The sequence below is a fragment of the Acrocarpospora corrugata genome (assembly GCF_009687845.1).
In the GTDB taxonomy this organism is placed as follows: domain Bacteria; phylum Actinomycetota; class Actinomycetes; order Streptosporangiales; family Streptosporangiaceae; genus Acrocarpospora; species Acrocarpospora corrugata.
Window position 1 is genome coordinate 1 of record NZ_BLAD01000037.1, and the last position, 115,343, is coordinate 115,343.

Sequence of the window (115,343 nt, forward strand, 5' to 3'; positions counted from 1 at the left end):
ACCCCGGGCTCCCCCGCGGACGACGTCTCCCTCGCCGACCTCACCGGCTTCGTCGAACAGTGCCTCCTCGCCGACCTGCCGGACGCACTCCCCCACGTCCTGACCGCGATCGGCGACCGCGCCGCCCTCGACCACGATGTCCGCCACCTCATGTCCGCCCTGCCCGCCCTCATCCGAGCCCAGCGGTACGGCGACGTCCGAGGCACCCCCGCCCAGGGCCTCGGCTCCATCGTCACCTCCCTCCTGGCCCGCAGTTGCGCCGGCCTCTCCCCAGCCGTCACCGGCCTGGACGACGACACCGCCCGAGAGATGGTCACCCAAATCGACGCCGTGACATCAGCCGTCGCCTTGCTCGACGACCCTGCGCCCGAGGGCGTGAGCGGGGCCGACGCCATCACGTCAGCCGCCCCGTCTGAGGCTGTGGGCGGGGTCGATGCCGTGACGCCACCCGCTGCCCTCCTCGAAGGCCCTTCGTCTGAGGGTGAGGGCGGGGTTGATCCCGTGGTGCCGGCCGCCGCCGTCCTCGGTGATCCTTCGTCTGAGGGTGTGAGGGGGGTCGGCTTCGCCGTGGGGGCTGGGAGTTCGCCTCGGCTCGATGGCTCGCCGCGAGGGAGGTGGCTGGCGGCGCTGCGTGGGGTGGCCGATCGGGCCGACGCTCCTGGGGTCATCGAAGGGCGGTTGGTTCGGATTCTGTTCGACGCGGAGATCATCGAGGACGCGGATGAGCGGATGTCGCGGGCCATGTCGCCGGGGCATCCGCCGGTTCGGGTCGCGGCCTGGATCGAGGGGTTTCTGTCCGGTGGGGGGCTGATGCTCGTGCATGACGCGCGGTTGCTCGCGATGGTGGATGGGTGGCTGTCGGGTTTGCCCGGAGATGCCTTTATCGATGTGTTGCCGCTGCTGAGGCGTACGTTCGGGGCGTTCGCGCCGCCGGAGCGGCGGGCCATCGGGTCGCGGGTGGCTTCGGGGGCGACGGCGCCTGTGGAGATCACGTGGGACGCCGAACAGGCCGCTGGGGCCGTACAGACTGTGCTGGCGATTCTGGGGAGGTCCTGATGGACGAGCGGTGGCGGCGGTGGCGGCTGGTTCTCGGCGGAGAGGCCGATGGAATGCCGGGCTGTTCCGCGGGGGAGTTGAGCGCTGGGGACGCTGGGATGGCCGCGGCGCTGGCCGCGCTTTACGACCAGGGCGAGAGTGGCGGGTCGCGCAGTGCGGGGCTCGGGTCGTCGGCGCCGAAGGTGACCCGATGGCTTGGCGATATCAGGACGTACTTCCCGTCGTCGGTCGTCCAGGTCATGCAGAAGGACGCGATCGAGCGGCTCAACCTGAGTCGTCTCCTGCTCGAACCGGAGATGCTGGACGCCGTCGAACCCGACGTGCACCTGGTCGGGACGCTGCTGTCGCTCAACCGGGTGATGCCGGAGCAGGCCAGGGAATCGGCGCGGGCGGTGGTCCGGAAGGTCGTCAACGAGCTGGAACGGCGGCTCGTGCAGCGGACCAGGGCGGCGGTGACCGGGGCGCTGGACCGGGCCGCGCGCACCAACCGTCCCCGGCGCACAGCCGACATCGACTGGGATCGCACGATCCGGGTCAACCTCAGGAACTATCTCCCCGACCGGAACACCATCGTTCCCTCCCGGCTGGTTGGATACGCCCGCAAACAGCAGGCGGTGCAGCGTGAGGTCGTGCTGTGCATCGACCAGAGCGGTTCGATGGCCGCCTCGGTCGTCTATTCGAGCGTCTTCGGCGCGGTGCTGGCCTCGATGCGTTCCCTGCGTACCAGTTTGGTCGTCTTCGACACCGCCGTGGTCGACCTGACCGACCAGCTCCACGATCCGGTCGAACTCCTGTTCGGCACCCAGCTCGGCGGCGGCACCGACATCAACCGGGCCATCGCCTACTCCCAAGGGCTGATCACCCGCCCCAACAACTCCATCTTCATCCTGATCAGCGACCTGTACGAAGGCGGCGTCCGGGACGAGATGCTCCGCCGGGTGGCCGCCATGACCGCCGCCGGAGTCCAGGTGATCGCCCTGCTCGCCCTCTCCGACGAGGGCACCCCGTCCTACGACCACGACAACGCCGCAGCCCTCGCCGCCCTGGGGGTCCCCGCGTTCGCCTGCACACCGGACGCCTTCCCCGGCCTGATGGCCGCCGCCATCGAAAGAAGGGACATCGCGGCCTGGGCCGAACGGAACTTGACCTCCAGATAGCCGAGCCGACCAGATAACCTGCCAGCGTGGTCCGGCGGAAGTCCTACGTCTAAGTTCGCATGGCCGGAAGTGTGGGATGGTTTGTACCGTTCGGGGGTGACTTCTTCCCCCGATACCGTTCAGGTTTTCGATCAGCGGTACCGCGCTTTGAGCGTGGGTATGGTCGCGCTCTTCATGCTGGTGGCGTTCGAGTATCTCGCGGTGGCGACGGCGATGCCGGCCGTGGCGCGGGAGCTGGACGGGCACGAGCTCTACAGCCTGGCGTTCAGTGGTGGGATCGCGGCCGCGTTGATCGCCACCGTGGCGGGTGGGCGGTGGGGGGATGTGAAGGGGCCCGCGGCGCCGTTGTGGACGGGGTTGGCGGCTTTTCTGGTGGGGCTGACCGTGGCGGGGGCCGCGCCCAGCATGGAGGTCTTCCTGTTCGGGCGGTTCCTGCAGGGGTTCGGCGGGGGCATGTTCGACGTCGCGATCTACGTCCTGGTCGGCCGGATATATCCGGCGGCGATGCATCCCCGGGTGTTCTCACTGCTGGCCGCCGCGTGGGTGCTGCCCTCGGTGGTCGGCCCGGCCATCACCGGCTTCGTGACCACGCATTTCAGCTGGCGCTGGGTATTCCTGGCGGTGCCCCTGCTCGCCGCCCCGGCGGTCTTCGCCCTCTGGCGAGGACTCGCGGAGCACCACCGACCGACAGACCCGGGGGAGCGTCACCGACTGGCCGATCCGGCGGATCATCATCGACCGGTCGGCGCGGGGGAGCGCCACCGGCCAGCCGATTCGGCGGGGGCGGAGAGTGACGGCCGCGCGGATGGGGGCTTTCGGCAGCGGTTGGCGATGGGGGTCCTGGCGGCGATCGGTGCCGGGTTGTTGCAGTACGGGAGTGGGGCCAAGAACATCGGGCTGATAGTCGCGGGGCTTGGTGTGCTCGCGGCCTCGTTGCCGCGGTTGCTGCCGCGGGGGACGATGCGGGCCGCTCGTGGGTTGCCGTCCGTTGTGGCGTTGCGCGGGATCGCCACCGGGTCGTTTCTGGCGGCCGAGGTGCTGATTCCGCTGGTTCTGTTCGAGGAGCGTGGTCTTTCTCTCGATCAGGGTGGTATCGCGCTCACCGGTGGCGCGCTGTTCTGGTCGCTTGGGTCGTGGATTCAGGGGCGGATGCCGTACCGGCGGAAGTGGCTGCTCGGGATGGGTAGCGCGCTCATCGCGGCCGGGATCGCCATCACGGCGACGGTCGTCGTGGCCGCGGTGCCGGTGTGGGTGGCGTTCGTCGGCTGGTCCGTGGCGGGATTCGGTATCGGTGTGGTTTATCCGACTTTGTCGGTACTTGTTCTGGAGTTGTCGGAGCCTGCCGAGCAGGGCAAGAACAGCGCCTCGCTCGCCGTCGGGGAGTCGGTGCTGACCGTTGTCGCGATCGCCGTCACCGGCGCGATTTTCACGGTTTCCGCGGCGTTCGCCTTGTGCTTCGTGCTGCTGGTGGCCATGGCCGGGGCAGGGGTTCTCCTCGCCGGACGTGTCACCATGGAGGTCTGAGCAAGGGGGAATCACGTGCCGCGTGTCCGCGAGATCGAGGTGTTCCGGCTGGTCCTGCCGTATGGCAGGCGTCCGGAGAGCATCCTCGTCAAGTTGACCGACTACGGCGGCATGGCGGGCTGGGGCGAGGTCGTGCATCCGGCGCCGAAGACGTGGGCGACCCTGGAGGAGACCATTGGCCGCGCCCTGCTCGGGGTGGACTGGGAGCATCCGTATGAGCTCGGTGGGATTCCGGGGGGTTCGGCCGCCGATATGGCGTGCTGGGATCTGTGGACGCGCCTGATCGGCGTGCCGCTGGCGCACGCGCTGGGCGGAACCCGGACTTCGCTGATGGCGACCGTGCGGTTGTCGGCGGACCGGTCGCTGGAGAGCATGGTGGCCAGGGTCAACCGGCACGTCGGGGCCGGATACGGGCATGTCACGCTTGATGTGCATCCGGGGTGGGATGTGGAGCCGGTTCGCGCGGTCCGCTCGGCGTATCCTGCGCTCGCCATCGCGGTGGACGGGCGCGGCGCGTACACCGAGCTCGCCCAGCTGGAGGCCCTGGACTCCTACGGCCTGGCCGGGATCGAACGCCCCTTCGCCGACCTGATCACCAGCGCCGAACTGCAGGACCGGATCTCCGCCCCGGTGACCGTGGAGGTCGGTTCGGTCCCCGAACTGGACGAGGCCGTCACCCTCCACGCCGGCCGGGCGCTGCTGCTGCGGCCCTCGCTGTTCGGCACCCTCGGCGCGGTACGGCAGGGGCACGACCACGCGGTCGCCGCCGGCTGGGACATCACCTGCGCCGACGGCCGGGGCGCCGGCCTGGCCAGGGCGGCCACGGTCGCGGTCGCGAGCCTGCCCGGCTGCACGCTGCCCAGCGACGTCACCGAACCCCCGCGGAACGCCCAGATCGTCAGCCCGCCGGTGGGCGCGTCGGGGGGCGTCGTCGCCGTCCCGCTCACCCAGCCCGGCCTCGGCCACACCATCGACGAGGACCGGGTCAGGCGGATGTCGCTGGAGTCGTTCCTGCTCCGCTGACGGTCACATCCCGTCGCAGCCGTCCTTCAGCTGCGTGGGCGGTGCCGCCGCCGTATCCGTATGCGCGATGGGTTCGGTGGTCGTGACGGCTTTCGCGGAAGAGTTCTTTAGCGCGCGGGCCGCGGTGTGCCGGATCAGCTCCCAGTCCGGGTAGCCCGTCTGGATCAACGGCGGCACGAACGGCACGCTCGTCACCCGCGCCCGCTTCACTTTCGCGGCCAACGGCACCAGATGCTCCAGCATGCCGCGCGGCACATCCGTCTGGATCAGGCCCTGGGTGGCCTTCGCGATCCGGTTGAACCGGGTCAGCACGGTCGCCGGGTCGGCCTGGGTCAGCAGCGCGTTGAACACGCAGCGCTGGCGGCGCATCCGGGTGTAGTCATCGCTGAACGTACGCGAACGGGCGAACCACATGGCCTGGGCGCCGGTGAGGCGGCGGGATCCGGCGCGGACCAGGCCCTCGTTGTACCGGCCGAACACGACGTCCTGGTCGACGTTGACCACCAGCCCGCCCAGCGCGTCGATGATCCGGGCGAATCCCCACATGTTCACCAGCGCGTACCAGTCGATCTTCAGCCCGAGCGTGTAGCCGACGGTCTCCTTGAGCGTCTGGGCGCCCATGTGCTGCCGCCCGCCGAACAGCTCGGGATGCTGGTCGGCGTACTCCCAGACCGAGAAGAGCAGATCCTCCCGCCCGCCGCCGACCCCCACCGGCAACTGGAACCCGTCCGGGAATCGGGTCTGCATCGGGCTGCCGGGCGGGAAACGCACGTCCTCCAGGTTGCGCGGCAGGCTGAACAGGACGGTGTTCCCGGTGCGCACGTCCACACTCGCCACGTTCACGCTGTCGGTCCTGACCCCGATCCTGTTCTCGTCGGAGTCCCCGCCGAGCAGGAGCACGTTCACCCGGTCCCGCCCCGGCCAGGGGTCGGCGATCGGGCCCGTGTCGCCGCCGAACACCTGCTCGATCGTCTGCTGCGACACCGTCACGTACCGCGCCGTGACCACGAACGGCAGCGCCGTCACGACCGCCAGGACCCCGGTCGCCGTGCCCGCGGCGATCTGCCCGTTCCGCGGCAGCCGCCCCGGCCGCAGCACGATGAACGAGTGCACGATCAGCAGGAACCAGCATCCCGCGGCCGCCCACGCCACCACGCTGATCGCCGTCAGCCACCCCAGCGCCCGCCCGGCCAGCCCGGCGTCCGCCTGCCACGCGACGGCGAACGCCGTGAGCAGGATGCCCAGATAGGTCCCGAGCAGGGCCAATCCGGTGCGGGTCCACCCGGCCCGCAGATGAGCCGCGCCGGGCAGCACGGCGGACAGCGCGAGCCACCCGATCACTCCCGCTGGCTTATTCACGTCCACCCCGACTGGAATATTGTTCCGCTTATGGATTACGTTGACCAGTCGTCACCGACAGTGTCGCCGCGATTACATTGAACCGCTCGCACGGCCTTTATGCCGTTGCCTTTGCGATGCTTGGCGAGTTCGTCGGCAGGTTTGACCCCTCGGATACCCGCGTATCCGGGCATTTCCCTACCAGGGGAAGGCGAACAGACCGTAGTAGGCGGCCGTCACCAGCAGTAGGCCAGTACCGCCCAGGACACCGGCGAGGGTGACTTTCTGCCACCGGGTCGGCTGCCAGCCGTCGCGGAGCCCGACGATCAGCGCCCCGGCCGCGCCCACTTCCTGCGCCAGGATCACCACCGCCAGCACCCGCACCACCAGCCACCCGGCCTGTACGGCAGGCCACGCGCCCGCCTGGTTCACCGAGAACAGCACGATCAGCATGATGAACGCCATCACCGCCGCGAGCAGCCCGAGCCCCGCCCACGCCATCCGCCGCAGCCTGCGCCGCATCGCCGGCCACAACTGCGCATTCGTTTGAAGCCGCAGGTCCCGGCCGCGCAGCCGGACCACCATCTCGGTCACCGGCGCGGCCACATAACCGACCGCGGCCAGGGTGAGGGTAAGCCCGAGGAAGGTGCTCCCCCCGTACCAGGGCGCAGCCGGCACGTCGGCCGCCTGGAACCGCTGCACCGGAGTCGCCCCCGCCATCTTCAGCTGCGGCAGGCTGGGCAGCCCGTCGATCCAGTTCGCCAGCGTGGGCAGATAGTCGGGCACGAACCGCCCGCCGTTGATCCGCATCGCGTGGTCGGCCCCGGCCAGGAAGCGGATCGTGTAGTCACTGGTCGGCAGCGAGTTGATCAGGGTCTCCGTGCTCTCCACGAACGGCACCGATGGGTCCATCGTCCCGTACAGGGCCAGCGTGGGCTGGGTGATGCCGTGCAGCGCGGGCCTGCTGTCGTAGCGCAGGAAGTCGAAGCCGACGCCGCCCATCGCGCGGGTGAGCAGATCGCGCACGCCGTCCGGCGCGTGCAGGCGCAGCAGCTGCTCGTTCAGCGCGAACGCGACCTGGCGCATGGGCGAGACGTTCGGCGAGGAGACGAGCACGGCATAGGCCACATCACGGCTCCTGGCCGCCGCGATCGGCACCACCCAGCCGCCCTCGCTGACCCCCCACAGCCCGGTTTTGGCCGGATTCACGTCGGGCCGGGCCCGGAGCACGTCGATCATGTGCAGGGCGTCGTCGGCGAGCAGCCCGAAGTCCCGGCTCCGGAAGGAGTACCCGATCGTCCGCTTGTCGTAGGCGAGGGTGACGATTCCGGATTTGGCCAGCCATTCCGCCTGTGAGGTGAACTCGTCGCCCGAGCCGGAACCGGAGCCCTGCACGAAGACCATGGCCGGATGGCGGCCCGGCGTCGCGGGGGAGCGGATCGTGGCGTGCAGTTCCTCGCCGCGCACCGGCACGGTGACCCGCTGGACCTGGATCTGGGCGGCGGCGCCGCCCGGCCGGTACTCGCCCGGGGGCTGCACAGGCAGCGCGTTGTACGCCGGCGGGTTGTCCAGCGGCGGCGGATCGAAGGCGGGCGGAGGCAGCAGGTAGCCCAGAATCGCGAGCGCCGCCACCAGGACGCCCGCCACGACACTCAGCGTGCCCCGGCCAACCAACATCAGGCCGCTCCCCGCGGGACGGTCCACATTCCGAGTCGTGCCCTCCTCCTTACTTGCCCACTGATCACCAGGTTAAGACATTACGTGTTGGTGCAGAGTTGGTAGGCCGCACATTTGTCGGAGGGACCTGTTAACTTCCTGCGACATGCGCCTCCTGCACACGTCGGACTGGCATCTGGGCCGGTCGTTCCATCGCGAGAGCCTGCTGCGCGCCCAGGAGGCCTTCGTGGACCATCTGGTCGCGACGGTCCACGCGGAGCGCGTGGACGTGGTTCTCATCTCTGGGGATGTGTACGATCGCGCGCTTCCTCCGGTCGACGCGGTGGCGCTCTGCGGGGAGGCGCTGGCCCGGCTGCGCGCCCTGGATGTGGACACCGTGGTGATCAGCGGTAACCATGACTCTCCGGTGCGGCTGGGGTTTGGGGCCGATCTCATGGATCGGGTCCATCTCCGTACCGATCCGGGTCGGTCCTGGCTGCCTGTGGCCATCAACAAAGTTGGATTTTTCGGCATTCCGTATTTGGAGCCCGAACTGGTCAAGGGGCCCTGGCAGCTGCCCGAGCGGACCCACACCGCCGCGATCACCCATGTCATGGACCGGATCCGTGCCGACCCGAGCGAGCGCAAGGTGGTGCTGGCGCACGCGTTCGTGGTCGGCGGCGCGGCCAGCGACAGCGAGCGCGACATCACCGTCGGCGGCGTGGGCCACGTCCCGCTGGCCGCCTTCACCGGCGTCGACTACGTCGCCCTCGGCCACCTGCACGGCCGCCAGCGGATGAGCGACACCGTCCGCTACTCGGGTTCCCCCATCGCCTACTCCTTCTCCGAAGCCGACCACGTCAAAGGCTCCTGGCTGGTCGACCTCGACGCCGGCAGCACCGAATTCGTCCCCGCCCCCGTGCCCCGCCCGCTCCGCAAGATCCGCGGCCACCTCGCCGACCTGCTCGCCCTCGACCCCTCCGACCACTGGATCCAGGCCACCCTCACCGATCCAGTACGGCCAAAGGCCGCGATGGAGCAACTCCGAGCCCGATTCCCCCATACGGTGGACCTGCATTTCGCCCCCGAAGGCGGCATCGAGCCGATCGCCCGCGCCGCCCGGAGCTCCGGCCGCCCCGAGATCGAGGTGGCCCTCGACTTCGTCCGCGAGGTCAGGGGCGAACCCGCCGACGCGGACGAGCGGCGGCTGCTGGAGGACGCGATCACCGCCTACCGGATCAAGGAGACGACGGCGTAGATGAGGCTGCACCGGCTGCGGATCTCGGCGTTCGGCTCGTTCCCCGGTGTCGAGGAGGTCGATTTCGACACCCTCGGCGAGGCCGGCCTGTTCCTCATCCACGGCCCCACCGGCGCCGGCAAGACCACCGTCCTGGACGCCGTCTGCTGCGCTCTGTACGGCGTGGTGCCCGGCCTCCGCAACAGCGCCAGGACTCTGCGCTGCGACCACGCCCCGCCGAACCGGGGCCCGGAGGTCCTGCTGGAGGCCACCATCCGGGGGCGGCGGCTGCGCATCCGGCGCTCACCCGCCTGGCTGCGCCCCAAGCTCCGCGGTCAGGGCATGATCACCGAGAACGCCAAGGTCATCGTCGAGGAGCTCAAGGACGACTGGGTCGCCCTCACCACCCGCCTGGACGAGGCCGGCGACTTCATCGGCGGCCTGCTCGGCATGAACCTGGACCAGTTCGCCCAGGTCGCCATGCTGCCCCAGGGCGAATTCGCCCGTTTCCTCCGTGCCGACGGCGAAGACCGGAGGAAACTCCTGGAACGCCTCTTCTCCGTCCGCCTCTTCACCGAGGTCGAGAAATGGCTCGCCGACCGCCGCCGCGAGACCGGCCGCGAGGAGGAGGCCCTGCGCCAGGAGGTCCACGCCGCCGTCAACCGCATGCGCGGAGCCGCCGGCGACACCCTCCTCCTCGAAACCACGTCCGACCCCGAAGCCGACCCGCTCACCTGGAGCTCCGGCCTCCTCGCCGCCGCCGAGTCCGCCGCCCGCGACTCCGCCCAGGTCTGTGCGGCGAGCGAAGCCACCCTCACCGCCGCCCGCGGCCGCTTCGACCAGGCCCGCGCCCTGGCCGAACGCCGGCACCGCCACGCCGACGCACTGCTCCGCCGCGACGAACTCGAATCCACCGCCGAGGAACGCGCCGACCTGCAGACCCTCCTCGCCGAGGCCGCCGCGGCCGACCGCGTCCTCCCGCTGATCCGCCAGCACGACCAGCGCACCGCCCAGGCCGACGCGGCCACCGCCGCCGCCGAAGCCGCCCGGGTGGCCGACGTCGCCCCAGACCAGCTGGCCACCCTGGAACAGGATCACCGGAACGAGATCGCCCGACTCGTCCAGCTCGAACCAGAGGAAACCCGCCTGACCGGCCTCCGGGCCGCCCGCGCGGAAGCGGCCCAGGAGCTCCTGTCCCTCGAAAAGACCGAACAAGAACTCAACGACCGCCTGGCCGTCCTCCCCGACGACCTCCAGGAGGCCGAACTCCGCCTCGCCACCTCACGCCACGCCGGCACCACCCTGCCGATCGCCGAATCAGCCCACGAAGCAGCGGAATCCACCCTCACCAGCGTCCGCCACCGCGATTCTCTGGCCGAGGCGCTGGCCCAGGCTCAAAGCCGCCGCGACACGCAACTGAGCGCCCTCGAACGGTCGGCCCCCCACCTGTTCGAGCCCCTTCCGCTCGCGTCGACCGATATCGGCGATTGGCCTGGGGAGCCGACTCTGGCCGGATGGCAGCGGCAGTGCCGCGAGGAAGCCGCCCGGCTCCAGGAGTTGAGCGCCCAGGAAGTCCGTCTTGGCGTGGTCCGGGATGAACTGAGGCAGTCGAGCAGGGAGATCACGCGCCTCGAACAGGCTGACGCCGAGGTTGCGGCGGTGCAGGCCGAACTGCCCGGGACGTTCGCTGCGGTAACGGCTGAATTCGATGAACTGCGGTCCAAAGTGGCGGAGATTCCCGCCGCCAAGGCCCGGTGCCAGGCCGCGCGGGGGCGGTTCGACGCGGCGCTCCGGCGGGACGAGCTCATGGCCGAGCTGGCCGAAGCGGAAGAGGTCCGGCGGGCGGCGACCGACGAGGCGCAGGCGGCGCTGGACCGGTTGCTGGCCGTGCGACAGGCCAGGATCGACGGTATGGCGGCGGAACTCGCGGCCGGCCTGGTGGCGGGGGAGGCGTGCGTGGTCTGCGGGTCCGAGGCGCACCCCGCTCCGGCCGAGTCCTTCGCGGGTGCGCCCGATGCCGACGACGAGGACGCCGCCCAGGCGGAATCAGACAGCGCCCAGAGCGCACGGGAGAGCGCGGAAGCCCAGGTGGCCGGCGCGGCTTCCCGGCTGGAGTCGGCGGCCGACCAGGCGGACGGGGTGTCGGTGGGAGACGCGGAGGCGGCCCTGGCCGCCGAGGAGAGCGCGCTCGCCGACTTGCTGGCGCTGGCGGCGACCGAAAGCGGCCTGGCGGCGCAGGTTGCGGCATTGCGCGACGAACTGGAATCCGCTCGGGGGCGCGCGGAGGAGATCGGGCGGGCGCTGGCCGAACACCGCGCCGCCGCGAGCGCACTCCTGGCCGAGCAGGAAAGGATCGTGGCGCGGCTCGACGAAGCCAGAGGCGACGATTCCTCGGTGACCGAGCGGAGAGCCCGGATCGTCCGCGTGGCCGACCTGATCGCGGCGGCTGCCGAAGCCGTGGCGAGCGCCGCCGGCGCACACGCCAAACACGACGCCGTCCGCCAGACCGTGCCCGAAGACCTCACCGAGACGATCGCCGTCCAGGCGCGTACCGAGGCGGGAATCGAGCTCGCGCGGGTCCGGATGACCGCCGCCCGCCAACCGGCGGACGCGCTGGACGTCTCCCGGCTCACCGCCGAACTGGCCGATCTCGGCGAGCGGGCCCGCCGGAACGCGGTCGACCTGGCGTCCGCGCAGACCCGGGCCGAACAGCTGTCGTCCGACGAGAGCCGGCTGGCCGCGATTATCGCGACCGCCTGCGGCGACGACCCTACCCTGACCGCCAGGGCCGCCCGCCTCACCGGCGAGGCGGACCGGCTCCGGGCCGCGTCCGCCGCGCTGCGCACCGCCGCCTCAGCCGAAGCGGAACGGGAATCCGCCCACGAAGCGGCCGTACGCGCCGCGCTCGACGCCGGTTTCCGCGGGATAGAAGACGCCCGCGCCGCCGTACGGACCGAGGCCGAACGGGCGGTCATGACCGAGCGGCTGAGCGCGCTCCGCGACGAGCACGCCGCCGTCGCAGGGCTCCTGGCCGACCCCGAACTCCTGGCCGCCGCCGCCGAACCGCCCCCGGACCTGGCCGGGCTCGCCGCGGAACGCGACCAGGCCGAACACGAACACGAGGACCGCACCTCCGCCCGCGACCAGGCCCGCCACCGGCGCGACCAGCTGACCGCGCTCTCCGCCGACCTGACCAGCGCCGTGAAACTCCGGGTCCCCGCGGAGACCCGCCACCGCCTGGCCCGCCGGATGGCCGAACTCGCCAGCGGCACCTCCACCGACAACGAATGGGACATGGCTCTGTCGGCCTACGTCCTGGGCGAGCGCCTCCGCCAGGTCGTGGACGCCGCCAACGAGCGCCTCGCCCACATGTCCGACGGGCGCTACCTCCTGCAGTACGACAAACGCCGGAGCGCCGGCTCCCGGAGCCGCTCCGGCGGCGGTCTGGGCCTGCGCGTCCTGGACGCCTGGACCGGAATCGACCGCGACCCCGCCACGCTCTCCGGCGGCGAAAGCTTCATCACCTCCCTGGCCCTGGCCCTCGGGCTGGCGGACGTCGTCACCGCCGAAGCCGGCGGCACCGAGATCGGCACCCTCTTCGTGGACGAAGGCTTCGGCACCCTGGACGAGGAGACCCTGGACGACGTCCTGGACATTCTGGACTCCCTCCGCGAAGGTGGCCGGGCCGTCGGCATCATCAGCCACGTCCCCGAACTCCGCACCCGGGTTCCCACCCAGCTCTACGTCAGGAAGGCCCGTACCGGCTCGACCCTCACCCTCCGCGCCTGACCGCGGACGCCTGGCGATCAGGGTCAGACTTATCTGTCGATCTCGCTAGTGCACAGAGCGCAAGCGGTACCCAACCATGGGTGCCCGGATCGACGGGAGAACTCAGTGCTTAAGAAGACGAAACGGTCACGCCCTAAAGCGATCAAGCCAGGCCAATCCCTTGCCGATGCGTACGGGTCGGATCAGCTGGACACTACGCCGACGACCACCACGACCACCCCGCCTGGCAACAACAACACCACGCCGGTGATCGGCCCCGTTCTCACGACCACCACCACGGTGACCCTTCAGGACGACGACTCCACCGAGAGCGGCGAGCAGGACGACGCGCCGAACACCACGACCGCGTACAAGCCTCGGCCGGTGAACCGGAGGGCGCGTGCCCTGCCGACGGCGCCGCTGGCGCAGAAGAGCGTCGCCGATCATGAGTTCATCGCCAACGAGTACTACACGTTCTACGACCACACCACGGGTCTCCACAGCGACGCCTACCTGAACCAGGAGACCGATCTCTACAGCTCCATGAGCAAGTTCGACGGCAGCTACCTCAAAGAGCCGATCAATGTCCTGCAGCTCGTGAAGTACTGCATCTCGGGCCTGGAGCGGAATCTGTACACCCTTGAGGCGCAGAACTGGGACTCCGACTACGACTCCGGGCTGAAGGACGCCGACTACTTCCACTTCCGCAACAAGAACGTCCACTCCGTCCCCTACAACGGGGTCGCCCGGCGGATCGTGGTCAACACCAAATCGCAGCAGCTCAGCCTCGGTCTCGTCGACGCGCTGCTCCCACTGCTCGAGCAGGGCAGCGACGTCCGGGACAACATGCTGAACATCAAGGCATTCCTGGGAAGCGAACCGCTGACGGAGATCCCCAAGGCCGACAAGATCGTCATCTACTACAACCCTGACGGCGCCGACCCCCAGAACGACCGGGTGGGCAACCGGGTCATGCAGACCATCGCCGCCACCATCTCCCGGAGTGACCTCGACCCCAGGCTGGCCCCCTTCTACCAGACCCTCGTCGACGGCATCGGCTGGGCCGACGAGCAGGGCGGCGCGAGCTTCACCACGATCCGCCAGGCGGTGCTGGAATCCGTCGTCAAAGAGAACGACTTCATCGACAACGAGGAGGACTTCTACAACCTGGTCATCCGGAAATTCGCGCAATGGGGCATCGATCCCAACAACACCCACCAGGTGGCCCAGAACAACCCGATGCCCGGTCCCCGTTTCACCTAGAAACGCACACGCATCTCGGCGACGGGGACGACCGCCTCACCCAGGTCGAATGTCTCTACGGTCTCCCCGGCGTCGATTCGGGCAATTCCCTACGCATGCCTCATCCCGACAGTTGCACTCCACCTCGGCCATCGTGGGTTCCGGTTGACAAGGAATCGTCCCTCAGATGCTCTTTGCCGGTGCGGTGCGGTGCGGTGCGGTGCGGTGCGGTGCGGTGCGGTGCGGTGCGGTGCGGTGCGGTGCGGGTGACTGTGGCGTCCACACCTCGGCGAGGAGTTCGACAACCTGCCGCTGCACGGTGACATCGAGCGTGGTGGCCAGCTCGCCGGCCTCTCATGCACGGTGACGTCGAGGGCGGTGGTCGGCTCGTCGGCCGCTCTTGCGGGGTGGAGTCAGCTTGGGCGGGTTATCCATGGGGCGAGGGTGCGGACTCGTTCGGGGTGGCGGTCGTTGGCGATGATTATGGGCGGGTCGTTGTAGGGGGTTGTGTCGGAGGAGCGGCGGAGTTTGATGTATTGGCCGCAGGCGTCGATGGCGTAGGGCTCCATGTCGTCCTGGAGTGCGCCGATTACGGTGATGCCGTAGGTTTCGCCGATTCGGCGGAACAGGGAGACGGCTTCGCGGCGGTGTTCTTTGCCGAGGTTGCGGCCCAGTTCGTCCAGGACGAGGGTCAGGTGGGTGCCGCCGGAAGAGGCGATGGCGGCGGCGCAGACCAGTTTCACCGCCTTCTCGTCCATGAGGGCGGTGTTGGCGCGGCGGTTGTAGGGGACGTAGGACTGGGCTTCGCCTCGGCGCCATTTGGGGATCACCCGCCAGGACCAGCGCTGTTCGGGGTCGGCGGGAGCGGCGGGGACGGGGAAGTCGAGGGTGGCGCCGTAGCCGCCGTAGTCGGTGTCCAGTTTTCCGAATTCTTCGGATACGCGGGTGAGTCGTGCCCTGATGGCCTCGGTCAGCGCGGCGCGGTGCACGGTGGTGGACTGGGCGGCCTCCTCGGCGCCTCTGGTCGCGGCGGACAGGTCGCGGCGGCGTGAGGTTATCTGGGTTTCGATCTGCCGGCGCTGGTGGCGTTCGTATTCCTCCTGGGCGCGGAGGTAGGAGGCGAGGGAGCCGCACAGGGCCGGAAAGGTGGCCAGTTCTTGGGCTGAGCGGCCACTGCGGCGTTCCTTGATGAGGAAGTCGAGTTCCTCGGGCGTTTCGTCGGTTTCGGTGAAGGTGGCGCGGAGGGCGGCGTCGAGGTGGCGTTCGGCGGTGCGCCACCATTCGTCGGCGGTCAGCGGGTCGGCGGTGGTAAGCCAGTCGCGGGCCACGTCCAAGGTGTCGCCCCATTCCTGGGCGAGGCCGGGAAGGTTGAGCGTGTGGCGCTCTTCGGCCACCTGGGCGGCGTGTAGTCGCGCCTGGTCGCGTTCGGATTCGAGCCGCTGGCGGCGGCCGTCGAGGCGTTCGACTTCCAGGTTCCGGGTTCTGGCGCGGAAGTCGAGGGCGCTGACCTCCTGCTCGGCGGTGTCGAGGATGGGAGTCAGCTCGCCGATCGCCGCCTGCAGAGTGGTGAGCTGTTCCCGCTGGGCGGTCAGCCGCTGGTGGATTCCGGCCAGCCGGATGGTCGCGTCGGCGCCTTCGACCCGGCGTTTCGCCGCCGCCACGCCGTCCTCGGCCTGGCGGACGGCCTGGACCGCCAGATCCTGGGCGTCACGCGCCCGGGACAGGCGCTGCTCGGCGGCCTTGATGCGGGCGTCGCGGCCGGTGACCGCGTCCTCGAAGGCACCGATCACCGTCACCCCGGCAGGGCTCACGAGGACCGATCCTGGCAGGTCCGCCAGCGCCTGGGCCGCCGCCCGCATGTGTCCTGAGTCGACGATCACCGCGAGGTCGTGGGGCCAGCCGCCGGGCGTCGTCAGGGTGTCGTGGGCGTGCTCGGCGACGTCGAGAGCGTCCAGGAGGCTGGCCGCCGGGAGACCTGCCGCTGCCAGGGCCTTGAGCTGCGCGGCGGCGGGGCCGTTCTCGGCCTCCTGAAGGGCGGTCTCCGCGGTTTGCGCTTCGCGGTCGGCCACGCCCTGGGCTTTGAGCGCCTCGTTGAGGCGGTGCCGGGCGTCGGCGAGTTCGGCGTTGGCCGTGGGCAGGTCGCGGCCGTCGGACTGGCGCTGAAGGTCCTCAAGGACGGGGATCTGGGCGCGGAGTTCGTCGGCGGTGTTCTGGACGACGGCGCGTTCGGTCTCCAGTTTGCCGGCGCGGACCTGGGTGGTGGCCAGTTCGCGGCGGGCGGCGGCCAGGGCCCGGTCGAGTGAGTCGTCCTTCAGGCCGCTGATCTCGGTTTTGATCGCCGCGATGGCGTCGGAGGCCGTGTCCGCCGTGTCCTGGTGGGCGGCGAAGTCGGTTCTGAGACCCTGGTCGCGGTCGGTGGCGTCGACCAGTCGGCGGGCGAGCCGGCCCCGCCAGCAGCGCAGCGCCTCAGCGAGGCGTTCCCTGGCCTGGTCGCGGCGGTCGAACGTGCCGAGCAGCGCGGCCGATTCCGACTCGAACTCGCGCAGGCGTTCCTCGGCCTGGGCGGCGCGGACGCGCCTGGCGTGCTCGTCGCGACGGGCTTCGCGTTCCTGGTCGAGTTCGGCGTCCAGGCCGGTCAGTGCGGCGATGGCTTCGAAGATACGCTCGGGGGAGATCTCGTTCAGCGGCTGCGAGAGCAGGTTCGTGGCGACCTTGCTCCGGACCGACGTGGACAGGAACGACACGCAGCGGACCCGATCGCCGTAGAGCACCCGGGTGAGGTCCCGGGCCACCACGTCCCGGCGTCCCGCGCTCTTGGGCAGTTCGGCCCACACCTCGTCAGCTCTGCTGACCCGGTCGGCCTCGGACGCGGCCTTCGCCAGGAGCACCCCATCCGCCCAGCGCACTTCCAGATGCGGAGCCTCCTGGTTCACCCGCACCCATACCGTGATCGGCAACCCCGCCGACGGCACGTCGAAAACACCGACGATGTATCCGTGATCGGCGCTCGCCCACTGCTGATCACCCTGCGCGGCCAACTCCGCGTTGAACAACAACTCGGACACCGCCTTCGCCCCCGACGCGAACCGCCACTGCTCGTCTCCGAGCAACGCCGTGATCGCCGCGATGAACGACGACTTCCCCGCCCCATTGGAGTCCTTGGGCCCCGCCCCCGCCACCACGATCAACGTCCCCGGCACCGTCGGCACCGGATGCGTCGACAACCGAGAAATATTGATCGCCTGCACAGCCACCAACACCCGATCCCCAACAACGTTCTCCGTCACCGTGGGAGCAGAAGGGGCAGCGACCTCAACCCCCGCCAGGGCAAGATCGACGGCCGTCGCTGAGGTATCCATCACCATTCACCCACCACACGCAGTCCCCGTCCTCCGAGGCAAAAAGCAAACGCGGAATGCTCCCGCACGTTGACCTCCTGGTTCTGTCGGTGCGACGGCCCGCCGTAGATCAAGCCATCGACAACCAAGCCGACGCGTTCGACCACCCCGGCGCATGGGGCGACAGCGCGGGAAATCCTCCCGCCGCTGGGCAGGGTTGTGGACTGCGAGCGACCTGGCTCTCGGCTGGTCGCGCGGGGAGTTTCGCAGCTGCCGGTCAGGGTTGTGGAGGACGGACCATCCGGCTTTCGAGTGGTAGTGCGGGCAGTTCTGTAGCTGTTGGGCGGGGTTGTGAACTGCGAACGACCCGGATTTCGGGTGGTTGCAGGGGGAGTCCTGCCGCTGTTGGGCGGGGTTGTGGACGGCGGACCATCCGGCTTTCGGGTGATTGCGCGGGCAGTCCCGTAGCTGTCGGGCGGGGTTGCGGACTGCGAACGACTCGGCTGTCGGGTGGCTGCGCGGGGAGCTCTGCAGCTGTTGGGCGCGGTTGTGGATCGCGGACCATCCGGATTCGGCCGGGGATCTTCGGCCTTCCAGGCCAGAGTGGATGTCATTTGTGTCCCCTTGCGGCTCGGCGGGAGCGGATGGCTACGGCCAGGGGGGTGTGCGGGCCTGCCGCGAGGATGAGTTCTTCCTGGAGGCGTGCGCGGGTGGTCTGCGTCAAGCGATGGAACTGGGGGCCGGGAACGTAGCCACCGGCGGTTTCGTCCGCGCCTTTGATTTGGGTGAGGAGGCCGGCATGGCGGAGTGTTCGGAGTGCGGCGTCCAGTTCGCCGATGGGGAGCAGGGTGCGTTTGCGCAGTTCTTCGACCGGGACGGGGTAAGGGGAGAGCCAGGTGTCCTCGGAGAGCAAGCCCTCGGAGCGAGGGATCGCCACGGAGTGGATCAGTACCAGAGTCAGGACCGCGCGTTCCCCTTCGGACGGTTGAGCTTGGCCGGAGGGAATGCCGTCCTGGTATCCGGAGATCCAGCTATCACGACGCTGGATCAAGGTCCGGCCGCGCCGGGCCAGCATGTCGGCAAGGGTCCGGCGGAGCGCGGGGTCACGCAGCGCCGCGAAACGCGCCTCGTGCACGGGTTCCGCGACGTACTCGACCGCCATGAAAGCCGCGACGAGTTCTGAACGTCGACGCTCGTCGTAGGGAACCAGCAGATCGTCCATATCGGCCGGACCATCATGGCGGTAGCCGCTCACCGGCACCCGCACGGGTTCGGAACCGCCTTCCGACGGCGGAGCGGGCATTCTCCGCATCAGCTCGCGAAGCTGGGCGTGAGATTCGGCGGGCCAGGTGGCACAGCGCGGCCCGAGCCGAACATACGCCTTCGCCAGATCACCGGAACGCGCCCGCCCGCCGCGTGCGATGACATCCTCTGAGCCCGCTACCTCAGGGCCAGCCGCAATGGTGACCCAGCCCGTATCGCTGAGCCGGCGAAGAGCACCGATCGCCCAGCTTCGAGTGGAATCATCAGCGCGCCCGGTTAATGCGCGATAACAGGCGAGAACGGACGCGACAGGAACGGAACTTCCCGGCCAGGGATCGACGGAACGATCAGTCCAGCAAACCCGGAGACACGCCGCAAGCACCCGCCGCGTCTCACCCGACCGCTCAACGGGAAACGCCGGAAGCTGGTACTCATCCAGAAGCGACGGAGTATCACCATCCGGCCAGACCGGAAGACCACTCGCAGCCTCACCCTGCCCAAGCCGCATAAAACCCGCCGGAACGTTCTCAATCGGACTCACTGAAAGAACGCCACTCATCCGAGCACGGGCATGGATCTGCTGAGCGGTATCGCCATGTGTGAGGCGTTCGGCGTCTTTGGTAGCGCTCGGCTGAAGAGCGCCAGCCATCAGGCCGTGTGCGTGGTCCTGCTTGGCGATGTCGCCTGGTTCGACGTTGTCGGCACTCGCGGGGGTGCACTCGGCAGCGCTCGGCGGGAGCGCGTCGGTCGCTTGCGCAGGCGCGTGGTTCTGCTCGGAAGAGTCGTCTGGTCCGACGCTGCCGGCACTCGCGGTGGCGTTTTCGTCTGGGCTCAGCGGGAGTGTCTCGGTCGTCTGCGCAGGTGTGTGGTTCTGTTTGCCAGCGTCGTCTGGTCCGAGATCGTTGGCACGGACAGGGGCGTTTTCGGGACCGCTCAGCGGAGGAGTGCCGGTCCTTCTGGCACGGGCGTGGTTCTGATTGGCGGACCCGGGTGGGGATGGGTTGAGCGGCTGGGGTTCAGGCATCGGTTGGGTGTCTTTCCAGGGTGCCGTGGGAGAACCAGCTGGGGTGGCCTTCCGGGTGTGAGGTCAGGGTGTCGGACCATCTCAGCCGGTACGGAAGTCCGGAGCGCAAGTCGGCGGCCGTGAGGTCGGCCAGGAGGCGGCGGATGGCCGGCCAGCGGTCGGTGAGGATCTCGCTGAGGGGGACTTCGGAGCGGCCCGCGAGAGCGGTTTCGGCCACGCTGGTCAGCCGGTCGAGGCCGGTGATGGCCGGAGCGTAGGAGTTCGCGGGGCCCGGGTCGGGGAGGGGAGAGCGGGGCGGAGTGGGGCGGATGGGTGTCGGGCGGGGGGCCTCGTCGACGGCCTGGGCGATGGCGGCGGGGTCGTGCCAGGGGGCGGCTGCGTCGAAGGGGAAGCCGTCGAGGACGGCGGCGAGGCGTTCCCTGGTGGCGGTCTGGGCGAAGGTGCGCCAGGTTTCGGCGGGGAGGAGAGTGAGGTTTCTGGTGGTTCCGGCGGAGTCGGCCAGGCGTCCGGCGGCGCGGCGGGAGGCGTCGCTGTAGGCGTAGATCGCTGTGCGCAGGTCGGTGCAGGTCCGGTCCAGGTCGGGCCAGCGGCCGAGAATCGTGCCGTGCAGGTTCTGGGCGCGGCGGGCGATCTCCTCGGTGCCCCAGAGTTTGGGCGCCTGTTCGCGCAGTTCCTCGATCGTGCCGGTGCTGAGGGTGATGAGCTCCAGCGCCCACAGCCGGAACGCCCTCGCCAGGTTGTACGCGGACTGCCTGGCCTGCTCCATCGTGGTGCGCGGATCGGCGACGTTGAGGTCCTCCAGCGCCAGCAGCCGGTGCATCTCGCTCTGGCCGCCGTCATCCATCATCCGCCGGATGAACATCAGCCCGACCACCGACGTGAACGACGCGCGATACCGGAGCTGGTTCGGTTTGGGGAACACCTCGCGGACCGCGCCCAGCCCGCGCAGCACCCGCAGCCGATTCTCGAACTGGTCGGCCGGATACGCCCGGCAGGCGTGCCGCATCTGCTCGTGGGTCAGCCACTCCTCACCGGCCTCCGCGAACGCGGCGAACAGTGTCTCGGCGATGTCCACCAGCGCCGGATCGTCGACCACGGCGCCGCTGTCCCTGGCCAGGGCGGCGAACATCCTCCGATAGGTGACCAGCACCGCCTCATCGGTCAGCGCGGCGTCCAGCGTCTCCGGCACGTTCTCGTCAAGCACGCGCCCTACCGTAGGACACGCCTCCGACAGTTCTCCGCCCGCCAACCTTCCTAGGATCTCCGCATGAATAATCTGTGGCACGCGCGGGCGGCGTCCCAGCTGCTGCACCGTCCACCTGGCACTCCGGCCGGGATCGTGCGGCAGCTGCTGGCCGTACAAGCGCAGGATTCGCGCGCGGCGGCGCTGGCCCTCCGGGCGAGAGGGACGGGCTTCCACAGAACGGACGTCGACCGGGCGCTGGCCGGAGCCGAGATCGTCCGCGCCTGGGGACCGCGCGGAACCCTGCACCTGATCGCGGCGGACGACCTGCCCTGGCTGCTCTCCCTGGTACGCCCCGGAGTCCAGAACGCGATGCGCAGACTCCGCCAACTTGGCATCGAGGGACAAACCCCAGAACAGCTCGTCGATCGGGTAGACCTGGCGATCCGCGACCAAGGCCCGCTCACCAAAGTGGAGCTCGCAACCCGGCTGAACATCTCGGCACCGGACCAGACGGTCATCCACCTGGCCGCTCTCGCCGCCGAGAAGGGCCTTCTCGTACTCGGCCCCGATCGCGGCGGCAAAGCCACCTATGTCCACACCGCCGACTGGCTCGGCGCTCCCCTCACCTTCGAACCGGACCGGGACAAAGCACTCGCCGAACTGGCGACACGCTATTCCCGGGCCCATGCCCCGGCCGACCCGCAAGATCTCGCCGCCTGGTCCGGCGTCTCCTTGGGCGACGCTCGCCGAGGCTGGTCCCTCGCCCAGCCATCACCGACACACCAGCCATTTCCCGATCCGGTACGACTCCTGCCCGCCTTCGACGAATACCTGCTCGGCTGGCACAGCCGAGCAGGCCAACTGTCCGACGTCCGGGCGGTTCACCCCGGCGGCGGGATCATCCGCCCAACGATCATCATGGACGCCCAGGTCACAGGCACCTGGACAATCCGCCAGAATCAGATCACGCCCTCGTTCTTCGCCGAGAAGGTCCCACTCGACGCCGAAATTTCCAGCATCCAAGCGTTCCTGACAAGTACTGATTAGGGCAAGAACGCCAGTGGCAGCGCGATCTCCGCCCGGATCAGCAGATATCCGCCGTATCCCAGCGCGGCCACCGCGACCACGAAGAACACCATCACCCAGAAGCTGCCCGGAATCCGTGTCAGGCGGGCGAGCTGGTCCGCGTCCGAATCGGGGGCGCGGCCCCTTCGTCGCTTTCCCTGGAGTTCGAGGATCGGCCGTACCCCGCCGAGCATCAGAAACCAGGCCGCGCCGTACGCGATGACGCCTTGTACGTCAGTCGGGGCGAACCAGGACACCGCGAACACCGCTCCGCCGACGACCAGCAGGGAGACGACGCCGAAGGCGTTGCGGATCAGGAGGAGCATGCACGCGAGCAGTGCCAGAACACCCCAGAGCAGCAACGTCACGTAGCCGGCGGCGGTCAGCCAAGCGGCGCCGACGCCCACCAGCGACGGCGCGACATAGCCTGCCGCGGCCGTGATGATCATCCCTGGGCCGGTGGGGCTGCCCTTCGTCAGGGTGACGCCGGAGGTGTCCGAATGCAGGCGAATGCCGCGCAGTTTTCGCCGGGTCAGGACCGCGGCCAGGGCGTGCCCGCCCTCATGGGCGATCGTGATCAGCCCGCGCGATACATGCCAGGACGGCCGATATCCCACGATAACCAGCGCTACCAGCCCGGACACGCCGATCAGCCACAACGGAGGCGCGGCCTGCGTCGCGATCAGCTGGTTCCACAACGCCTCCAGCGTGGCCACCTCCAGGTAAGTGAATCTTCACCGGCGATCATTGTCCCGTATGCCGAACCCCATCGGTATACGTCATCATTTCGGGGATAACGTCAACATGTGGCCAGACTTCGTTTGCGTTCCTGGATGAAGCGGGAACTCGCGCCCGAGCACTCGATGGACCCCCGGAGTGCGCACGATGAGACGATCAAGCAGAGTGTGGTCGACAACGCGGTCTACCTGAACGGCCAGCGGGTCGACTCGCCGATCTCCCTCGGCGGAGCGATCACGACGCTCCGGGAGAGTCCGGGAGCGATGGCCTGGATCGGCCTCTACCGTCCCGAAGACGACGAGCTCATCAAGGTCGCCGAGGAGTTCTCCCTGCACGACCTCGCCATCGAGGACGCGATCGTCGCCCACCAGCGCCCGAAAGCCGACAGGTACGGCACGACCCTGTTCGTGGTGCTCCGAGCCGCCCAATACCTGGACCAACCCGAAAAAGTGGCCTTCGGCGAGTTACACGTCTTCCTCGGCTCCGACTTCGTCATCACGGTACGGCACAGCGAAGCCCCCGACCTGGCCGTCGTCCGCCGCCGGATGGAAGCCGACCCCGAACTCCTCCGCCAGGGCCCCCAAGCGGTCCTGTACGCGATCCTGGACGCCGTCGTCGACGGATACGCGCCCGTCGTGGCCGGCCTGCAGAACGACATCGACGAGATCGAAGTCCAGGTCTTCGGCGGCGACCCGGCCGCCCCCCGCCGCATCTACTCGCTCTCCCGCGAGGTCATCGAGTTCCAGCGCGCCACGACCCCGCTCATCGCGATGCTGGACGGCTTCATCGCGGGCTCCACCAAGTATGGCGCCGACGAGGAACTCCAGCGCTACCTCCGCGACGTCGCCGACCACGCCATCATCGTGACCGAGCGGGTGGCCGGATTCCGGCAGATGCTCCAGGACATCCTGATCGTCAACTCCACCCTGGTCAGCCAGGCCCAGAACGAGGAGATGACCAAACTCACCGCCGCCAGCATCGCCCAGGGCGACGAGGTCAAGAAGATCTCCGCCTGGGCCGCCATCCTCTTCGCCCCCACCCTGGTCGGCACCATCTACGGCATGAACTTCGACTCCATGCCCGAACTCCACTGGACCTTCGGCTACCCCTGGGCCATCGCCCTCATGGCCCTGGTCTGCACCACGCTGTACGTCATCTTCAAACGCCGCGACTGGTTGTAGCCCCCTCCCCGGGTTGCTCGCCGTCATCTGCGCCCGCGCTACTTCCCGCCGCACCGGCGCCAAGCAGCGTGGAGACGATGTTGTTCGGGTTGGATAAGCCCATTGTCACGTCAAATATCTAGATATATCGTTCACCTATCTCGATAGTTGGAGTGATCGAATGGAAGACAACCTCATGTGGGTGGGCGGGCCGCCGTTCCCGCCGCATTCCCCCATTCCACCGCATCCCGGAGGCCCGTTCGAGGCGCATCCCGGAGGCCCGTTCGACGTCCCTCCGCCGCACGCGGTCCCGCTGCCGGGGCCGCGCGTCAAGCGGGGCGACGTGCGCCAGGCGCTCCTCCGCCTGCTGCACGAGGAAGCGCGCAACGGCTACCAGATGATCGAGGAGATCTCCCGCCGGAGTAACGGGATCTGGCGTCCCAGCCCGGGTTCCGTCTACCCGGCCCTGCAGCAGCTCGAAGACGAAGGGCTGGTCAGGGCGGAGGAATCCGGCGGCAGCCGTACCTATCGGCTGACCGACGAAGGACGGCGGCGGGCCGATGAGTGGTCCGGAGTGGAGCCCTGGGACGAGGTGGCGCGGAGCATGCCGGAGGATCGGCATGAGCTGCGGCTGCTGTGGGGGCAGCTGGGGGAGGCGTTCGTGCACCTCACCCGGGTCGCCTCCGACAAGCAGGTCGCGCAGACGAAGAAGCTGCTCAAGAACACCCGGCGGGAGATCTTCAAGATTCTCGCGTCCGACGAGGAAGAGGACGAGCGGTGAATCCGGCTGTCGAAGTCCGGGGGCTGCAGAAGACCTACGGGAAGGTCGAGGCCGTCAAAGGCGTCGATTTCGAGGTCGCCCCCGGTGAGGTGTTCGGGTTTCTCGGGCCGAACGGCGCCGGGAAGACGACCACGATCAGCATGCTCTGCACGCTCATCCGCCCGACCGGCGGCACCGCCCGGGTGGCCGGCCACGACGTCGTCACCGAACGCGACGAGGTGCGCCGCAACATCGGCCTGGTCTTCCAGGATCCGACGCTGGACGGCTACCTGACCGCCGAGCAGAACCTGCGTTTCCACGCCGAACTGTACGGCGTCCCCCGGGCCGTGGTCGCCGACCGCCTCCACCAGGTGATGGAGATGGTCGCCCTCTGGGACCGCAAGGACAGCAAGGTGATGACCTTCTCCGGCGGCATGAAGCGCCGCCTGGAGATCGCCCGCGGCCTGCTGCACTCCCCGAGGGTCCTGTTCCTGGACGAGCCCACCGTCGGCCTCGACCCGCAAACCCGTGCCGCCATCTGGGGATATATCAACAAACTGCGCCGAACTGAGGACATCACCATCTTCATGACGACGCACTACATGGAAGAAGCCGAATACTGCGACCGGATCGCGATCATCGACCACGGTGAGATCGTCGTCGTCGACTCCCCGGAGGCGCTCAAGGCCAGCATCGGCAAGGACCGCGTGCAGATCGCGACCGCCGACGACCAGGCCGCCATCCGCGCCCTCCGCGACCGGTTCGACCTGGACGCCCAGATCAGGGAGGGTCAGGTCACCTTCGGCGTCACCGGCGGCGAGGCGTTCGTGCCCCGGCTGTTCGCCGAGCTGGGCCTGCCGATCCGCTCGGTGAGCGTCTCCCGCCCGTCCCTCGACGACGTGTTCATGGAGTACACCGGCTCGACGATCAGAGACGCCGAGTCCGAGGGCTCCAAGAACCAGTGGATGAAAGCGATGGCCCGCCGATGACCGCGACCGAGGTGACGGAGCGGGATGTGGTGCGCGTCGTCCTGCCCAGGGGCGGCGCGGCGCACGACCTGCGGGCGGTCCGGGTGGTGCTGCACCGGGAGTTCCTCCGGTTCGTCAGCGACCGGACCCGGATGGTGTCCTCGCTGCTGCAGCCGGTGCTCTGGCTGTTCGTGATGGGTACGGGCCTCGGCTCGCTGGTGCGCGACTCGATCCCGGGAATCGACTTCCGTACGTTCATGTTCCCCGGCATGATCGCGATGACGGTGATCACCACCGGCATGTTCTCGGCGGCCTCGATCGTGTGGGACCGCGAGTTCGGCTTCCTGCGCGAGATGCTGGTCGCGCCGGTCGGCCGGGGCGCGATCGTGCTCGGCAAGTGCCTGGGCGGGGCCCTGATGGCGACCTCGCAGGGCGTGCTCATTCTGGCCCTGGCGGGTCTGGTGGGCGTGCCGTACGCGCCGGGGCTGCTGCTCACCCTGCTCGGTGAGATGTTCCTGGCGGCGTTCACGATCACCGCGTTCGGGACGCTGCTGGCGGCCAGGATGAAGTCGATGCAGTCGTTCTTCGGCGTGATGCAGATGGCGATCATGCCGATGGTGTTCCTGTCGGGGGCCATGTTCCCGCTGGCCAACCTGCCGTCCTGGCTGCACGTGCTGACCACGGTGAACCCGCTGACCTACGCGGTGGATCCGATGCGGCACGCGGTCTTCGGGTATCTGAACGTGCCCCCGCAGGTGGACGCGGTGCTCAATCCGGGCATCGTGTGGTTCGGGTGGCGGCTGCCGATCGGGCTCGAACTGGGGGTAGTGGCGGCGTTCGCGGTGGTCCTGCTGGGGGTCGCGATCGCGCAGTTCAAACGGAGCGAATAGGAACAGCCCGGGGCTGGGCGCCCCGGGCTGTCTCAGTAGAGCTCAGTAGAGAAGGTGTCAGCGCTTCACGCGCACCCAGTCCCGCGCGCTGGACGACGGGTCGACGTCACGGTCGCCCGCGAAGACGGCCTTCCAGTAGCCGGACTTGGTGGCCTTGGTCTTGGTGTAGAACGCACCGGAGTCGTTGGCCCAGGTGGTCTTCACGTACTTCCAGGAGCCGTGCTTGGTCTTGAACCAGATCGACACCTTGCCGTCGTATCCGTCCCAGCTCCAGCGGTCCTCGGCCTGGAGCAGGCCGCGGAGGTAGACGTACTTGCCGTACTTCACCGGCTCGGGGGAGGCGTTGAAGCGGATGATGCGGCTGTCGAGGTCGGGCTTGGGCGCCGGCGGGCGGGGCTTGTTCCGGACGTCGACCTGGTCGCTGTCGCTCGTGGTCGGGTGGAACTTGCCGGCGACCCCTTCGAACTCGGCGCGCCACCAGCCGGACTTGTAGACCTTCAGTCCGGTGGAGAACTCGCCGCGGTGGCCGGTGCGGTCCCACGCGATCCGCTTGTAGGTGGAGCTGCCCTCGGCCTTGAACGCGATCCAGACACCCTGGCCGGGCAGGCCCTTCCAGCCCTGGTTGCTGTTGACCAGCAGGTCACCGCGGACGGTGAGGACCTGGCCGGCCGCGATCGGCTCGGGAGCCGCGCCGAAGCCGCGGATGTCGGTCTCCCAGACCTGGACGACGTTGAAGCCGCGTGACTCGTTGGTGGTGTCGTTACCGCTGATCGCGGTGACGCTGAACTTCCACTCGCCCGGAGCGGACTGGCGGCCGAACTTGGCCGTGCCGGTCCACTTGGTGCTGTTGTCCGAGGAGGTGAGCGCGACCGACGCCGGGTTTCCGCCCGGCGCCTGGAGCGTCGCCGTGACCTTGCTGGGGTCGGCGAACTGGGTGGTGAAGCTGAAGGTCGCGGTGACCTCGTTCGAGCTGGTGACCTCGACCGGGCTCGGGTTGATCGAGATGTCCTTCACGATCGGTTTTGCCACGCCCGTGGCGTGGGCCGCGGGGCTGACGACCAGGGTCGTCGCTCCCAGCGCAGCCGCAATGACCACGGCGCTGATGCGTTTCAACATGCGGGTCCTTTCTTCTCCCCGGTGCTGTTGAACGCGGCGTTTGAGGGTGCCACGTCATGTTCCTTACTAGTAGACGGTTTAAAGGGGTGATTGGTTGGACTCCCTGACAAGCTGTCATTAACTGCTGTTGAACCGGCAGCGCTCTGCAACAAGACATCAACAGAGTGAGCAAGGCTTGTGACGGAGCCCTCGTCGTGGCGACATAATCGGCCTTGTGGCGCGGGACACTGTTGAGACACATTTCGCCGAGGTCGTCGGTGCGCTCCGGCCGGGCACCCCCAGGGATCCGAGCCTGCCGGTGCGGGACGGGACCACCCTGACGGGCACCCGGTGCGGGGAACTCTTCGACATCCAGCTCGGCAGCCGGCTCCTTGACATCGCCGCTCGCCAGTTGCGCGCGGAGGGCGAGGGCCACTACACGATCGGCTCGTCGGGGCACGAGGGCAACGCGGCGGTGGCCGCGGCCCTGGCGCCCACCGACCCGGCCCTGCTGCACTACCGGTCCGGCGCCTTCTACCTGGCCCGGTCCGAGCAGGCGGGGCGGCTCGCCGAGGAGGGCCTGCGGGACGTGCTGCTCGGGCTCGCGGCCGCGGTGGAGGAGCCGATCGCGGGCGGGCGGCACAAGGTGTTCGGCCACCCCGATCTGGCGATCATCCCGCAGACCTCGACGATCGCCAGCCACCTGCCGCGCGCGGTCGGCGTCGCGTTCGCGATCGAGCGGGCCAGGCAGCTCGGCGTGCGGGGCCGCTGGCCGGGCGACGCCATCGCGGTGTGCAGCTTCGGCGACGCGAGCGTCAACCACGCCAGCGCGCTGACCGGTTTCAACACCGCGGCGTACGGCGAGTTCCGCGGCCTCGCACTCCCGCTGCTGTTCGTCTGTGAGGACAACGGCCTGGGCATCAGCGTGCGCACCCCGCCGGGCTGGGTCGAGGCCGGGCGCCACCCGCTGCTGACCTACTTCGAGGCCGACGGCTGCGACCTGCCCGACGTGTACGACACCGCCCGCCGCGCCGCCGACCACGTCAGGACCGGGCGCTCGCCCGCGTTCCTGCGGATCAGCACGGTACGGCTGATGGGTCACGCAGGATCCGACGTGGAGATGGCCTACCGGACCCGCCGCGAGATCGCCGCCGACCTGGACCGCGACCCGCTGATCGGCACCGCCCGGCTGCTGGTCGAGGCCGGCCTGGAGACCCCGGACACGATCCTGGCCCGGTACGAGGCCGAACGCGACCACGTGCTCAAACTCGCCCTGGAGTGCACCCGCCGCCCCCGGCTGGAATCCGCGCACCAGGTGATCGAGCCGCTCGCCCCCCGCCATCCGGTCGACGTCGCCCAGCAGGTGACCAGGGCCGCCGCCACCCGGGAGCAGGTCTTCCGGGTGCTGCCCGAGGACGAGGACAAGCTCACCCTGGCCCAGGCGATCAACCGCACCCTGGCCGACGCGCTGGCGCTCGACCCCGGCATGCTGGTGTTCGGCGAGGACGTGGCCCGCAAGGGCGGCGTGTACGGGGTGACCCGCGGCCTGCTCCGCCAGTTCGGCGCCGCCCGCGTCTTCGACACGCTCCTGGACGAGCAGGCGATCCTGGGCCTGGCTCTCGGCTCCGGCGTGTCCGGGCTGACGGCGGTGCCGGAGATCCAGTACCTGGCGTACCTGCACAACGCGCTGGACCAGATCCGGGGCGAGGCGTCCTCGCTGCAGTTCTTCTCGCAGGGCGCGTACCGGAACCCGCTGGTGGCCCGGGTGCCCGGGTACGCCTACCAGAAGGGCTTCGGCGGGCACTTCCACAACGACAACTCGGTGGCCGCGCTGCGCGACATCCCGGGCCTCGTCATCGCCTCCCCGGCCCGGCCCGACGACGCCGCCTCGATGCTGCGCACCTGCCTGGCCTCGGCCAGGACCGACGGCAGCGTCTGCGTCTTCATCGAGCCGATCGCGCTCTACCACACCAGGGATCTGTTCGACGACGGCGACAACGGCTGGCTGGCCAAGTACGCGCCGCCGTCCCGCTGGGCCGAGACGCACGTGCCGCTCGGCCGGGCCCGCTCGTACGGCGACGGGCGCGACCTCACCATCGTCACCTTCGGAAACGGCGTCCGGATGAGCCTGCGCGCGGCGGTGAAGCTGACCAAGGACGAGAAGAGCTGCCGGGTGCTCGACCTGCGCTGGCTCTCCCCGCTGCCGATCGACGACCTGATGCGGGCCGCCGAGCTGACCGGCAAGGTCCTGATCGCGGACGAGACCCGCAGGACCGGCGGCGTCTCCGAGGCGATCGTGACCGCCCTGGTGGACAACGGGTTCTCCGGCTCGATCTCGCGGGTGACCTCGCAGGACAGCTTCATCCCGCTCGGCGCCGCCGCCGACCACGTGCTGCTGACCGAGCACGAGATCGAGCAGGCGGCCAGGAAGATGCTCTCCTGAGGTTAGTCGCCGCTAACCGTGAGGGCGGCCAGCGCCATCCGGTGCAGCAGTTCGGCCATCTCCCGCGCGGGCAGCTCGCCGGCGCTGCGCGGGGTCGAGTTGATCAGCCCGAGCACGGCGTGGGCGGCCGACCGCAGCCGGACCGGCGGGACCGCGGGGTGCAGGTCGCGCAGCACGGTCACCCACTCCTCCACGTAGAGGCGCTGGAGGCGGCGGATCTGGCGGCGGGCCAGTTCCGGCACGTTGTGCAGTTCGCGCTCGTGCACCCGGATCAGCGCCGGATGGCTGAGCGCGAAGTCGATGTGGCCGGTCAGCAGGGCGTGCAGCGCCTCCGGCGGGGGTAGCGAGGCGGTCGCGGCGCCCTGGTCGTGCAGGCGGGCGCTGATGTCCAGCAGGATCTGACTGAGTAGCGCCTCCTTGCCCCGGAAGTGCCGGTACAGGGCCGGGCCCGTGATGCCGACGGCCGCGCCGATGTCCTCGATCGACACCCCGTGGAAGCCGCGCGCCGCGAACAGGTTCGCCGCCGCCTCCAGGATCTCGTCACGCCGATTGCGGGTAGGGACTGCCATGCGGCAATGTTAGTGTGCGTTAACGTGGCGATGGGAGGTGGCGGGTGATTTCCTGGCCGGTGCTGGCGAGCACCTGTGATCAGAACGCGGCGGCGTACCAGGCGAACGCCGAGGTCAACGAGCGGCTCGCGGCCGAGCTGCGGGAGCGGCTGGCGGTCGCGGCGCGCGGCGGCCCCGAGCGGTCCCGCGCCCGCCACGTCGAGCGCGGCAAACTGCTGCCCCGGGACCGGGTGGACACCCTGCTCGACCCCGGCTCCCGCTTCCTGGAACTCTCCGCGCTGGCCGCCACCGGTCTGTACGGGGACGAGGCCCCCGCCGCCGGCATCATCACCGGGGTCGGCAGGGTCGCGGGCCGCGAGGTCGTCGTGGTCGCCAACGACGCCACGGTGAAGGGCGGGACCTACTATCCGGTCACCGTCAAGAAGCACCTGCGGGCCCAGGAAGTCGCCCTGCACAACCACCTGCCCTGCGTCTACCTGGTCGACTCCGGCGGCGCGTTCCTGCCCCGGCAGGACGAGGTCTTCCCGGACCGGGAGCATTTCGGCCGGATCTTCTACAACCAGGCGACCATGTCCGCGCGCGGCATCCCGCAGATCGCCGCCGTCCTGGGCTCCTGCACGGCGGGCGGCGCCTACGTGCCGGCCATGAGCGACGAAGCGGTGATCGTCCGGAACCAGGGCACGATCTTCCTCGGCGGCCCGCCCCTGGTCAAGGCCGCCACCGGCGAGACGGTCACCGCCGAGGAGCTGGGCGGCGGCGACGTGCACGCCCGGATCAGCGGCGTCACCGACCACCTGGCCGAGGACGACGCCCACGCCCTGCGCATCGTCCGCGACATCGTCGCCACCCTCGGCCCCCCGGCGGAACGCCCATGGACGGTCGAACCCGCAGAACCGCCCCGCCACTCGCCGCACGATCTGTACGGCATCGTCCCCGCCGACACCCGCACCCCCTACGACGTGCGCGAGGTCATCGCCAGAATCGCCGACGGCAGCCGCTTCCTGGAGTTCAAGGCGGAGTACGGTCCGACCCTCGTCACTGGTTTCGCCAGGATCCACGGCCACCCGGTGGGGATCATCGCCAACAACGGCATCCTGTTCGCCGAGTCGGCGCTGAAGGGCGCCCACTTCATCGAGCTGTGCGACCGGCGCAGCACGCCGCTGCTGTTCCTGCAGAACATCAGCGGCTTCATGGTGGGGAAGGCGTATGAGGCGGGCGGGATCGCCAAACACGGCGCGAAGATGGTCACCGCGGTCGCCTGCGCCCGGGTGCCCAAGTTCACCGTGATCATCGGCGGCTCGTTCGGGGCCGGGAACTACGCGATGGCCGGGCGGGCCTACCAGCCGAGGTTCCTGTGGATGTGGCCCAACGCCCGCATCTCGGTGATGGGCGGCGAGCAGGCCGCCACCGTGCTGTCCACCGTCGGCAACGCCGATCCCGCCGAGATCCGGGCACAGTACGAGGAGCAAGGCAACCCCTACTATTCGACGGCCCGGCTCTGGGACGACGGCGTCATCGATCCGGCGGACACCAGGACCGTGCTCGGCCTGGCGCTCGGGGCCGCCGCGAACGCGCCGCTCGAACCCGTCGGCTACGGCGTCTTCAGGATGTGATCCTCATGTTCGACACGGTGCTGGTGGCAAACCGGGGCGAGATCGCCGTCCGGGTGATCCGCACCCTGCGCGCCCTCGGCGTGCGTTCCGTCGCCGTGCACAGCGATGCCGACGCCGGCGCGCCGCACGTCCGGGCGGCTGACCTGGCAGTCCGGCTGCCGGGCGGCTATCTCGACGTCGACGCCATCCTGGACGCGGCCGCGCGGTCGGGCGCTCAGGCGATCCATCCCGGATACGGGTTCCTCGCGGAGAACGCCGGGTTCGCCAGGGCCTGCGCGGAACGCGGGGTGGTCTTCGTCGGCCCGCCGCCGGCGGCCATCGAGGCGATGGGCGACAAGATCCGCGCCAAGGAGACGGTCGCCGCGGCCGGGGTGCCGGTGGTGCCCGGCGCGACCGGCGACCTGTCCGGCTGGGCCGAGTTCCCTGCGCTGATCAAGCCGTCGGCCGGGGGCGGCGGTAAGGGCATGCTGCTGGTCCGGTCGGCCGCCGAACTGCCGGAGGCGATCGAGTCGGCGCGGCGCACGGCGGTGGCCGCGTTCGGGGACGGCACCCTGCTGATCGAACGGTTCGTCGGGAACCCCCGGCACATCGAGATCCAGGTCCTCGCCGACGGGTCCGGCGACGTCGTGCATCTGGGCGAGCGCGAGTGCAGCCTGCAGCGGCGGCACCAGAAGATCATCGAGGAGGCGCCGTCGCCGTTCGTGGACGCGGCGACCCGGGAGCGGATGGGCTCGGCGGCCGTGGAGGCGGCGCGGTCGGTCGGGTATGTCGGGGCCGGGACCGTGGAGTTCATCGTCCCCGGCGGCGAAGGGCCCGGCGAGTTCTTCTTCATGGAGATGAACACCCGGCTGCAGGTCGAGCATCCGGTCACCGAACTCGTCTGCCGGGTCGGCGGGGAGCCGATCGACCTGGTGGAACGCCAGTTGCGGGTGGCGGCGGGGGCGCCCCTGGGGTTCGGGCAGGAGGACGTTCTGCTGGCCGGCCACGCGGTCGAGGCGCGGATCTACGCGGAGGATCCCCGGCGCGGGTTCCTGCCCACCGGCGGGCGCGTGCTGGGGCTGCGGGAGCCCGAGTCGGTACGGGTGGACTCCGGTCTGGCCGAAGGGGTGGTCGTCGGCAGCGGCTACGACCCGATGTTGTCGAAGGTGATCGCCTGGGCCCCGGAGCGTGGGCAGGCCCTCCGCGTCCTGGGTGAGGCGCTGGGCGAGACGGTCATCCTGGGCATGCCCACCAACATCGCGTTCCTGCGCGCCCTGCTCGCCGACCCCGACGTGGTGGCCGGCCGCCTCGACACCGGCCTGGTGGAACGCCACCTCGACGCCCTCCTCGCGAATATTTCCGAAATTTCGCCAGATGCGCTGGCGGTGGCGGCGCTGCACTTCCACCCTTCTGGGGACGAGAGCGGCGACCCCTGGGACGTTCCCGACGGCTGGCGGCTGGGGGAGCGCGCCTGGGCCCGCTACCGCCTCGAATCCGCCGGAGAACTCATCGACGTCCGAGTCCGCGGCACCCGCTCCGGAGCCGAGGTCCTGATCGCCGGCGCGGTCCTGACCGCCGCGCTCGGGCCGGATTCGACCGCGACCGTCGACGGCCTGACCAAGCGCTATCTCACCGCCCGCGACGGCGACACCCTCTGGTTCCCGTCCGGCCCGGTGACCCGGCATCACCCGGGCGACCCCGGCGACCGCGCCGCCACCGGCACCGGCGACGGCCTGGTCCGCAGCCCGATGCCGGGCACCGTCCTGGTGGTGAAGGCCGTCCTCGGCGACCGGGTCCAGGCCGGTCAGCCGCTACTGATCGTGGAGGCGATGAAAATGGAGCACACCGTCACCGCGCCCTTCCCGGGCACGGTCACCGACCTGCCCGTCCGCGCGGGCCAGCAGGTCGCCATGGACGCGCCCCTGGCCACCGTCACCCCCGAGGAGGCTTGATGCACCGCCTTCCCGGGCTCCCGGACCAGGTGACGATCTACGAGGTCGGCCCCCGGGACGGCCTACAGAACGAGGCCGCGATCGTCCCCGTGGACGTCAAGGCGGAATTCGTGGAACGCCTCGTGGACGCCGGGCTCACCACCATCGAGACCACCAGCTTCGTGCACCCCACCTGGGTGCCGCAGCTCGCCGACGCCGCCGAACTGCTGACCAGGGTCGAACGCCGACCCGGCATCCGCTACCCGGTGCTCGTCCCGAACGAGCGCGGCCTCGACCGCGCCCTCGAACACGGCGTCACCGAGATCGCGATCTTCGCCAGCGCCACCGAGACCTTCGCCCAGCGCAACCTCAACCGCACCGTCGACTCCCAGTTCGCGATGTTCGCCCCCGTCGTGTCCCGCGCCCTGGCGAGCGGCGTCCGCGTCCGCGCGTACGTGTCGATGTGCTTCGGCGACCCCTGGGAGGGCCCGGTGCCGGTCGAGCGCGTCGTCGAGGTCGGGACGCGCCTGCTCGACCTGGGCTGCTTCGAACTCTCCCTCGGCGACACCATCGGCGTCGGCACTCCCGGGCACGCCCGCGCCCTCATCGAGGCCTTCCCCGGCGGGCCGTCCTCGCTCGCCGTGCACTTCCACGACACCTACGGCCAGGCCCTGGCCAACACGCTGGAAGCGCTCCGCTGCGGCGTCACCGTCGTCGACGCGGCGGCGGGCGGGATCGGCGGCTGCCCGTACGCGGAGAGTGCCACCGGCAACCTCGCCACCGAGGACCTGGTCTGGATGCTGCACGGCCTCGGCATCGAGACCGGCGTAGACCTGGAGTCCTTGGTCGCCACCTCCGCCTGGCTGGCCCGCCGGCTCGGCCGCCCCAGCCCCTCCGCCGTTGTCCGCGCCCTCTCCAAGGAGCTGTGATGCTCACCGACGAATACGATGACCTGCGCAAATCCGTCGAGTCCTTCGCCCGCGAAGTGGTCGCCCCGGTGATCGGCGACTTCTACGAGCGGTGCGAGTTTCCGTACGAGATCGTGCGGAGGATGGGCGCGATGGGCCTGTTCGGCCTGCCGATCCCGGAGGAGCACGGCGGCATGGGCGGCGACTACTTCGCGCTCTGCCTGGCCCTGGAGGAGCTCGGCCGGGTGGACTCGTCGGTGGCGATCACCCTGGAGGCCGGGGTCTCGCTGGGCGCGATGCCGCTGCTGCGGTTCGGCACCGACGAGCAGCGGGCCCGCTGGCTGCCGGGGCTCGCGGCCGGGGAGACACTGGGCGCGTTCGGCCTGACCGAGCCCGGCGGCGGCTCCGACGTGCCCGGCGGCATGCGCACCACCGCCGACCTGGACGGCGGCGAATGGGTGATCAACGGCTCGAAGGCGTTCATCACCAACTCCGGCACCACCATCACCGCCTTCGTCGCCGTGGCCGCCATCACCGGCCGCCGCGCCGACGGCCGCCCCGAGATCTCCACGATCATCGTCCCGGCCGGCACCCCCGGGTTCACGGTCTCCAAGAAGTACTCCAAGGTCGGCTGGTCGGCCAGCGACACCCGCGAACTCTCCTTCACCGACTGCCGCGTCCCCGCCGCCAACCTGCTCGGCGAGCGCGGCCGGGGCTACGCCCAGTTCCTGCAGACCCTCGACGAGGGCCGCATCGCCATCGCCGCCCTCTCCGTCGGCCTCGCCCAGGGCTGCGTGGACGAATCCCTCCGGTACGTCCACGAACGGCACGCCTTCGGCCGGGCGATCGGCGGCTACCAGGCCATCCAGTTCAAGATCGCCGACATGGAGGTCCGCACCCACACCGCCCGGCTCGCGTACTACCACGCGGCCGAGCGGATGCTCGCAGGACTGCCCTTCAAGAAGCAGGCGGCCATCGCCAAACTGGTCGCCTCCAACGCGGCCATGGACAACGCCCGCGACGCCACCCAGATCTTCGGCGGCTACGGCTTCATGAACGAGTTCCCGGTCGGCCGCTTCTACCGCGACGCCAAGATCCTCGAAATCGGCGAAGGCACCAGCGAGGTCCAGCGCATGCTGATCGCCCGCGAACTGGGCCTCTCCGGCCTCTGACCGGAAGCTCAGCTCCCGAACAGGAAGTCGCACTGCACGTCGATGGTGATCAGCGCGACCGTGTCCCAGTGCGGGACCAGATGCGGATCGATGCTCACATTTCATCCATCAGTGGGAGGAATCTGAGCGTACCGAGAGCCGCGGGTGAGCACGATCATGGAGAGCTCAGCGCCTGTCGCGTCAGTATTCGCGCCATCCGCGTCCAGATCTCGTATCGATCGCGCTGAACGTCCGGCCTGCGGCCTAGCGTCATGGTTGTCCGAGCCTCTTCAAAGAGAACGCCGGCGGACCCACGGCCCCGTGGAGGACTTGATGTCCGCAACAATCACCGTCCCCGCGGCGAAGGAGCCCTCGGACAGGCATCGGCTGAGTGTGCTCGGTGGTCTGGCTCTGCCTGGCGGTGCTGGTCCTGGTCACGGGCATCAACCTGCGGGGGATCGCGGGCAGTGCCCGCGCCTTCATCGTGCCCACGGCGGTCTATGTCGGGGCCATTCTGCTGGTGATCGTCGCGGGTCTGGTCCGCAGCGGGCCCGCCGTGGTGACCGAGACGCAGGTGACGGGTCTGCAGACCGTCGGTGTGCTGCTGTTGCTGCGGGCGTTCGCCAACGGGTGCGCCTCGCTCACCGGTGTCGAGGCCATCGCCAACGCCGTACCCTCCTTCCGGAAACCGCGGGTGAAGCGGGCCCAGCGCGCCGATGGCGCTCGGCGTGTTGCTGGCGATCATGCTGATCGGCATCGCCGCGCTGATCGAGAAGTTCGCGATCGCCCCGGTGGAGGGCGTCACCGTGCTGGCGCAGGTGACCCAGGCGTCCCTGGGCGACGGACCGCTGTTCTACCTGGTGCAGTTCGCCACGGTGATCCTGCTCGCGCTGGCGGCCAACACCTCCTTCGGCGGGCTGCCGGTGCTGGCCCAGCTGCTGGCCGCCGACAACAACCTGCCGCACTTCTTCGCGCTGCGCGCCGACCGGCACGTGCACCGGTACGGCATCGCCTTCCTGACCGTCGCCTCGGCCGCCCTGCTGGTCCTGGCGGAGGGCGAGATGAACCTGCGCGTGCCGCTGTTCGCCATCGGGGTCTTCGTCGGCTTCACCCTGTCCCAGGGCGGAATGGTCAAGCACTGGGTGACCGCCCGCCCGGCCGGCGGGAGATGGCGCGCCGCGCTCAACGGCTTCGGCGCCCTGCTGACCTTCCTGGCCGCGATCGTCGTCACCGTCTCCAAGTTCACCGAGGGAGGCTGGCTGGTAGTGGTCACGCTGCCGCTGATGGTGCTGGTGATGGAGCGGATCAACCGGTCCTACGCGCGTATCGGCCGGCGCCTGGAAGTCGGCAGGACGCGGTGCTGGCCCGCGCGTTGCGCCGCCGTACCGACGTGGTGGTGTGCCGGATGCGGTTCCGGGTCGCGGCGCGATGAGTCAGCGGGGTTTGGCGAGCCCCAAGGCGTGGCCGACGTGGTGGAGGGAGAAACGATCGAGGGCCTCGATGGTGAATCCGGTGCGCTCGATGGCCGCGACGGTGTCACGGGCGGGGCGGCAGCCGCCGCTGACCCGGGACCAGAGGGGGGTCGCCAGCCGCCCGGCCAGGGCCAGGACCGGCCTGGGTGAGGGCTGGTGCTCGTAGAACCGCAGCTCGCCGTTGCGGCGAAGGACGCGCCGGACCTCCGCCAGGGTCGCCTCCAGCCGGGGCGCGCGGCACAGAACCAGGGAGCACACGACCGCGTCGCATGACGCGTCGGCCACCGGCAGCCGCGCCGGACCGCCGTCGAGGATCCGTACCGTGGGCGCGACGTGGTTCACGGCGTGTTGCGCGGCCGCGCGCAGGAACGGGTCCGGCTCGACGAGCAGGATGTCTTCGACGGTGGGGGGATAGCAGGTGAGCTTGACGCCGTCGCCGGCGCCGATCTCCAGCACCGTGCCCGCGAGACCGTTCAGCAGTCGGTCGCGTTCCGCGGTCGGGCGAAGGTTTCCACGGTCCCCGACGCGCACTGGCCGTGGATGGTGGAATTGCTCCATTCCGCGCCCCAGACCGCAGGGGGTATCCGGGGGCTGACTGAACTGGAAATCGAGCACCGCCATGGTTCCTCCTCTGCCGACAGTTCCACTGTCGGGGACCGTCAGGCCAGCCGCGGCGGCCGATATGAGACCTCTACGCGATCGGCGCGAATCACTACGCGTTCTTGACGGCCGAGACCATGAGTCACCCGGTTTCGGCGTTGCCATCTGGCGTCAACTATATGTAGCCTTATACGTATACGGAGGAAGCGGGACGATGCCCAACAAGACGATCTACGTTTCGGATGAGGACCTGCCGTTGTTCCAGCGGGCGCAGGAGCTCGCCGGGGGCAAGCTGTCGACGGCGATCAGCGTGGCTCTGCGGCGCTATGTCGAGATGGAGGAGGGCCGCCAGGAGGGCTACGACGAGATCATCGTCAAGGTCGGCCAGGGCACCGGCCGCAAGCAGCGCTTCTCCGGAGTGCTGCTCGGCGAGTGGGGACGCACCCAGGGCAGCCGGATGGAGATGTTCAAGGTCTACCGGTCACGCCAGGGCAACTACGTCCTGCACGTGGACCGCTCGCCTGACTGGACGGACGACACCGGGACCGACAACTGGATCGAGGGACTCTTCTCCCGGGGCGCGTGGCGGAGCTATCTCGGCCTGGCCGACTCCAACTGGGGCTTCGTCCAGGGTGAGGCCACGCTTGAGGTCGTGGCCACCGTCGAGGAACTGCGCGGCAAAGTCCCGGACGAGTTCTACGACCTGATCGCCGGTCTGGGACGGCAGCCCGCCGTAGAGGACCTCGACATCTAATTCCAGCACGCAACACAGCCGGACGGTCGGCAGGCGACCGCCCGCCATCCCGTCATGCCCGCATGCCTATCCGGCACCAGCAAAGGAGAAAGCCGAATGCCCCCCGCGATAATGGCCGAAGGCCTGGTCAAGAAATACGGCGCCGTCACCGCCCTGGACGGCATCGACCTGTCCGTTCCCGAAGGCTCGGTGTTCGGCCTGCTCGGCCCCAACGGCGCAGGCAAGACGACGACCGTGCGGATCCTGACGACGCTGCTGACGCCGGACGCCGGTCGCGCCACGGTCGCCGGTTTCGACGTCGTCCGCGACGCACCCCGGCTGCGCGGCCTCATCGGCGCGTCCGGCCAGTACGCCGCGGTCGACGACCACCTCACCGGCGCCGAGAACCTGGAGATCGTCGGCCGCCTCTACCATCTGGGCACCAAGCGCAGCAAACAGCGCGCCCGCGAACTGCTGGAGCGCTTCGACCTCACGGACGCGGGAGACCGCCAGGTGCGGGGCTACTCCGGCGGCATGCGGCGCAGGCTCGACCTGGCCGGCGCACTGGTCGCCGACCCGCCGGTGCTGTTCCTCGACGAGCCCACCACCGGCCTGGACCCCCGGGCCCGCACGGTCCTGTGGGAGGTCATCTCCGAACTGGTCACGGGCGGCACGACCGTGCTGCTCACCACGCAGTACCTGGAGGAAGCCGACCGGCTCGCCGACCGGATCGCGGTGGTCGACCACGGCCGGGTGATCGCGCTCGGCACCGCCGACGAGCTCAAGGACCAGATCGGCGGCGACCGGATCGAGCTCTCGGTGACCAGCGCCGCCGACCTGGAGACCGTACGCCAGGTCCTGGCGCCGCTCGCCGTCGCCGACGTCCAGGCCGACCCCGTCGCCCTGCGCGTCACCATCCCGGTGGCGGGCGGCACCGCCTCGCTCACCACCGCCCTGGTCCGCCTGGCCGCCGAACACGTCGCCGTACGCGACGCCGGGCTGCGGCGCCCGACCCTGGACGAGGTCTTCCTGAGCCTCACCGGCCACCAGACTGACACCGAGAACACGAAGGAGACGGTCCGATGAACAGCCTTCAGATGGCGATCGCCGACGGCGTGACGATCAGCAAGCGCAACGCGCTCAAGATCAGGAGAGCTCCTGACCTGCTCGGCGGTGTGATCATCCTCCCGATCGTGTTCGTGCTGCTGTTCGTGTACGTGTTCGGCAGCATGATGGACCTGCCGGGCATCTCGTACACGGAGTATCTGCTCCCGGGGATCTTCGTGCAGACGATCGTCACCGGCGCGCAGATCACCGGCTACACGCTCACCCAGGACCTGCAGAAGGGCATCTTCGACCGGTATCGCACGCTGCCGATGGCGCCGTCGGCGGTGCTGGGCGGGCAGACGCTCTGCGACATGCTGATGAACATCACGAGCATCGTCGTGATGGCGCTGGTGGGGCTGCTGGTCGGCTGGCGCGTGCACTCTTCGCCGCTGGAGGCCGCCGGAGGGTTCCTGCTGCTGCTGTTCTTCGCGTACGCGTTCTCGTGGGTGACGGCCACGGTCGCGCTGGCCCTGCGCACGCCGGAGGTGTTCAACAACATCGTCACCCTCGTGTCGTTCCCGCTGGTCTTCCTGTCCAACGCCTTCGTCGACAGCTCCCGCCTGCCCGGCCCGCTCAAGCTCTTCGCCGAGTGGAACCCGGTCTCCACGTTCGTGCAGGCGGCGCGTGAGCTGTTCGGCAACATCAGTCCCCTCAAGCCGGTGCCCGACGCCTGGCCGCTCCAGCACGCGGTGGCGGTGTCGGTGGGCTGGTCGGTGCTGATCCTGGTGGTGTTCGTGCCCCTGGCCACGCGGCTGTACACGAAGGCGGTCAGCCGATGACGCAGAAAGGGCGGACCTCCGAACGCGACCGCGACGGGGTTGTCGCGGGCGGTGTGAGCTCGGGCCCGCATTAATAATCGATGAGAAATACGATCAAGATGGCGAGAGTGCCCTGGTGGCGGTGGTTGGCTGGGGGCAGTCAACCCGGATGAAGGGGCATATTCGTGGATAAGAACGTCACGCGTCGGCATGCGCTCAGTGTGGCCGCGCTCGCCGGGGCCGGGGTCGCAGTGGCGGCCTGCTCCGGTGCCGGTGACAGCACCGCGGAGCCGGCGCCCGCCGGATCCTCCGCGCCGGCGGCGGGGGGCGCCCTGACCACCACGGCCGAGGTTCCGGTCGGCGGCGGGGTCGTCCTCGGCGAGGTGGTCGTCGTCCAGCCGGAGGCGGGCACCTTCAAGGGCTTCAGCCCGACCTGTACGCACCAGGGCTGCAAAGTGACCAGCGTCGCCGACAAGCAGATCGTCTGCCCGTGCCACGGCTCGCACTTCTCCATCGCCGACGGCTCGGTCACCTCCGGCCCGGCCACCAAGCCGCTCCCCGAGGTCCCGATCAAGGTCGACGGGGCCAACATCACCCTCGCCTGACCACAGACACCCCGGCGCCCACGTCCAAGGGGAGCCGCCGACGCCACCCGCGTCTCCGCCCAGGGATCGGGAGTGCCGGACCCGCCGACGCCACCCGTGTCCCCGTCCAGGGGACCCGGGGTGTGGCGGACTTGAATTTCGGTCCTAACCGCTTGTTGCGGTCGGGGTGATGATGGACGTATTTGCCGGTCGAATTCTAGAGTCCTCTCATGACGGGCGATGATCTCCAGCTGCGCAGGGCCGAGAAGACCGATGCCGACCAGATATTCGCGCTCGCGCGGGAGTTCGCCCTGTCGTTCCGGCCGGAACGCGCCCCGTTCGACGCGGCGCTGCCCCTGCTGATGGCGAACGAGGACGCGTTCCTCATGGTGGCGACCGTGGACGGCGTGGTGCGCGGGTATCTGCTGGGGTTCACCCATCTGACCCTGTTCGCCAACGGGCGGGTGGCCTGGGTGGAGGAGGCCATGATCGAGGGCGGCTTCCGGCGGCACGGCATCGGGCGGCTGCTGCTGGCCGAGTTCGAGGCCTGGGCGCGGACCAGGGACGCGGGCTATGTCGCGCTGGCCACCCGGCGGGCGGCGGAGTTCTACCGCGCCACCGGATACGACGTCTCCGCCACGTACTACCGCAAGATGCTGGAGTCACGTCCAGAAGCGTGAGCGAACGCTTCCGGGCGCGTCAGGATTTATCAGGACGTTAGCTGGGCGTCCAGGCGGTATCCGTCCACGGTCACGTAGACGGAGTCGCCTGGGCGGGCGTTCAGGCGCATCAGGACCGGCTGGAGCGAGTCGAAGACCGGCTGGCGGTCCCGCCAGACCAGCACGACCGCGTTGTCGCCGGGCCCGGTGACCGACAGCAGGGTCCCGGGACGCATCCCGAGCTGGGCGGCGTACCCCTCCGGCACGGCCACCGGCTCGCCCCTGAGGTGGCCGCTGGTCACGTCGATGCGCTGCCAGCGGCGCGGGTCGGAGGACGGGCTCGCGGTGGTCCGCGGGCTCGGCACCAGGTGCGGGCGCGGCGACTGGCCGGTCAGCGCGTTGAGCGCGGCCAGCGCGGTCGCCGGGTCGGGGCCGCTGTTCGCCATAGACGGTATCGGCATGCCGCCCCGCTGCTGGTGCCCGTTGGCGCCAGGGGTGCGGCGCGGCAGCGGCGACATCGGGTCGGGACCGGCCTGCCCGTTGCTCGCGGCGCCCTGCCTCGGGTGCTGCGGGGCCGTCGTCGGCATCGACTCCATCCAGGCTTTCGCCGAGTGGGCCCTGATGCCGAGCTGGCCGAGCAGCTCGATCACGTCGGAGTCGCCGTTCTTGCCGGCCAGGACCTGCCTGGTCCTGTCCCGCAGGCCGCCCAGGTCGCCGACGACCAGCCAGCCGTCCTGGAGCCGCCGGTCCGGCATGAGGGTGACCAGCACCCGCCACAGCTGGGTACGGAGCGAGGGCACCTCGATCGGGTGCGACGGGTCGGCCCCGATCAGCTGCTCCTGGGTGGCGGCGGCGCCGAGCCACTCGGTGAGGCCGAACAGGTGCCCGGTCAGCGCGGCCGAGTCGGGCGAGCGCAGCCAGTGCAGCACGCGCTCCTCGGCGGCCCGCTGCGCCTGGGACAGCACGTCCCTGTCCACGTTCAGCTGGTGGGCGAGCCCGCGCAGGCTGATCGGCTCGGCGGCGAACAGCCGCTCGGCCGCGACCGAACGCTCCAGCGCGTTCCACTCCCGGAACAGGCTGTCCACCAGGGAGACCATCGGATGCTCGCTCGCCGACACGGGCGCGGCCAGCGGCGGCTCCGGCTTCGGCTGCGGCTGCGGTGCGGGGGCCGGTACGGCCACGGGCGCACTGGCCGCCGGAGCGGCGGGAACCGCCGGCATCGGCCCGGTCTCGACGGCACGCCCGTTGCGCGCGGCCGGAGCCTGGGCCGGGGCGGCGAACTCGCCGGTCGGATACCCCGCGGGCCGCCGCGTCAGAGCCTGGCGCGGCACCACGGTGGCGACCGGCGGCGTGGCCACGACCGGAGCCGCCTGCGCGGCCTCCGCCGGGTACGGCAGATCGGCCAGCGGCGCGTCGATCCGGATGTGGCCGAAGATCTCGCGGAACACGATGGTGAGGACCGATTCGGGCGTCGCGGGGATCGAGGGCCCCTGCAGATCGCCGGGCGTGAGCCGCCGCAGCCGATGCCAGCCACCGAGCCCGGTGATCACCGATTTGGCCGGTTCCGGCCAGCCGGGCAGCGCCGGGTCCACCGAGTGCACCTGCAGGGCGGGCAGCAGATCGGTCAGCGCGACGTGATCCCACCGGCTCACCGCCAGCCGGGCCAGCCGCTCACAGAGCCAGTCGAGACCGGTCGTCCCCAGGGCACGGCCGAGCGCCACCGAACCCCACCAGCCGCCGGGCAGCCGGGGATCGGCCAGCACCTCGGCGACCTGCTGGGGCCGGGACCAGCGCAGGGCCGGAACCAGATCGCTCAGGCAGATCGTTGACTCGGCGTCCATCGGTTGACCGTACCCTCCCGAGAGTGACGCTTGTTGCTAATGGTGCAGCTTACGCCGCAAGCTATCAATTGGTGTCAATAGGGTAAAGCTTCTCTCGGCGCGGAACGGCCGCGGGGCCGTCCGCCTACTCCGCCGACCGCCTCCGCACCTGCGCGGCAACCGGCTTCCACACTCTCCGGGGCCGGAAATCCGGCCAGCCTGGCGGCGAGGAATCCCGCCGCGAAAGCGTCACCCGCGCCCGTGGTGTCGACCGTCGGGGAGACGGTCTCTCCGGGCACGCCCAGCGTCCGGCACGGGGCGCGCGACACGATCCCGCCATGTTCGGCGAGGAGCGCGCCTGCTGCTCCGAGCTTCACGGCGGCCGTGCCGTACCGGTCGCTGAGCGATGCCGCAGCGGCCTCTGGTTCGGTCTCGCCGGTCAGCAGGAGTGCCTCGTCCCGGTTGGGGATGACGATACTCGCCTCAGCGGTCTCACGGAGGAATCGGGCTACACCGAAATCTCGGAGGAATCCGGTCGAGGCAGGATCCACACTGATCGTCACGCCTTGTCCCTTTGCCGCCTGAATTGCGACTCTGACCAGTTCGAGGCCCGGTGTCGCGAACAGGGTGTAGGCCGACAGGTGCAGGTGCCGTACGCCGTCGAGCAGGTCGTCGGACCAGTCGGCCGGGCCGAGCTGGCGGCTGGCGCCCCGGTTGGTGAGGAACGAGCGTTCGCCGGTGGCGTCCACCATCGCGATGACCACGGCGGTGGGGTGCTCCCGGTCGACCGTCAGATGCGGGCGGACCCCGGCTCTGACCAGTTCGGCGCGGTGCCAGTCGGCGGTGTCGTAGCCTGCCCGGGCCAGCAGGCGGGCGTCCGCGCCCAGGTGGGCGGCCCAGGCGGCGGTGTTGGCGCCGGAGCCGCCCGGGCGCAGCGCGATGTCGGCCTCGGTGTCGGTGCCGCCGCGGACCGGCGCGTGGTGCAGGGCGACGACGTCGGTCACCACGTCGCCGATCACCAGCAGGCCCACGATCAGGCCGTCCAGGCGGTCGCGATCTCGGTCGCCAGGGCGACGTTGCCGCGGACGGCCGCCAGGTTGGCCTCCAGCGAGGCGCCGGAGGTCGCCCGGACCAGGTATTCGAGCAGGAACGGGGTGATCGCCTGGCCGGTGACGCCCCGGGCTTCGGCGGCGAGCAGCGCCTCGGCGAGGACCCGGTCGTGCAGTTCGGGATCGAGCTGTTCCGTCTCGGGGACCGGGTTGGCGACGATCAGGGCGGTCTCGGGGCCGCCGAGGCGGTCCTGGGCGCGCATGATCTCGGCGGCTTCGGCGGCGGACTCGATCCGCCAGTCGACCGGCTCGCCGGAGGTGGTCAGGTAGAAGCCGGGGAACTCGCCGGTGCGGTAGCCGACCACGGCCACCTGGCGGGTCTCCAGGCGCTGCAGGGTGGCGGGGACGTCCAGGATCGACTTCACGCCCGCGCAGACCACCGTGATCCGGGTCCGGCTCAGCGTGTCCAGGTCGGCTGACTCGTCCTGGACGCTGGTCCAGCCGCGGTGCACGCCGCCCAGGCCGCCGGTCGCGAACACCCGGATCCCGGCGCGCGCGGCCAGGAACGAGGTCGCCGACACCGTGGTCGCGCCGCTCACGCCGAGCGCGCCGGCCGGGGCCAGGTCGCGGAAGCCCAGCTTGCGCAGGCCCGGCTCGGTGGCGATACGTTCGAGCTCGGACTTGTCCAGGCCGGCCCTGGGCACGCCGTCCAGCACCGCGATCGTCGCCGGGACCGCGCCGCCCGCCCGGACGATCTCCTCCAGTTCGGCCGCCACCTTCAGGTTGCGCGGCTGCGGCAGGCCGTGCGAGATGATCGTCGACTCCAGCGCGACCACCGGCCTGCCCTCGGCCAGCGCGGTCGCCACTTCGTCGGAACGCTTGATCATGACTCTCCAGTCGGTAGGTCGCGGCTTCTCACGCTAGGCAGTGGCAGGCCACTCGTCCAACGCGCTGAGTAACCGGTCAGTTTCATCCGTTGGACCAGCGCAAATCGGACTCTGGCCACAATTTAGCGCCCGTTGTACTGTCGGGGACATGGTGTCCCTCGCCGTGCGCGCACTCCGCCCCGACCCCCACTGGCAGACCGGCCTCTGAGAACACCGGGCCATTTCGAATCCCGGTAACTCCTGAGGTGAAGGACACGAGACATGCAGGTTTCGCGGTATGACGTCGTCGTCGCGGGCGGCGGGCACAACGGGCTGGTCGCGGCGGCCTATCTGGCCAAGGCCGGGCGGCGGGTGCTGGTGCTGGAACGGTTCGGGCACCTGGGCGGGCTGGCCGTGTCGGCGCAGGCGTTTCCTGGCGTGGACGCCAGGGTCTCCAGGTACTCCTACCTGGTGAGCCTGCTGCCGACCAAGGTGGTGCGGGATCTCGGGCTGGCGCTGGAGCTGAAGACGCGGCGGTTCGCCTCGTACACGCCGGTGGGGGAGACCGGGCTGCTGGTGGACAACGGGGACGCCGGCCGTACCGAGGCCTCGTTCGCGGCCGTCACCGGCGGGACCAAGGATCTGGACGCGTGGCGCCGGTTCTACGCGATGACCGCCGACGTGGCCGCGCGGGTCGCGCCGACGCTGCTGGAGCCGCTGACCGACCGGGCCGGGCTGCGGAAGGTCGTGGCCGACGACGAGGCGTGGCGTGACCTGTTCGAGCGGCCGATCGGGGCGGTGGTCGGCGAGCGGTTCGGCGACGACACCGTGCGCGGCGTGGTGCTGACCGACGCGCTGATCGGGACCTTCGCCGACCCGGACGTGGATCTGCTGGCCAACAAGTGTTTCCTCTATCACGTGGTCGGGGACGGGACCGGCGACTGGAACGTCCCCGTCGGCGGGATGGGGGCGGTGTCCGGCGGGCTGGCGGAGATCGCGCGGGCCAGCGGGGCGGAGATCCGTACCGGGGCCGAGGTGGTGGCCATCGATCCGGCGACCGGGGAGGTCACCTTCCGGGACTCGGCGGGGGAGCACGTGGTGACCGGCGGGCACGTGCTGGCCAACCTGCCGCCCGCCGTGCTGGCCCGGCTGCTCGGCGAGACGCCGGAGCGGCCCGAGGGGGCCCAGCTGAAGGTCAACATGGTGCTGTCCCGGCTGCCCCGGCTGAAGGACCCCGCGGTCGACCCCCGGGAGGCGTTCAGCGGGACCTTCCACATCAACGAGAGCCGCGACCAGCTCGCCGCCGCCTACGCGCAGGCCGCCGCGGGACTCGTGCCCGAGCTGCCGCCCGCCGAGGTCTACTGCCACTCGCTGACCGATCCGTCCATCCTGGGCGCGGATCTGCGGGCGTCCGGGGCGCAGACGATGACGCTGTTCGGGCTGCACATGCCGGCCCGGCTGTTCGGCCGGGACGGCGCCAAGGAGGAGGCGCTGCGCCGGACGATCGCCTCCATCGACAGCGTGCTCGCCGAGCCGATCGAGTCCTGCCTGCTCAGGACCCCGGCCGGGGAGCTGTGCCTGGAGGCCAAGACGCCGGTCGACCTGGAACGCGAGGCGGGGCTACCCGGCGGGCACATCTTCCACCGCGACCTGAGCTGGCCGTTCGCCGAGTCCGGCGCGGACGGCAGGTGGGGGGTGGAGACCGCGCACGAGCGGCTGCTGCTCTGCGGGGCCGGGGCCAGGCGCGGCGGCGGCGTGTCGGGAATTCCCGGGCATAACGCGGCGATGGCGGTGCTGGGTTAAGGCTGCTCTCATGGACTCTCGCTACGGTGGGGCGCGTGAGCGAAGAGAGCGCCCGGCTGCTGGTCGTGGACGACGAACCCGCGCTGCGGGAGGCGCTGCGGAGCAGCCTGGAGTTCGAGGGCTACCAGGTCGTCACCGTGGCCGACGGGCAGACCGCGCTGGGGGAACTGGCGCGTGAGCCGTACAACGCGGTGCTGCTCGACGTCATGATGCCGCGCCTGGACGGGCTGACCGCGTGCCGCCGGCTCCGGCAGGGCGGGAACCACGTGCCCGTGCTGATGCTCACCGCCAGGGACGCGGTCGGCGACCGGGTGTCAGGGCTGGACGCGGGCGCGGACGACTACCTGGTCAAACCGTTCGAACTGGACGAGCTGTTCGCCCGGGTCCGGGCGCTGCTGCGCCGCAGCGCGCTGTCCACCCCGGCGAGTGACGCGGTGCTGGCCTATGACGGATTGCGGATGGACCCTGCCAGCCGTGAGGTCACCAGGGACGGCCGCCGTCTCGACCTGACCAGGACCGAATACCTGCTGCTCGAACTCTTCCTCGCCCACCCCCGCCAGGTCCTCACCCGCGAGCAGATCCTCAGCCAGGTGTGGGGCTTCGACTTCGAACCCTCCTCCAACTCCCTCGACGTGTACGTGATGTACCTGCGCCGCAAGACCGAAGCCGGTGAACGGCCCCGGCTGATCCACACCGTGCGCGGCGTCGGGTACGTGCTCCGGGCCACCCCGTGAGCCTGCGCGGGCGGCTGACCCTGCTCATCGCGGTCGCCGTCGCGGTCGCCATCGCCGTCTGCGCCGGAGCCAGCTGGCTGGTCGTGCACAACCTGCTGCGCCGCCAGATCATCGAGTCGATCGAACGGCCGGTCCCCGCCGACCAGGTCGAATGGGCGCTGGAGGCGTGCGGGCACAGCCTCGGCGGCGCGCCCAAATGGGATCCGTCCGGGCGGGGCTGGCAGGTCATCCGCGCCGACGGCCGGGTCTGCTCCGGCGGGTACGCGCAGGTCACGCCCACCCCGGCGGAGATGGCGCTGGCACTGGGCGGCGAGCCCATCACCCGCAGCGCCGTCACCGACGACGGCACGCCGGTGCTCGTCTACACCGTGCAGTGCCGCCCGCACCCCGGCGTCGCCGTCAGCACGTTCCGCTCGGTCGAGGACATGGACGCCGGGCTCCGGGTCCTCGGCGCGGTCCTCGCCGTCGTGTCCGCCGTCGGGGTGCTCGGGGCCGCGCTGGCCGGTCTTTGGCTGGCTCGTACTGCTCTGCGGCCTGTCGGGCGGTTGACGAGTGCGGTGGAACACATCGCCCGTACCGACGATCTGGAGGTACGGATCCCCGTCGAGGGGACCGATGAGATCGCCCGGCTGAGCACCTCGTTCAATACGATGACGACTGCTCTGTCCAGTTCGCGGGAACGTCAGCGGCAGCTCATCTCGGACGCGGGGCACGAGCTGCGGACGCCGCTGACCAGCCTGCGCGCCAACATCGACCTGCTGCTGCGGAGCGAGAACACCGGGCGGCCACTCGATCCGGACGCCAAACGGCGGCTGCTGGTCAGCGTGAAGGAGCAGTTCGAGGAGATGTCCAGTCTCATCGGCGACCTGCTGGAACTGTCCAGGAACGCCGAGACCGGCGAGCTCTCCACCGACGTCGAGTTCCACGAGGTCGTCGCGGCGGCCGTGGAACGGGCCCGGCTGCGCGGTCCCGGCCTGCGGTTCGAGGTGGAGCTGCGGCCGTGGCCGATGCACGGGGACGCCCGGGGCCTGGCGCGGGCGGCCGTGAACGTGCTCGACAACGCGGTGAAGTTCAGCCCGTCCGGGGGCACGGTGACCGTCCGCCTGCGCGACGGCGAACTCACCGTCCTCGACGAGGGCCCCGGCATCCCGGCCGACGAGCTGCCGCATGTGTTCGACCGGTTCTGGCGCTCACCCTCGGCGCGCAGCCTGCCCGGGTCCGGGCTGGGCCTGGCCATCGTCGCCCAGGCGGTCAAGGACGCCGGCGGCGAGGTGACACTGACCTCCCCGCCGGGCGGCGGCACCCTGGTCACGATCCTGCTGCCGCATGGCCCCGGACGTGTCTAAACGCTTGGTTGTGCGTGGCTGAGGGTGATCAGGCCGGGGATTTCGACGCGGGCCAGTTCCTTGCCGGATTGGGCGTCGAGTTGGACGGCTCCGTCGGTGATGCCCAGCCAGAGGGTGCCCGCCGGGCCCGGGGTGAGGCCGCGGGGGGTGCCGGGGGTGGGGCCGGTGCGGTGGGCGGAGAGGGAGTCGGGGTCGAGGGTGTAGAGCGAGTCGGCGGTGGCGAGGTGGAGGGTGCCGGAGGTGGACGTGGCGAAGGCGGGGCCGGTTGTCTTGGGGATGGTGGCTTCGCGGATTTCCATCAGGTCCGGGGTTTCTGCGCGGATGGCTCGGCCGCCGGCGGTGTCGAAGACGTACAGGGCGGAGCCGGAGACTGTGATGGTGTGGCCTTCGGCCGGGCCGTGGCCGAAGGGCTCCGGGAGGTCCAGGCAGTAGGCCCAGTGTTCGGTCAGGCTGAGGACGTGGACGAAGGCGTGCACGCCGGTGGAGCGGCCCGCGACCAGGTCGCGGGTGTGCAGGTGGTCGGGCTGGTGGGTGTACAGCGTGTAGAGGCGGTCGCCGATCGGGGACGGGACGCCGAGCCGTCCGTCCCCGCGCATGATCTCTTCCGCGCCTTCGGGAACGACCTGTTTCGTCCGGGTCAGGACCGGGCCGACGGAGCCGTCGGTCAGGTTGAGCATGCGGACGCGGTAGCCCTCGGGTTCGGTCGCCGGCAGATAGTCCACGACGAACAGGAAGCCGTCGTCGGCGGAGAAGGCGTCCGGTTCGTAGTTGCCCTTGAGCGTGAAGGTCTTCGCGGGCCAGGCACCGGTGGGGTCCGCGACGACCAGCCGGGTCTCGGCGCGGCCGGGCTTGCCGTAGGGGGACGGCAGCGGCGGGTCGCCCAGAACAACTCTTCTGCCAGAGTTCGAGATGGTACGGACTAATTCGGCGTCGGGCGCGGTGGTTCTCGCGAGCTCACGACCAGTCACCCCGTCCAGCGTGACGATCGAACCGCCGTCGAGCGTGTAGAGCCGATCCCATCTCGCGTCGGCGATCGTCGCCGCCGCGAGCGCCAGACCGGTTCCGGTGTCGAGTACGGACAGGCCGGACTTCGTGTCCGCATAGAGCACCTGACCCGGGACGGTGACCGCCTTCGGAGCCTCCGGGCCGCCGCACGCTCCCACCAAGGCAACGCCACCACAGACCGCCAGGAAATCGCGTCGTCTCATACCCTCCCTACACCGGCGCGCCCGCTCAGGTTCCCCGGCGAATGACCGCATCGACCACAGTCACACCATCAGGCCTGACGAAAACAGGATTGAGCTCCACGAGCTCCAGCCCTTCCGCCATCGCCATCTCGCCCACCGTCGCGGCGAGCTCGGCCAGGCCACGCACATCCCCCGCCGGCCGCCCCCTGCCGCCGACCAGCAGGGGAGCGGCCTTCAACCGGCGCACCGCCCGCTCAATCCGATCCGGATCAGCAGGCAACGGAACCACCACCACATCATCAAAGATCTCCACCCACACACCCCCCAACGCGACCACCAGCACCGGCACCACCCCATCCCGCCGCACCGCGACCATCACCTCAACCCCCGCCACCACCATCTCCTCAACCAGCACCACACCCCCCACCCCGCCAGCCGTCGGCAACACCCCACTCACCCTCCGGAACGCCTCCCGAACACCCTCCCCCTCGACCCCCAACACAAGCCCCGAAATTTCCGACTTGTGCTGGATAAACGGCGAACTCACCTTCACCGCCACCGGCCCCCCCAACTCCCCAGCAGCCCTCACAGCCTCATCCGCATCCCCCACCACCCGCCCCCGAGGCACAGCCAACCCCCACCGCGCCAACATCCCCTTGGCCTCATGCTCAGCCATCCACCCAAAGTTCTCCTCCACCTCACTCGATCCCGTGGCCACAGAACTCACCTCCGCGAGGACCCCGTCCGACCCGACGGCAGAGCCCGATTCTGGGTCTAGCCGGGTCGATCCAGCGGTGGGGACCGGTTGTGCGGGAGCATCGTTGGCTGCCCAACTTGAACCTTCCGGTGTCCTTGGGGCTCCGACAGGGGATTTCGGCCGGGGAGTATTCGCCGCCTGGTTGGCCGCAATGGCGCGAAGGCGGGCAGCGTCTGGGGGCGGTGTGGTGAGTGCGCCCGCGCACAGGATGCCTTCGCTGAGGCCGGCTACGGGGACGATGCCGTGGCTGGCCAGGCGTTCGGCGGTGTCCTCGGGCATGAGTTCGGGGAGGGTTGAGGCGACGATGACCGGTTGGTCCAGACGCGAGGCGGCCAGGATGACGCCGTTGAGTGCCGCGTCCCAGCTCTCGGCCGCGTCCTCGGTCATCTCGGCGGGCCGGTCGTAGTAGACCAGAACGGGGCCGACGGCATCATCCCGTGCGCCGACCGTGATGAGATCGGCCGTCCGTTCGGTCTCCCCGAAGATCACCGCCGTGTAATCGAGTGGATTCCCAGCAGTGGCCGTCGGCGGCAACAATTCCCCGAGCGCCTCAACAGTGGCCGGGGACAACTCCGGCAGGTACACCCCGAGCCTCTCCGCCTCGTCGGCCGCCGTGGCGGCATCCCCACCCGAGCAGGTGACCACGAGAACACCGGCCCTCAGCGCCAGGGAAGCAGGTCGGTGGCCAGCCGTTTGCGGAGGGGGGTTGGTTCTTTTGAGGAACGATCGTCGGGGGGTGGCGAGGGTTTTGGCTAGTTCGAGGAGTTCGTGAGGGTTGTGGGCCCACGCGCCGCCGGCTTCCTCGATCAGGGCGCGGAGGATGCGGGCGTCGCCGGCCACGGAGCCGGTGTGGGCGGCTGCGGCTGAGGCGCCGAGGGCGCTGGTGCCTGCTTTGAGGACTGCGATGCCGATGCCTTGGTCGATGCAATCGGCGAGGGCGGTGGCGAGGCGGTGGCCGTCGCCTTCGTCTTCCAAGTAGAGGGCTACCGAGCGGACGCCGTCGAGTTCGGCGAGGGCGGTCAGATAGTCGGCCGCGTCCAGGACGGCCTGGTTGCCGCAGGAGATGACCGTGTGCAGGCCGAGCGCCCGGCTGCTGAGGAGGGCGTTGACCGCCACGTTTCCGCTCTGGGAGACCAGCGCGACCGGCCCGGGGCGCCGGGCGTTGTACGCGTCACCCCAGAGCGGCGCCCGGTTGACCACGGACACGATCCCGTTTCCGTTCGGTCCGCAGATCGGCAGCCGATGGCGCAGGGCCTGCCGGGCCAGTTCATCCTGGAGTTCCCGGCCTCCGGCGATCTCGGCGAATCCGGCGGCCAGGACGACCGCGCCCCCGCACCCGTACGCTCCCGCCTCGGCCACCAGCGCGGGCACACTGGCCGCCGGAGTGGCGATGACCAGCGCGTCCGGAGCCAGCGGCAGATCCGAGATCCGGGGAACGCACGGAACCCCGTACACCTCCGCCGCCGTGGGATGCACGCCGAACACCGGGCCGGGGAAACCCGCGCTGACCAGGTTGGCCACGGCCTGGTTTCCGTACGAGCCGGGACGGGTGGAAGCGCCGACCACGGCGACGGACCTGGGCGCGAGCAGTCGTGCGGGTTTCACCCTAACCACACTGGTTGGTTGACCAGTCAACCGTCAAGGGTAGGGTTGTATCCACAGCCCTTATGCCACCGATCGCTGCGGTAGTCTTGGCGGCGTGCGCAGTGCGGAGGGCGCCCGGAGTAGCCGGGCCGATCAGGCTGATCAGCGCCGGGCCGAACTGCTGGACGCCGCCCGGCGTGTCGTGCTGGAGCGTGGCCTGGCGAGCACTCGGGTCGCCGACATCGCGAAGGCCACCAATGTCAGTGGTGGATTGATCCATTACCATTTCGCCACCAAAGACGATCTCATCACCGCGATGCTCCGAGCCACCTCGGAAACCGAGGTCAGACGGCTCCGCGAGATAATCGCCGGCCCCGGCACGGCCGTGCAGCGCCTCGACCGGGTGCTGCGCTACTACATCCCCAGTTCGCGCTCCGACCAGAGCTGGATCCTCTGGCTGGACGCCTGGGCGCTCGGCGTCCGCGAGCCCCACGTCCGCGAGATCCTCCTCGAACTCGAGGGCGGCTGGATCGAGATACTCGCCGAGGTCATCTCCGAAGGCGTGCAAAAGGGCGAATTCTTCTGCGACGACCCCATGGGCGCCGCCGAACGCCTCGACGGCATGCTCGACGGCCTCGTCGTCCGCTACACCCTGCACTCGGGCGCGATGTCCCGCAAACGCCTCCTCGAACACGCCCGCATCGCGGCCACCCACGAGGTCGGCATCCCCAGATCCGCCTTCCCCGCCTGACCCGACAGGCTCGGCCGCTGACCAGGTGATCGACGCCCGCGACCTGTGAACCTGCCCATTCATCAACGGTGGGCCGCGACCGACCTGCTGGTCAGCCGGCGACGGCGATCAAATTGCCCGCCGCACTCGGCCACGTTCACGGTCTGACGGACGTCGCGTCTTCGGAACCCGGGATCTCGGGGTCCTCCCACTTCGCGGCCCACTCTTCTTCCTCGACCCTCCTGAGGTTTAGACGCATCTTCTTCTGGGCCAAATGGACGTAAGCGGACCCGATGACCGCGATGAGGGCGGCTATCAGCAGCCTCCACGCCACATGGATGGGAAGGGCGAGCGCCGATATGAAGGCGGCGGCTCCCGTAACCAGGGTGATGATGTGCAAGCGATCCGCGCGCCGCTGGATATCAGCAAATTTCACACCTTCTATCTTGTAAGGAAACGCGCTCCTGCGGGCAACAGGGTCGGATCCGGCAAAGCCGCGATCCCGTCACAACCGCCGCGACAGCCTCCGGCGGCGCGACTCAAGCGGACGGCTGTGATCGCCACCCTCGGGCCGGCTCCCAGGCTCTGCCGTCCGGCCATGCGCCGATGCTCTTGACAGGTGCTTCGCCTGCCTATTTGACTGGGTGACCAATCAGTTATTTGGGAGTGTGAGATGTCGCTGGTTCGGGTGACGGCGGAGCAGGCCGAGTTGGGGGAGCGGGCCAGGGCGTTCGTGGATGACGTGCTGATTCCGCGGGAGGAGGCCGCGGAGCGGGCTGGCGGGCGGCTGCCGGAGGAGGACGTCCGGGAGATCATGAAGGCCGCCGTCGCGGCTCGGCTCAATGGCGGGCGGCACGCGCCCGAGCACGGGGGTCAGGGCTGGTCGACGGTGGACTACGTGATGGTGCACGAGCAACTCGGGCGGAACACCAACGGGCTGTGGTGGTGGGTGCCGGACGCGTACAACGTGCTGGCAGCGGGAACACCGGACCAGATCGAGCGCTATCTCCGGCCCGCACTGCGCGGGGACGCCTGGGTGTCGTACGCCGTCACCGAGGAGCACGCCGGTTCGGATCCTTCGGGGATCACGACCACGGCCGTACCGGACGGGGACGGGTGGCTTCTCAACGGTGAGAAATGGTTCGTGACGAGCGGGGATGTGGCCGCCGCGCACATCGTGGTGGCGGTGGTCGAGGGGCATGGGCCGACGCTGTTCATCGTGGACGCGGACACCGAGGGCCTGGAGTTCGTGGATGAGCCCCTGTTCACGCACACCTTTCCGCACGGCCATCCGACGGTGCGGCTGACCGATGTACGCGTGCCGGGGGACGCGGTACTCGGCGGGCTCGGGCAGGCGGACGCGCTGCAGCAGAACTGGTTCGTGGAGGAGCGCCTGGGCATCGCCGTGCACTGCGTCGCCGCCATGGGGCGGCTGCTGGAAGAGGCGGTCGCCTGGGCCGGAGGCCGCGAGCAGGGAGGAGCGCGCCTGATCGACCATCAGGGAGTCGCCTTCCCGCTGGCCGACTCGGCCGCCGACGCCGCCGCGGCCCGGCTGCTGGTCCACGAGGTCGCCGCACTGGCCGACTCCGGCGCGGACCGGAAGATCGTGCACGCGAAGGCGTCGATCGCCAAGCTCTTCGCCAGCGAGGCCGCCTACCGGTGCGCCGACCGCGCGGTGCAGACCTTCGGCGGACGTGGATACATCCGTACCAACGTGGCGGAGCGCTTCCTGCGCGAACTCCGGGTGGACCGCATCTGGGAGGGCACCAGCGAGATCCAGCGCCTGATCATCGCGCGCTCCCTGGAACGCCGCGGCGTCCGCCAGGTGATCGCCTGACATTTGCCCGTGATACCCACGTCAACTGGTCCGAGGATGAAACACCCGTGCTTTTCCGGACATGTGTAGGAATGACGTGTCAGCTCTGGAAGGGTGCGATGTGGGTCTCAGAGAACGGTTCGACGAGCTCTACCATGCGCACTATCCGGATTTATTGGCTTATGTGCGTCGCCGTACCGAGTCGCCGGATGATGCGGCGGATGCGCTGGCGGAGACCTTCACCACCGCCTGGCGGCGCATCGATGAGCTGCCGCCCGGGTCGGAGGGCCGGCTCTGGTTGTACGGCGTCGCCCGAAGGGTTCTGGCCAACCAGCGCCGTGGCGAGTCGCGCCGGTCGGCGCTGGCGGATCGGCTCCGGGCGGAGTTGACGGTCTGGGATGAGGACGCGCCTCCCACGGATCAGGGCGCGGTGCGGGCCGCGTTCGGGCGGCTGAGCGCCGCTGACCGTGAGCTGTTGTCGCTGGTCAGCTGGGAGGGACTGAGCGCGCCCGAGATCGCGACCGTCGTCGGCTGCTCCCGGGGCGCGGTACGCCTTCGGCTGCACCGCGCCAGGAAACGGCTGGCCAGGGAACTCGACTCGGCCGGTCTGGATCTGTCCAGGTACGGCTCGCGCGCCGTCAAGCTAGCGGAGGGCCAGTCATGACGACCGACCTGGACCGGATAGTGTCCCGCCTGGCCCGCGACCCGGGCCCCGGGCTGACTCCGGGCGCGCGCGAGCTCCTCGACGAGATCACCAGGATGCCGGCCGCCATGCCCGTCCCGGCCGCCCGGATTCGCCGCCGCAAGACCATGGCCCTGGTGCCGGCGGTGTTCGCGGTGGTCCTGGCCTGGGCGCTGACGGCTCCCGCGCAGGCGGCCCTGGACATCCAGCGCGAGGGCGCGTTCTTCACCGTCGTGGTGAAGGACATGTACGCGGATCCCACCGTCTTCAACGCCGAGTTGCGCTCGGCGGGAGTGCCGATCCAGTTCCACACCCTGCCGGTCTCGCCCAGCCGCGTCGGCTCCATCATCGACGACGGAACCGCCACGCCGCCGGACGCCGCCGGTCCCGAGTTGCCCTGGTCGTCGGGTCCCGGCCGGATCGAGCCGCTGGGTCCGTGCGCCGCGTCGGAGCCCTGCGTGCTGGGCATCCGGATCCCCGTGACGGCCAGGGTCCAGACCGTGATCAGGCTCGGCCGCCCGGCCCAGCCCGGCGAGGTCTACCGGTCCGCCGCCAATCTGGACATGCCCGGCGAACTCCTGCACTGCGTCCCGTTCGTCAACCGGACGGTGTCGGAGGTCGGATCGCTGATGACCGTCCGGGGTGTGCGCCACGTCAAGTGGGTGGACCTGAAGGCCGGGCTGGAGTTGGATCCGCCGGGCTCCTGGTTCGTCCACGAAGGCCGCGCGTACTCCGACGACACCGTGCTGTTCTTCGTCGGGGCGACCCGGTCCGCGGCCACCGACGCCTGCTGACCTCTCCTCCTAAGGACTGATTCATGCTCACCGAGGTTCGCTCCGCGCTGCCCGAAAATATCCGGTCATCCCATCATCGGCTCTTTATCGCCGTGCTGCTGGCCGCCGCAGTGCTTCGCGTGATCACCATGCTCGGCTACCCGCCCGCCCAGCTGTACTGGTACGACTCGTTCACCTACCTGGACACCGCGCGGCATCTCCGCCCGTCCGCCACCTTCCACCCGGTCGGCTATCCCCTGTTCCTGCGCCTGCTCGCGCCCTTCGCCAGCGTGACCGTCGTGGCGGCGGTCCAGCACGCGCTCGGCCTGGCCACCGGCCTGATCATCTACGCCTCCCTGCGCCGCCACCGTCTCCCCGCCTGGGGCGCCACCCTCGCCGCCGTCCCCCTCCTGTTCGACGCCTCCTTCCTCCGCCTCGAACACGCCGTGCTCTCCGACACCCTGTTCATCTTCCTGATCGTCGCCGCCCTCGCGATCGCGGACCGCAGCCCCCTGGCCGCCGGCCTGCTGCTCGCCCTCGCGGGCCTCACCCGCACGGTGGCGGTCCCGCTGATCCTGCTGGTCCTGGTCTTCCTGCTGGTACGCCGCCACTGGCGCGCCGCCCTCACCTTCACCCTGGCCGGCACGATCCCCCTGCTCCTGTACGCCACCTGGTACCAAGCCCACCACGGCCGTTTCGCCCTCAGCGGCGCCGACGGCGTTGCTCTCTGGGCCAGAACGATGACCTTCGCCGACTGCCGCGTGATCGATCCCCCACCCGAGGAGGCCCGCCTCTGCCCCACCGAAGCCGTCCAGGACGCCGCCTCCGAATACGTCTGGGACCCTGACGCCGCCATCAACCGCCTCCCCGGCGGCCGGTTCGCCCACAACGCCCTGGCCCGGAGTTTCGCCATCCGCGCCATCACCGCCCAGCCCTTCGACTACCTCAGCGAGGTCCTCAGGGACACCGCCATAACCTTCGCCTGGACCCCCGTCCCGCACCCCGCCCGCGTCACCCCCGCCTTCGGCTTCGCCCACGGCGCCCAGACCCTCCCGCCCCAGCCGCTGGTCTACCAGGCCCGCCAGAACTACTCCGACATCCGGGGCATCCAAAGTGTCGACCCCTACGCGAGCTTCCTGATCGCCTACCAGTACCCCGCCTACCTGCGCGGCCCGATGATCGCCGCCATCCTCCTCATCGGCGCCTACGCCGCGATCCGACGCCCCCGGACCGCGGCCCTGCCCTTCACCACGGCGATGTTTCTCCTCATGGCTCCTGTCGCGGTCCTCGACTTCGACCACCGCTACGTGCTCCCGATGATCCCCGTCGCCTGCTGGGCCGCCGCGCTGGCGTTCACGGCGAAGGACGACCCGCCAGAAAGTCCTGGAGCGCGCGCTTGAACCGCTCGACGGGTTCGCGGATGCGCCGCTCACGCCACTGGGCTCGGGCCAGCTTGTGGGGCTTGTGCTGGTAACGCCACCGAGCCCACGGGGAACTGGGCCGGGCCAGGCGGATGGCCCCGATCAGGGCGAGCGGCGTCAGGTAGATGCCGAGCAGACCGGTCCAGATCTTGCCCTTGGCCAGGCTGAGCGCGGCGAACAGCACGTTGGTGCCGATGATCAGGGCGACCTCGGGATGCGTGAGCGTCCCGCCGTCCCGCGTGAAGGTGTCGCCGATCTCGAACGGGCTGACGCCGAGCAGCCCCAGGCCGCACAGCGCCGCCGCGACGAACACGGCGTCCACCGAGACCCGCCCGTCCTCGGCCCAGTAGACGTCCTCCAGATGCAGGACCAGCGCGAACTCGTCGAGAACGAGGGCGGTGCCGACACCGAAGACCGCGGCCAGGACGGCGGCGGTGAGCGAGCCGCTGTCGGTGACGGCCAGCCCCCCGATGCCGCCCAGGCACATGAAGACCAGGCCGAACACGACATGGTGAAGGTGGGTGCCGCCGGGCGTGATGTTGCCGGGCCACCACGTCACCTGCGCCCTGATCATGCGCACGCTGATCCGGATGAACAGGAAGGCGAGGATGAACGCCACGAAGAAGCAGAACAGCCGGAGCTTCCCCGGGTCGACGATCTCCCGCATGAACCAGTTCATCCGCACCCCCATCCATCGGGGGGCGACGTCAGAAGTCTAGAACGAGGCCATCTCCTCCAGCGCCTTGGTGCCCGTACGGCGGCGCAGCACCAGCCAGGCCAGGACGAGAGCCACGGCCGAGCCGACCAGCAGCAGGGTGGCGAGGGCGTTGAGCGCGGGGGAGGGCGCGTTCCGCACCGCCGTGTACAGCTTGATCGGAACGGTCGCCGAGGACGCGTCGGGGGACAGGAAGGCCGAGATCACGAAGTCGTCCATCGACGAGGCGAAGACGATCATGGCGCCGGCGAACACGGCGGGAGCCAGCAGCGGCAGCAGGATCAGCCGGAGCGCCTGGACCCGGTTGCAGCCCAGGTCGCGGGCCGCGTCCTCGTAGTCCCCGCCGATCGAGGCCAGCCGCGACCGGACGATCACCACCACGTACGACACCGAGAACGTCACATGCCCCAGCACCTGCGCCGGCAGCCCCAGCGGGATGAACAGGTACAGATTGGTGAACACCAGGTAGAGCGCGCTGCCCATCACGATCTCGGGCGTGGCCAGCGGCAGCAGCATCAGGCCGTTGGCGGCCCGGCTGGTCCTGCCCTTCCAGCGGGCCAGCCCGAGCGCCATCGCCACCCCCAGCGGCGTCGCGACCAGCGTGGTCAGCACGGCCAGGATCAGGCTGTTGTACAGCGCCAGCCGGAGCGAGGGATCCTCGGCCACCGAGCCGCTCCCGCCGAAGTACCACTGGGTGGAGAAGCCCTGCCAGGTGCTGCGCGACTTGCCGTCGTTGAACGAGAACTGGATCGCGATCAGCACCGGCACCAGCGACCACACCACGTACGCCCAGGTCAGCGTGGCCAGGAAGATCGGCCGCCGTCTCACGCCCCTACCTCCTCGGCCCGCCGCGACGCGACCAGGTAGTACGCCATCAGCACCATCAGCAGCGCCGACATGAGCAGCACCAGCGACGCGCCGAGCTCCTTGCGCGAACCGCCGAGCAGGTAGAACTCGATCTGGTTGGCGACCATCGTGGTGGTGGGGGAGCCCGAAACGAGGGTGTTCGTGTAGTAGTCGCCGAACATCGGCAGTGCCGTGATCGCTCCCGCCGTCATCAGCCCGGACCGGGACAGCGGCAGCGTGATGTGCCAGAACGCCCGCCGTCCCGAGCAGCCGAGATCCCGGGCCGCCTCCAGCAGCCGCTCGTCGATCCGGTCCAGCGAGGAGAACAGCGGCACGATGAAGAACGGGATGTAGCCGTACACGAGGGCGAGCACCACCGTCACCGGGTTGCCGGACAGCCAGCGCACCGGCTCGTCCACCAGCCGGGTGAGCAGCAGCAGGTCGTTGACGTAACCGTCGTCCTGGAGCAGGTTCAGCCAGGCCAGCATCCGGGTGATGTAGTTGACCCACCACGGCGCCAGGATCAGCGCCAGCAGCAGGCCGCGCCGCCGCCCGGCGTGCCTGGCCAGGTAGTACGCCACCGGATACCCGACCAGCACGCAGACGGCCAGCGCCACCAGCACGTAGATCAGCGTGCGCAGGAACACCGGCCGCAGGTCCCCGGAGATCGACTCCCGCAGGATCTGCCCGAACGCGGTGAAGTCCCAGTAGCGCGGATCCCACTCCGGGATCGGCGCGTTGAACACCGGGTCGGTGTAGCCGAAGGCCACGGCGGCGACCGCGTAGAACGGCACCGCGAACAGGGCGAGGATCCACAGCGTGCCGGGGGCGGCCAGCGCCGCCCACAGCCCGGTGCGGCCCCCTCGCGTCATTGGCCTGCCTTGAACTTGGCCCAGGTGTCGTTCCAGAGGGCGTCGCCGGCGGGGCTGATCTGGAAGATCTGCTGGCTGCGCGCGTACACCTCCGGGGTGACGATCGCGGTCTTGAGCTGGTCGGTGACGAACTCGTCGGTGACCATCTTCTCGGGGGTGATCACGGTGAGCGCGGGCTGGTAGCCGGTGTAGGAGAAGTTCTCCTGGCCGATCCCGTTGTCCAGCAGGTGGTTGAGCAGCAGGTGCGCGAGCACGGGCTTGGTCGCGCTCCGCGGGATGGCGATGCTGTCGGTGCCGACCACGCCGGTGGTGTCGGGCGGGTACCAGTAGCCGATGACGTCGGCGTCGACCCCCTTCGGCAGGTACGACTGCGCGTTGATCATGTCCCCGGACCAGCAGTGGTGCACGGTCGCCTGGCCCTCGGGCACGTACTGGAACGCGGTGAGCCCGATCTTGATGTTCATCAGGCCGACCAGCTCGGTCAGCCAGGCCCCCGCCTGCGCGATCTTCGCCGGATCCTCGGTGTTGATCTCGATCGACCCGTTCTTCAGCATGGCCAGCGCCAGCGCCTCACGCGGATCATCGATCAGATACGCCTTGCCCTTGTATGCCGGATTCCACAACAGGTCATACCCGGTCACGTCGGACACCTTGTCGGCCCGATACCCGACCCCGGTCGTATACGCGTTGTACGGCACCGAATACCGCGCGCCCTCGTCGTAGAACGGGTTCTGCAACTGCGGCCAGGCATTGCCCAGATTGCCGATGTAGGTCTTGTTCAGCGGCTGCAGCAGCTTGCCCACCGCCGCCTTGGCGATCACGTCCGGCGTCGGGAACCACACATCGAAACTGGCGCCCGCGTTGCGCAGCTTCGCGATCGCCTCCTCCTGCGTGTTGAAGGTGGTGATCTCCACCTCAACCCCGTGCTCCTTACCGAACTTTTTCACCACATCCGGGGAAATGTACTCGGCGTAGTTGAGCAACTTCAGTGTGCCACCTTTTTCGGGCGACAGCCCGTTGGCGATCATCGGCACGTCGTCGTGGAGGGGGAGCGCGGCCGGTGAATCGGTCCGGCTGAGCGGAACCGCGGAGGCGGCGGACGGTCTTCTGGACCGATCTGATCCGCACGCGGCCGTCACGCTCGCGAGGGCGCTGACCAGCAGAAACTTGCGTCTATCTATCGAGGGGGGCATGGCGGTCTCTCTTCTGGAACCCAAATCACCTCTTGCCAGACTGACTGGTTGCCCAGTTAGTCTGTCGCTGAGGACCAAAGGCCACAAGGCTTGCGGACACAAGTTTTCCGGGTCGTAACGCCGCGCAGAAGGGGTTCCGGCAGTGGACCTGAACCTGAAGCCCACCTACGACGCCATCGTCATCGGCGGAGGCCACAACGGCCTCGTCGCCGCCGCCTATCTCGCCCGCGCGGGCCTCAAGCCGCTCGTGCTCGAATCCCGTCCGGTGACCGGCGGAGCCGCCACCACCGAGACCCCCTGGGGTCCCGACTTCAAGGTGACCGCGCTCTCGTACGTCATGAGCCTGATGCCCCCGACGATCCTCAACGACCTGCGGCTGCCGGAGCACGGCTACCAGGTCATCCCGATGGGCCCGAGTTTCGTGCCGTTCCCCGACGGCAGGTCGCTGCTCACCGAGACCGGCGACCCCGCCCACGAACACGCCCAGCTCGCCTCCTTCAGCAAGAAGGACGCCGAGAACATGCCGAAATACGAGGCGTGGCTGCGCGGCATCGGCGACGTGCTCTCCCCGCTGCTCATGAAGACCCCGCCGAACGTCGGCTCCACCCGCCCGCGCGACCTGCTGGCCCAGCTCCGGCTGGCCTGGGGCATGCGCGGCCTGTCCACCAGGGGCACCGCCGACGCGGTCCGCCTGTTCACCATGTCGGTCGCCGACCTGCTCGACGAGTGGTTCGAGTCGCCCGAGGTCAAGGGCATGATGGCGATCAACGGCGTGATCGGCACCTGGGCCGGCCCGGCCGAGCCAGGCACCGCCTACGTGATGATGCACCACACGATCGGCGACGTCGGCGACGGCAAGATGGGCAGCTGGGGTTACCCGGTCGGCGGCATGGGCGCGGTCAGCGCCGCGATCCGCCGCTCGGCCGAGGCTTTCGGCGCGACCGTGCTCACCGACGCCCGGGTGGAGCGCATCCTGGTCGCGGACGGCAGGGTCACCGGCGTCGCGCTCCGGGACGGCCGCGAGTTCAGGGCCGGCACGGTCGTCGCCGCCACCCACCCGAGGATCACCTTCCTGGACCAGCTGGACCGCGCCCACCTCCCGGCCGATTTCGTCGCCGACATCGAACGATGGCGCTCCCGCAGCGGCGTCGTCAAGATCAATGTGGCTCTTTCCGAACTTCCGAGGTTCACCGCGAACCCGGATCTGACGCCCGAGCAGCTCAGCGGCTCGGTCGAGCTCTGTCACTCCATCGAATACCTCGAGCAGGCCTTCCAGGACGCCCGCGCCGGCCGCGCCGCCACCGCCCCCTTCAGCGACAGCGTGATCCCGTCCACCCTGGACCGCACCCTCTGCCCCGACGGCACCCACATCATGTCGATGTTCACCCAGTGGGTCCCGCACACCTGGGCCGACGAACCGCACACCGAGGAGCTGGACGCCTACGCCGACCGCGTCATCGAGGGCTACGACCAGCTCGCCCCCGGCTTCAAGGCGTCCGTGCTGCACCGCCAGGTGATCGGCCCGCACCAGATGGCCGAGGAGTACGGCCTGGTCGGCGGCAACATCTTCCACGGCGAACTCTCCCCGGACCAGCTCTTCCACCTGCGGCCCGCGCCCGGTTTCGCCGACTACACGACCCCCGTCAAGGGGCTCTACCAGTGCTCTTCGGCCACCCACGGCGGTGGCGGCGTGACCGGCATCGCCGGATATCTGTGCGGAAAGCGCATCCTCAACGACAGGAAGTGGTGGAGATGAACACGGCGCCCCTCGACCTCGACGCCGTCCGGGCCTGCCTGGAGCCGCCGGGCATGATGCTGCCCAGGGACGCGTACACCAGTGACGACGTGCTGGCCTGGGAGCGGCGGGTCGTCTTCGGCGGCGGCTGGGTCTGCGCCGGCCGGGCGACCACGCTCGGGCCACGGTCCCGGATGGCGGTGGCCGTCGGCGACGACTCGGTGCTGCTGGTCCGGGACGAGGACGGCACGCTGCGCGGGTTCTACAACGTGTGCCGGCACCGGGGGCACGAGCTGCTGCCGTGCGGCTCCAGCGCCACCGGCCGGTTCATCGCCTGCCCGTACCACAACTGGGTCTACGACCTGCGCGGCGACCTGCACCGGATCCCGCGGGCCGAACCGCCGAAGCTCGGCCTGGTGCCGGTGCCGGTGGTCGAATGGCACGGCTTCGTCTTCGTGAACGCGTCCGGCGACGCGCCGCCGATCGGCGACTACCTGGCCGGTCTTGAGGAGATCGCCGCCCCGTACGGCATGGCGGACCTGGAGGTCGCCGCCTCGCACGACTACGAGCTGAACGCCAACTGGAAACTGGCCGTGGAGAACTACCACGAGTGCTACCACTGCCCCGCCATCCACCCCGAACTGTGCCGCATTTCCCCGCCCGACAGCGGCGACAACTACCGCCCGGCAGGACTCTGGGCCGGCGGCAAGATGGACCTGATCGAAGGCGCCCAGACCATGTCCATGGACGGCGCCTCCGGCGCGGGCCCGCTGCCGGGCATCACCGGCGACCGGCTGCGCATCGTGGAATACGTGCAGCTCTTCCCCAACCTGCTGCTCAGCATGCACCCCGACTACGTCATGACGCACGTGCTCGAACCGGTCAGCGCCGACCGGACCAGAGTCACCTGCCAGTGGCTGTTCCCGCCGGGCACCACCGACGTCGCCTACGCCGTCGACTTCTGGGACCTCACCAACCGCCAGGACTGGTCGGCCTGCGAGGGCGTGCAGCGCGGGGTCTCCTCGCGCGGCTACCGGCCGGGCCCGTTCTCTGCCGACGAGGACGTCACCTACCAGTGGATCGCCACCATGGCGACCGCCTATCTCACGGGCCGCGCGCCGGCCCTACCCGAGAGGATCTGAAATGTCTGTCGTCAGCGAGCCGATGGTTCGCCCGGACAGCTTGGCAAGGCTGGACAGCCTGATCGAGGGCCAGGAAGCCGACTTCCTGGCCCGCACCGCCGAATCCCGGCGGATCCGCCGGGACTGCGCCGACGTGCTGGCCGGAGGCGTCGCCTCCAACTGGCAGGACGCGCCCCCGGGCGCGGTGTGGATCTCGCACGGCTCCGGCTCCCGTGTCGTCGACGTGGACGGCACCTCCTACGTGGACCTGCACGGCGGCTTCGGCGTCGGCCTGGTCGGCCACGCCCACCCGGCCATCGTCGCGGCCGTGCACGACCGGGTCCGGCTGGGCACCCACTTCGCCCAGCCGACCGAGGACGCGGTCGTGGTGGCGCGGGCGCTGGCCCGCCGGTTCGGGCTGCCGATGTGGCGGTTCGGCAACTCCGGCACCGAGGCCACCATGGACGCGGTGCACCTGATGCGGGTCGCCACCGGCCGCACGAAGATCATCAAGGTGGAGGGCAGCTACCACGGGCACCACGACTCGGTGCAGGTGTCGGTGTATCCGTCCGCCGAGGACGCCGGGCCCGCGTTCCGGCCGCGTTCGGTGCGGCAGGGCCTGGCCGTACCGCCGGATCTGGCCCGGCTGACGATCGTGGTGCCGTTCGGCGACCTGGAGGCGGTCGAGCGGGTGCTGATCGAGAACCCGGGCGAGATCGCCGGCATGATCGTCGAACCGGTCATGATGAACATCGGGCTGATCCCGCCGCCGGACGGATACCTGGGGACGCTGAAGGCCCTGCTCAACCGGTACGGCGCCTACCTGGCCTTCGACGAGGTCAAGACCGGGCTGGCGGTGGCCCCCGGCGGGGCCAGCGAGCTGCTCGGCGTGACGCCCGACCTGATCTGCCTGGCCAAGGCGCTCGGCGGCGGGCTGCCGTGCGGCGCGATCGGCGGCACCCCCGAGCTGATGGGGCTGATCGCGGAGGGCGTGTACGAGCAGGTGGGCACCTTCAACGGCAACCCGCTGACGATGGCGGCGGCCAGGACGGTGCTGCTGGACATCCTGGACGACGCCGCGTACCGGCACTTCGAGCGGCTGCGGGCGATCATGGCGGAGGGCGCGACCGGCATCCTGCGGGCGCACGGCCTGGCCGGGTACGTGCAGTCGTTCGGCGCGAAGGGCGCGGTCATCTTCCACGACCGGCTGCTCCGCAACTACCGCGACTTCCTGGACTACCCCGACCAGTGGGGGCAGGCGCACTGGCTCTACCAGCACAACGGCGGGGTGTTCCTGCCGCCGTGGGGCAAGTGCGAGCAGTGGACGGTCTCGGTCCAGCACGGAGAGGACGACGTCCGCCGATTCCTGGTGAATCTGGAGCGAATGGCCAGAGATTACGCGGGGAGCGCGGCCATCAGATAGGCGAGCCGCGCCGCGGCGTCTTCGACCGAATCCACCGTGCCGAGACGGTAGCCCCAGGAGGTGATGAAGGCGCCGTGGTCGGTGCAGGTGACCGTCTCGGTGAGATTGTCGCTGAACCGGTTGCGGACCTGCACCCGGGGTGGCGAGGCGGTCATCACCCGGACCGAAAGGTCGATGTGCTCGCGGGTAGCGGCAGCGAACCGCTCAAGGCAGGACATTGTGTCCAGCATTGCACAATCACCTCCCGGTAAGGGAAAAGGATTGCACGGCTGACTTCTGCTGAGCAAGCAATTGTGGGCGTTAATCCACCGATTGTTTCGCGTACTCGTCGGCGGCCTTGACCAGAATCGACCGGGCGTCCTCCCGGAAGGCGGCGATCTCCACGAACTCCTCGAAGGCGCGGGCGTAAAAGGCGATGTCATCGGGGTCGCGGAAGAGAATGTCCTTGGTCCGGGTGGGCACTCCCACCAGCGCGTCGTTGTAGATCCAGAAGGCGTTGAGCAGCGCCGAGGGCAGCGGCGCGGTGAACGGCAGGATGCCGAACTCGACGTTGGGCAGGGTGGTCACGGCGAGTAACCGGTCGATCTGGCCGCGCATCACGTCCACCGGGGCCAGCCGGTAGTAGAGCACCGACTCCGGCACGATGAAGCGGAACGTGCGGGTGGGGTCGTAGAGGATCTCCTGGCGCTGCATCCTGACCCGGATCGCCGCGTCCACGTCGTCGGTGGCGTCGTAGAGGCGGCGGACTTTGGTGAAGATGTGGCGGGCGTACTCGGCGGTCTGGAGGAGGCCGACGACCACCCCCAGCTCGAATGCCCGAAACAGGCGGGTTCGTGACTCAAGGTCACGAATGTCCTCCTGGAGTGCGGCGAGTCCGCTCTTGTGCCGCCCCCGCCAGGAGTCCTGCCGCTCCAGCAGGCCGACCGCCTGCTGGATCAGGCCGTCCATCACGGCCGGTTCCGCCGCCACCGCCTGCGCCCAGACCACCACGTCGTCCTCGGTGGCGGTCTGCCGGGCGTTTTCGATCCTGGACACCTTGGACGGCTGCCAGTTCAGCCGCTCCGCGAGGTCCTTGCCCGACAGGTGCGCGCTTTCGCGCAATTGCCGAAGCTGCAAGCCGAGATCGATCCGCGCCTGCTGGAAACCGCTCACCAATAACCTCCGGCCTTAGTGCGCTCAAAGGTAGACGGGTGACCGCCGCTCAGACCATAGGGAACTCCCTAACGGTCCGATCAACTCAGCACCTTCCTGGCGATCTCCACCAGCAGTTCTCTCGGGACTTCCACGGCGGTCTCCCCGTCGAGCACATGGAGCAGATCGGCGCGCGCCTCCCCGTCCACCAGCTCAAGTCCCTGGACGACGATGGTGCCGCGGTCGGTTTCGTACAGTGACGGGCAGGCGCCCGCCTCGGAGGTCGAGCCAAGAAATCGGAGTCGCATGACGACGTCCTTCCCCGAACAATTGCCGCAATTGCGGGCAATTGTAGGGCGGCTCATGTTTCGCCGGTATGTCATTCATAGAACTCATAGCATCTCAAACCGGGCAAAACTTACTGCACGGCCCACGCCGGGGGTCGTTTCTGCAGGAACGCGCTCATGCCCTCGCGGGCCTCGTCGGAGGAGAACAGCCGGGCGGACCTGGCGGCCATCTCGGCGCCGCGCTCGGCCAGCTCCCGCCTGACCTGCTCGGTCACCAGGCGCTTGGATTCGGCCAGCCCCTGCGGGGAGCCCGCGCGCAGGCCCGCCAGCACGGTCTCCACGGCCGCGTCCAGACCGGCGGCGGGCACCGCCCGGGTGAGCAGGCCGATCCGCTCCGCCTCGGGACCGCCGAACGTCTCCCCGGTGATGAAGTAGCGCCCGGCCGCGCGCGGGTCCAGCCGGGGCAGCAGGGTGAGGGAGATCATCGCCGGGCTCAGGCCGAGCCTGGCCTCGGTGAAGGCGTAGTCGCCCCGCTCGTCGGCGAGCACGATGTCGCACGCGCCCAGCAGGCCGAGCCCGCCCGCGCGGGCCTTGCCCGTCACCTTCGCCACCACCGGCTTGGGCAGCTCGACGATCAGGGTGAGCAGCTCGATCAGGCGGCGGCTGCCGGCGTCCATGCCCTCGGCGGCGGCCTCGCCCAGGTCCGCGCCCGCGCAGAAGACCGGCCCGGTGTGGGTGAGCAGCACCGCCCGGACGTCCTCGTCGGCGGTGGCGGCCTCCAGGTGGCCGGAGAGCTCCTCGATCAGCCGCTGGGACAGGGCGTTGCGGTTGCGCGGCGAGTCGAGCGTGACGGTCGCCACCCCCCGGTCGGCCGCCAGGTGAACCACACTCTCCATCAGCTATTCGCCCTTCTGGATGACCGCGAGCACAGCCCCGCCCTCGACATGGTCGCCGACGGCCACGTTCAGCTCCGCCACGACACCCTCGGCCGGCGCCAGGATTCGATGTTCCATCTTCATGGCCTCCAGCACCACGACCGGCTGGCCTTGGCTGACCGGGTCCCCAGCCTTGACCTCCACCCGCAGGACCGTGCCCGGCATGGGCGCGGGCAGCGAGCCGGGCGCCACCTGCTCGACCGGTTCCGGCAGCCGGTCCAGCGGGGTGAGCCGGACCGAGCCGAGCGCCGAGTCGACGTAGGTCGCGCCGGGGTAGTCGGCCACGTCGAAGGCCCGGCGGACACCCCCGACATCGAGGACCACCTGGGCCGGATCGGCGCTGACCAGGGTGACGTCCGGGTAGTCCAGGCCGTCGCGGGTGAGGCGGTAGGAGACGGTCAGCTCCGCGAACGCGGCCTGCTGGGGCTGGGATGGCACGTTCCGCCAGCCGCTGGGCAGCCCGCCGAGCACCTTCGCCGCCGCCCGGTTCGCCGCCGCCCGCGCCAGCGCCGCCGCCAGCGCGGACAGCCGGACGGCCGTCTCGTCGGCCAGCGGCTCGGTCGGCGCGTGCCGGTCCAGGAACCCGGTGTCGGTCGTGCCGGCCCGGAACTCCGGGTGGCGCAGCACGTTCACCAGCAGGTCGCGGTTGGTCGCGGGCCCGTGGATCCTGGCCCCGGCCAGCGCGGTGGCCAGCCGGCGGGCGGCGGCCTCCCGGTTGGGGGCGTAGCTGATCAGCTTGGCCAGCATCGGGTCGTAGTGGGTGCCGATCTCGGAGCCGTCCCGCACCCCGGAGTCCAGGCGGAGCGCGCTCACCGTGAACTCCGACTCGACGCCCGGGATCTCGAACCGGTGCAGCGGGCCGCTGCCGGGCCGCCAGTCCTGGGCGGGATCCTCCGCGTACAGCCGGACTTCGATGGCGTGGCCGACCGGGCTGGGCGGCAGGCCGGGCAGCGCGGCCCCCTCGGCGATCTCGATCTGCAGCCGGACCAGGTCCACGCCGTACACCGATTCGGTGACCGGGTGCTCGACCTGGAGGCGGGTGTTGGTCTCCAGGAAGTAGAAGCTGCCGTCGGCGAGCAGGAACTCCACCGTGCCCGCGCCCCGGTAGCCGATCGCGCGGGCCGCGTTCGTCGCCGCCTCGGCCAGCTCCCTGCGCAGCTCCGGGGTGACGGCCGGGGAGGGGGCCTCCTCGACGACCTTCTGGTGCCTGCGCTGGATCGAGCACTCGCGCTCGCCCAGCGCCCACACGGTGCCGTGGCCGTCGGCCAGGATCTGCACCTCGATGTGGCGCGCGTCCGGCAGCAGCCGCTCCACGAACACGCTGCCGTCGCCGAACGCGGCCTCGGCCTCCCGCGCGGCCGATTCGAGCGCCTCCGCCAGCCCGGCCGGGTCGGCCACGATCCGCATGCCGCGCCCGCCGCCCCCGGCCGACGCCTTGACCAGGAAAGGCCCGGCGTCGTCCTCGGACAGAGTGGGCAGCACGGGCACGCCGGCCTCGGCCATCAGCGCCTTGGCCTCGATCTTGGACCCCATCGCCTCGATCGCCTCAGGCGGCGGGCCGATCCAGGTCAGCCCCGCGTCCAGGACCGCCGTCGCGAACTCGGCGTTCTCCGACAGGAACCCATACCCCGGATGTACGGCGTCCGCCCCGGAAACCCGGGCCGCCTCGATCACCAGCCCGATGTCCAGGTACCCCTTCGGCGAACCGTCGCCGAGTCGTACCGCGTGATCGGCCTCGGCCACGTGCGGCGCGGCGGCGTCCGCCGCGGTGAACACCGCGACGGTCTCGATCCCCAGGTCCCGGCAGGTACGGAAGACCCGGCGCGCGATCTCCCCCCGGTTGGCCACCAGCAGTCTGCGCACGGTCATTCGGCTCACATCCGGAAGACGCCGAACCCGGCGGGCGCGGGCTCGGCGGCGTTGTTGATCGCGGACAGGCACAGCCCCACCACGGTACGGGTGTCGCGCGGGTCGATCACCCCGTCGTCGTAGAGGCGGCCGGACAGGAAGAACGGCATCGACTCCGCCTCGATCTGGGCCTCCACCATGGCCCGCATCGCGGCGTCGCCCTCCTCGTCGTAGACCTGGCCGCGCGCCTCGGCCGCCGCCCGCCCCACGATCGAGAGCACCCCGGCCAGCTGGACCGGGCCCATCACGGCCGACTTCGCGCTCGGCCAGGCGAACAGGAAGCGGGGATCGTAGGCCCGCCCGCACATGCCGTAGTTGCCCGCGCCGTAGGAGGCCCCCATCACCACGGTGAGGTGCGGGACGGTCGAGTTGGCCACCGCGTTGATCATCATCGAGCCGTGCTTGATGATGCCGGAGCGCTCGTACTCCTTGCCGACCATGTAGCCGGTGGTGTTCTGCAGGAACAGCAGCGGCGTCCTGGACTGGTTGGCCAGCTGGATGAACTGCGCCGCCTTCTGCGCCTCGGCGCCGAACAGCACGCCCTGCGCGTTGGCGAGCACCCCGATCGGATACCCGTGCAGATTGGCCCAGCCGGTGACCAGGCTCGCGCCGTAGAGCGGCTTGAACTCGTCGAAATCGCTGCCGTCCACGATCCGGGCGATCACCTCGCGCGGGTCGAACGGGACGCGCAGATCCTCGGGCACGATGCCGAGCAGCTCGTCCTCGTCGTGGCGGGGGGCCGTGGCGGGCTCCGGCACGCGGCCGAGCTTGCGCCAGTTGAGGCGGCGGACGATCCGGCGGCCGATGCGGAGCGCGTCGTGCTCGTCGGCGGCCAGGTAGTCGGCCAGTCCGGAGTCACGGGCGTGCATGCCCGCGCCGCCGAGCGACTCGTCGTCGGCGTCTTCGCCGGTGGCCATCTTGACCAGCGGCGGCCCGCCCAGGAACACCTTGGCACGGTCCCGCACCATGACGACGTGATCGCTCATGCCCGGAACGTACGCGCCACCGGCGGTGGAGTTGCCGAAGACCAGCGCGATGGTGGGGATCCCCGCCGCCGACAACCGGGTCAAGTCCCGGAATATCCGGCCGCCCGGGATGAAGATCTCCTTCTGGGTGGGCAGATCCGCGCCGCCGGACTCGACCAGGTTGATCAGCGGCAGCCGGTTCTCCAGGGCGATGTCCGCGGCCCGCAGCGTCTTGCGCAGCGTCCACGGATTGGACGCGCCGCCGCGCACGGTCGGGTCGTTGGCCACGATCACGCACTCGACGCCCTCGACCACGCCGAGGCCCGTCACCACGCTGGCCCCGACCGGGAAGTCGCTGCCCCACGCGGCCAGCGGGGACAGCTCCAGGAACGGCGAGTCGGGGTCGACCAGCAGCTCGATCCGCTCCCTGGCCAGCAGTTTGCCCCGGGTGCGGTGGCGGTCCACGTATTTCTGGCCGCCGCCCGCGACCGCCTTGTCCTGCTCGGCCGTGAGCTCGGCCAGTTTGGCCAGCATGGCCGCCCGGCGCGCCCCGTATTCGGCGGCGGACGTGTCCAACCGGCTGGTGAGCACGCTCACGACCCCTCCCCTCCCATTCGGCCGGCCTCCATTGTGACCGGGGTCAGCCGCCGCAGTGCGACGAGCCGCTCGTCCAGGTGGCCTGGCCGTAGCCGCCGCCCCAGATCAGGCACTTGCCGGCGGCGGGCAGCTTGATCGGGCCGGCGTGGGTGATGTGCCGCCGCCAGTCGCTCCCGTTCTGGCCGCCCTGCACCTGGAGCACCACGCCCATCCTGATCTTCTGGGGCATCACGTTCGCGGCCAGCGTCACCACGCAGGCCCGCCCGTTGGACTTGTTGACCAGCAGGTAGGTGGTCGCCTTGCCGTTCCAGCCGTGCGTGTCCACGACGGTGAAGCCCAGGCCGCAGAGGCCGCGCGGTTTGCGTGGGTTGGGCTGGGGCGGTGCCGGGGGTTCCACGGTCGGGGTCGGGCTGGGGGACGGGCTCGGCGACGGGGACGGGGAGGGCGAGGCCGGCGGATCCGTACGGATCGGCTGCTTCACCGGGATGACGCCGGGCTTGGTGGGGGCGGGCTCCTGCCGTACCGACCGGGTGGCCGACGGGCGGCGGGGGGTGGCGGACGCCTCGGGCGTCACGCTCGGAAGCGCGGCGGCGGTCGGCGCGGGGCCGGCGGACTCGGGTAAACCCGTCACGACCACGGTCGCGGCGGTCACCGCGAGCGCCGCGGTGGCCAGCGCCGCCGCCATGGCGACGGGCCTGCGGGACCGGCGGCGCTCCGGCGGGCGCAGGTCGATCAGCGGACCGCCGGTGAGATGCGCCACCACCGCCTCGGCCGCGGGACGCCGCTCCGGATCCTTGTCCAGGCAGACCTTGATCAGGTCGCGCAGCGGCCCCGACAGCTCGCCCAGCTCGGGCGGGCTGGTGAGGATGCGGTGCATCACCTGCGGGATCGAGTCGGCCCCGAACGCGGGCCGGCCCGTCGCCGCGAAGACGATCGTGACCGCCCAGGCGAACACGTCCGACGCGCCGGTGGCCACTCCGCTGCTCATCAGCTCGGGCGCGAGGTAGGACGGCGTGCCCATCGTCGTCCCGGTCCCGGTGGTCTGCGGCGAGTCCAGCGCCTTGGCCACCCCGAAGTCGATCACGACCGGGCCTTCCGGGCCCATCAGCACGTTGGCCGGTTTGAAGTCGCGGTGGGTGATCCCGGCCCGGTGGATGGCGGCCAGCGCGGTGGCCGTGCTGATCGCCAGCCGGTCCAGCGCCGCGCCCCGGCGCGGGCCCTCCTCGTCGACCAGGTCGCGCAGGGACTTGCCGGGCACGTACTCGCTCACGATGTACGGCTGGCTGCCGGCCAGGTCGGCGTGGAGGACGGGGGCGGTGCAGAACCTGGCCACCCGCTGGGCCAGCGCGACCTCGTGCAGGAACCGGGCGCGGGCCCCCTCGTCGGCGGTCAGCCGGGTGTGCAGCAGCTTGATCGCGACCTGCTCGCCGGACGGGCCAGAGCCGAGGAAGACAACCCCCTGCCCGCCCTCGCCCAGCCGCCGGACGATCGCGAACGGCCCCAGCCGCGTCGGATCGCCTTCCACCACAACCCCCGAAATATCATGACCAGTGTGGCTGAACGCTACCTTAGATGGCTTTGCCGGGGTTCATGATGTTCAGCGGGTCGAAAACGGCCTTGATCTCCCGCTGCAGATCCTGCGCCACCGGGCCCGACTCCAGCGCCAGCCAGCGCCGCTTGAGCAGGCCCACCCCGTGCTCCCCGGTCAGCGTGCCGCCCAGCCGCAGCGCGGTCCTGAACACCTCGTCGGCGGCGGCCCACACCTGCGGCGGCGGCTCGGCCAAGCCCCGGTCGAAGATGAAGACCGGATGCACGTTCCCGTCACCGGCGTGCGCGACCGTGCAGATCAGCACGTCGTGTTTGGCCCCGGCCGCCTCCACGGCCGTGATCATCTCGGGCAGCTTGGACCTGGGCACGCACACGTCCTCCACCAGGCACGCGCCCAGCCGCTCCTTGGCCTCATAGGCCAGCCGCCGCACCGCGACCAGCTCCTCGGCCTCCTGCGGCGTGGTGGACACGGCGGCGAAGGTCGCGCCGTTCGCCTCGCAGAGCTCGCCCATCCTGGCGATGGCCGCGGCCGAGTCGGCGGCGTCGGACTGGCCGATCAGCATGGCCATGGTGGCCGGCTCCAGGCCGATGTGCTTCCAGTCGTCGATGGCCTTCAGGGTGGCCCGGTCGATGAGCTCCAGCATGGACGGCTGGCAGCCGGCCGCGATGATCGCGGACACCGCGGCGGCGGCGTCCCGGAAGGTGGCGAACTCGGCGGCGAGGGTGGCGGGCGGTTCGGCGGGGGCGCGGCGCAGCCGCAGGGTGGCCTCGGTGATCACGCCCAGGGTGCCCTCGGAGCCGACGAACAGGCCGGTCAGGTCGTAGCCGGTGACGCCCTTCATGGTGCGGCGGCCGGTGTTCAGGATCCGCCCGTCGGCGAGCACGACCTCCAGGCCGAGGGTGGAGTCCCGGGTGACGCCGTATTTGACGCAGCGCAGGCCGCCCGCGTTGGTGGCCAGGTTGCCGCCGATGGTGGAAATTTCATAGGAGGACGGGTCAGGGGCGTACATCAAGCCATGGGCGCGGGCGGCCCGATCCAGGTCCGCGGTGATCACGCCCGGCTGCACGACCGCGATCTCGTCGGCCGGGGAGAGCTCGGTGATGGCGGTCATCCGGTGCAGCGACAGGATCAGGCCGCCCTCGATGGCCGTCGCCGCGCCCGCCAGGCCTGAGCCCGCGCCGCGCGGCACCACCGGCACCCGGTGCGCGCTCGCCCACTTCAGCGTGGTCACGACCTCGTCCCGGGATCGCGCCAGCACCGCGCCGACGGCCTGGCCGGGGCCGAGGAACGTGCGGTCGCGGGCGTAGGAGTCGATCACGTCCGGGTCGGTGACGACCCGGCCTTCCGGCAGCGCGGCGATGAGATCTTTCACGATTCGGACCCTACGGCCGGCACCCCGCCCAGTGCGAACACCCCGAAAGGATGTTCTGGCCTTTCCGAGCGTCCATAGCGGTGCTTGTGTGGAAAGCACCCTTGATCTCGGAAGGAGGGGCGATGACCGGAACGCGTACGGCCTTCACCGATTTACTCGCACCCTGCGGACGGAAGGGTGGTGGTGAGCACTTCGTCGAAGAGGACGGCGACGGGTTGCTGATCCGGGACGACTACTTCGACTGCGGCTGCCGCCGGATCCGCCACGAGTACCACGACGGCAGCATCCACGTGCACGCCACGCGGCACGACGGGCGCCGGGCCACCGACGAGTTCGGCCCGGACCATGGCTGCTGAGGCGATCGACGTCTTGATCGTGGGTGGCGGCGCGGCCGGCCTGCGGGCCGCGATCGCGGTCGCCGAGACCTCGCCGGACGCCACCGTGGCCGTGCTGTCCAAGGTCTACCCGATGCGCAGCCACACCGTGAGCGCAGAAGGCGGCGCCGCCGCCGTGATCGGCCTGGCCGACAGCCCGGACGAGCACGCCTACGACACCGTCTCCGGCGGCGACTGGCTCTGCGACCAGGACGCCGTGGAGGCGTTCGTCCGGGAGGCCCCCCGAGAGCTGATCCGGCTCGAACACTGGGGCTGCCCGTGGAGCCGGGAACCCGACGGCCGGGTCGCGGTCCGGCCGTTCGGCGGGATGAAGCAGCTGCGCACCTGGTACGCGGCCGACAAGACCGGCTTCCACCTGCTGCACACCCTCTTCCAGACCAGCCTCAAACACCCCGGCATCCGGCGCTTCGACGAGTGGTACGCCACCCGCCTGGTCACCGACGGCGAACGGGTGCACGGCGTCACCGCCATCGACATCAGGACCGGCCGGATCGACACCATCGCCGCCCGCTCCGTCATCCTGGCCACCGGCGGCTGCGGCCAGGTCTTCCCGTTCACCACCAACGCCGCCATCAAGACCGGCGACGGCATGGCTCTGGCCTACCGGGCCGGCGCCCCGCTGAAGGACATGGAGTTCGTCCAGTACCACCCGACCGGCCTGCCGTTCACCGGCATCCTCATCACCGAGGCGGCGCGCGCGGAAGGCGGCTGGCTGATCAACAAGGACGGCTACCGCTACCTGCAGGACTACGACCTCGGCGTGCCCACCGACACGCCCCGGCTGCGCAGCATGGAACTCGGGCCCCGGGACCGGCTGTCCCAGGCGTTCGTGCACGAGATGCGGCGCGGGCGCACCGCGGAGACCCCGTACGGGCAGGTCACCTACCTGGACCTGCGCCACCTCGGGGAGGCCAGGATCAACGCGCGGATCCCGTTCGTCCGGGAGCTGTGCCTGAGCTACGAGAAGATCGACCCGGTCACCGACCTGATCCCGGTCCGCCCGGTGGTCCACTACATGATGGGCGGCGTGCACACCGGCACGGACGGCGCCACCCCCCTGCCCGGTCTGTACGCGGCGGGCGAGACGGCCTGCGTGAGCATCAACGGCGCCAACCGGCTGGGCTCCAACTCACTGCCCGAGTGCCTGGTGTTCGGGGCGCGGGCGGGGCTGGCGGCGGCGCGGTACGCCGCGACGGCCGGGCCGCCGGACGGCGCCGCGGTCCGGGCCCAGGGCGCCGACGAGCGGCGGCGGCTGGAACGGGAGCGGGACGGGCGGGACGGCGGCCGGGAGCGGGTCTCCGAGGTGCGCGAGCTGATGCGCCGCACCCTGGAGGAGGCGGCCGGCATCTACCGCGACCGCGACTCCCTGGAGAAAGCCGTCGCCACCCTGGCCGACCTGCGGGAACGCGCCGCCGTCGCGCGGCTGGAGGACCACAGCGCGGCCTTCAACACCGAGCTGCTGGCCGGGCTCGAACTCGGTTCCATGCTGGACGTGGCCGAGGCGATCGTGGCCTCCGCGCTCAACCGGGAGGAGTCGCGCGGCGCGCATCAGCGCACCGACTTCCCGGATCGCGACGACGCCGGTTTCCTGGCGCACACCCTGGCCCATCGGGGCCCCGACGGGACGCCTCGGCTCAGCCTGCTGCCCGTCACGATCACACGCTGGCCCCCGGGCGAGAGGGTCTACGGACGATGATCCTGCGAGTGAGCCGCTACCGGCCGGGCGTGGACGCCGAGCCGGTCTTCCAGGACTACGAGGTCCCCGACCGGGACGACTGGGCGATCCTGGACGCACTCAACCACATCAAGGACACCGTGGACGGCACGCTGTCGTTCCGCTGGTCCTGCCGGATGGGGATCTGCGGATCCTGCGGCATGACCGTGAACGGCGAGCCCAAGCTGACCTGCGGCACGTTCCTGACCGACTTCACCGGGCCGGTGACGGTCGAGCCGCTGCGCGGGTTCGCGGTGATCAGGGACCTCGTGGTGGACATCGATCCGTTCCTGGCGAACCTGTCGAAGGTGACGCCGTGGCTGGTCCGGGAGGGAGAGGAGCCGGCGTCGGAGTTCGCGCAGACGCCGGAGCAGCTGGAGGCGTACAAGCAGTACTCGATGTGCATCAACTGCATGCTGTGCTACTCGGCCTGCCCGGTGTACGTGCTCAACCCGGACTTCCTCGGGCCGGCCGCGATCGCGCTGGCGCAGCGCTACAACCTGGACTCGCGGGACATGGGGGACCGGTTCGACGTGCTCTCCAGCGAGGAGGGCGTGTGGGGGTGCACGTTCGTCGGCGAGTGCACCTCGGCCTGCCCGAAGCACGTGGATCCGGCCGAGGCCATCCAGCGGTACAAGCTGACCGCCGCGCTGCGCAGCGTGCTGCCGTTCTCGCGGAGGCGGTCGTGAGCTACTCGCCGCCCCGGGACCGGCTCTGGTTCCTGCGCCGCCGCGCCTACCTGGTGTTCGTGCTGCGCGAGCTGACCAGCCTGTTCGTGGCCTGGTCGGCGGTCTACCTGATCCTGCTGCTTGACGCCTTCGCGGACGGCGCGCTGCCCGCGTTCTGGGACTGGGCGGGCACGCCCTGGGTGCTCGCGCTGAACGTGGTCGCGCTGGCCGCGGTCACCTTCCACGCGGTCACCTTCCTCAACCTGGCGCCGAAGGCGACCGTGATCAGGCTGGACGGCTGGCGGGTGCCGGACTTCATGATCGTGGGCGGCAACTTCTCGGCCTGGCTGGCGGTCTCCGCGCTGATCCTTTGGGTGCTCTGGTGAGCCCGCTGCGGCGCAGGGCCGAGCCGTACCTGTGGCTGCTGTTCGGGGGCGGCGGCGTGGTGTCCGCGCTGACGCTTCCGGCGCTGGTGCTGATCCTCGGCGTGCTGGTGCCCGCCGGGGTCCTGTCAAGGCCGGACCTGACTGCGCTGTTGTCAAATGCGGTGGTCCGGCTGGCCCTGGTGGGCCTGGTCATGCTGGCACTTTTCCATGCCGCGCACCGGATCAGGTTCACCGCCGAGGAGCTGCTCGGGGTGGCCCGCTGGGACCGGTTCATCGCGCTCACCTGCTACGGCCTGGCCCTGACCGGGACCGTCGTCACCGCATCGATCTTGTTCTGACACAAAGTGTGACAAAACGGGATCGATTACGGTTTAGCAACATCCATCCCTGACTTTACCTTTCCATTACTGGTTCATCTAACGTCCGGCTTGCGGCGTGTGGGACCGCAATTGCGGTCCCGTGTGACAGGCCGTGGCGCGCGACATCCCTAGCGCGCCGTTCGGATGTCGCCCGGTAACCCCGGGCAGGGAGGGACATACCTTGTCAGGCAGAACATCCTCAGGACGGGCCCGGCGTCTGGCCGCCATCGTGCCCGCCCTCGGCCTCGCGGCAGCGGGGCTGACGGCCATTCCCGGGGCGGCGGTGACCGCGGCCGCGGCCGACACCTCGGTGGCCACCTACATCCCGTCTCCCAGCGACCACTACATCAACTACGCGCCCCCGATGGTGCAGGCCGACACCACCGCGGCCGGCGCGGAGCGGTTAACCGCCGGTTCGCAGAGCCGGTCGGGCCGTTCCGGCCAGGACGTCGCGCAGACCACCGCGCAGACCACCGCGCAGACCATCGACCGCAAGTACGCCGGCGGCAACCCGGTGGCCGCCCGCAGGCTCGCCGACAACGAGCGGCGCGCGGTCAGGACCGGCAAGAACCCGTTCGAGTTCATCTTCAAGAAGGCCGGCGCCAAGCAGACCGCGAAGCTGCTGACGCTGCTGGTGGAGTTCAACGAGAACGCCAACGACGACTTCTCCGGCTTCAGCCGGCAGGCGTCCACGGCCGACCCGAACACCTGCGTGGTCGAGTCGGCCGGCACCAAGGTCAACGGCCCGCTGCACAACAAGATCCCGAACCCGGCGACCCTGCCGGGACCGGGCAAGGACAACAACTCGATGTGGGTGCCGGACTTCAGCGGCGACCACTTCAACAAGATGCTCTACACCGACAAGGGGATCACCTCGCGGGTCCGTACGGACCTGACCGACCCCCGCGACGGCAAAAAGGGCATCGACATCTCCGGCTTCACCATGAAGAAGATGTACGAGGAGATGTCCAAGGGCGCCTACACCGTCACCGGTGCGGCGGTGGGCTGGCTGAAGGTCCCCCACTCCGAGGGCTGGTACGGCGCGGCCGAGTGCAACCCCGCCGGCGGCAACGCCCCGCAGAACCAGAACGGCCACCCCGACAACCCGGCCGGCCCCGCCCAGCTCGGCGTCGACGCGGTGAACGCGCTCCGCGCCCAGCAGCCGAACTTCCCGTGGGCCGACTACGACGTCGAGGACGTCAGCGACGCGGACGGCGACGGCAACCTGCTGGAGCCGGACGGCGTCATCGACCACCTGGTCCTGGTGCACGCCGGCAAGGACAAGTCCGGCGGCGGCGGCGCCGAGGGCACGTACGCCATCTGGGCGCACTCCGCCACCATCCCGGGCGGCTACACCATCCCGGGCACCGGCAAGCGGATCTCCAACTACATCGTGCAGCCCGAGGACTCCGGCGTCGGCGTCTTCGCCCACGAGTACGGCCACGACCTGGGCCTGCCCGACCTGTACGACTCCACCGGCGCGGGCGACTCCAGCGTCGAGTTCTGGGACCTGATGTCGACCGGCTCGCACTCCGGGCCGATCTTCCAGTCGATGCCCGCCCACATGGGCATCTGGGACAAGTGGGTCCTGGGCTGGGTGAACCCGAAGGCGCTCAACCCGGGTGACGGCACCAAGCTGGTCACCGTCGGCCAGGCGTCCCGTACGCCGAAGCTGACCGAGGACGGCGTCCGGATCAACCTGCCGGACAAGTCGGTCACCATGACGACGCCGCACAGCGGCGCCAACGCCTGGTGGACCGGCAACGACCAGAACTGGGCCGACGTGCGGCTGACCCGCACGGTCCAGGTCCCGGGCGGCTCGGACGTGAAGTTCTGGATGTGGAACGACTACGTCATCGAAGCGGACTGGGACTACGGCTTCGTCGAGGTCTCCACCGACGGCGGCGCCACCTGGAACGAGCAGAAGGTCTACACCGAGGGCGGCGCGCTCGTCTCCACCGACGACGGCTACGCCGACCCGAACAACCGCATGCAGGACTTCGGCGGCAAGAAGTACGGCCTGACCGACCACACCGACTCCTGGCGGCACGACTACATCGACCTCGCCCCGTTCGCGGGCCAGACCGTCCAGGTCCGGCTGCGGTACGCGACGGACGAGGCGTTCCTCGAGCGCGGCTGGTTCGCGGACGACTTCTCGGTCACGGCCGGCGGCGTCACCGTGTGGAGCGACGACGTGGAGGCCGGGGCGAACGGCTGGACCGCCGCCACGGGCACCTTCACCGACACCCGCGGCGCCGGCTGGACGCGGCACGGCGGCAACATCGTCACCGAGCTGTTCTACCTGGCCGAGTGGCGTAACCTCGACGGCTTCGACCAGGGCCTGGCGTACACCTACGACACCAACTACCAGCGCAACGGCGTCTGGAAGGTGGACAAGGTCAAGTACAACGCGCCCGGTCTGCTGGTCTGGCTGCGGGACGGCTCGTTCAGCGGCAACAGCCCGGCGACGAACGTGCTCTCGCTGCCGTCGCTCGGCTCGAAGGGGCAGCTGCTCCTGGTGGACTCGCACTTCGACCCGCTGCGCAGGACCGGCGTCGCGGCCACGAAGGACCCGAGCGTGCTGAAGAACATCCCGATGCGCCCGCAGGCCTCCAACGCGGCCTTCGGCTTCGAGAAGACCTACCCGTTCCGGGAGTGCTTCGAGGCGGCCGGCGAGCCGTTCAGCGAGTACTGCACCTCGTTCCCTGCGCAGAACCCGGTCAAGGCGTTCACCGACGCCAAGACCTGGTACCCGGGCATCGAGGACCGCGGCGCCCAAGGGCTCTTCGCCCGTAACCGGGACGCCTCGGCGGTCGTGCCCTCGCGCGACGACCAGCAGTACAGCGTCCGCGTCGTCAACCCGGACGGAACCCCCGCCACCGGTCTGTACGGCGAGGACTTCCTCGGCTTCACCCTCGGCTCCGGCAACCCCGGCGATGAGGGCGTGGCCCTGGGCGCGCAGATCAAGCTGATCACCCCGCTCCCGCTCAACCTCGGAGTCATCCTCCAGGTGACGGCGGCCAAGAAGTAGCAACGACCGAATCGGCGGCCTCCGGGAAACCGGGGGCCGCCTTTTGCCGTCCGCCGTTTGACTTACCGTGTGACAAGTTCATCTACAAGAAGGTCAGGACCAAGCAGACCGCGAAGCTGCTGACCCTGCTGGTGGAGTTCAACGAGAACGCCAACGACGACTTCTCCGGCTTCAGCCGCCAGTCCTCCACGGCCGACCCGAACACCTGCGTGGTCGAACCGCCCGGCACCAAGATCAACGGCCCGCTGCACAACAAGATCCCGAACCCGGCGACCCTGCCGGGACCGGGCAGGGACAACCAGACCCTCTGGGTGCCCGACTTCAGCGCCGCCCACTTCAACAAGATGCTCTACACCGACGCCGGCATCACCACCCGCGTCCGCCCCGACCTGACCGACCCCAGGGACGGTAAGAAGGGCATCGACATCTCCGGCTTCACCATGAAGAAGATGTACGAGGAGATGTCCAAGGGCGCCTACACCGTCGCCGGCGCGGCCATCGGCTGGCTCAAGGTGCCCCACTCGGAAGGCTGGTACGGCGCCGCCGCCTGCGACCCCGAGAACGACAACGCCCCGCAGAACACCAACGGCCACCCCGACAACCCGCTCGGCGCGGCCGCGCTCGGCATCGGCGCGGTCAACGTGCTGGCCGCCCAGCAGCCGAACTTCCCGTGGGCCGACTACGACATCGAGGACACCGCGGACGCCGACAACGACGGCAACCGCCTGGAGCCGGACGGCGTGATCGACCACCTCTTCCTGGTGCACGCCGGCGAGGACAAGTCCGGCGGCGGCGGCGCGGAGGGCACGTACGCCATCTGGGCGCACGCCTCCACCATCACCGGCGGCTACAGCATCCCCGGCACCACCAAGAAGATCGCCAACTACATCGTCCAGCCGGAGGACTCCGGCGTCGGCGTCTTCGCCCACGAGTACGGCCACGACCTCGGCCTGCCCGACCTCTACGACGTCACCGTCGCCGGCGACACCAGCGTCGAGTTCTGGTCGCTGATGTCCACCGGCTCGCACTCCGGGCCGATCTTCCAGTCGATGCCCGCCCACATGGGCATCTGGGACAAGTGGGTGCTGGGCTGGGCGAACCCGAAGATCGTCGATCCGGGCAGCGGCACCAAGCTGATCACCGTCGGCCAGTCCTCGAACACCCCCAAGCTGACCGAGGACGGCGTCCGGATCAACCTGCCGGACAAGTCCACCCAGCTGACCGTGCCGCACAGCGGCGCCAACGCCTGGTGGTCCAGCCCCGACCAGAACTGGGCCGACTCGCGGCTGACCCGCACCATCCAGGTCCCGGCCGGCGCCGACGTCAAGTTCTGGATGTGGAACGACTACATCATCGAAGAGGACTGGGACTACGGCTTCGTCGAGGTCTCCACCGGCGGCGGCGCCACCTGGAACGAGCAGAACGTCTACGCCGAGGGCGGCACGCTCGTCTCCACCGACAACGACCCCAACAAGCGGCTGAAGGACTTCGGGAACAAGAAGCACGGCCTGACCGGCCACACCGACGGCTGGCGGCACGACTACATCGACCTGACGCCGTTCGCCGGCGCCACCGTCCAGGTCAGGCTCCGCTACGCCACCGACGCCGCCTACATGGAGCGCGGCTGGTTCTCCGACGACTTCTCGGTGACCAACGGCGCGGCCACCGTCTTCACCGACGACGTGGAGGGCGGCGCGAACGGCTGGACCGCGACCACCGGCACCTTCACCAACACCCGCGGCCAGGGCTGGATCAGGCACAGCGGCACCGAGGTCACCGACCAGTTCTACCTGGCCGAGTGGCGCAACCTGGACGGCTTCGACAAGGGCCTGGCCTACACCTACGACACCAACTACCAGCGCGACGGCGTCTGGTTCGCCTCCCGGAGCAGGGACGCCTCCGCGGTGGTCCCCTCCAAGGGCAACCAGCTCTACTCGGTCCGGGTGGTCAACCCCGACGGCACCCCGGCGACCTCGGTCTACGGGCAGCAGTTCAACGGCTTCACCCTGGGCACCGGCAATCCCGGCGACGAGGGCAAGGCGCTGGGCGCGCAGCTCAAGCTGATCAGCCCCCTTCCCCTTAACCTCGGCGTCATCCTCCAGGTGACGGCAGCGAAGAAGTAAAGCACTAGCATGTGATCATGCGCAGCAAGGCGGACCACACGGCGGCCGTCCGGGATGACCGGAAGGCCGCCGTTGTGGTGAACACCAAGTCCCGGCGTGGCCGCAGGCACTACGCCGAGGTGCTGCGGCTGATCCGGGCCGCCGGCTTCGCGCCGCTCGGGGTGTTCCCGGTGGACGAGCCGAAGCGGCTGCGGGCCACCCTGGACGAGGCGCTCGGCCTCGAACCCGACCTGCTCATCGTGGGCGGCGGCGACGGCACGCTGAGCGCGGCGGTCAAGCACCTGGTGCACCGGGACGTGGCGCTGGGCGTGCTCCCGCTGGGCACCACCAACAACTTCGCCCGCAGTCTCGGCCTGCCGCTGACCCGCACCGGCGCGGTCCGGGTCTTCACCGAGGGCAAGGTCGCCGACATCGACCTGGGCTTGTGCGGCGACCGCCCGTTCGCCAACCTGGCCAGCTTCGGCGTCTCCGTCGAGGTGGCCGGCACGGTGAAACCGTGGCTGAAGCGGGTGCTCGGCCGGGCCGCCTACCCGCTCACCGCGCTGACCATCCTGCCGGGCCACCACGCGTTCCGGGCCTACGTCACGGTGGACGGGGTGCGGCACGAGCTGCTCACCCACCAGCTCAACATCGCCAACGGCCGGTTCCACGGCGGCTGGCAGATCGCCAGGGACATCAGCATCGACAACCGGCGGCTGGTCGCCTACCAGCTGGGGTCGGGCAAACGGCTGCGGCTGCTGGTGGAGACCATGGGCCGGGCCACCACCGGCAAGTGGCGCAGCCTGGCCGGAGGGCCTTTCGTGATCGGCAGGGAGATGCTGATCGAGACGGATCCGCCGATGGCGGCCGACATCGACGGCGAGGTGCGGCTGCGCACGCCGCTCACGCTGACCACGATTCCGAACGGCGTGCGGGTGATGGTCGGGCAGGACTTCGTCGACACCTGATCGAACCAAGCAAGTGCTTGACCGCCTTTCGGGTGCGGCGTATAAAGCAGGTGATCCTGCTTCGGTAGGCGGGGCTAGGCGCGAACCCGTCCCCGCATCCCTCGATGGATGCCTCATTCGTGCCTGCTGCTCCGGAGGTCTCCCTTGGACATCCCCCGTACCGGCCTGTCCCGTCGCGCGCTGCTCGGAGCCCTTTCCTGGACTCCCGTCTTCCATCTGCTGCCCGCCCGCGGCGCCACCCTCGCCGCGCCGCCCGCCTTCCCCGGCGGCATCTCCATCTATCAGCAGGCGTACGAGAACTGGTCCGGTGAGATCGAGGTCGACGGCGTCTGGACCTGCGCCCCCGCCACCCCCGCCGACGTGGTCACGCTGGCCAACTGGGCCCGCGCCAACGGCTGGAAGCTGCGCGCCAAGGGCAAGTCGCACAACTGGTCGCCGCTGGTCATCCCGGCCGGCGCGGCCGGAAACACCGTCCTGGTGGACACCACCCAGCACCTGACCGCCGTCAGCGTCGGCAGCGGCACCGTCACCGCCCAGACCGGCGTCACCATGGAATCCCTGCTCGGCACCCTGGAAGGCGCCGGCTACGGCCTGACCGCCACCCCCGCCCCCGGCGACCTGACCCTCGGCGGCGTGCTCGCCATCGACGGCCACGGCACCGCCGTCCCCAAGACCGGCGAGACCCTCACCCCCGGCCACACCTTCGGCTCGGTCAGCAACCTGGTCGTCTCGCTCAAGGCCGTCACCTGGAACGGCTCCGCCTACGCGCTGCGCACCTTCCAGCGCGGCGACGCGCAGATCGCCGCCCTGCTGGTCAACCTGGGCCGCTCGTTCATCACCGAGGTGACGTTGCGGGTCGGCGCGAACAAGCGGCTTCGCTGCCAGAGCTTCTACCACATCAACGTCAACGACATGTTCGCGCCGCCCGCCAGCGCCGGCTCCAGCTCGTTCGCCGGCTACGTCAACTCCACCGGCCGGGTCGAGGCCATCTGGTTCCCGTTCACCACCGTGCCCTGGCTGAAGGTGTGGAGCGTCGCGCCCAGCAAGCCGCTGTTCGCCAAACAGGTCAACTCCCCCTACAACTACCCGTTCTCCGACTTCCTCTCCGAGGCCGCCTCCGACCTGCTGTCCCAGATCGTGGCGGGCAACGCCGGGCTGACGCCGACGTTCGAGAACACCCAGATGGCGGTGGTCGGCTCCGGGCTGATCCTGACCGGGACGTGGGACATCTGGGGCTGGTCCAAGAACACCCTGCTGTACGTGCGGCCGACCACGCTGCGGGTCACCGCCAACGGGTACGCCATCCTGACCACCCGGGCCAACATCCAGCGGGTGGTGAGCGAGTTCTACACCTACTACAAGAACGCGCTCAACGCGTACGCGGCGCTGGGGCGCTATCCGATGAACGGGCCGCTGGAGATCCGGGTGACCGGGCTGGACAACCCCGCCGACGCGCAGGTGGCCGGGGCGGTGTCGCCGCAGCTGTCGGCGCTGCGGCCGAGGCCGGATCATCCGGACTGGAACGTGGCGGTGTGGCTGGACATCCTCACCGTGCCGGGGACGCCGTACGCGCAGCAGTTCTACCGGGAGACCGAGCAGTGGATCCTGGCCAACTACACCTACGCGGGGGTGCGCCCCGAGTGGTCGAAGGGGTGGGGGTACTCGGGCACGGCGACCTGGGCGGACGCGGGGTTCCGGGACACGGTGATCCCCGCGGCGTACCGGGCCGGGCAGCCGGTGGGCGACAACTGGGACACCGCGGTGGGCACGCTGAACGCGCTGGACCCGCACCGGGTGTTCAGCAACTCATTCCTGGACGCGCTTCTCGATTGAGGCCAGCCGCCGGTAGGCCGGGCGGAGCAGGTCCAGCAGCGGGATGTGCCTGATCTTGATGGGTGGTGGTTCCAGCGCGCGCAGCAGCAGGTCGGCGGGGGAGCTGACGTCCGGGTGGGCCTTCAGCCGGGCCAGCGACACCGAGGGCGCGTAGAAGTCGTCGAGCCGGTCGGCGAACGGCACGTCCTCGACGTCGAGCGGATCTCCGGTCATCAGCGCACCGCCTCTGGGCTGAGCCGGAACAGGTCGCGCAGCTGGTCGGCGGACAGGTCGGCGAGCCAGTCCTCGCCGCCGCCGACCACGCTCTCGGCCAGCGCCAGCTTGCGTTCGATCATCTCGTCCACCCGCTCCTCCAGCGTGCCCACACAGATGAACTTCCTGACCTGCACGTTCCGGGTCTGCCCGATCCGGAACGCGCGGTCGGTGGCCTGGTTCTCCACCGCCGGGTTCCACCAGCGGTCGATGTGCACGACGTGGTTGGCGGCGGTCAGGTTCAGCCCGACCCCGGCCGCCTTCAACGACAGCAGGAAGATCATCGGCTCGTCGTCCCGCTGGAAGCGCTCGACCAGCTCGTCCCGCCGCCGCTTGCTCAGGCCGCCGTGCAGCCAGAGCACCGGCCGGTCCAGCTTGGACTCCAGGTACGGCTGGAGCATCGTGCCGAACTCCGCGTACTGCGTGAAGACCAGCGCCTTGTCGCCCTCTTCCAGGATCTCCTCGGCCATCTCCTCCAGCCGGGCCAGCTTGCCGGAGCGGCCGTCCAGCCGGGAGCCGTCCTTCAGCAGGTGGGCGGGATGGTTGCAGACCTGTTTGAGGCGGGTCATGGTGGCCAGCACGTTGCCGCGCCGCTCGATGCCCTCGCTGCTCTCGATCCGGCCCATCATGTCGGCCACCACCGCCTGGTAGAGGCGGGCCTGCTCGGGGGTGAGCGTGCACCAGACCTTCATCTCCAGCTTGTCCGGCAGGTCGGAGATGATCGTCTTGTCGGTCTTGAGGCGGCGCAGCACGAACGGCCCGGTGGCCCGGCGCAGCCCCCGCATCGCGTTGTCGTCCCGGCGGGACTCGATCGGGTCCTGGTAGCGGGTCCGGAACGCCCGCGCCGGGCCGAGCAGCCCCGGATTGCAGAACTCCATGATCGACCACAGCTCGGACAGGTGGTTCTCGACCGGGGTGCCGGTCAGCGCCAGTTTGGTCCTGGCCCGGATCTGCCGGACCGCCTGGGCCTGCCTGGTCGCACTGTTCTTGATCGCCTGGGCTTCGTCGCAGACGACCCGCTCCCAGCCCTGCCGGGCCAGCGACGGCAGGTCGCGCAGGGCGGTGCCGTAGGTGGTGATCACCAGGTCGGCGGCCCGGATCGCGTCTGCCAGCTCGGCGTTTCTGTGGCGGGAACCGCCGTGATGGATGTAGACGCGCAGGCTGGGCGCGAACCTGGCGGCCTCCTTCTGCCAGTTGTTGATCAGCGACATCGGGCAGACCAGCAGGGTGGCCGGCGGGGTCGCGCCGTCCTCCCGCTCGGCCAGCATCAGCGAGAGCGTGATGATCGTCTTGCCCAGGCCCATGTCGTCGGCGAGGATCCCGCCGAGGCCGAGCCCCGACAGGAACCCCAGCCAGGCCAGCCCGCGCTCCTGGTAGGGCCGGAGCACGCCGTTCAGGGTGGCCGGGGTGGGCACGGGGCGCAGCCGGCGTTCGGTCTCGCCGGAGAGCAGGTCGCCGAGCAGGCCGTCGGCGTCCACCTCGACCAGCGGCAGCTCCTCCGCGCCGCCGAGCACGACCTCGCGGATGACGTCGCCCACGGTCAGCTCGACGACCCGCCGATCCTCGACCGCGCGCAGCGCGGCCTTCAGCTGGCGGTCGTCCAGCTCCACCCACTCGCCGCGGACCCGGACCAGCGGCACCTTGAGCCGGGCCAGCTCGGCCAGTTCGGCCTCGTCGATGACCTGGTCGCCGACGGCCAGGTCCATCCGGAAGTCGACCAGCTCGCGGAGCCCGAGGTTGGGCGGCCCCGGGCGGGATCGGGTGGTCATCTTCAGGCCCAGCCGGGTCCTGCCCACCCAGGAGGGCAGCACCACGCCGTACCCAGCCGCCTCCAGCAGGGGCGCGGAGTGGCGCAGGAACGCGAACGCGCCCCTGGTGTCCACGGCCAGCCTGTCCGGGCGTCGCATCCGCAGGGCCCGGTCCAGGTCCGGGTAGAGCCGGACCGCGCGGCGCAGCCCGGCCCGCAGCAGCTCCTGCGGGTCCGACACGCCGGGGAACTCCGCGCCCGCCCACACTTCCGCCGCCGTGGCCCGCAGATCCGGTTCGTCGGCGGAGCGCAGCCCGAACTCCACCAGCCACTGGCCGTCCGCCTCCGGCTCAACCAGCCGGAACTCGACCACTACCGGACCGCCGAGCCCTTGCGCCGCCTCAAACCACCCGTTCAGCGCCCGCGACAGGTAGAAGGCCTCGACCGGCTCCACCTCGTCCAGCCGCGGGTTCGCGTCGGTGAGCGCCAGCAGCCACCGATCCGCCAGCGCGCTCTTCCGCCCCGGCCGGTACGCCCCGATCAGCCGCTCAGGAAACGCCTTACGCGCGGTCGAATCCACCAGCTCCGTCAGCGCCCCCAGCAGCACCTCACTGGACCGCCCCTCCTCCTCCACGGCCCGGCACACCGGCGGCATCGCCTCCGCCAGCTCCCGGAACCGCGCCGCGTCCGCCCCGGTCAGCACCGGCCGCCAGCGCGCCTCGTCGGTCGCCAGCCACGGCAGGATGCGCCCCCGCCGGACCAGATCACGCGCGAAATCCCCAACAATCCCGAAATATCGCACCGAAGGCCCAGGAATCGCGTCGATCCCCTCCGGCGCGTACGGCATGATCGGCACCCGCCACCGCGCCAGCCGCGGATTCCGCACCGTGACATCGGCCCCGAGCTCCGGCGACGGCACCGGCCCCCGCGCCGAACTGGGCAGCAGCAGCACGACGGATTCGGCCGCCGGCACCGCGAACGGATGGTCCCGGACCTCGGCGCGGGAGTGCGTGATGAACGGGAGCGTCCCGTCCTCGGCCCACGACGCCAGCCGCCCCCCGGCCCAGATCGCGTGCAGCACCCTCGTCACCACAGCGTTCAAGCTAGCAGCGACGGCGGAGTGCCCCGGAACCTCCCACCCACCCTCGGTCGTTCCCCTGTTGGCAGTTCGTAGCCAGATCACCCTGGCGGGCCATGTCGGCTATTGAAAGGATCCGCCCTGTGATCCAGTTCTCCCTGGTGCCGATGTCGCTGCGCCGGCGGTTCAAGATAGAGGCGCTCCTCGCCCAAGATGAGGAGAGCGACCTCTACCTCGCCCAGCCCAGAAACGGCGAGCTGCTCGGACCGGTGGCGCTCCGCGTCTACCAGGCGGGCCGCTGGCTCGACGAGGACCTGCTGGCGAAGCTGACCGGGCAGCCGCCGGCCGGTCTGATCGCCTACGGGCGGGCGGGTTCCGGCGACGGCGACGTGCCGTGGCTGGTCCAGACGCACCTGCCCGGGGGCTCGCTGCGCTCCCTGATGACCGGCGAGCCGTGGAACGAGGAACGGACCAGGGAGGTCGTCGCCTCGATCGCCGCGCTGGCCGCCGAATGGCGGGCCGTCACCGGCCAGGAACTCCCCGACGTCCGCCCCGAGGACCTGCTGGCCGGCGGCTTCGAGCCGCTCACCCTCGTCCTCGGCCTGATCCCGCGCCCCGTCCGGTACGGCTGGTCCCAGCCGCCGCCCCCGGACAGCGTCGCCGGCGGCCAGGACCTCTGGTGGTCGCTCGGCGTCATCGTGCACGAACTCCTCACCGGGCGGCCGCCCCGGTTCGAGCCGGGCGACCCGGCCGTCGACCTCGGGGACACCGACCTCGACGCCGGACTCGGGCGCTGGCAGCACCTGCTGGGCGGCCTGCTCACCGTCGACCCGGCCGCCCGCTGGACGGGCCGCGAAGTCGCCGTCTGGCTGGCCGGCGGCACCCCCGCCGTGACCCCCGACCGGGTGCCGGGCCCGATCACCTTCGAAGGCCGCGAGCACCGCACCCCGGCCGCCCTGATCACCCACATGACCGCGCACCCCGCCGACACCGAACGCTGGTGGCTGAACGGCGGCGACGTGCTGCTGGTCAACTGGCTCGACCTGGACGTCGCCGACAGGACCCTGGACCGGTCGCTGCTGGACGCCACGCCCCCGCTCGTCCTGACCGGCCTGGCCGCCACTCACATCCCGGCCAGGCGGCCCAGGTACCGCGGCTTCGCGGTGGACGCCGACGGGCTGATCGAGCTGGCCGGCGGCGACTCGACCGGGCACCTCGTGCTGGCCGAGGTCGTCTCCACCGGGGCGCTGGCGCACGCCGCCCGGCACCGCTGCGAACATCGGGCCTGCCACGCGGGCGGCTTCGACGGGTGCCGGGAACTGACCCGGGTGCTCACCGACCTGCCGATCATCCTGGCCCAGGCCCGCGACGTGCTCGACCAGATGCGCGAGCGGACCGGCGAGATCGCCGCCAGGGAGTGGAACCGCGGCGTCGCGGTCGCCGTGCAGACCACCCTCGACCCGGCCAGCGTCCGCGCCCACCGGCGCAGGCTCAGGCTGGCCGGGATCTCCTCGCTGGGCCGGGGCGGGCCCGCCTGGGTCGGCTGGTGGCGGGAGCAGCGCAGGTACGCCCTGGACGGCCGGGTCGACGAGCTCGCCACCCGGGTCGCGCTGATGATCGTCGTGCTGCTCACGGCCGGAGCCGAGACGCTCGGCAAGCAGCTGGCCGACGAGAACAAGCAGGAGATGCTCCGCCGCCGTGACCAGGCCACCGACCAGGGCCGCGCGCTGCTGGCCCGGGGGCGGGAAGGCGCGCTCACCCTGCTCGGCGAGGTGCGGGTGCGGGGGCCGATCCTGTTCCGGCGGCTCATGCTGCTGCTGATGGACGGGGGAGACAAGGCCCGCGCGGGCTCCAAGGTCCTCAGGTCCCGGCTGCGGAACCGGTACGCGCGCTACCAGCACGACCGCCGTACCAAGATCAGGTCTTGACGCCGACGGCGCCCAGCATCGGGACGTCGGGGTCGCACGGCAGGGTCAGCTCGTCCGGCCGCCACCGGCGGACGCCCACCAGGCCGGGTTCGGCCAGGGTGAGCCCGGCGAAGAACTCCGCGATCGCGGCGGGGGAGCGGGGCACGGCGGGGGCGCTGGCGCGTTCGTAGATGAACTCCAGCGGCAGCAGCGACGGCTCCCGCCGGGCGTGCGAGATCACCAGGCAGGAGCCGGGCGGCAGGCCCGCCATCAGGGCGGCCACCGCCTGGTGCGGCTCGGCCGAGTCCGGCAGGTGGTGCAGCAGCGAGGTCAGCAGCACCGCCACCGGCTGGGACAGGTCGAACAGGTCCCTGACCTGCTCGTCGGCCAGCAGGTCGCCCGGTTTGCGGATGTCCCCGGCGATCGCCCTGGTCCGCGGGTCCCTGGCCAGCAGGGCGCGGGCGTGCGCCAGCACCACCGGGTCGTTGTCGGCGTAGATCACCCGAGCGTCCGGGCCGGCCCGGCGCGCCATCTCGTGCGTGTTGTCCCGGGACGGCAGGCCGACGCCGACGTCCAGGAACTGGCGGATGCCGCGCTCCCCGGCCAGGAAGGCGATCGCGCGGGCCGCGAACCGGCGGTTGGCCCAGGCGGTCTCCCGGGTCAGCGGCACCCGGCGGAGCACCTCGTCGGCGCAGGCCCGGTCGATCAGGGTGTTGTCCTTGCCGCCGAGATAGTAGTCGTGCATCCGGGCCACGTTCGGCCTTCTGACGTCGATTCCCCCAGGCAGCGGCGGAAGTGGGGGCATCCGGAATTTCACGTCCCTAGAAAAGGGGATTCCCCCTGATTCAGGGGTAGCCCGCACGGGTGGCCACTCAGGGACGTTCAGGTATCAAGCGGAACCACATAGACATTCGCGAACCAGGTCCGTACCGACGCGGCGTGCAGATGCCCGGAAATGCCGCGATCGCCTTCCACGGCCATCACCGCGTGAATATGCGGATCGCCGCCGACGATCTCCCCGGTGCCGGTCATCTCCGCCGGAAAGTCATAGTCGGTAACGATGTCCTTGGTCGCGTCGTGCGCCGGCATGGTGGAGATGCGGAACGAATCCACGCCGCCGATCAGGGAGACGATCGCGCCGCGGGTGACGCCCAGTTCGGCCAGCCTGGCGCGCAGGGTCGCCACCAGTTCGCCGTTCTTGATTTCGATCAGATGCAAGGGTCCACTCCGTTGAGGATCATGCCGATGGTGCGGATGTTCTCCGGGATCGGTTCGGAACGCAGCGCGGCCCGCAGCGCCGAGGTGGTCTCCTCGGCCGGGTGGTCGCGCAGCAGCAGCGCGGAACACCAGCGCGCGCCCGCGTCCCGGGGGTTGTAGAGCTCCCTGATCAGGGCCTGCGGGCTGGTGCCGACCCGGCCGCCGACCGCGCTCAGGTAGAGGTCGCGGACCTCGCGGTCGCGGCGCAGGGCGTGCGCCGCGGAGTCGATCAGGTCGGGCTTCGCCGACTTGGCGACGATGCCGCAGGCGTTCACCCGGAGCACCGCCGGGCCGTCGTCCAGCCAGCGCGCCAGCTGCCGCTCGCTGCCCGCGTCGGAGGCGGCGAAGTGTGAGATGAGCAGGTCGGTCTCGTGCGAGGTCTGCACGGTGGCCAGCACCCCCGCGTCGCCCCCCGCGATCGACGACACGATCTCGGCGGCCGAATCCCGGTTCAGCGCCGGCCCCAGCGGGGCGAGCGCGCCGATGGCCGCGGAGACCACGAACGTGCGCCGCTTCAATTGCCCGGACTCCAGCACACTCACATCCACGCCCAGCGCGCGCGCCAGATGCGGAAGCCAGAAGGTGGGATAACGCTTCCCGTTCTCCCAGCGCGACACCATCTCACGAGTAACCGTAGAACGTCCGGAAATATCACAACAAAGGCGTGCAAGCTCGGCTTGCGATATTCCGGCGGCTTCCCGGAGGTCTTTGAGCAGGGGACCGATCGCCACAAATCAGATCGTACGCCGCAAGGGCTGCCGGTGGCTTTGGAAAAAGAAAGGGTCCGGGGAGGACATGGGTCAGGCATGCCCGCCCCGGACCGGGAGGGTCGGGCCCGGAGGGACCCAGGGGGCCCGCCTCCCCCAGAGGGGTCCTTCTGGGGGAAGGCGGGCGGCTCGGAGGTCAGGCGGGCGTGCAGGTCACGGCCGCCGGGACATTGTTCGTACCGGACCAGTTGCCGTTGAAGCCGAAATTGGTGGTGGCACTGGCGGTGAGGTTGCCGTTGTGGGCGACGTTCCGTACCGACACGTTGGCGCCGGTCTGGGTGGGGGTGCCGTTCCACATCTGGGAGATGGTCTGCCCGTTCGGGAACGCCCAGTTGACGGTCCAGCCGGTGATCGTGACCGCGCCGGAGTTCCGGACGGTCACCTCACCGCCGAAGCCGCCGGGCCACTGGCTGGAGACGCGGTAGGTGGCCGTGCACGCCTTCGCGCCCGGAGAAGGCGACGGGGACGGTGACGGAGATGGCGAGGGGGAAGGAGACGGCGACGGGCTGGGGCTGGGGGACGGAGAGGGTGAGGGGCTGGGGGAAGGGCTGGGCGAAGGAGACGGGGACGGCTGGTTGCCCGGCGGATTGCCCCAGATCTTCGTGGTGCCCGACCACAGCGTGATGTTGTTCACCCGGACCGGCGTGGAGCCCGGCGTCGTCGACACCCCGGTGTAGGACCAGTCGTTGGCCGGGTCCCACTGCTTGGCGCTGGCGATCCGGAACTGCACCTCACGCCGGTGCTGCGACTGCCCGGCCGGGGCGATGACCTGCCCGGTGCAGTCGATGGCCACGTAGTAGATCCGGCCCGAGTGCTGGGTGATCCCCGACGGCGGGCGGCACTGGTTGTAGTTGGCCGTGATCGTGATGTCCGCCGGCTGGCTGTCGCCGTCCAGCGTGAAGTAGTACCGGAACGAGCCGTTGGTCAGCACCCGGGCCGGCCAGCCGGACTGGTTGCGCACCATCGTCTTGATCTCGGTGAAGTTGGTGCCGGCGGCGTTCACCGACGCCTCGACGAAGATCTCGGCCGGGTCCGGGGTCTCGGCGACCGGGAAGTTGGCCAGCGGGGTGCCGCCGAACTCGCCGTACAGGCGGGCCAGGGCGCTGGTGAAACCGGCGTTGTAGTCGGTGGCGACCTCGTTCATGACGAAGTCGTCGCGCCGGTCGGTGTAGGCGTCGTTCGGGTCGGGCGGGCCGCCGACCAGGGCGCCGTACAGGACGTGCCGGGTGTCGACCGGGTTGGTCATCTGGTCGGTCCAGGAGCCGTGCGCGGTGCGGTGGTGCGGGTTCCTGGGCGGGTTGGCGCCGAACCCGATCACGTACGAGGAGTTGCGCGGGTTGTCGCCGAGCGCGTAGTCGATCTGGCGCTTGGCGAAGGCGTGGTAGCGGGTCTTGCGGGTGGCGTCGGTGATCGAGTCGCTGTGCACCAGCGCGGCGAACGCGGTGTTGGCGGCGTACCGGAGCGAACCCCACCGGTCCAGCACGGCCTGCCCGCCCGGCGAGTACGCCACCTTCTGCCCGTTGACCCCGACCGTCCACCAGTCCAGCCAGCGGTTGGCGTCGTCCAGGTACTGCTGCTTGCCGGTCAGCTTGGCCAGCAGCACGTACGCGCCGTACGACTTGTCGTCCCAGGCGATCGTCCACTTGTACGACTTCGTGGTGCTCTGCGGCTCGGTGCCGAGGTTCGCGTACCCCGCCTCGGCCTTGGCCAGGAAGGCCGCCTCGCCGGTGGCGCGGTAGAGCCAGAGCGCGCCCCACACCAGCTCGTCGTTGTAACCGCTCCACGAGCGGTAGTAGCCGCTGGCGTCGGTGATGCAGTCGCTGTAGGCGCGGCGCACCGTCTCGGCGAAGGTGTACAGCTGCCGCGCGTGCGTGACCAGGGTGTTCGCGTAGGTGGGATCGGTCGGCCTGAACACCATCGACGAGGCCGCCATCGCCGCCGCCGTCTCCCCGGCCAGGTCGGCGCCGCCGCAGCTGGCGTCGATCTTGTACGCCGGCCGGTTCATCGCCATCGCCTCGGCCGGGCCCCACCAGGCGTGGTCCAGGCCGCCGTTGCCCACCTGGCCGTACAGCACGTTGGCCGACGGGTGGGCCTTGATGAAGTAGTCGTTGACCCAGCGCAGGTTGTTCAGCAGGTGGGTCAGCTGGGTGCCGTAGGAGGCGCGGTACTCCACCGCGCCCCAGGCCAGCATGGTCGCCGAGGCCGCCATCGGCAGCCCGAACTTGACATGGTCGCCGGCGTCGTACCAGCCGCCGGTCAGATCCAGGCCGACGTCCTGGCCGTCCGTCAGGCCCGAGTCGCCGCGCCAGCCGACGCGGTTCCAGCTGGGCAGGTCGCCGGACTGCTGGGCTTCGTAGAAGAGGAGGGATTTCTGCAGGGCCTCGCCGTAGTTGAACACGGCGGCCGAAGCGGAGCTGGGCTGGAGTGTCGCGGCGGCGACCATCGCCACCACCGCGACGCGGAGCGTACGGCGCATCGGAGCGTCCTTACCGAACTGAGGGGGGTCAGGGGCGCGACAGCGGGTCAGGCGCCGTCGCGCCCCGGCTTGGGGCGGCCCTGCGGGGAGGGCCGGTCGGGAGAGGGCGGCGGCCCGGTCAGGGACCGCCGCCCTCAGGCGGGTCTAGCCGTTCTGGTCGAGCGCGGTGACTCGCCGCGCGGCCTCGTCGTCGGCCTCGGTGGCGTTGAGGGAGCTGGAGAAGTAGAAGACGCCGCCGCCGGTGGCCGAGAGGGTGAACCTGGCGGCGCCGCCGGCGTTGTCGGCGTCCTGGGCCGCCGAGACGGCGACGTTCTGGGCGATGTTCCAGGTGGCGGGGGTGAACGTCAGCGTGGTCGGGGACGCGGACAGGTCGGCGTCACCCCCGCTCGTCTTGGTGACCGTCACCGTCACGTTGGAGTTGGGCCGCAGGGACAGCTTCACCCCGGCGGTGGCGCTGCCGCCCTCCGGCACCGCCAGCGACGTCGGGGTCACCGCGACGTAACCGTCCGGCTGGAGCGTGGGGGTGGGGGTCGGCGACGGGCTGGGCGACGGCGTTCCGCCGCAGGTCACGCCGTTCACCTTGAAGCCGGCCGGCTTCGGGTTGCTCCCGGTCCAGGTGCCGTTGAAGCCGAGGCCGGCCGTCGCGTTCGTGCCCAGGGCGCCGTTCCACGGCATGTTGGTGGCGGTCACGCCGGCGCCGGACTGCGTCCAGTTGGCGGCCCAGCCCTGGGTCAGCCGCTGGCTGCCCGGGAAGGCGAAGGTGAGCGACCAGGCGGAGATCGGGTCTCCGGTGTTCCGTATCGTGACAGCGGCGCTGAACCCACCCTGACCTGGGCCGGAAGTCCAGTCGGTGGAGGTGTAGGCGACGTCGCAGGCGACGGCGGCGGACGCGGGCGACTGGGCCAGGCCGGTCATGGCACCGGCGCACAACGTGATCACGGCAGCCCACACCGCGCGTCTCCGCCGACGTGGGAGCGCTCCCGTAGCAAGAGCTCTTTTGTGCATCAGAGAAGGTTCTCCAAAGTGCGTCGGGGCGCATCGGACGGGAAAACCCTCTTCGCGCCGACGCTGATCGAAGTCCAACTGGCCTTGCTAACATGGGAGCGCTCCCACATATGAATTGTCGGGAGTGCCTCAGTGATGTCAATCGATCGCCGCCGAACATTCCCGCCGCCGACCGGGCGGCGTACCCCGGACTGGTCTTTTACCGGGAGCCCCGGCAGACCGGCTTTTTGCGGGACTGAAACTTTCAGTTGTTACCCATGGGTTTCGCCTCTGTGAACGGATCGACACCATGGCTGTCATGGACTTCGAACTCGATGACGATCAGCGACTGTTCCGGCGCACCCTGCGCACGTTCGTGGACAAGGAGATCATCCCGGTCGCCCCCGAATGGGAAAGGACCGGCCGCCACCCGGCCGAGATCATCGCCCGCTTCGCGGAGCTCGGCCTGTTCGGCATCACCATCCCCGAGCAGTACGGCGGCCTGGATCTGGACCGGGTCTCCTTCGCCCTGGTCTTCGAGGAGATCGCCCGCGGCTGGATGGGCGTGGCGGGCGTGCTCGGCTCGCACACCCTGGCCGCCTGGATGATCGCCCGGTACGGCACCGAGGCGCAGAAGGACGAATTCCTGCCCGACCTCGCGACCGGCGCGCGCCGTACCGGCATCGCGCTGACGGAGCCCGGCGCGGGCACCGACCTGCAGGGGATCGCGACCCGCGCGGTCCGGGACGGCGAGCACTACGTCGTGTCCGGCACCAAGACCTGGATCACCAACGCCAGGCACGCCGACCCCCTCCCGGTCCTGGTGAAGACCTCCGTCGAGGAGCCCGCGCATCGCGGCATGTCGGTGCTGCTGATCGACCGGGACCAGCTCACCGTCAGCAGGGACCTGCCCAAGCTCGGCTACAAGGGCACCGAGACCTGCGAGGTCGTGCTGGACGGCGCCAGGGTGCCGGTGTCCCGGCTGCTGGGCGGGACCGAGGGGAGGGGCATGCAGCAGGTCCTGTCCGCGCTGGAGCTCGGCCGGATCAACATCGCGGCCCGCGCGGTCGGGGTGGCGCAGTGCGCGTACGACGCGGCGCTCGGCTACGCCAAGGAGCGGCACGCGTTCGGGCAGCCGATCGCCGAGTTCCAGGCGATCCAGCTCAAACTCGCCGACATGGCGACCGAGCTCCAGGCGGCCCGTCTGATGACCTACTGGGCGGCGACCCGGTCGGCGGCCGGGCCGGTCACCAGCGAGGCGGCGATGGCCAAGTACTTCGCCTCCGAGGTCGCGCTGCGGGCGACGATGGAGGCGATGCGCGTGCACGGCGGCTACGGCTACTCGCCGGAGTTCGTGGTCGAGCGCCTCTACCGGGACGCGCCCCTGATGGCCATCGGCGAGGGCACCAACGACGTCCAGCGGCTGGTCATCGCCCGGTCGCTGCTCTCCGGAGCGGCTAAGGTCGGCTGGTGACCGATTGCTTGTTCTGCGCGATCGCCAACGGCGACAAACCCGGATATATCGTGTTCCAGGATGATTCGGTGGCGGCGTTTCTCGACACCCGCCCGGTCTTCAAGGGGCACGTCCTCGTGGTCCCGCGCCAGCACACAGAAACCCTGACCGACCTGCCCGCCGACCTGGTCGGGCCGTTCTTCCTGCGGGTGCAGGCGATCACCGGCGCGGTCGAGGGCGGCCTGGCCGCGCGGGGCTCGTTCGTCGCGATGAACAACCGGATCAGCCAGAGCGTCCCGCACCTGCACGTGCACGTCGTGCCGCGCAATCCGAAGGACGGGCTGCGCGGGTTCTTCTGGCCCCGGATGAAGTACGCGGACGAGTCCGAACTGGAGGAGTACGCCAAGCGCATCAGGGCCGCCCTCCCGGAAACGGTCGCTTAAACACACGTATCGGAAATGTCGGGTCCGCGAGTAGGCTCCGCGACGTGGAACCCCTGGTGGCCGTGCTGGTGCTGCTCGCGCTGGTCGGCGTCCCCGCCACCGTGCTCTGGCACATCCTGCGCGGCCGCCGCGAACTCGGCAGCGGCCCGGCCGAGCGCGCCACCTTCGAGACCCTGCACACCGCCTCCCTGGCCGCCCCCTTGCTCCGCGCCGGGCTGAGCCAGGCGGGCGTGCTCAAAGCCTCCCGCCACCTGCGCCAGCTCCTCGGCACCCCCGCCATCGCCGTCACCAACGCCGAAGAACTCCTCGTCTACGACGGCACCGGCGACCACCACGCCAGGGACGCCTTCGAGCACGCCATCGCCACCCTCAAGGACGGCCGCACCCAGGTCCTGCAACTCGACTGCGACCTGCCGGAATGCCCGATCCGGCATGCCATCGTGGTCCCCCTCACCACCGAGGACCGGGTCGTCGGCTCCCTCGCCGCCTACGGCGACCACGCCTCCGCCGGCCTGGTGCGCGCCGTCCAGGAGGTCGCCCGCTGGGTCGACTCCCAGCTGGAACTCGCCGAACTCGACCGCTCCCGCACCATGCTCATCGAAGCCGAGGTCCGCGCGCTGCGCGCCCAGATCTCCCCGCACTTCATCTACAACTCCCTCACCACCATCGCCTCCTTCGTCCGCACCGACCCGGAACGCGCCCGCGAACTCCTGATCGACTTCGCCGACTTCACCCGCTACAGCTTCCGCCGCCACGGCGAGTTCACCACCCTCTCCGAGGAACTCCACTCCATCGACCACTACCTCACCCTCGAACGCGCCCGCTTCGGCGACCAGCTCCAGGTCACCCTCCGCATCGCCCCCGAGGTCCTGGCCGTCGCCGTCCCCTTCCTCTGCCTGCAACCCCTGGTCGAGAACGCCGTACGGCACGGCCTGGAGAGCAAACCCGGCGTCGGCCGGATCACGATCATCGCCGAGGACGCCGGCGCCGACTGCGGCATCACCGTCGAGGACGACGGCCTCGGCATGGACCCGGAACGCCTGCGCCGCGTCCTGGCCGGCGAGGACCGCGCCACCGGCGTCGGCCTGGCCAACGTCGACGAACGCCTCCGCCAGGTCTACGGCAACGAATACGGCCTCATCGTGGAGACCGGCGAGGGCGCCGGCACCAAGGTCACCGTCCGCCTCCCCAAGTACCGCCCCGGCGTCAGCGCCCGTTAGCCGAGCCCGCGATCTCCCTGGGGCATACTCTCTGCTCCGTACGGGCGTTGACTTACGTAGACCGTTTCATCACTCTCTATGGAACTAAGTCATGAGGAGGCGGACATGACCGGGCTGCGGGTCATGGCGGTCGACGATGAGCAGCCCGCGCTGGAGGACCTGGCGTATCTGCTCCGCGCCGATCCGCGGATCGGTGACGTGCTCACGGCGCGGGACGGGGCGGCGGCGCTGAAGCTGCTGGACCGGGCGATGGCCGACGGGCGGCCGGTGGACGCGGTCTTCCTCGACATCCGGATGCGCGGGCTGGACGGGGTGGTGCTCGGCCGGCTGCTCACCCAGTTCTCCCGGCCGCCGAAGGTCGTGTTCGTCACCGCGTACGAAGACCACGCCGTGGACGCCTTCGAGCTGAAGGCCGAGGACTACCTGCTGAAGCCGGTGCGGCCTGACCGGCTGGCGGAGGCGATCCGGCGGGTCTGCGCCGGCAGCACCGGGGCCGTCGATCCCCGGGCCGAGCACGACGCCGACACGATTCCGGTCGAATTGGGGGGCGTGACCCGCTTCGTGACCAGCAACGAGGTCCGGTACGTGGAGGCGCGCGGCGACTATGCCCGGCTGCACACCGCGACCGGCAGCCATCTGGTCCGGATCCCGCTGGCCGCGCTGGAGGAGCGGTGGGCCTCGGCCGGGTTCCTGCGGGTGCACCGCAGCCACCTGGTCGCGGTGCGGCACATCGACGAGCTGCACATCGACTCCGGCAAGTGCGTGGTGCGGATCGGCGACACCGAGATCCCGGTCAGCCGGCGGCACACCAGGGAACTACGGGATCTGCTGGTCCGCCGGGCCCGCAAGGCCAAGTCCGAATGAGCGCCAAACCCCGGCGGGTGGTCGTCACCAGCCCGCGCACCGCCGCCGCCCGCCGGCCGCGCTACCCGGTGACGCGCGAGATCGACGAGCAGACCCAGCTCGGCGAGGTCTACATGCGCTCCCTGATCCGCACCCAGTTCCGGCTGGCGCTGTTCGTCTGCACCGTGCTGGCCTGCGTGATCGGCGGCCTGCCGCTGCTGTTCCTGCTCGTGCCCGACCTGCGCGCGGTCGAGATCGCGGGGCTGCCGCTGCCGTGGGTGGTCCTCGCCGGGCTGATATATCCGGCTTTCGTGGTCGGCGCCTGGCTCTATGTACGGCAGGCCGAAAGCAACGAACGGCACTTCGCCGAACTCGTGGAACGCGAGTGAGCGTCGCCGCGATTGCCCTGGTCGTGCTGGCGGCGGTGCTGATCGGCGCGTTCGGGATCCGGGTGTCGCGCACCACGTCGGACTTCTACGTGGCCTCGCGTACGGTGACGCCGCTCTGGAACGCCTCCGCGATCGGCGGCGAGTACCTGTCGGCGGCCTCGTTCCTGGGGATCGCGGGGCTGATCCTCACCTTCGGCGCGGACATGCTGTGGCTGCCGGTCGGCTGGACGGGCGGCTACCTGGTGCTGCTGGTGCTGGTGTCGGCGCCGCTGCGCCGGTCGGGGGCGTACACGCTGCCGGACTTCGCCGAGGCGCGGCTGGAGTCGATGGCCGTGCGGCGGATGTCCAGCGTGCTGGTGGTGCTGATCGGGTGGCTCTACCTGATGCCGCAGTTCCAGAGCGCTGGGCTGGTGTTCCGTACCATCACGGGCGCGCCCACCTGGGCGGGCGGGCTGCTGGTCGCGGTGGTGGTGGCGGTGAACGTGCTGTCGGGCGGGATGCGGTCGATCACGTTCGTGCAGGCGTTCCAGTACTGGCTGAAGCTGACCGCGCTGGCGGTGCCGCTGGTGTTCATGCTGATGGCCTGGCGGGCGAACGGCGCGCCGGGGCTGGCGGCGTCGGACCCGTGGGCGCTGCCGCTGCACGGGCGGGAGTATCCGGTCTACTCCACCTATTCGCTGATTCTGGCCACTTTCCTGGGGACGATGGGGTTGCCGCACGTGCTGGTGCGGTTCTATACGAATCCGGATGGGCGGGCGGCTCGCCGTACCACCCTGGTCGTGCTCTCGCTGCTGGGCGCCTTCTATCTGATGCCCGCCATCTACGGCTATCTGGGCCGGGTCTACCTGCCGGGCATCGACCGGCCGGACGCGATCGTGCTCACCCTGCCGAGCCATCTGGTCCCGGGCGTGGCGGGGGACCTGCTGACGGCGCTGGTGAGCGGGGGCGCGTTCGCGGCCTTCCTGTCCACCTCGTCGGGGCTGACCGTGTCCGTCGCGGGTGTGGTCGGCCAGGACATGCTGAAGATCAAGGACGGGGTGCGCGCCTTCCGGTTCGCCACCGTGCTCGCGGTGTTCGTGCCCTTCGCGCTGGCCGGGATGGCCCGCGCGCTCCCGGTCGCCGACGTGGTCGGCCTGGCGTTCGCGGTGGCCGCCTCGTCGTTCTGCCCGCTGCTGGTGCTGGGCATCTGGTGGCGGCGGCTGACCACCACCGGCGCGGTGGCGGGGCTGCTGGCCGGGGGCGGCATGGCCTGCGCCGCCGTGATGGTGACGATCATCGGCGGCCCGCACGGCGGCTGGAGCGGCGCGCTGCTGGCCCAGCCGGCCGCCTGGACGGTGCCCATCTCGTTCACCGTCATGATCGTCGTCTCGCTGCTGACCCCGTCCCGGGTGCCGCCCAACGTGGCCAGGACCATGGTCCGGCTGCACACCCCGGAGACCCTGGACGTCGATCGCGGCGACTGGCGGCCCCGCTCGTCCTGACCCGTTTTTCTGGGACCGTTCGTCGCGCATAGCGGACCATTCGGCGCAACCCGGACCCAGCTGAGCGCCACTTGGCGGCGGCTCGGCGAAGAACGCGCTCGCGCCTCTCCTCGCCGGGTACGGTCCCCTCCTACGTTGTGGGTGATCCAGATCACAGCGTTGGAGGCATCGTGACGACGCAACAACATGATTCGTCGGTATACGAAGAGATAGGAGGCTCCGAACGGTTCCAGGAACTGAAGCGCCGGTACCGCTCGTGGGCGTTCCCGATGACGGTCGCCTTCCTCGCCTGGTACCTGCTCTACGTGGTGCTGTCGGGCTTCGCCCGCGACTTCATGGGCACCAAGGTGTGGGGCAACATCAACATCGCGTTGATCTTCGGGTTGCTCCAGTTCGTGTCGACGTTCCTGATCGCCTGGGCGTACGCGCGCCACTCGGCGGCCAAGCTCGACCCGCTCGCCGACGAGCTCCGGCATGAGATCGAGGGCAACCCCGCCGCCGCGGACGGCGAGGTCAAGGCATGAGCGAGACCACCCTCTCCACGATCCTGTTCCTGCTCTTCGTGGCGGGCACGCTGGCCATCACCTTCTGGGCCAGCCGGCACACCAAGACCGCCGCGGACTACTACGCGGGCGGCCGCTCGTTCAGCGCGGCCCAGAACGGCCTGGCCATCGGCGGCGACTACATGTCGGCCGCCAGCTTCCTCGGCATCGCGGGCATCATCGCGCTGTCCGGCTACGACGGCTTCCTCTACTCGATCGGGTTCCTGGTCGCCTGGCTGGTGGCGCTGCTGCTGGTCGCCGAGCTGATGCGGAACTCCGGCAAGTTCACCATGGCCGACGTGCTCGCCTTCCGGATGAGCCCCCGGCCGGTGCGGACCGCGGCCGGCGTCTCCACCATCGTGGTGAGCATCTTCTACCTGCTCGCCCAGATGGTCGGCGCGGGCGCCCTGGTCGGCCTGCTGCTCGGCATCACCTCCCCGGCGGGCAAGGCCCTCACCATCGTCGGCGTCGGCCTCCTCATGATCGTGTACGTGGTCGTCGGCGGCATGAAGGGCACCACCTGGGTCCAGATCGTCAAGGCGATCCTGCTCATGGGCGGCGCCACCCTGGTCACCCTGCTGGTGCTGGGGCACTACGGCTTCAATCTGTCCGGCCTGCTCGGCGACGCCGCCACGCAGAGCGGCAAGGGCGCCTCGTTCCTGGAGCCCGGCCTCAAGTACGGCACCGAGGCCCAGGGCCTGGCCGGCAAGATCGACCTGATCAGCCTCGGCCTCGCCCTCGTGCTCGGCACCGCCGGACTCCCGCACATCCTGATCCGCTTCTACACGGTTCCCACCGCGAAGGACGCCCGCAAGTCGGTCCTCTGGGGCATCGGCATCATCGGCACCTTCTACCTGCTCACGCTCGTGCTGGGCTTCGGCGCCGCGGCCCTCGTCGGAAGCAAGGCCATCTCCGAGCAGAACGCGGCGGGCAATACGGCCGCGCCACAGCTCGCGAAGGCGGTCGGCAACCTGATCTTCGGCGATGTCGGCGGCACGATCCTGCTCGCGGTGATCGCCGCGGTCGCGTTCGCCACCATCCTCGCGGTGGTCGCGGGCCTCACGCTGGCCTCCTCGTCGAGCTTCGCGCACGACCTGTACGCCCACGTGTTCCGGCGCGGCAACGCGACAGAGAAGGAGGAGCTCCTGATGGCCAGGGTCGCCGCCTTCGCGATCGGCGCGGTCGCCATCGGCCTCGGCATCCTGGCGCAGAGCCTCAACGTGGCCTTCCTGGTCGCGCTGGCCTTCGCGGTCGCCGCCTCGGGCAACCTGCCCGCGATCCTCTACAGCCTGTTCTGGAAGAGGTTCAACACGGCCGGCGCGGTCTCGGCGATCTACGGCGGCCTGGTCTCCGCGGTCGTCCTGGTCATCTTCTCGCCGGTGGTGTCGGGTTCCGCGACCGCCATGTTCCCGGACGCGAACTTCGCCTGGTTCCCGCTGCAGAACCCGGGCATCGTCTCCATCCCGATCGGCTTCCTGGCCGGCTGGCTGGGCACGGTGCTCAGCGAGGAGCACAACGCGGCCAAGTTCGCCGAGATCGAGGTCCGCTCGCTGACCGGCGTCGGCGCCGAGAAGGCGACCGACCACTGATCGAGGTCTAGCTGACCCAAGGCGCCGTGCGGATGGCCGATTTCATCCGCACGGCGCCTCGCTCTTGTTCTCGACGTCGGCCAGCTTGACCAGCTCTGTCACACCTTCGCGGAGATGGTCCATGATCTGCCACACGTCCGGCACCCGCGCCGGGCAGGCGACGACGCCGAAGCCGAGGCTCCCGTCGTAGGACAGGCAGGTGATGCTCAGCCCGCCGGTCAGGTCCGACAGCACGGACATCGGGTAGTACGCCAGCAGCCGCGCCCCGCCCAGGTAGAGCGGCACCTGCGGCCCCGGCACGTTGGAGACGATCAGGTTGACCCCGGGCGCGACCCTCCCGGCCAGCCGGAACACCGCGGGCGTGGCCCTGGCCAGCGCCGCGGGCATCATCGTGCAGAGGTCGTTCAGCCAGGTCGTGCGGGACACCGCGAAGCGCCGCTTGGCGGCGCTCATGGTCGTCCGGACGGCCGCCAGCCGGGCCCTGGGGTCGGCCACGTCGGTGGCCAGCGGGGTGATCATCGCCGAGATCTGGTTGCCGATTCCGTCCACGGCCGCGGGCGTGCGGATGGAGACCGGGACGGCCGCGATCAGCGGCTGCGCCGGCAGCGCCCCGCGCTCGTCCAGCCAGCTCCGCAGCGCCGACGCGCACACCGTCATGACCACGTCGTTGACGCTCATCCCGAACGTCTTGGCGACGTACTTGAGGTCGGTCAGCGCGACGGAACCGTAGGCGAAGCCGCGGCGGCTGGACACCGGGCCGTTCAGGGGCGTGCGCGGCGCGGCCAGGGAAGGCAGGTCGGGGACTGGTTTGTCCCCCATCAGCGAGCGGGCGGCGCGGGCGATCCGGCGGGCCCCCGGCAGCGTGGACGCCACCGGGATCGCGTCCAGGTCGGCGATCGCCCTGGTCAGCGAGCGCAGCGAGGCCATCGGCTGGGCCAGCGTGCGGTTGAACGCGTTGCCCAGCATCTCCCTCACGTCGGGCGCGGTGGTCGGGGCGGTGGGCGGCGCCGGTTCGACCCGGCGCGGTTCCGGCGAGACGTCCAGGAACGAGCCCATGATCTCCGTGCCGGAGATCCCGTCCACGGCGGCGTGATGCACCTTCGTGTAGACCGCGACCCGGCCCTCGCCGAGGCCGTGGATCAGGTGCATCTCCCACAGCGGCCGCGACCGGTCCAGCAGCCGCGCGTGGATCTCCGCCACATGCGCCGCCAGGTCGTCCGCGCCGGGCACCGTGGACTCGTACACGTGGTCGGCCACATCGAAGTCCGGATCCTCGGTCCAGTACGGCCGATCCAGCCCGAACGGCACATCGGCCAGCCGCATCCGCAGCGGCGGGGCCAGATGCAGCCGCTCCCGCAGCAGTTCGATCAGGCTCGCCCGGGTGATGGTCCCGTCCAGCACGGCCAGTCCCGCGACATGCGCCGCCGTGGTGGCCGACTCTCCGCTCAGGAACTGCGCGTCGAGCGCCGTCAGCTGACGCATGGGCTTTTCCTCCCTGTTGACCCTGGTGGCTCTACCCAGAGTGACCATCTTCCTCGTGATCGGTTACCAGGGCATTTCCCCGACGTCTCCGGGAGATTCTGGCAGCAGCCAGACAATGGACATGCCGTTGCCAGTCGTTGACAAGAACCCCCCGGCACCCCCTACCTGGCGATTCACCACAGACCTGCCCGGATGGTGACATTTCGCTATTCGATGATCACGGGCGTCCGAGGAAAGTCAGCAGCCGCTCCAGCGGCCAGGTGTTGATGACGTCGTCGGTGGTCAGCCAGGCGCGCTGGGCGATGCCGACGCCGAAACGCTGGTGGGCCAGGTGCGGGATGGCGTGCGAGTCGCTGTCGATGGAGAACTTGACGCCGTGGTGGCGGGCCAGCCGGACCAGGTCGGAGGGGAGGTCGGCGCGGTCGGGGTAGGAGTCGATCTCCATGGCGGTGCCGGTGCGGGCGGCGGCGCGGAAGACGGCCTCCCAGTCGGCGTCCACGGGCTCCCGTTTGCCGATCTTGCGGGTGGTGGGGTGGCCGATGATGTGCACGCCCGGGTTCTCGCAGGCCGCGATGAAGCGGCGGGTCATCTCCTCGCGAGACTGGCCGAAGTGCGAGTGCACGGAGGCGACCCGCACGTCGAAGCCCTCCAGCACGTCCAGCGGCCAGTCCACGGAGCCGTCGGGGGCGATGTTCAACTCCGTCCCCTGCAACAGCCGCATGTCCGGATATTTCGCCTGAAGGGCGGCTATTTGGGCGCGCTGTTCGAGGGCCTTGTCCAGGGTCATCCGCTGCATGACCAGGTCGGGGGCGTGGTCGGTGATCGCGTAGTAGGCGTAGCCGCGGGCCGCGGCGGCGGCGACCATGTCCTCCAGCGAGGCGATTCCGTCGGTCAGGTTGGTGTGGGTGTGCAGGTCGCCCTTGAGGTCGTCCAGGGTGACCAGCTCGGGCAGCTCGCCGCGCAGGGCCGCCTTGATCTCGCCGCCGTCCTCGCGCAATGGAGGCGGCACCCACCGCATGCCCAGCGCCGCGTAGATGTCCTCCTCGGACGCCGCCGCGATCACCTGGTCGTCGGCGTCGAAGAGGCCGTATTCGGAGAGCTTCCAGCCCTTCTTCACGGCCATCTCGCGGATGTGGACGTTGTGCTCCTTCGACCCGGTGAAGTAGACGAGCGCCGCGCCCCACGACTCGGCCGGGACCACCCGGAGATCCACCTGAATGCCGCGATCGGTGCGGACCGAGGTCTTCCGCTCCCCGGCGGCGATCACCTCCGTCACGTACGGCTGGCCGCTGAACACCTCCATCAGCGAGACCGGGCCGACGGCCAGGATGTCGATGTCGCCGATCGTCTCGCGCATCCGCCGCAGCGACCCCGCGTACGCGATCCGCTCGGCCGGCAGCGACGCGATGACCTTCTCGGCCAGGTCCGTCGCCACCCCGAGATGCACCCGCCGCCCGGACTGCTCCATCTGCTCGATGCCCTTGAGCAGGTTCTCCTCGGTCTTCGCGCCGAACCCGCGGACGCCGGTCAGCCGGTCGGACCTGATCGCCTCCGCCAGCGCCTCAGGCGAGTCGACGCCCAGCTCCTGGAACAGGAACAGCGCCTTCTTCGGGCCGAGCGAAGGGATTCTGGTGAGTCGGCGCACGCCGTCCGGCACCTTGCCGCGCAGGTCGTCGAGCTGCCGGAAACTGCCACGGGCCAGGAACTCCTCGACCTTCTTCGCGATCGCCTCACCGACGCCCGGGATCTGCCGCACCGGCGTGGTGCGCAGGTCCTCCGGGTGCCCGGCGATCGACTTCGCGGCTTTCTGGTAGCTGCGCACCCGGAACGCGTCCCCGCCGTTCAGCGCGAACAGCTCCGCGTATTCCTCCAGCGCCGCCGCGGCCTCATCATTCGCCCGTGCCATGCCGATCAGCGTACATACCTGTGCTTCACCCCGGGCGGGAAGTGCGCCGGGTCGCCGTACGGGCGGAGCGTGACCATCGGCGCCTGCCGGTCCGGGGGGACATAATTGGCGAACTCGCTGTTGAGCCGCTTGAGGGCGGTCAGCACCGACCGGGACACGCGCGCCGCGAGTTCGGGGGTGCCGGCCACTCCCGACGCGAGTTCCACGGTCACCTGGAGGCCCTTCGCGCCCTCCGGGGCGGCGAGCACGAACTTGCCCGTCACGGCGTCGCACACCTCCGGCTGTTCCAGGCCGACGATGACGTTCTCCGGGAACACGTTCGCGCCGTAGTAGGAGACCACGAACAGGCTGCGGCCGAAGACGTACACGAAGGGCAGTTCCGGGCCTTGCGCCGCCGGGCGGAAGCCGAAGCGGGCCAGGTAGCCGAGCATGCCCTTGTGCGAGATCAGGCCGCCCTCGTCGGCGATGTGGTAGCGGATGAGCGGGATGCCGTTGTCGCCGGTGAACAGGAGGGTGCCCTCGTGCTCCTCGAAGAAGCGGACGTCCGGGTCGTACTGGACCAGGGTGGGGAGGCGGGACGCGCCGAACAGCTCCTTGGCGGCGTCCGGGCGTCCGGCCAGGAAACGGCGGATCTCGATGGAGAGGGGGGTTTCGTTCCCCAGCACGCCCGCGTCGGCGGTGCCGTACAGCGAGGCGGTGCCGGTCAGCGGATCGGCGATCCCCGCCCGTGCGGCCACCAGGGTCCGCCACTCCTCGCTGAACACCTCGCCGGCGGTGACGATCTTGATCTGGTACGAGGGCCACGGCACGCCCGGCGTGTCGATCACGTCCTTCAGGAACGGCGGGTAGCCCAGCAGGACGACCTGCTCGAAGTGGGGCGCCAGCTTCGGGAGCACCCGCAGGATCTCGCCCTTGTTGTTCCCCGGTGCGACCACCGTGACCGGAAAGCCCCGATCGGCCAGCTGCCGTACGCACGCGAGCGTGAACAGCCCGCCCACCCAGGTCCCCAGCGAGAAGCACACCACCGCCAGCGTGCGCCGCCGATCCGCCCCGAACGCCCGGAAGACCTCAGCGAAGCGCTCCGCGATGACCTGCTCGTCCGAGGTCGACCGCGCCCAGAACGCGGGCTCCCCGCTGGACCCCGACGACACCGCGATCATGTCCCCGACCACGCCGTCCCGGCACAACTCCGGCAGCGGATAACGCAGCACGTAGTTGTCCTTGTCCGTCATGGGCACATCGCGGAAATCCCGCACCGCCGCCGCGTCCACCCCGCGCTCGCCCAGGAACGCCGCGTACGCCGGAACCCGCTCGGCAACCTGCCGAAACAACTCAATAGGCACCACGCGCCGACTTTACGGCCATCACCCCGGTAACGGGGACACCCGGGCTCGTGTGAGTTCTCCGGGTCATGACGATCTCGGCTGGTATTCGATCGTCCGGGGGTGCCGTCACGCAGATGTCGAAGTCGGAGTGGCTGAGGATGATCAGATGCCCCGGCCCGCTGGCGACCAGTCCGTTCTGCTGCGCCTGCTCCAGGAGGCCGTCCTCGAACGGGTCCGGCTGGTCGTCGCTGATGTACTCGTAGGACTCCATCGGCGACGTTCGCGAACCGGTCGCCCTGGCGGGCCGCGCAGAAGAAGGCGTCGGTTCCGGTGTGGGCCTTCGGCTCGTCGCACTGCCTGGGGGCGACGAAGCCCGACAGCAGGTCGGCGGAGGGCAGCGCCACCAGCAGGGCGAACGTCACCAGGCCCGCTCTGCCCCGCCGGAAGCCGCGGGAGAGCAGGACGCGCCTGATCCGGTGTCTCGGGCGCCGGACCGCCGCGAAGACGCACAGCGCGGCCAGCGTCGGGGCGAGGTCCGGGCCGAGGAAGAAGACCAGGCCCTCGAACCCGCCCCACGATTCGACGCAGCCCCGGTCGTACGCCATGTCCACCGCGAAGGCCGCCAGGGTCTGGCCGTACACGACCAGAAGGAGCGCGCCCAGCACGCGGGCGACGATCCGGCCGATTCTCGGGCGTCCCAGTCGCGTGGTGAGCCAGTGCGCGAGGAACGCGAGGATGACGGCCGGCGCTCCGGCGTACCAGGTGATCGGCAGCCAGGGGTTGATCGTCCACCACAGTTCCATCGTCGCGAAGGAGAACTCGCGTCCCGGGCAGAGCCCGAAACTGAACAGGGCGATGCCGTTTCCGGCAGGGAGAGCAGGTAGGCCTGACCTGCGGAGCAGACGGCCAGGGCGGCAGCCCACCATAAACGTGATCTCCATGACATGAGGCGACAACTTAGCCGCCTCCTCCAACAGACTCGCCAAAGATGAACTCGGTTTGCTTTTGAACCGGATTTGCTTTTAGGCTGCGCGGGTGACCGGACTGAGGGAACGCAAGAAGGAGCAGACCAGGCGGCGGATCGCCGAGGTGGCGCTGCGCCTGTTCGCCGAGCGTGGCTACGACGCCGTCACGGTCAACGAGATCGCGGCCACCGCCGAGGTGGCCAAGGTGACCTTGTTCAAGTACTTCCCGACCAAGGAGTCGCTTGTTCTCGAAGGGGTGGCCGAAGAAGATCTCGCCCAGATCGTGTCCGCCCGCCCGGCCGGGCAGTCTCCGCTCGCCGCCCTGCGCGCCCACTACCTGGCGACCGCTCCCGATGATTGTCCCGATGAGGAGCCCCGGGATGAGCAGGCCCGGGAGGCGCTCATCACGCGAATGGGCGTGATCTTCGACAATCCCGCGCTCTCCGCCGCCGCCGGCGAACTGCTCCACCGCCAGCGCCAGGAACTGGCCCGAGTGCTCGCCCACGACCACGACGAGCTGACCGCCGCCCTGATGGCGGCCCAGATCACCGCCACCATCCTGACCGTCCAGGAGACGTTCTACCGCCGCCTGGTGGCGGGCGCCTCGCTCGCCGACGCCGGGCTCCGGCTCGGCTCCGATGTTCGGCTCGCCTTCGACCTGCTGGAAAACGGCATAGACCCATCGAAAGGACGGTGACCATGCGCTCCCGGGGGATCAACTACGACACCGGCTTCCTGCCCGGCGACCGGACCAGCCGCAGGCACTTCGACCGGCGGACCGTGCGGCGCGACATCGACGCCATCGCGGGCGAACTCCACTGCGACGCCGTCCGCATCTCCGGCGGCGACCCCGACCGCCTCACCATCGCCGCCGAAATCGCGGCCGCCGCGGGCCTCGAAATCTGGTTCGCCCCGTTCCCCGTGGACCTCGGGCCCGGCGAGATGCTGTCCCTGTTCGCGGACTGCGCCCAGCGCGCCGAATCCCTCAGCCGGTCCGGGGCCACGATCTCCTTCGTCACCGGCTGCGAGATCAGCGCCTTCGGCAGCGGCTTCATCCCCGGCACGACCTTCATGGATCGCATGGAGATCATGGCCGGCGCCGACATCGCCTGGTGGCAGTCGTTAGGCCCGATCATGGAAACCCTCAACACGTTCCTGGCCCAGGCCGCCGCGACCGCCCGCTCCCACTTCAACGGGCCTATCACGTACGCGTCGGCTCCCTGGGAGTTCGTCGACTGGACGCACTATGACGTGGTGGGCCTGGACGCGTACCGAGCCGCCTACAACGCAGAAACCTTCGCGGCCGACCTGCGCGCCCAGCACGAGCACGGCAAGCCGATCGCCGTCCTGGAATTCGGCACCTGCGCCTACCAGGGCGCCTCCCAGCTGGGCGGCATGGCCTGGCAGCCCCCCGCCGACGCCGTCCCCGACGAGTCGGAACAGGTCACCTACTACACCGACCTCATGACCATCTTCGACCAGGAATCCATCGACACGGCCCTGTGGTTCACCTTCGCGGCCTTCACCCGCCCCAACGAAGCCGACCTCGCCTCCTACGGCGTCGTCAAAATGCTCAACGAAACCGAATGGCACCCCAAGGCCCTGTTCCACGCGATGTCCAAGTACAACAAGTCCCGCCAAACCTGACCAACCGGTTACGGCGAGCGAATGGAACAGATGTTTGCGATGATGAACGCGGACGGATCAGCTCAGGGGAGGTGAAGCGGTGTCTACAGCCCGAAGCTCGCGGCGGCGTTGTCGGGTGCCACGCTTCGGCAACTCGCCCACTGGCGCAAGGCCACGAATCGGGGCGCCGTGCTGGCGCCGGAGGTTTCCGCGACCAGGCCGGTGCTGTACTTCTTCCGGGACCTGATCGCGCTGCGCACCTGCGTGAAACTCCGCAGCGACACGTCGCTGCAGAAGATCCGGCGCGCACTGGACACACTCCGGGACGATCTGGGGGAGCGCGAGCATCTGTCGGAGTACCAGTTCGTGACCGACGAATCGACGATCTATCTGGTCGAGCCGGAGCAGGCGGCCGACCTGGTCCGAAACAGGAGCAACCTCGTCATCTACCAACTGGTGGATGTCCTGCGGCCGTTCTACCGTGACGGGCGGCACATCCCCGACCTGCTCCGTCCGCGCGACCATGTCACCGTCGATCCCGGGGTCAGGGGTGGCATCCCCGTGATCGAGGGCGCCCGCGTCCCGTACGACGACGTCGCGGCCCTACTACGAGACGGCGTGCCACCCGAGCGGGTCTCCGATTACTACCCCAGCGTGTCGGGGAAGGCCGCGCTCGACGCCGCGGATTTCGCTGACTACGTCGACAGCTACGAACCCCGCAAGGAGCAGCGTGAGGCTGCTGCTGGATGAGAATGTCCCCCGGCCACTGCACCAGATACTGACCACCTTCATCCTGGACCAGGAGATCGTGCACCTGCTGGACATGCCCGGTTGGTCGGGAACCCGGGATGAGAAGCTCTACCCGCGAGCCGCGGCTGACGGTTTCCATGCGGTGCTCACCAACGATGGCCGCCAGATGGAGCGTCCACGCGAGGTGGCCGCTATCGCCGCATTCGGGCTCCATCGGATCGAGTACCCGCACAAACACCCCGGTCTCGTCGGAATGGGAATCGCGATCGCCACGGTGGCCGCCGCCCTGCCCGCCGCCTTGGCGCTCCTCGAAACCGCGGACCGCCAGCGGTTGATCACCCTGCGGGCCGTCGATCCGACTGCGGCGGCCCGATTGCGGGTCGTTGATCCGGCGTGCGCTCCGCCGAAACACTGGCCAGACACATCGCAGCCCTGAGGGGGCTCATGCGCCGCCAGCGGAACCGGACGCCGGTCAGAAGGAGAGCGGACGCGGCTGGTACGGCTCCGCCAGTGCGCTCAGTTCCCCTTCCGACAAGTCGAGGTTCACGGCGGCGACTGCGTCGTCGACGTGGTGGCCCTTGGTCGCGCCAATGATGGGAGCTGTCATGCCCGGCTGGTGGAGCAGCCACGCGAGGGACAGCGTCGCCGGGGTCACCCCGCGTTCGGCCGCGAGTTCGGCCACCTTGGCGAGGATCTCGGCGTCGGCCGGGCCGCCGTAGAGTTGCTGCTGGCGTGGGCCGTCGCCGACCTGGCGGGTGGTGTCCTGCTCGGTGCCCGCGCGGGCGAGCAGGCCACGCGCCAGCGGGCTCCACGGGATGAGACCGACGCCCTGATCGAGGCAGAGCGGGTTCATCTCCCGTTCGTCCTCGCGGTAGAGCAGGTTGTAGTGACCCTGCATGCTGACGAACTTCGTCCACCCGTGCTTCTCGGCGACATGCTGGGCCTTCGCGAAGCGCCATGCCGTCATCGACGAAGCTCCGATGTAACGGGCCTTGCCGGACTTGACGACGTCGTGCAGCGCTTCCATGGTCTCTTCGATGGGCGTCTCCTCATCCCACCGGTGGATCTGGTAGAGGTCGACATAGTCGGTCCCGAGACGACCGAGCGAGGCGTCGATCGCGGCCATGATGTGCTTCCGCGAAAGCCCGCTGTCGTTGATCCCCTTCTCCACCGGGAAAAAGACCTTCGTCGCCAGGACGTAGTCCTCCCGCCGGGCGAAGATCTTCCGCAGCAGGTTCCCGGTCACCACCTCACTCGCCCCGGCGCTGTACACATCGGCGGTGTCGAAGAACGTCACCCCTCCATCAGCGGCCTTCCGAACGATGGGCTCAGCCTGCCCCTCCGGCAAGACCCACCCGTCGTTCTTGCCGGGCTCCCCGTAACTCATCATCCCAAGACAGATCTTGCTGACTTTCAGGCCTGTACGACCAAGCCGGGCGTGTTCCATGCATCCGACCCTATCGAGAGCCAGATTGGGCATGAGGCGGGTTCAGGCGGTCGGGCCGGCCGTCGTGTAATCTCAGTCTAGACAGACTAGACAGGTTAGACGTGGGGGCAAGGCCGACAGGGTGGGACTTATGGGTGGGTGGCAGGTCCAGGAGGCCAAGCAGCGGTTCAGCGAGGTTGTTCGCCGCGCGGTCAGTGAAGGCCCACAGGTGGTGACGCGACACGGGGAGGAGGTCGCCGTGGTAGTCGACATCGCCGAATATCGGCGGCTCACGGGGGGTGCGCCCGATTTTCGGAGGTTTCTTCTCGCGGAGCCTGACTGGGCGGATGATGTCGAGTTTCCGCGGGATCGGGATCTTCCCCGAGAGGTGGATTTCGACTGATGAGCGTGGGCTATTTGCTTGACACGAACGTAGTGTCCGAGGTGAGGAAGCGAAACGGCAATCTCTTTGTCAGGGAGTGGTTGGATCTGGTGCCCGGGCCGATCCTCTACCTCAGTAGCCTGACGGTTGGTGAGATCCGCCGCGGGGTGGAGCTTCGTCGTCGAAAGGACCCGGCACAGGCCATGGTCCTGGAGACCTGGCTGCACATGCTTCGCCGGGAGTTCAGCGACCGCATCATTCCCCTCACGTCAGATGTCGCGGAGGAGTGGGGGAGACTAAGCGCCATCCGGCCGCTGCCCACGGTGGACGGCATGATCGCGGCGACCGCCAGGGTGAACGGCTGGACCCTGGTGAGCAGAAACAC

At 70.0% G+C, this 115,343-nt stretch carries 96 protein-coding genes and 1 pseudogene (1 of these 97 running past the window's edge); 58 read left to right on the plus strand and 39 right to left on the minus strand.

Annotated features, from left to right (window positions below; genetic code table 11):
* The 4 genes from Acor_RS41965 to Acor_RS03320 form a co-directional block, all read left to right on the plus strand.
* On the plus strand, nt 1-1,056 hold a 1,056-nt coding region (locus Acor_RS41965), incomplete at its 5' end, for a DUF5682 family protein (RefSeq protein ID WP_246238388.1).
* Nucleotides 1,056-2,213 (plus strand): VWA domain-containing protein, encoded by a 1,158-nt coding sequence (locus Acor_RS03310; RefSeq protein ID WP_155335022.1) that lies wholly within the window; start codon nt 1,056-1,058, stop codon nt 2,211-2,213. The genes Acor_RS41965 and Acor_RS03310, both read left to right, overlap by 1 nt.
* Nucleotides 2,214-2,372: 159 nt before the next feature.
* A complete protein-coding gene (locus Acor_RS03315) occupies nt 2,373-3,737 on the plus strand; it encodes an MFS transporter (RefSeq protein ID WP_155335023.1) in 1,365 nt (454 codons plus the stop codon).
* Nucleotides 3,738-3,752: 15 nt separating this feature from the next.
* Entirely contained in the window at nt 3,753-4,760 is a 1,008-nt protein-coding gene (locus Acor_RS03320; RefSeq protein WP_155335024.1) for an enolase C-terminal domain-like protein, read from the plus strand.
* A 3-nt stretch (nt 4,761-4,763) separates the two neighbouring features.
* On the opposite strand, the gene Acor_RS03325 is transcribed toward Acor_RS03320, so the two are convergent.
* On the minus strand, nt 4,764-6,119 hold the full coding sequence (locus Acor_RS03325; protein ID WP_246238389.1) for an LCP family protein: 1,356 nt from the start codon (nt 6,117-6,119) through the stop codon (nt 4,764-4,766).
* A gap of 177 nt (nt 6,120-6,296) precedes the next feature.
* Entirely contained in the window at nt 6,297-7,775 is a 1,479-nt protein-coding gene (locus Acor_RS03330; protein ID WP_155335026.1) for an alpha/beta hydrolase family protein, read from the minus strand.
* Between the two features lie 145 nt (nt 7,776-7,920).
* Here Acor_RS03330 and Acor_RS03335 point away from each other — a divergent pair, with 145 nt between their 5' ends.
* From Acor_RS03335 to Acor_RS03345, 3 genes are all read left to right on the plus strand, one after another.
* The gene (locus tag Acor_RS03335) at nt 7,921-9,012 is read left to right on the plus strand and encodes an exonuclease SbcCD subunit D (protein WP_155335027.1); all 1,092 of its coding nucleotides are present in this window, start codon (nt 7,921-7,923) and stop codon (nt 9,010-9,012) included.
* Nucleotides 9,013-12,780 carry an AAA family ATPase gene (locus Acor_RS03340; protein WP_155335028.1) on the plus strand — a complete coding sequence of 1,256 codons (3,768 nt, stop codon included), beginning with the start codon at nt 9,013-9,015 and terminating at the stop codon, nt 12,778-12,780.
* 105 nt (nt 12,781-12,885) lie between these two features.
* Nucleotides 12,886-14,022: a hypothetical protein gene (locus tag Acor_RS03345; protein ID WP_218034109.1), complete on the plus strand. Its 1,137-nt coding sequence runs from the start codon at nt 12,886-12,888 to the stop codon at nt 14,020-14,022.
* A gap of 392 nt (nt 14,023-14,414) precedes the next feature.
* On the opposite strand, the gene Acor_RS03350 is transcribed toward Acor_RS03345, so the two are convergent.
* The 3 genes from Acor_RS03350 to Acor_RS03360 form a co-directional block, all read right to left on the minus strand.
* A complete protein-coding gene (locus Acor_RS03350) occupies nt 14,415-17,225 on the minus strand; it encodes a coiled-coil domain-containing protein (RefSeq protein ID WP_246238390.1) in 2,811 nt (936 codons plus the stop codon).
* A gap of 724 nt (nt 17,226-17,949) precedes the next feature.
* Complete coding sequence (locus Acor_RS03355) at nt 17,950-18,606, minus strand: hypothetical protein (protein WP_246238391.1); 657 nt, start codon at nt 18,604-18,606, stop codon at nt 17,950-17,952.
* 1,012 nt (nt 18,607-19,618) lie between these two features.
* Nucleotides 19,619-20,830: a hypothetical protein gene (locus tag Acor_RS03360; RefSeq protein WP_246238392.1), complete on the minus strand. Its 1,212-nt coding sequence runs from the start codon at nt 20,828-20,830 to the stop codon at nt 19,619-19,621.
* Nucleotides 20,831-20,893: 63 nt separating this feature from the next.
* On the opposite strand from Acor_RS03360, the gene Acor_RS03365 reads away from it, so the two are divergent.
* Nucleotides 20,894-21,859, plus strand: coding sequence for a winged helix DNA-binding domain-containing protein (locus Acor_RS03365; RefSeq protein WP_155335031.1), 966 nt, complete (start codon nt 20,894-20,896; stop codon nt 21,857-21,859).
* Here the strand turns inward: Acor_RS03365 and Acor_RS03370 are convergent.
* Nucleotides 21,856-22,584, minus strand: coding sequence for a M50 family metallopeptidase (locus tag Acor_RS03370; RefSeq protein ID WP_246238423.1), 729 nt, complete (start codon nt 22,582-22,584; stop codon nt 21,856-21,858). The two genes, Acor_RS03365 and Acor_RS03370, sit on opposite strands and share 4 nt — an antisense overlap.
* Nucleotides 22,585-22,683: 99 nt before the next feature.
* Here Acor_RS03370 and Acor_RS03375 point away from each other — a divergent pair, with 99 nt between their 5' ends.
* The 4 genes from Acor_RS03375 (at nt 22,684) to Acor_RS03390 (ending at nt 26,393) form a co-directional block, all read left to right on the plus strand.
* A complete protein-coding gene (locus Acor_RS03375; protein WP_246238393.1) occupies nt 22,684-23,796 on the plus strand; it encodes a magnesium and cobalt transport protein CorA in 1,113 nt (370 codons plus the stop codon).
* A 160-nt stretch (nt 23,797-23,956) separates the two neighbouring features.
* Complete coding sequence (locus tag Acor_RS03380) at nt 23,957-24,556, plus strand: PadR family transcriptional regulator (protein ID WP_155335033.1); 600 nt, start codon at nt 23,957-23,959, stop codon at nt 24,554-24,556.
* Complete coding sequence (locus Acor_RS03385; RefSeq protein WP_155335034.1) at nt 24,553-25,524, plus strand: ATP-binding cassette domain-containing protein; 972 nt, start codon at nt 24,553-24,555, stop codon at nt 25,522-25,524. Before Acor_RS03380 ends, Acor_RS03385 begins: the two co-directional genes overlap by 4 nt.
* Nucleotides 25,521-26,393, plus strand: coding sequence for an ABC transporter permease (locus tag Acor_RS03390; protein WP_155335035.1), 873 nt, complete (start codon nt 25,521-25,523; stop codon nt 26,391-26,393). The genes Acor_RS03385 and Acor_RS03390 overlap by 4 nt, the downstream gene beginning before the upstream one ends.
* Nucleotides 26,394-26,450: 57 nt before the next feature.
* On the opposite strand, the gene Acor_RS03395 is transcribed toward Acor_RS03390, so the two are convergent.
* Nucleotides 26,451-27,509, minus strand: coding sequence for a hypothetical protein (locus Acor_RS03395; RefSeq protein ID WP_155335036.1), 1,059 nt, complete (start codon nt 27,507-27,509; stop codon nt 26,451-26,453).
* Between the two features lie 214 nt (nt 27,510-27,723).
* On the opposite strand from Acor_RS03395, the gene Acor_RS03400 reads away from it, so the two are divergent.
* Complete coding sequence (locus Acor_RS03400) at nt 27,724-29,931, plus strand: thiamine pyrophosphate-dependent enzyme (RefSeq protein ID WP_155335037.1); 2,208 nt, start codon at nt 27,724-27,726, stop codon at nt 29,929-29,931.
* Nucleotides 29,932-29,933: 2 nt separating this feature from the next.
* On the opposite strand, the gene Acor_RS03405 is transcribed toward Acor_RS03400, so the two are convergent.
* Entirely contained in the window at nt 29,934-30,500 is a 567-nt protein-coding gene (locus Acor_RS03405; protein WP_155335038.1) for a TetR/AcrR family transcriptional regulator, read from the minus strand.
* Nucleotides 30,501-30,559: 59 nt separating this feature from the next.
* On the opposite strand from Acor_RS03405, the gene Acor_RS03410 reads away from it, so the two are divergent.
* From Acor_RS03410 to Acor_RS43980, 5 genes and pseudogenes are all read left to right on the plus strand, one after another.
* The gene (locus tag Acor_RS03410) at nt 30,560-32,113 is read left to right on the plus strand and encodes a carboxyl transferase domain-containing protein (RefSeq protein ID WP_218034127.1); all 1,554 of its coding nucleotides are present in this window, start codon (nt 30,560-30,562) and stop codon (nt 32,111-32,113) included.
* 5 nt (nt 32,114-32,118) lie between these two features.
* Nucleotides 32,119-34,044: an acetyl/propionyl/methylcrotonyl-CoA carboxylase subunit alpha gene (locus Acor_RS03415; RefSeq protein ID WP_155335039.1), complete on the plus strand. Its 1,926-nt coding sequence runs from the start codon at nt 32,119-32,121 to the stop codon at nt 34,042-34,044.
* Complete coding sequence (locus tag Acor_RS03420) at nt 34,044-34,952, plus strand: hydroxymethylglutaryl-CoA lyase (protein WP_155335040.1); 909 nt, start codon at nt 34,044-34,046, stop codon at nt 34,950-34,952. The genes Acor_RS03415 and Acor_RS03420 overlap by 1 nt, the downstream gene beginning before the upstream one ends.
* Complete coding sequence (locus tag Acor_RS03425; protein WP_155335041.1) at nt 34,952-36,103, plus strand: acyl-CoA dehydrogenase family protein; 1,152 nt, start codon at nt 34,952-34,954, stop codon at nt 36,101-36,103. Before Acor_RS03420 ends, Acor_RS03425 begins: the two co-directional genes overlap by 1 nt.
* A 695-nt stretch (nt 36,104-36,798) precedes the next feature.
* Nucleotides 36,799-37,305: pseudogene (locus Acor_RS43980) on the plus strand (amino acid permease); the annotation flags it as partial.
* 210 nt (nt 37,306-37,515) lie between these two features.
* Here Acor_RS43980 and Acor_RS43985 read toward each other — a convergent pair.
* Nucleotides 37,516-38,175, minus strand: a complete 660-nt coding sequence (locus Acor_RS43985) for a class I SAM-dependent methyltransferase (protein ID WP_246238395.1) — start codon at nt 38,173-38,175, stop codon at nt 37,516-37,518.
* A gap of 193 nt (nt 38,176-38,368) precedes the next feature.
* Here Acor_RS43985 and Acor_RS03440 point away from each other — a divergent pair, with 193 nt between their 5' ends.
* The 5 genes from Acor_RS03440 to Acor_RS03460 all read left to right on the plus strand — a co-directional run bounded on the left by Acor_RS03440 (nt 38,369) and on the right by Acor_RS03460 (nt 42,016).
* Nucleotides 38,369-38,908: an EXLDI protein gene (locus Acor_RS03440; protein WP_155335043.1), complete on the plus strand. Its 540-nt coding sequence runs from the start codon at nt 38,369-38,371 to the stop codon at nt 38,906-38,908.
* 96 nt (nt 38,909-39,004) lie between these two features.
* Nucleotides 39,005-39,973: an ATP-binding cassette domain-containing protein gene (locus Acor_RS03445; RefSeq protein ID WP_155335044.1), complete on the plus strand. Its 969-nt coding sequence runs from the start codon at nt 39,005-39,007 to the stop codon at nt 39,971-39,973.
* Nucleotides 39,970-40,773: an ABC transporter permease gene (locus tag Acor_RS03450; RefSeq protein ID WP_155335045.1), complete on the plus strand. Its 804-nt coding sequence runs from the start codon at nt 39,970-39,972 to the stop codon at nt 40,771-40,773. The genes Acor_RS03445 and Acor_RS03450 overlap by 4 nt, the downstream gene beginning before the upstream one ends.
* A 164-nt stretch (nt 40,774-40,937) precedes the next feature.
* Nucleotides 40,938-41,357 carry a Rieske (2Fe-2S) protein gene (locus Acor_RS03455; protein ID WP_155335046.1) on the plus strand — a complete coding sequence of 140 codons (420 nt, stop codon included), beginning with the start codon at nt 40,938-40,940 and terminating at the stop codon, nt 41,355-41,357.
* Nucleotides 41,358-41,566: 209 nt separating this feature from the next.
* The gene (locus Acor_RS03460) at nt 41,567-42,016 is read left to right on the plus strand and encodes a GNAT family N-acetyltransferase (RefSeq protein WP_155335047.1); all 450 of its coding nucleotides are present in this window, start codon (nt 41,567-41,569) and stop codon (nt 42,014-42,016) included.
* A 29-nt stretch (nt 42,017-42,045) separates the two neighbouring features.
* Here Acor_RS03460 and Acor_RS03465 read toward each other — a convergent pair whose 3' ends face one another.
* The 3 genes from Acor_RS03465 to Acor_RS03475 all read right to left on the minus strand — a co-directional run bounded on the left by Acor_RS03465 (nt 42,046) and on the right by Acor_RS03475 (nt 45,751).
* Nucleotides 42,046-43,836: a hypothetical protein gene (locus Acor_RS03465; protein WP_155335048.1), complete on the minus strand. Its 1,791-nt coding sequence runs from the start codon at nt 43,834-43,836 to the stop codon at nt 42,046-42,048.
* Nucleotides 43,837-43,910: 74 nt separating this feature from the next.
* The gene (locus Acor_RS03470; RefSeq protein ID WP_246238396.1) at nt 43,911-44,846 is read right to left on the minus strand and encodes a carbohydrate kinase family protein; all 936 of its coding nucleotides are present in this window, start codon (nt 44,844-44,846) and stop codon (nt 43,911-43,913) included.
* Between the two features lie 2 nt (nt 44,847-44,848).
* Nucleotides 44,849-45,751: a pseudouridine-5'-phosphate glycosidase gene (locus Acor_RS03475; RefSeq protein ID WP_155335050.1), complete on the minus strand. Its 903-nt coding sequence runs from the start codon at nt 45,749-45,751 to the stop codon at nt 44,849-44,851.
* Nucleotides 45,752-46,012: 261 nt separating this feature from the next.
* Between Acor_RS03475 and Acor_RS03480 the strand changes: the two genes are divergently transcribed.
* The 3 genes from Acor_RS03480 to Acor_RS03490 are packed head-to-tail and all read left to right on the plus strand — an operon-like array spanning nt 46,013 to nt 49,613.
* Nucleotides 46,013-47,533, plus strand: coding sequence for a phytoene desaturase family protein (locus Acor_RS03480; RefSeq protein WP_155335051.1), 1,521 nt, complete (start codon nt 46,013-46,015; stop codon nt 47,531-47,533).
* A gap of 35 nt (nt 47,534-47,568) precedes the next feature.
* On the plus strand, nt 47,569-48,267 hold the full coding sequence (locus Acor_RS03485; protein ID WP_170316775.1) for a response regulator transcription factor: 699 nt from the start codon (nt 47,569-47,571) through the stop codon (nt 48,265-48,267).
* Nucleotides 48,264-49,613, plus strand: coding sequence for a sensor histidine kinase (locus Acor_RS03490; protein ID WP_155335052.1), 1,350 nt, complete (start codon nt 48,264-48,266; stop codon nt 49,611-49,613). Before Acor_RS03485 ends, Acor_RS03490 begins: the two co-directional genes overlap by 4 nt.
* Here Acor_RS03490 and Acor_RS03495 read toward each other — a convergent pair.
* Nucleotides 49,610-50,821 carry an NHL repeat-containing protein gene (locus Acor_RS03495; protein WP_155335053.1) on the minus strand — a complete coding sequence of 404 codons (1,212 nt, stop codon included), beginning with the start codon at nt 50,819-50,821 and terminating at the stop codon, nt 49,610-49,612. The genes Acor_RS03490 and Acor_RS03495 overlap by 4 nt on opposite strands.
* A 25-nt stretch (nt 50,822-50,846) precedes the next feature.
* On the minus strand, nt 50,847-53,162 hold the full coding sequence (locus Acor_RS03500) for an acetate--CoA ligase family protein (protein WP_170316776.1): 2,316 nt from the start codon (nt 53,160-53,162) through the stop codon (nt 50,847-50,849).
* Between the two features lie 94 nt (nt 53,163-53,256).
* On the opposite strand from Acor_RS03500, the gene Acor_RS03505 reads away from it, so the two are divergent.
* Nucleotides 53,257-53,892, plus strand: a complete 636-nt coding sequence (locus Acor_RS03505) for a TetR/AcrR family transcriptional regulator (RefSeq protein WP_155335055.1) — start codon at nt 53,257-53,259, stop codon at nt 53,890-53,892.
* Nucleotides 53,893-54,028: 136 nt separating this feature from the next.
* On the opposite strand, the gene Acor_RS03510 is transcribed toward Acor_RS03505, so the two are convergent.
* Nucleotides 54,029-54,307 (minus strand): hypothetical protein, encoded by a 279-nt coding sequence (locus tag Acor_RS03510; protein ID WP_155335056.1) that lies wholly within the window; start codon nt 54,305-54,307, stop codon nt 54,029-54,031.
* A gap of 237 nt (nt 54,308-54,544) precedes the next feature.
* Between Acor_RS03510 and Acor_RS03515 the strand changes: the two genes are divergently transcribed.
* The 4 genes from Acor_RS03515 (at nt 54,545) to Acor_RS03530 (ending at nt 58,542) form a co-directional block, all read left to right on the plus strand.
* Nucleotides 54,545-55,708, plus strand: coding sequence for an acyl-CoA dehydrogenase family protein (locus Acor_RS03515; protein WP_155335057.1), 1,164 nt, complete (start codon nt 54,545-54,547; stop codon nt 55,706-55,708).
* A gap of 100 nt (nt 55,709-55,808) precedes the next feature.
* Nucleotides 55,809-56,351, plus strand: a complete 543-nt coding sequence (locus tag Acor_RS03520) for an RNA polymerase sigma factor (protein WP_246238397.1) — start codon at nt 55,809-55,811, stop codon at nt 56,349-56,351.
* Nucleotides 56,348-57,163 carry a hypothetical protein gene (locus tag Acor_RS03525; RefSeq protein ID WP_155335059.1) on the plus strand — a complete coding sequence of 272 codons (816 nt, stop codon included), beginning with the start codon at nt 56,348-56,350 and terminating at the stop codon, nt 57,161-57,163. The genes Acor_RS03520 and Acor_RS03525 overlap by 4 nt, the downstream gene beginning before the upstream one ends.
* Before the next feature lie 23 nt (nt 57,164-57,186).
* A complete protein-coding gene (locus tag Acor_RS03530; RefSeq protein WP_155335060.1) occupies nt 57,187-58,542 on the plus strand; it encodes a hypothetical protein in 1,356 nt (451 codons plus the stop codon).
* Here the strand turns inward: Acor_RS03530 and Acor_RS03535 are convergent.
* Genes Acor_RS03535 through Acor_RS03550 form a run of 4 tightly spaced genes read right to left on the minus strand, consistent with a single transcriptional unit; the run spans nt 58,496 to nt 62,189 of the window.
* Entirely contained in the window at nt 58,496-59,242 is a 747-nt protein-coding gene (locus Acor_RS03535) for a hypothetical protein (RefSeq protein ID WP_246238398.1), read from the minus strand. The two genes, Acor_RS03530 and Acor_RS03535, sit on opposite strands and share 47 nt — an antisense overlap.
* Nucleotides 59,243-59,278: 36 nt before the next feature.
* Nucleotides 59,279-60,106, minus strand: a complete 828-nt coding sequence (locus tag Acor_RS03540) for an ABC transporter permease (RefSeq protein WP_155335062.1) — start codon at nt 60,104-60,106, stop codon at nt 59,279-59,281.
* Nucleotides 60,103-60,996 (minus strand): ABC transporter permease, encoded by an 894-nt coding sequence (locus Acor_RS03545; RefSeq protein WP_155335063.1) that lies wholly within the window; start codon nt 60,994-60,996, stop codon nt 60,103-60,105. Before Acor_RS03545 ends, Acor_RS03540 begins: the two co-directional genes overlap by 4 nt.
* Nucleotides 60,993-62,189 carry a polyamine ABC transporter substrate-binding protein gene (locus Acor_RS03550; protein ID WP_155335064.1) on the minus strand — a complete coding sequence of 399 codons (1,197 nt, stop codon included), beginning with the start codon at nt 62,187-62,189 and terminating at the stop codon, nt 60,993-60,995. The genes Acor_RS03545 and Acor_RS03550 overlap by 4 nt, the downstream gene beginning before the upstream one ends.
* A 142-nt stretch (nt 62,190-62,331) precedes the next feature.
* Between Acor_RS03550 and Acor_RS03555 the strand changes: the two genes are divergently transcribed.
* From Acor_RS03555 to Acor_RS03565, 3 genes are read left to right on the plus strand one after another with little or no spacing between them, the layout of a single operon-like run.
* Nucleotides 62,332-63,945, plus strand: a complete 1,614-nt coding sequence (locus Acor_RS03555) for a phytoene desaturase family protein (protein ID WP_218034111.1) — start codon at nt 62,332-62,334, stop codon at nt 63,943-63,945.
* Nucleotides 63,942-65,066, plus strand: coding sequence for an aromatic ring-hydroxylating oxygenase subunit alpha (locus Acor_RS03560; protein WP_155335065.1), 1,125 nt, complete (start codon nt 63,942-63,944; stop codon nt 65,064-65,066). Before Acor_RS03555 ends, Acor_RS03560 begins: the two co-directional genes overlap by 4 nt.
* 1 nt (nt 65,067) lies before the next feature.
* Nucleotides 65,068-66,468, plus strand: a complete 1,401-nt coding sequence (locus Acor_RS03565) for an aspartate aminotransferase family protein (protein WP_155335066.1) — start codon at nt 65,068-65,070, stop codon at nt 66,466-66,468.
* On the opposite strand, the gene Acor_RS03570 is transcribed toward Acor_RS03565, so the two are convergent.
* The 8 genes from Acor_RS03570 to Acor_RS03605 form a co-directional block, all read right to left on the minus strand.
* On the minus strand, nt 66,441-66,698 hold the full coding sequence (locus Acor_RS03570) for a hypothetical protein (protein ID WP_155335067.1): 258 nt from the start codon (nt 66,696-66,698) through the stop codon (nt 66,441-66,443). The genes Acor_RS03565 and Acor_RS03570 overlap by 28 nt on opposite strands.
* A 70-nt stretch (nt 66,699-66,768) precedes the next feature.
* Nucleotides 66,769-67,620, minus strand: a complete 852-nt coding sequence (locus Acor_RS03575; protein WP_155335068.1) for a helix-turn-helix domain-containing protein — start codon at nt 67,618-67,620, stop codon at nt 66,769-66,771.
* Nucleotides 67,621-67,700: 80 nt separating this feature from the next.
* The gene (locus Acor_RS03580) at nt 67,701-67,907 is read right to left on the minus strand and encodes a hypothetical protein (protein WP_155335069.1); all 207 of its coding nucleotides are present in this window, start codon (nt 67,905-67,907) and stop codon (nt 67,701-67,703) included.
* A gap of 110 nt (nt 67,908-68,017) precedes the next feature.
* A complete protein-coding gene (locus Acor_RS03585; RefSeq protein ID WP_155335070.1) occupies nt 68,018-68,782 on the minus strand; it encodes an enoyl-CoA hydratase family protein in 765 nt (254 codons plus the stop codon).
* A 3-nt stretch (nt 68,783-68,785) separates the two neighbouring features.
* Nucleotides 68,786-70,690, minus strand: coding sequence for an acetyl/propionyl/methylcrotonyl-CoA carboxylase subunit alpha (locus tag Acor_RS03590; RefSeq protein WP_155335071.1), 1,905 nt, complete (start codon nt 70,688-70,690; stop codon nt 68,786-68,788).
* A gap of 5 nt (nt 70,691-70,695) precedes the next feature.
* Entirely contained in the window at nt 70,696-72,291 is a 1,596-nt protein-coding gene (locus Acor_RS03595; protein ID WP_170316777.1) for an acyl-CoA carboxylase subunit beta, read from the minus strand.
* 43 nt (nt 72,292-72,334) lie between these two features.
* Nucleotides 72,335-73,816, minus strand: a complete 1,482-nt coding sequence (locus tag Acor_RS03600; protein ID WP_155335072.1) for a serine/threonine-protein kinase — start codon at nt 73,814-73,816, stop codon at nt 72,335-72,337.
* A 43-nt stretch (nt 73,817-73,859) separates the two neighbouring features.
* Nucleotides 73,860-75,212 carry an FAD-binding oxidoreductase gene (locus Acor_RS03605; RefSeq protein ID WP_246238399.1) on the minus strand — a complete coding sequence of 451 codons (1,353 nt, stop codon included), beginning with the start codon at nt 75,210-75,212 and terminating at the stop codon, nt 73,860-73,862.
* 122 nt (nt 75,213-75,334) lie between these two features.
* Here Acor_RS03605 and Acor_RS03610 point away from each other — a divergent pair, with 122 nt between their 5' ends.
* The 9 genes from Acor_RS03610 to Acor_RS03650 all read left to right on the plus strand — a co-directional run bounded on the left by Acor_RS03610 (nt 75,335) and on the right by Acor_RS03650 (nt 86,668).
* Nucleotides 75,335-75,568 carry a hypothetical protein gene (locus Acor_RS03610; RefSeq protein WP_155335073.1) on the plus strand — a complete coding sequence of 78 codons (234 nt, stop codon included), beginning with the start codon at nt 75,335-75,337 and terminating at the stop codon, nt 75,566-75,568.
* Nucleotides 75,558-77,303 carry a fumarate reductase (quinol) flavoprotein subunit gene (gene frdA, locus Acor_RS03615; protein WP_155335074.1) on the plus strand — a complete coding sequence of 582 codons (1,746 nt, stop codon included), beginning with the start codon at nt 75,558-75,560 and terminating at the stop codon, nt 77,301-77,303. Before Acor_RS03610 ends, frdA begins: the two co-directional genes overlap by 11 nt.
* Nucleotides 77,300-78,010, plus strand: coding sequence for a succinate dehydrogenase iron-sulfur subunit (sdhB, locus tag Acor_RS03620; protein ID WP_155335075.1), 711 nt, complete (start codon nt 77,300-77,302; stop codon nt 78,008-78,010). Before frdA ends, sdhB begins: the two co-directional genes overlap by 4 nt.
* Nucleotides 78,007-78,375 carry a succinate dehydrogenase/fumarate reductase transmembrane subunit gene (locus Acor_RS03625; RefSeq protein ID WP_155335076.1) on the plus strand — a complete coding sequence of 123 codons (369 nt, stop codon included), beginning with the start codon at nt 78,007-78,009 and terminating at the stop codon, nt 78,373-78,375. Before sdhB ends, Acor_RS03625 begins: the two co-directional genes overlap by 4 nt.
* On the plus strand, nt 78,372-78,713 hold the full coding sequence (frdD, locus tag Acor_RS03630) for a fumarate reductase subunit FrdD (RefSeq protein ID WP_218034112.1): 342 nt from the start codon (nt 78,372-78,374) through the stop codon (nt 78,711-78,713). Before Acor_RS03625 ends, frdD begins: the two co-directional genes overlap by 4 nt.
* Before the next feature lie 202 nt (nt 78,714-78,915).
* Nucleotides 78,916-81,765 (plus strand): immune inhibitor A domain-containing protein, encoded by a 2,850-nt coding sequence (locus Acor_RS03635; RefSeq protein WP_155335078.1) that lies wholly within the window; start codon nt 78,916-78,918, stop codon nt 81,763-81,765.
* 80 nt (nt 81,766-81,845) lie between these two features.
* Entirely contained in the window at nt 81,846-83,888 is a 2,043-nt protein-coding gene (locus Acor_RS03640; protein ID WP_155335079.1) for an immune inhibitor A domain-containing protein, read from the plus strand.
* A gap of 17 nt (nt 83,889-83,905) precedes the next feature.
* Nucleotides 83,906-84,835 (plus strand): diacylglycerol/lipid kinase family protein, encoded by a 930-nt coding sequence (locus Acor_RS03645; RefSeq protein ID WP_155335080.1) that lies wholly within the window; start codon nt 83,906-83,908, stop codon nt 84,833-84,835.
* Nucleotides 84,836-84,979: 144 nt separating this feature from the next.
* Nucleotides 84,980-86,668, plus strand: a complete 1,689-nt coding sequence (locus Acor_RS03650; protein WP_218034113.1) for a cholesterol oxidase substrate-binding domain-containing protein — start codon at nt 84,980-84,982, stop codon at nt 86,666-86,668.
* Here the strand turns inward: Acor_RS03650 and Acor_RS03655 are convergent.
* Together Acor_RS03655 and Acor_RS03660 are read right to left on the minus strand one after the other, a co-directional pair.
* The gene (locus Acor_RS03655; protein WP_155335082.1) at nt 86,642-86,881 is read right to left on the minus strand and encodes a hypothetical protein; all 240 of its coding nucleotides are present in this window, start codon (nt 86,879-86,881) and stop codon (nt 86,642-86,644) included. The two genes, Acor_RS03650 and Acor_RS03655, sit on opposite strands and share 27 nt — an antisense overlap.
* Nucleotides 86,881-89,760, minus strand: a complete 2,880-nt coding sequence (locus Acor_RS03660; protein WP_155335083.1) for a DEAD/DEAH box helicase — start codon at nt 89,758-89,760, stop codon at nt 86,881-86,883. The genes Acor_RS03655 and Acor_RS03660 overlap by 1 nt, the downstream gene beginning before the upstream one ends.
* Before the next feature lie 128 nt (nt 89,761-89,888).
* On the opposite strand from Acor_RS03660, the gene Acor_RS03665 reads away from it, so the two are divergent.
* Nucleotides 89,889-91,673, plus strand: coding sequence for a hypothetical protein (locus Acor_RS03665; RefSeq protein WP_155335084.1), 1,785 nt, complete (start codon nt 89,889-89,891; stop codon nt 91,671-91,673).
* Here Acor_RS03665 and Acor_RS03670 read toward each other — a convergent pair.
* The 5 genes from Acor_RS03670 to Acor_RS03690 form a co-directional block, all read right to left on the minus strand.
* Nucleotides 91,663-92,397, minus strand: coding sequence for an SAM-dependent methyltransferase (locus tag Acor_RS03670; RefSeq protein WP_246238401.1), 735 nt, complete (start codon nt 92,395-92,397; stop codon nt 91,663-91,665). The two genes, Acor_RS03665 and Acor_RS03670, sit on opposite strands and share 11 nt — an antisense overlap.
* Nucleotides 92,398-92,534: 137 nt before the next feature.
* Entirely contained in the window at nt 92,535-92,870 is a 336-nt protein-coding gene (locus tag Acor_RS43060; RefSeq protein WP_246238402.1) for a PCC domain-containing protein, read from the minus strand.
* Entirely contained in the window at nt 92,861-93,640 is a 780-nt protein-coding gene (locus Acor_RS03680) for a helix-turn-helix domain-containing protein (protein ID WP_155335086.1), read from the minus strand. The genes Acor_RS43060 and Acor_RS03680 overlap by 10 nt, the downstream gene beginning before the upstream one ends.
* Nucleotides 93,641-93,812: 172 nt before the next feature.
* Nucleotides 93,813-96,152, minus strand: a complete 2,340-nt coding sequence (locus Acor_RS03685) for a glycoside hydrolase family 9 protein (protein ID WP_155335087.1) — start codon at nt 96,150-96,152, stop codon at nt 93,813-93,815.
* A 144-nt stretch (nt 96,153-96,296) separates the two neighbouring features.
* Nucleotides 96,297-97,103, minus strand: coding sequence for a cellulose binding domain-containing protein (locus Acor_RS03690; protein ID WP_246238403.1), 807 nt, complete (start codon nt 97,101-97,103; stop codon nt 96,297-96,299).
* A 352-nt stretch (nt 97,104-97,455) separates the two neighbouring features.
* Between Acor_RS03690 and Acor_RS03695 the strand changes: the two genes are divergently transcribed.
* The 8 genes from Acor_RS03695 (at nt 97,456) to Acor_RS03730 (ending at nt 105,096) form a co-directional block, all read left to right on the plus strand.
* Nucleotides 97,456-98,610 carry an acyl-CoA dehydrogenase family protein gene (locus Acor_RS03695; protein WP_155335088.1) on the plus strand — a complete coding sequence of 385 codons (1,155 nt, stop codon included), beginning with the start codon at nt 97,456-97,458 and terminating at the stop codon, nt 98,608-98,610.
* Entirely contained in the window at nt 98,607-99,032 is a 426-nt protein-coding gene (locus Acor_RS03700; RefSeq protein ID WP_155335089.1) for an HIT family protein, read from the plus strand. Before Acor_RS03695 ends, Acor_RS03700 begins: the two co-directional genes overlap by 4 nt.
* A 44-nt stretch (nt 99,033-99,076) precedes the next feature.
* The gene (locus tag Acor_RS03705) at nt 99,077-100,252 is read left to right on the plus strand and encodes a sensor histidine kinase (protein ID WP_155335090.1); all 1,176 of its coding nucleotides are present in this window, start codon (nt 99,077-99,079) and stop codon (nt 100,250-100,252) included.
* Between the two features lie 105 nt (nt 100,253-100,357).
* On the plus strand, nt 100,358-101,116 hold the full coding sequence (locus Acor_RS03710; RefSeq protein ID WP_155335091.1) for a LytR/AlgR family response regulator transcription factor: 759 nt from the start codon (nt 100,358-100,360) through the stop codon (nt 101,114-101,116).
* Nucleotides 101,113-101,484, plus strand: a complete 372-nt coding sequence (locus Acor_RS03715) for a hypothetical protein (protein ID WP_155335092.1) — start codon at nt 101,113-101,115, stop codon at nt 101,482-101,484. Before Acor_RS03710 ends, Acor_RS03715 begins: the two co-directional genes overlap by 4 nt.
* Nucleotides 101,481-102,965 carry a sodium/solute symporter gene (locus tag Acor_RS03720; RefSeq protein WP_155335093.1) on the plus strand — a complete coding sequence of 495 codons (1,485 nt, stop codon included), beginning with the start codon at nt 101,481-101,483 and terminating at the stop codon, nt 102,963-102,965. Before Acor_RS03715 ends, Acor_RS03720 begins: the two co-directional genes overlap by 4 nt.
* 170 nt (nt 102,966-103,135) lie before the next feature.
* Nucleotides 103,136-103,489 carry a DUF485 domain-containing protein gene (locus Acor_RS03725; protein ID WP_155335094.1) on the plus strand — a complete coding sequence of 118 codons (354 nt, stop codon included), beginning with the start codon at nt 103,136-103,138 and terminating at the stop codon, nt 103,487-103,489.
* Nucleotides 103,486-105,096 (plus strand): solute symporter family protein, encoded by a 1,611-nt coding sequence (locus Acor_RS03730; RefSeq protein WP_155335095.1) that lies wholly within the window; start codon nt 103,486-103,488, stop codon nt 105,094-105,096. The genes Acor_RS03725 and Acor_RS03730 overlap by 4 nt, the downstream gene beginning before the upstream one ends.
* Nucleotides 105,097-105,138: 42 nt before the next feature.
* Here Acor_RS03730 and Acor_RS03735 read toward each other — a convergent pair whose 3' ends face one another.
* The 4 genes from Acor_RS03735 to Acor_RS03750 all read right to left on the minus strand — a co-directional run bounded on the left by Acor_RS03735 (nt 105,139) and on the right by Acor_RS03750 (nt 110,750).
* On the minus strand, nt 105,139-106,578 hold the full coding sequence (locus Acor_RS03735; protein ID WP_155335096.1) for a WS/DGAT/MGAT family O-acyltransferase: 1,440 nt from the start codon (nt 106,576-106,578) through the stop codon (nt 105,139-105,141).
* A gap of 217 nt (nt 106,579-106,795) precedes the next feature.
* Complete coding sequence (gene polX, locus Acor_RS03740; RefSeq protein ID WP_155335097.1) at nt 106,796-108,484, minus strand: DNA polymerase/3'-5' exonuclease PolX; 1,689 nt, start codon at nt 108,482-108,484, stop codon at nt 106,796-106,798.
* A 5-nt stretch (nt 108,485-108,489) separates the two neighbouring features.
* Nucleotides 108,490-109,815: a phenylacetate--CoA ligase family protein gene (locus tag Acor_RS03745; protein WP_246238404.1), complete on the minus strand. Its 1,326-nt coding sequence runs from the start codon at nt 109,813-109,815 to the stop codon at nt 108,490-108,492.
* Nucleotides 109,713-110,750, minus strand: a complete 1,038-nt coding sequence (locus Acor_RS03750) for a hypothetical protein (protein WP_155335099.1) — start codon at nt 110,748-110,750, stop codon at nt 109,713-109,715. Before Acor_RS03750 ends, Acor_RS03745 begins: the two co-directional genes overlap by 103 nt.
* Before the next feature lie 94 nt (nt 110,751-110,844).
* On the opposite strand from Acor_RS03750, the gene Acor_RS03755 reads away from it, so the two are divergent.
* From Acor_RS03755 to Acor_RS03770, 4 genes are all read left to right on the plus strand, one after another.
* The gene (locus Acor_RS03755) at nt 110,845-111,471 is read left to right on the plus strand and encodes a TetR/AcrR family transcriptional regulator (RefSeq protein WP_155335100.1); all 627 of its coding nucleotides are present in this window, start codon (nt 110,845-110,847) and stop codon (nt 111,469-111,471) included.
* Between the two features lie 2 nt (nt 111,472-111,473).
* Nucleotides 111,474-112,421 carry a hypothetical protein gene (locus tag Acor_RS03760; RefSeq protein ID WP_155335101.1) on the plus strand — a complete coding sequence of 316 codons (948 nt, stop codon included), beginning with the start codon at nt 111,474-111,476 and terminating at the stop codon, nt 112,419-112,421.
* 108 nt (nt 112,422-112,529) lie between these two features.
* Nucleotides 112,530-113,150, plus strand: coding sequence for a DUF433 domain-containing protein (locus tag Acor_RS03765; RefSeq protein ID WP_155335102.1), 621 nt, complete (start codon nt 112,530-112,532; stop codon nt 113,148-113,150).
* Nucleotides 113,131-113,586, plus strand: a complete 456-nt coding sequence (locus Acor_RS03770; RefSeq protein ID WP_155335103.1) for a PIN-like domain-containing protein — start codon at nt 113,131-113,133, stop codon at nt 113,584-113,586. Before Acor_RS03765 ends, Acor_RS03770 begins: the two co-directional genes overlap by 20 nt.
* 36 nt (nt 113,587-113,622) lie before the next feature.
* On the opposite strand, the gene Acor_RS03775 is transcribed toward Acor_RS03770, so the two are convergent.
* Nucleotides 113,623-114,597, minus strand: a complete 975-nt coding sequence (locus Acor_RS03775; RefSeq protein WP_155335104.1) for an aldo/keto reductase — start codon at nt 114,595-114,597, stop codon at nt 113,623-113,625.
* Nucleotides 114,598-114,727: 130 nt separating this feature from the next.
* On the opposite strand from Acor_RS03775, the gene Acor_RS03780 reads away from it, so the two are divergent.
* Nucleotides 114,728-114,979: a type II toxin-antitoxin system Phd/YefM family antitoxin gene (locus Acor_RS03780; RefSeq protein ID WP_155335105.1), complete on the plus strand. Its 252-nt coding sequence runs from the start codon at nt 114,728-114,730 to the stop codon at nt 114,977-114,979.
* Nucleotides 114,979-115,343: the 5' portion of a type II toxin-antitoxin system VapC family toxin gene (locus Acor_RS03785; RefSeq protein WP_155335106.1), read on the plus strand. The gene runs 58 nt beyond the window's last position; only the first 365 of its 423 coding nucleotides appear in the window; its start codon is at nt 114,979-114,981; the stop codon falls past the right edge of the window. The genes Acor_RS03780 and Acor_RS03785 overlap by 1 nt, the downstream gene beginning before the upstream one ends.

What these genes read in the sequence shown, in the direction of transcription:
- Acor_RS03340 (WP_155335028.1), top strand. Translation starts at nt 9,013, where the DNA reads ATGAGGCTGCACCGGCTGCGGATCTCGGCGTTCGGCTCGTTCCCCGGT.
- Acor_RS03590 (WP_155335071.1), bottom strand. Translation starts at nt 70,690, where the DNA reads ATGACCGTGCGCAGACTGCTGGTGGCCAACCGGGGGGAGATCGCGCGC.
- Acor_RS03715 (WP_155335092.1), top strand. Translation starts at nt 101,113, where the DNA reads ATGAGCGCCAAACCCCGGCGGGTGGTCGTCACCAGCCCGCGCACCGCC.
- Acor_RS03550 (WP_155335064.1), bottom strand. Translation starts at nt 62,189, where the DNA reads ATGCCCCCCTCGATAGATAGACGCAAGTTTCTGCTGGTCAGCGCCCTC.
- Acor_RS03710 (WP_155335091.1), top strand. Translation starts at nt 100,358, where the DNA reads ATGACCGGGCTGCGGGTCATGGCGGTCGACGATGAGCAGCCCGCGCTG.
- Acor_RS03560 (WP_155335065.1), top strand. Translation starts at nt 63,942, where the DNA reads ATGAACACGGCGCCCCTCGACCTCGACGCCGTCCGGGCCTGCCTGGAG.
- Acor_RS03440 (WP_155335043.1), top strand. Translation starts at nt 38,369, where the DNA reads ATGCCCAACAAGACGATCTACGTTTCGGATGAGGACCTGCCGTTGTTC.
- Acor_RS03760 (WP_155335101.1), top strand. Translation starts at nt 111,474, where the DNA reads ATGCGCTCCCGGGGGATCAACTACGACACCGGCTTCCTGCCCGGCGAC.
- Acor_RS03545 (WP_155335063.1), bottom strand. Translation starts at nt 60,996, where the DNA reads ATGACGCGAGGGGGCCGCACCGGGCTGTGGGCGGCGCTGGCCGCCCCC.
- Acor_RS03735 (WP_155335096.1), bottom strand. Translation starts at nt 106,578, where the DNA reads ATGCGTCAGCTGACGGCGCTCGACGCGCAGTTCCTGAGCGGAGAGTCG.
- Acor_RS03695 (WP_155335088.1), top strand. Translation starts at nt 97,456, where the DNA reads ATGGACTTCGAACTCGATGACGATCAGCGACTGTTCCGGCGCACCCTG.
- Acor_RS03475 (WP_155335050.1), bottom strand. Translation starts at nt 45,751, where the DNA reads ATGATCAAGCGTTCCGACGAAGTGGCGACCGCGCTGGCCGAGGGCAGG.
- Acor_RS03515 (WP_155335057.1), top strand. Translation starts at nt 54,545, where the DNA reads ATGTCGCTGGTTCGGGTGACGGCGGAGCAGGCCGAGTTGGGGGAGCGG.
- Acor_RS03420 (WP_155335040.1), top strand. Translation starts at nt 34,044, where the DNA reads ATGCACCGCCTTCCCGGGCTCCCGGACCAGGTGACGATCTACGAGGTC.
- Acor_RS03670 (WP_246238401.1), bottom strand. Translation starts at nt 92,397, where the DNA reads ATGCACGACTACTATCTCGGCGGCAAGGACAACACCCTGATCGACCGG.
- Acor_RS03645 (WP_155335080.1), top strand. Translation starts at nt 83,906, where the DNA reads ATGCGCAGCAAGGCGGACCACACGGCGGCCGTCCGGGATGACCGGAAG.
- sdhB (WP_155335075.1), top strand. Translation starts at nt 77,300, where the DNA reads ATGATCCTGCGAGTGAGCCGCTACCGGCCGGGCGTGGACGCCGAGCCG.
- Acor_RS03685 (WP_155335087.1), bottom strand. Translation starts at nt 96,152, where the DNA reads ATGCGCCGTACGCTCCGCGTCGCGGTGGTGGCGATGGTCGCCGCCGCG.
- polX (WP_155335097.1), bottom strand. Translation starts at nt 108,484, where the DNA reads ATGGCACGGGCGAATGATGAGGCCGCGGCGGCGCTGGAGGAATACGCG.
- Acor_RS03565 (WP_155335066.1), top strand. Translation starts at nt 65,068, where the DNA reads ATGTCTGTCGTCAGCGAGCCGATGGTTCGCCCGGACAGCTTGGCAAGG.
- Acor_RS03465 (WP_155335048.1), bottom strand. Translation starts at nt 43,836, where the DNA reads ATGGACGCCGAGTCAACGATCTGCCTGAGCGATCTGGTTCCGGCCCTG.
- Acor_RS03655 (WP_155335082.1), bottom strand. Translation starts at nt 86,881, where the DNA reads ATGACCGGAGATCCGCTCGACGTCGAGGACGTGCCGTTCGCCGACCGG.
- Acor_RS03460 (WP_155335047.1), top strand. Translation starts at nt 41,567, where the DNA reads ATGACGGGCGATGATCTCCAGCTGCGCAGGGCCGAGAAGACCGATGCC.
- Acor_RS03390 (WP_155335035.1), top strand. Translation starts at nt 25,521, where the DNA reads ATGACCGCGACCGAGGTGACGGAGCGGGATGTGGTGCGCGTCGTCCTG.
- Acor_RS03445 (WP_155335044.1), top strand. Translation starts at nt 39,005, where the DNA reads ATGCCCCCCGCGATAATGGCCGAAGGCCTGGTCAAGAAATACGGCGCC.
- Acor_RS03495 (WP_155335053.1), bottom strand. Translation starts at nt 50,821, where the DNA reads ATGAGACGACGCGATTTCCTGGCGGTCTGTGGTGGCGTTGCCTTGGTG.
- Acor_RS03415 (WP_155335039.1), top strand. Translation starts at nt 32,119, where the DNA reads ATGTTCGACACGGTGCTGGTGGCAAACCGGGGCGAGATCGCCGTCCGG.
- Acor_RS03585 (WP_155335070.1), bottom strand. Translation starts at nt 68,782, where the DNA reads ATGGAGAGTGTGGTTCACCTGGCGGCCGACCGGGGGGTGGCGACCGTC.
- Acor_RS03310 (WP_155335022.1), top strand. Translation starts at nt 1,056, where the DNA reads ATGGACGAGCGGTGGCGGCGGTGGCGGCTGGTTCTCGGCGGAGAGGCC.
- Acor_RS03730 (WP_155335095.1), top strand. Translation starts at nt 103,486, where the DNA reads ATGAGCGAGACCACCCTCTCCACGATCCTGTTCCTGCTCTTCGTGGCG.
- Acor_RS03780 (WP_155335105.1), top strand. Translation starts at nt 114,728, where the DNA reads ATGGGTGGGTGGCAGGTCCAGGAGGCCAAGCAGCGGTTCAGCGAGGTT.
- Acor_RS03425 (WP_155335041.1), top strand. Translation starts at nt 34,952, where the DNA reads ATGCTCACCGACGAATACGATGACCTGCGCAAATCCGTCGAGTCCTTC.
- Acor_RS03580 (WP_155335069.1), bottom strand. Translation starts at nt 67,907, where the DNA reads ATGCGACTCCGATTTCTTGGCTCGACCTCCGAGGCGGGCGCCTGCCCG.
- Acor_RS03750 (WP_155335099.1), bottom strand. Translation starts at nt 110,750, where the DNA reads ATGGAGATCACGTTTATGGTGGGCTGCCGCCCTGGCCGTCTGCTCCGC.
- Acor_RS03775 (WP_155335104.1), bottom strand. Translation starts at nt 114,597, where the DNA reads ATGGAACACGCCCGGCTTGGTCGTACAGGCCTGAAAGTCAGCAAGATC.
- Acor_RS03535 (WP_246238398.1), bottom strand. Translation starts at nt 59,242, where the DNA reads ATGAACTGGTTCATGCGGGAGATCGTCGACCCGGGGAAGCTCCGGCTG.
- Acor_RS03480 (WP_155335051.1), top strand. Translation starts at nt 46,013, where the DNA reads ATGCAGGTTTCGCGGTATGACGTCGTCGTCGCGGGCGGCGGGCACAAC.
- Acor_RS03335 (WP_155335027.1), top strand. Translation starts at nt 7,921, where the DNA reads ATGCGCCTCCTGCACACGTCGGACTGGCATCTGGGCCGGTCGTTCCAT.
- Acor_RS03450 (WP_155335045.1), top strand. Translation starts at nt 39,970, where the DNA reads ATGAACAGCCTTCAGATGGCGATCGCCGACGGCGTGACGATCAGCAAG.
- Acor_RS43985 (WP_246238395.1), bottom strand. Translation starts at nt 38,175, where the DNA reads ATGGCGGTGCTCGATTTCCAGTTCAGTCAGCCCCCGGATACCCCCTGC.
- Acor_RS03610 (WP_155335073.1), top strand. Translation starts at nt 75,335, where the DNA reads ATGACCGGAACGCGTACGGCCTTCACCGATTTACTCGCACCCTGCGGA.
- Acor_RS03365 (WP_155335031.1), top strand. Translation starts at nt 20,894, where the DNA reads ATGAATAATCTGTGGCACGCGCGGGCGGCGTCCCAGCTGCTGCACCGT.
- Acor_RS03570 (WP_155335067.1), bottom strand. Translation starts at nt 66,698, where the DNA reads ATGCTGGACACAATGTCCTGCCTTGAGCGGTTCGCTGCCGCTACCCGC.
- Acor_RS03395 (WP_155335036.1), bottom strand. Translation starts at nt 27,509, where the DNA reads ATGTTGAAACGCATCAGCGCCGTGGTCATTGCGGCTGCGCTGGGAGCG.
- Acor_RS03380 (WP_155335033.1), top strand. Translation starts at nt 23,957, where the DNA reads ATGGAAGACAACCTCATGTGGGTGGGCGGGCCGCCGTTCCCGCCGCAT.
- Acor_RS03530 (WP_155335060.1), top strand. Translation starts at nt 57,187, where the DNA reads ATGCTCACCGAGGTTCGCTCCGCGCTGCCCGAAAATATCCGGTCATCC.
- frdA (WP_155335074.1), top strand. Translation starts at nt 75,558, where the DNA reads ATGGCTGCTGAGGCGATCGACGTCTTGATCGTGGGTGGCGGCGCGGCC.
- Acor_RS03315 (WP_155335023.1), top strand. Translation starts at nt 2,373, where the DNA reads ATGGTCGCGCTCTTCATGCTGGTGGCGTTCGAGTATCTCGCGGTGGCG.
- Acor_RS03525 (WP_155335059.1), top strand. Translation starts at nt 56,348, where the DNA reads ATGACGACCGACCTGGACCGGATAGTGTCCCGCCTGGCCCGCGACCCG.
- Acor_RS03405 (WP_155335038.1), bottom strand. Translation starts at nt 30,500, where the DNA reads ATGGCAGTCCCTACCCGCAATCGGCGTGACGAGATCCTGGAGGCGGCG.
- Acor_RS03330 (WP_155335026.1), bottom strand. Translation starts at nt 7,775, where the DNA reads ATGTTGGTTGGCCGGGGCACGCTGAGTGTCGTGGCGGGCGTCCTGGTG.